Here is a 113,903-nt window from a genome sequence, read left to right on the forward strand (position 1 = left end):
TCCAGGCGACACTCCAAACGCCTCCCTGGTGAAATTAGCGCTATGGAACCACCCGATCCCATCCCGAACTCGGAAGTGAAACGTAGCTGCGCCGATGGTAGTGTGGCCTAAGCCATGCGAGAGTAGGTCATCGCCAGGGTTTATACCCCAAAAACCCCGCTGCTCATGCAGCGGGGTTTTTCTTTGTGCGCGAGAAACCAAGGGGAGTGCCGGCCGCTGGCCGGCAAGCATGTGCAGCCGCGTGATGTTCATGAGGTTGCCGGCCAGCGGCCGGCACTACCGGGACTCAGCACCCACGCGTAGATGCGGCGCCCAGGGAGTGCCGCATTCTGTGGAGCACAGAGCTGGCGGATATGCTTCGCCGCAGTAGCAGGTGCCCCGACCCTCATCATCGTGTCGCATGCAGCCTCGAACGGACTGCCTTTGTACCCGTTGAGTCAAACAACCCCGCCGGGAACCACGCCCAACAAAAAGGCGGCGCCCTGCGGGCGCCGCCTTTCTTCAAGGGAGCAGGCCTGCGGATCAGTCGATCAACGCGGCCTCGCGCTGCCGGAACACCGATACCGCCTGGTTCAGTGCACCTGCCTGCGATTGCAGTTCACGTGCCGCCGCAGTGGCTTCTTCCACCAGAGCCGCGTTCTGCTGCGTGGCCTGGTCCATCTGCACCACCGTCTGGTTGATCTGCTCGATACCGGAGGACTGCTCCTGTGACGCCGCTGAGATCTCGCGCATCAGGTGGCTTACGTTCTCCACGCCGCCGACGATGCCCTGCATGCGCTGTCCGGCATCGGCCACCAACTGGGTGCCCTCGCCGACCTGACGTCCTGCCTCGTCGATGAGGACCTTGATCTCCTGGGCCGCCGCCGCCGATCGCTGTGCGAGCACACGGACCTCGCTGGCGACGACCGCGAACCCGCGTCCCTGTTCGCCGGCGCGTGCCGCTTCAACCGCTGCGTTGAGCGCGAGGATGTTGGTCTGGAAGGCAATGCCGTCGATCACACCGGTAATGTCGCCGATCCGCTTCGACGCGCCTTCGATGGCCTGCATGGTGTCGACCACCCGCTGCATGGCGTGGTTGCCATCACTTGCTGCGCACTGGGTAGAGGCGGCCAGTTCGCTGGCCTGGCGCGCATGCGCTGCGTTCTGGCGCACGGTGGCGGTCAGCTCCTCCATCGAGGCGGCCGTTTCCTGCAGATGAGCGGCCTGTCGCTCGCTGCGCTCGGACAGCGCGCCGTTGCCGGCGGCGATTTCGCTGGCGGCCGTGCTGATGGTGGTGGCGCAGTGCTGGATGTGGCCGACCATGCGCGCCAGCTGGCCAGCGGTGGCGTTGGCATCGCGCTGGATGGCGGCGAACGCGCCGTGGTACTCGCCCTGCATGCGACGGTCGAGATCGCCGTTGGCCATCGCCGAAAGCATCTGCCGCACTTCGTCGACCGTGCTGCCCAGTGTGTCCAGCAGCTGGTTGATGCCCCCGGTCAGGCCGTCGAGGAAGCTGGCGCCTTCGCTCGCCTGCAGGCGCTGTTCCAGATCACCCTGCGCGGCGGCATCGACAATCCCGGCGACGGCATTCTCCAGCGTCAGTTCGTGGGTACGGTCATGCCATTCCACCGCAAAGCCCAGGCGCGCGCCCTGTGCGTCGAACACTGGGGTGACGACTTGGGCGAAGTGCACCGGCCCGATCCGCACCTTGCCGTTGTGCGTCGCCTGCAGCCCGTTGAGGATGCCGCGGATGCGGTCAGGGTTGGCATGGAAGCGATGGATGCTGCTGCCGACCAGCCGCTCGGCGTCGAAATCCGGGAAGGCCTGGCGCAGCGTGGCCTGCTGGTTGCGCAGCAGTGCCACCACCGAGCGATTGACGTAGCGGATGACGTGATCGTTGTCGGCAATCATCATCGCCGTGCGTGAGGCATCCAGTGCCTGGCGGATCTGCGCGTTCTCGGCGTTCGCCTCGGCCTCGCGGCCGCGCTGCGCCTGTACATGGCGTGCGGTATCGGCCAACGCGTGGGCCAGTGAACCGGGTGCGTAGTTGCGTGCGTCGGTGTGTGCGCCGAGGTCGGCGCCCGTGGCGATGTCACGTGCCAATGCGGCCAGGCGGTGCGGTCCGTGACCCAGCGCTTCACTCTGTTGGCGCAGGCGCGCGGCGGTCTGGCCCAGCACCAGCGTCAGCACCGCCAGGGCCATGGCATTCAACAGCGGCGGCAGGACGGCCGCCCCATCAAGCAACGGCGCCAGCAACGCACCGACACCCACCGCGCCGGCCAGCCACAGCGGCATGCGGTCACGCTGGATGAGCAGCACGCCCAGCAGCAGCGCGATGGGCAATGCGGCATTCAATCCGCTGATATGGCAGAGCAGGCTCAACTGCAGTGAAAGCACTACGGCCAGCCCGTTGCGCGCGAGCGCATGGCCGGCCTGGCGCCAGCCCAGCCAGGCGGCTGGCAGCACCGCGGTGGCAACGGCGCTCGCAGCGGGCACCGACGTGCCGCGCACGGCAAGCACAAGGCCGATCGCTGCGAATACCACGCTGCCCAGCAGCAGGCGACGATCGCCTCGCTGGGCCAGCTGTTGCAGATAAGGGACACGGCCCTGGTCGGGCGGGCGGGAGGACGCAATGGACATCGGCAACTCCTGGATCAACGGACGGCAGCGGCCATGCGACGCGCTGCGCGGATGAGCGCAACGACGGCACGGTCGGGGAATTCGGGGAATGCGGCGCAGGCAGCGACGCGGAGGACGGACACCGTGACCACATCCTGTGGATGACGGTGCAGCAGACGGGACATGCGGTCTTCCTTGCAGAACCAGGAACGAGCCGCAGGCACAAAGGGCCTGCGTGCTGTGGACGCAGGGGCCCACTACCGTTCTATCGGCCGCACTGGCGCAGAGTGAAGTGCGCGCGGCCGACGATGGTCAGCGTGCGTTGGCGTTTTCGCTCAGGAACGCATCGATGACGGCGGCAATACGCGCCGGGTGTTCCATGTGCAGGTGATGGTTGCCGGGAAATACCGCCAGGCGGCCATCACGCAGATGCTGCAGGCGCTCGCTGCGCATCGGCTCGGGATAGTACGACTGTGCAGGCGTGGCATAGATCACCTGGGTAGGACAGGTGATGGCCTGCAGCAGGTTGTCGATCTGGCCTTCGCTGAGGCGGATCGCGGTGGGCAGCATCAGGCGCGGATCGCTGCACCAGCGATAGCCGCCTTCGACCGGCTCGACACCGCGTTCGACCAGCAGGCGTGCGCAGCCTTCGCTGAGCTGGTTGGTCATCATCCGCGCCCGGATCGGTGCGGCCAGATCGGGGAACACGCGCAGCTGCTTGCGCGCGAGTGCACGGGTGGCATCGACGTATTCGCGCAGGCGGTTGGCGGTGTCTTCTTCCGGTCCGCGCAGGCCGCCGAGTGCCTCGATGGCGACCAGCCGTTCGATGCGATCACTGACCGCTGCGGTGAGGCTGGCGATGCCGGCACCCATTGAATGGCCCATCAGGGTGAACCGGTCCCAGCCCAGCGCGTCGGCGACATCGAGTACGTGGGTGATCGCCGCCGGCGTGGTGTACACCGCACCGGTAGGCAGATGCGCGCTGTGGCCGTGTCCGGGCAGGTCGATCGCCACCAGGTCCAGTTGCGGCAGATGCGGCGCCAGCGGTACGAAGCTGGCCGCATTGTCGAGCCAACCGTGCAGGGCCAGCACGCGCGGTCCGTCGCCCGCACGGCGCAGGCCGGCGACGCGGACGCCTGCGACCTGCAGTTCAAACGGCTGCAGGGTCATGCCAGCGAGGCCACGGCCAGCCGAGCCAATGCGCGTGCGTGTTCCGGTTCGGCGTTGAGGCAGGGGATGTAGCGCATCTGTGCGCCGCGCTCAGCCAGTGTTTCGGTGAAGCCCATGGCGACTTCTTCCAGTGTTTCCAGGCAGTCGGTGGCAAAGCCGGGGCAGACCACGTCGATCTGTTTTACCCCAGCCTCGGCCAGTTCCCACAGGCTGGGTTCGGCGTAGGGCTGCAGCCAGCGTTCGCGGCCGAAGCGCGACTGGTAACCCATCTGCCAGTCGTCCGCGCCCAGGCCGAGCGCCGCGGCGATCGCGCGTGCACTGGCCTCGCAGCGCTGCGGATAGGGATCGCCGGCATCGGCAAGGCGCTGCGGAATGCCATGGAAGGAGAACATCAGCTTCTGGCCGCGACCCTGCTGCTGCCAGTAGCGCTGGATCGAGCCGGCAACGGCGGCGACCCAGTCCGGATCGATCGAATAGTCCTGCACCAGGCTGACGGTGACCTGCGGGTTCCTGCGCTGCCAGGCATCCACACGATCCTCGACCGAGGCCGTGGTGGTGGTCGAATACTGCGGATACAGTGGCAATACCACGATGCGGCGCACGCCCTCGGTGGCCAGCCGATCCAGTTCGGTGGTGAGCGCGGGTTCGCCGTAGCGCATCGCGTGGCGTACGCGCAGCGTCGGCAGCAATGCCTGCATCGCCTGCGCCAACTGGCGGGTGTGGACCATCAGCGGCGAGCCTTCCGGCAGCCACACCTGGGCGTACTTGGCGGCTGAACGGCTGCTGCGCAGCGGCAGTATCAGACCGCGCAGCAAGGGCTGCCACAGCAGTGCCGGCAGCGAGACCACGCGCCGGTCGGACAGGAATTCGGCCAGATAACGGCGAACGGCGGGAGCCGTCGGCGTCTCGGGCGTGCCTAGGTTGACCGCCAGTACGGCGGTATCGGGTGCGTCGAGCATGGGCGGTATTGTCGCCGATTCCATCGTCACGTCGGCATGCAGGGTTCGGATGGATGTCATCGATGAGGCCAATATGAGCACGCAACGCTCATTGGGGATTCATCACAACACTACTAATTTCAGTCACTTGCTATATCTTCCTATGGACTGACTTCTGGAGCCTGCCATGCGTCGCCCGATCCAAGCCCTGCTGATCGCCGCCAGCCTGCTGTCCAGCCAGGCCATGGCCGGACCGCAGGAAGACCAGCGCGCCCGCAACGCGGTGCGTGTGCTGGCTGAAATCCAGGGAATCCCTGAACAGGGCATTCCGGACAAATTGCTCGACGAAGGCCGCGCGGTCATCGTCATTCCCGACACGATCAAGGCTGGTCTGGTGATCGGCGGCCGTCGTGGCCACGGCTTGATGTCGGTGCGCATGCCCAATGGTGCATGGTCGAACCCGGTATTCATCAAGCTCACCGGCGGCAGCATCGGCTTCCAGGCCGGTGTGCAGTCCTCCGACGTTGTGCTGGTGTTCCGCAACGACCGCAGCCTGGACAACCTCGTCAACGGCAAGTTCACCCTCGGCGCCGATGCCGGTGTGGCCGCCGGTCCGGTCGGCCGCAATGCCGCCGCCGCCACCGATGGCCAGCTGAAGGCCGAGATCTGGTCGTGGTCGCGCGCCCGCGGCCTGTTCGCCGGCGTAGCCCTGGATGGTGCGATCCTGCAGATCGACGATGCTGCCAACCTTGACGCCTACGGCAGCAACACCACCCCGCGGATGATCTTCGAGGGCCGCGCGGCTGGCTCGCCTTCAATGGATGTGGTCGCTTTCCGTGATCGCCTGGAAGAGGCCACCTACGCGGCGCGCAACAACCGCAATGGCGGCAATGACGCACCGCGTCCGGCGGCCGCTGCAGCGCCTGCCCCGCAGCCTGTTCAGGCAGCGCCAGCGGCGCCTGCTGAAGCGACCACGGCGCCGCTGCAGGCCGTTCCGCAGACCCCGCCGCCGGCCCAGCAGGGTTTCCAGCCGGTCAACGACGGTGAAATCCGCACTGAAACACTGGGCAACAACTGACTTTCGTCACGCGCGCCGGCTAACAGCCGGTGCGCTATGCTCGGCAATCTGATCACTAACGTAACGAGCGACTTATGGGCAGTTTCAGCATCTGGCATTGGTTGGTCGTGCTCGCCATCGTCCTGCTGGTGTTCGGCACCAAGCGCCTGACCAGTGGTGCCAAGGACCTCGGCTCGGCGGTCAAGGAATTCAAGAAGGGCATGCACGACGACGACAAGCCGAACGCACAGTTGGGCGATGAGTCGCGCAGCCAGGACGCCTCGCGCACCGCGCAGGACGAGCACGACCGCAAGCCGCGTTGATCCGGAGCGGTTGCGGTGTTTGATATCGGCTTCAGCGAACTGCTGGTGATCGCGGTTGTCGCCTTGGTGGTGCTCGGTCCTGAGCGCCTGCCCAAGGCGGCCCGCTTCGCCGGACTGTGGGTACGCCGCGCGCGTAATCAATGGGATTCGGTCAAGCAGGAACTGGAACGCGAACTGCAGGCCGAAGACATCAAGCGGCAGATGCAGGACGTGCGCCAGGGCATGCAGGACACCGAGAACCAGCTGCGTGCCAGCGGCGAAGCCATGCGCCGCGAAGCCGAACAGATGCAACAGCACAGCGACACGCTGGCGCAGCAGGTGCGTGCACCGGCCCCGGCCGAACAGCCCCCACATCTGGCGGATGCGACCGAGCCAGTGGTGGCGTCGACTGAAGGTGCAGCCATTGCGCCCGCCACCGCTGAAGCTGCGGGCGATGCCGTTGCTGATACCGCGACCGAAACGCCCGCGCGCACGGAGCGCCCGTCATGAGCGAACACGACTTCGGCGAAAGTTCGCTGGTGGAACACCTGGTTGAACTGCGCGCGCGCCTGGTGCGTGCGCTGCTGGGGCTGGGCGTTGTGCTGCTGGGCCTGCTGCCGTTTACCCAGAAGCTTTACAACGCACTGGCCGAGCCGTTGATCTCGCAGTTGCCCAATGGGCAGACGATGATCGCCACCAACCCGGCCGGCGCCTTCTTCGCGCCGTTGAAGCTGACGTTCTTCGTGGCCCTGTTCGTGGCCGTGCCATGGCTGCTGTACCAGCTGTGGGCCTTCGTCGCGCCGGGCCTGTATGCACGCGAGAAGCGCCTGGCGATGCCGTTGCTGGTCTCCTCGGTGCTGCTGTTCTACACCGGCTGCGCCTTTGCCTATTTCCTGGTGCTGCCGGCGGTCTTCCACTTCCTCACCACCTTCAGCCCGGAAGTGATCGCGATCACGCCGGATGCGAATGCCTACCTGGACTTCGTGCTGGCGATCTTCTTCGCCTTCGGCGGCAGCTTCGAGCTGCCGGTGGCGATGGTGATCCTGGTGCTGCTGGGCTGGATCACGCCGCAGCAGTTCAAGGAAGGACGCGGCTACGCGATCGTCGGCATCTTCGTGCTCGCTGCGATCCTGACTCCGCCGGACGTGGTGTCGCAGCTGATGCTGGCGATCCCAATGTGCCTGCTGTACGAGCTGGGCATCCACGCCGCGCGCTGGCTGGTGCCGTCTTCGGTGGTCAAGAAGCCCGCTGCCTGATTCCTGGTAGCGCCGGGCWTGGCCCGGCGCTACCGTTGAGCCCCGCTCAGGCGTGGAAGACGTCGTTGGCAGGCGGCGACTGCGGCACCGGCGGTGCGCTGCGGCTGCCGCGATGCACGAACATCTGCTTCCAGGCCGAATAGACCGCGCCGACATACAGCGGCATCAGCACCGTGGTGAACACCAGCTGCGCGATGAAGGCCGCCGCCAGCGGGCCGCCCAGCAGCATGCCGAGCTGGACCACGATCACGAACAGCACATAGACGCAGAACGCAGCGATCAGGCCGAGCACGGTGAACACGGCGGTGGCGCCGATGTTCTCGATGCAGCCCTGCAGGCTCAGGCGCAGCGCGTGCATGCCGCTCTGGCGGTCGAACACCACCAGTGCCGGCTGGGTGAACATCGCCAGGGTCAGCGCCACGGCGGTGCAGAACACCAGCAGCATCCACAGCGCGATGCGCTGCGCGGGCAGGTTGGCGACCAGTTCGGCGGCGGTTTCCGGGCTGATCTGCTGCCCGCTGCGGCCGAGTTCCTGCATCTTGGTCATGGTGTCGCTGAAGGCGGTGAAGCCCTCGCGGCCGATCATCAGGTACAGCAGCGCGCCCAGCAGCAGCACGGCCAGCACCTGGATCGCCAGCGGCACCAGCAGGTGGCTGACACGACGGTCGCGGATCGGCTGCAGCAGATGGGTGGCCAGGCCGGGACGGCCCTGGTCGATCTCACCCATGGCGTACAGCATGCCGCCGAACATCACCGGTGAAATCACCAGCGTCATCATCTGCAGGGCCAGGCCGGCGGTGCCGGGCAGCATCGTCCCCAGCAGGGTGACCACCCAGTTCACCAGCAGCCAGGTCAGGCCGATCCGGGCCAGCTGCAGCGGCGCACGCCGATACAGCGAGAACGTATCCAGCAACCACTGGGCGCCCGCCGAGGCTGGCAGCTTGCGAATCTCTTTCATGGACATCCGGGGAGGGACAGGAGGGGCCGGGCGGTGTGCCCGTGCCGCCGATTATCCCTGTTTTGCCACCGGCTGGGCTGAAGACAGCCGGGCCTGGCGGACAAAGCGCCGCAACAGCTGGCGCGCCAGCGGCGCGGCGCTGACCGCGCGCTCGATGCTGCGCGCGCAACCGCCATGACGGCCGATGCAGTCGGCGCGTGCGCGCACATAGCCACGCATGTGGTGGGTGGCAAATTCCGGATGGAACTGCACGCCCCAGGCCTGGCGGCCCCAGCGGAAGGCATGGCAGCCATCCAGCGGCGAGCGCGCCAGCACGGCGGCACCCTCGGGTACGCGCAGCACGGTCTGCAGATGGGTGGCGTGGGCCGCGAAGTGGCTCGGCAGGCCCTGGAACAACGGGTCCTGCGCGGCCTGCGGGTCCAGTGCCAGTTCAATCGTTCCCGATTCGCGCCCCGCGGGGTTGTAGGCCACTTCGCCGCCCAGCGCGTGGGCCAGCAGCTGGTGGCCGTAGCAGATGCCGAACACCGGCACGTCGTCGTGCGCGGTCTGCCGCAGCCAGGCGGCACTGCGTTCGCTCCATTCGGCGTGGTCGGTGACGAAGGCGGCCGAGCCGGTTACCAGCACGCCAGCGAACTGGCGCGGGTCGGGCAGGTCGGCGCCGTGCTCGACGTCGACCACGACGGTCTCGTGTTCTTCCAGGCCGGCGGCTACCCGGATCCAGTGCGGAAAGCGCCCGTAGCGGCGCAACGACGGCACGGGGCGGCCGGTTTCAAGGATCAGGAAGGGCGCTGGATTCATCCGGGGGAGGCAGTACAGACAGGACTTCCTCGATTGTAGTCAGCCCCTGTGCCACCTTTTCAAGCCCGGCCTGGCGCAGGGTTCGCACTCCTTCAGCACGCGCGGCACGGTTGAAACCGGCCAGATCCATGTCCGCACGGATCAGCCCGCGCAGGCGCGAGCCCAATGGCAGCAGCTCATACAGGCCGATGCGGCCGAGGAATCCGGTGCGTCGGCACTCCAGGCAACCGACCGGCCGACAGGGCGTGGCGGCATCTGGATATGCAGCTTCGCTATCAGCCAGTACCGCCCAATCGGCCCGGCCGAGGGTGTGCGGCTGCTTGCAGTGCGGGCACAGGGTGCGCACCAGGCGCTGGGCGAGGATGCCGTTGACGGTGGATGACAGCAGGTAATGCGGTACGCCCAGGTCGAGCAGGCGGGTGATGGCCGAGGGCGCGTCGTTGGTGTGCAGGGTGGACAGCACCAGGTGGCCGGTCAGCGAGGCCTGCACCGCCATCTGCGCGGTTTCCAGGTCGCGGATCTCGCCGATCATGATGATGTCCGGGTCCTGCCGCAGCAGGGTGCGCACACCGCTGGCGAAATCCAGGTCGATGTTGGTCTGCACCTGCATCTGGTTGAATTCCGGCGCGATCATCTCGATCGGGTCTTCCACCGTGCATACGTTGACGTCCGGCGTGGCCAGCCGCTTCAGGGTGGAATACAGGGTGGTGGTCTTGCCCGAACCTGTCGGGCCGGTGACCAGCACGATGCCGTGCGGGCGCTCGACCAGGGCGGTCCAGCCGGCCGCTTCCTGCGGGCTGAAGCCGAGCTGGTCGATGCTCTTGAAGGCCGCTTCCGGGTCGAAGATGCGCATCACGCATTTCTCGCCGAAGGCGGTCGGCATGGTCGACAGGCGCATTTCCACTTCACGGCCGCCGGGCGAGCGGGTCTTGATGCGACCATCCTGCGGGCGCCGGCGCTCGGCCAGGTCCATGCGTCCGAGCACCTTGATACGGCTGACCACGGCGGTCATCACCGCCGGTGGCACTTCGAACACCTTGTGCAGCACGCCGTCGATGCGGAAGCGCATGCGGCCCATTTCGCGGCGGGGCTCCAGGTGGATGTCCGAGGCGCGCTGCTCGTAGGCGTACTGCAGCAGCCAGTCGACGATGTGCACGATGTGCTGGTCGTCGGCATTGACGTCGCCGGTGCGGCCCAGTTCGACCAGCTGCTCGAAGCTGGGCAGGGTGGTGCTGGTCTCGCCACGTACGTCGCCACGGGCACCGCGCACCGAGCGGGTGACGCCGAAGAACTCCATGGTGTAGCGGTGCAGGTCCAGCGGATTGACCACCGCCAGTTCGATGCGCAGGCGGGTCAGGTGCTGCAGGTCGCGCAGCCATTCCTGTGCCAGCGGCTCGCTGGTGGCCACCAGCACGCGTTCGCCATCCACCGCCAGCGGCAGGAAGCGATGGCGGCGCGCGTAGGCGTGCGAGGCCACGGCGGTGACCGAGGCGACGTCGACCCGGGTCGGATCGATGCGCAGGTAGCGGCTGCCGGTACGCTGGGCCAGCCACTCGGTGAGGCGTTCCAGATTGAGGTCGCCGCCGTCGCTGGCGGCCAGCTTGAGGTTGGACAGCAGCACCAGTGGATGCACTTCACTGGCATTGCGGGCGCCCTGTGCGGAAAAGCGGATGCGCTCGCGCTCGTGCGCAGCCACCACGCCATCGGCCAGCAGGGCCGCCGCAACCTGTTCGAACTGCAGGCGACCGGGCGGCAACGGTGCCGCGCCAGGCTCGCCGGGCGTGCCCGTGGGCAGCCGATGTTCCATCCACCTGCTCCTTCCGGGTACGGAATGCCCCGCAGGTCGGCCGTTATACTAGCGCACCCCTTTGCCGGCCAAGACTCGTCCGCATGTCCGCGACCCCGACCGTTCCGATCACCTTCCAGGGCCTGATCCAGACCCTGAACCAGTTCTGGGCCCAGCAGGGCTGCGTGCTCATCCAGCCGCTCGACCTGGAGGTGGGCGCCGGTACCTTCCACCCGGCCACCTTCCTGCGTGCGATCGGTCCGGAAACCTGGAACGCGGCCTACGTGCAGCCGTCGCGGCGCCCGACCGATGGCCGCTACGGCGAGAACCCGAACCGCCTGCAGCGCTACTACCAGTACCAGGTGGCGATGAAGCCGGCACCGGACAACATCCAGCAGCTGTACCTGGATTCGCTGAAGGCGGTGGGCATCGATCCGCTGGTGCACGACCTGCGTTTTGTCGAGGACAACTGGGAATCGCCGACCCTGGGCGCCTGGGGCCTGGGCTGGGAAGTCTGGCTCAACGGCATGGAGGTGACCCAGTTCACCTACTTCCAGCAGGCCGGTGGCCTGGAGTGCCGGCCGGTGCTGGGCGAGATCACCTACGGTCTCGAGCGCCTGTGCATGTACCTGCAGAACTGCGACAACGTCTACGACCTGGTCTGGACCTACGGCCCGGATGGGCAGCCGGTGACCTACGGCGACGTCTACCACCAGAACGAGGTGGAGCAGAGCACCTACAACTTCGAATACGCCGACGTGGAAGAAATGTTCCACCGCTTCGATGCCTGCGAGCGCGAAGCGCAGAAGCTGGTGGAAGTGAACCTGCCGCTGCCGGCATACGAACAGGTGATGAAGGCCAGCCATACCTTCAACCTGCTCGATGCGCGCCGTGCGATCAGCGTGACCGAACGCCAGCGCTACATCCTGCGCGTGCGCGCGCTGGCCCAGGCGGTGGCCAAGGCCTACTACGAGCAGCGCGAGAAGCTGGGCTTCCCGGGCGCGAAGAAGGCCTGACGGCCCGTTCTCCCATCACGCGTTTCACCTACTACCCCAGGGGCGCCGGCCGCGTCGCGCGCTGCGCCCCCACCACAGGATCGAACCGATGAGCCACTTGTCTCCCCTGCTGATTGAACTGGGCACCGAAGAGCTGCCGGTCAAGGCACTGCCGGGCCTGGCCCAGGCCTTCTTCGACGGTGTTGTCGACGGCCTGCGCAAGCGCGGCGTGGAACTGGAGCTGGGCGATGCACGCCCGCTGTCGACCCCGCGCCGCCTGGCCGTGCTGCTGCCGGGCGTTGGCCTGGAGCAGCCGGAACAGCACAGCGAAGTGCTGGGCCCGTACCTGAACATCGCGCTGGACGCCGAAGGCCAGCCGACCAAGGCGCTGCAGGGGTTCGCGGCCAAGGCCGGGATCGACTGGACCGCGCTGGAAAAGACCACCGACAACAAGGGTGAGCGCTTCGTGCACCGTGCGGTGACCCCGGGCGCGCGCACCGCTGCGCTGCTGCCGGAGATCCTGCGCGAGGCCATCGCCGGCATGCCCATTCCCAAGCCGATGCGCTGGGGCGACCACAGCTGGGGCTTCGCGCGCCCGGTGCACTGGCTGGTGCTGCTGCACGGCGGTGACGTGGTCGAGGCCGAACTGTTCGGCCTGAAGGCCGACCGGATGAGCCGCGGCCACCGCTTCCTGCACGACAAGACCGTGTGGCTGACCCAGCCGCAGGACTATGTGGAATCGCTGCGCGCCGCCTTCGTGCTGGTTGACCCGGCAGAGCGTCGCCAGCGCATCGTCGCCGAGGTGGAAGCCGCTGCAGCCACCGCCGGTGGCAGCGCACGCATCACCGAGGACAACCTGGAGCAGGTGGTGAACCTGGTCGAGTGGCCGTCGGCGGTGCTGTGCAGCTTCGAGCGCGCGTTCCTGGCGGTGCCGCAGGAAGCGCTGATCGAGACGATGGAGATCAACCAGAAGTTCTTCCCGGTGCTGGATGACGGCGGCAAGCTGACCGAGAAGTTCATCGGCATCGCCAACATCGAGTCCAGGGACGTCGCTGAAGTGGCCAAGGGCTACGAGCGCGTCATCCGTCCGCGCTTCGCCGATGCCAAGTTCTTCTTCGACGAAGACCTGAAGCAGGGCCTGCAGGCAATGGGCGAGGGCCTGAAAACGGTGACCTACCAGGCCAAGCTGGGCAGCGTGGCCGACAAGGTCGCGCGCGTGGTGTCGCTGGCCGAAGTGATTGCGCCGCAGGTCGGCGCCGATCCGCTGCTGGCCAAGCGTGCCGCGCAGCTGGCCAAGAATGACCTGCAGTCGCGCATGGTCAACGAGTTCCCGGAACTGCAGGGCATCGCCGGCCGCCACTACGCGGTGGCCGGTGGCGAGTCGCCGGAGGTGGCGCTGGCCATCGACGAGGCCTACCAGCCGCGCTTCGGTGGTGATGACATCGCGCTGTCGCCGCTGGGCAAGGTGCTGGCGATCGCCGAGCGCGTGGATACCTTGGCCGGCGGTTTCGCTGCGGGCCTGAAGCCGACTGGCAACAAGGACCCGTTCGCCCTGCGCCGCAACGCGCTGGGCCTGGCCCGCACGATCATCGAGAGCGGCTTCGAGCTGGACCTGCGCGCGCTGCTGGCCAGCGCCAACGCCGGGCTGGCCGCGCGCAACGTGCAGGCCGACGTGGCCGAGCTGTACGACTTCATCCTCGACCGCCTGAAGGGCTATTACAGCGACAAGGGCGTGCCGGCCAGCCACTTCAACGCGGTGGCCGAGCTGAAGCCGGCCTCGCTGTACGACTTCGACCGCCGTCTGGACGCGATCGGGATCTTCGCGGCGCTGCCGGAAGCCGAGGCGCTGGCCGCGGCCAACAAGCGCATCCGCAACATCCTGCGTAAGGCCGAAGGCGATATTCCGGGCCAGATCGATGCGGCCCTGCTGCAGGAAGATGCCGAGCGCGCGCTGGCCGAAGCCGTGACTGCCGCCATCGACGATACCGGCGCCAGCCTGCACCAGAAGGACTACGTGGCCGTGCTGGCGCGCCTGGCCCGCCTGCGTCCGCAGGTCGATGCGTTCTTCGACGGGGTGATGGTCAATGCCGAGGATCCGGCACTGCGCGGCAACCGCCTGGCGTTGCTGACGATGCTGGGCGAGCGCTTGGGCAAGGTCGCGGCGATCGAGCACCTGTCGAGCTGAGATGGGGTGCCAGGCAAGCTTGGCACCCACCGGTAGTGCCGGCCGCTGGTCGGCAGCGCCACGATCCCGCAATGAATCAGACCGCATCCACGCATGGCGTGGATCTACTGGGTAGTGCCGGCCGCKGGCCGGCACCGACGCGATGCCGATATTTCCGCATGCGGGCGCGATGATCGCCACAAAGGCGCGTATTTTGACCGCCACTTAACAACCGATCCGGATTGACGTGATGCATTTCGCATCGTCACCTTCGGTCGGTATGCTGTGCCGCATGCAGCCAACGAAATACGCCCTGCCGCTGATGGTCCTCTCGCTTTGCGCCACTTCCGTGGCCCATGCGCGCGGCACCATCGACAAGGTGGACATCAAGGGATTGGACAAGGGCGACGACGCCGCGATCATCGAGAACATCCAGGAATCGCTGTCGTTGTTCGACACGATCGGCAAGGAGCAGGGCGAGTCGCGCCTGGAATACCTGCTGTCACAGGCCGAGCGGCAGACCCGCCAGGCGCTGGAACCGTTCGGGTACTACAACCCGGTGATCAAGGTCGAGGCGCCACGCCAGGACGAGCACGTCACCGTGCTGATCCATGTCGACAAGGGCCAGCCGGTGCTGGTGCGCCGCGAGCACATCGACATCACCGGTCCGGCGATGTACGACCAGTACCTGCAGGACGACCTGGCCGCGTTCAAGCCGCGCAAGGGCCAGCGCTTCGAACACACCCAGTACGAAGCCAGCAAGATCACCGTGACCCGGCGCCTGGCCGAGCGCGGCTACTTCGACGCCGACTACACCCAGCGCCAGGTGCAGATCACCCGCGCGGACAACGCTGCCGACATCGACCTGACCTGGGACAGCGGCCGCCGCTACAACATGGGCCCGGTGACCTTCGAGCAGAACTATTTCGACGACAAGCTGTTCGACCCGCTGGTGTACTGGGACCAGGGCAGCTACTTCCACGAAGGCAAGCTGGACCGCCTGCGCGAGTCGCTGACCAAGCTCGATTACTTCAGCGTGATCGACATCCAGCCGCGTCCGGACCAGGCCGATGAGAACGGCGAGGTGCCGGTTGATGTGAAGCTGACGCGGGCCAAGCGCAGCATCTATTCCTACGGTCTGAGCTACGGCAGCGAAAGTGGCGCCGGTGTGCGCGGTGGCCTTGAACGGCGCTACCTGAACAGCCGCGGCCACAAGATGAACACCCAGCTGGACTATGCGCAGAAGCGCAAGAGCCTGATCACCAGCTACCGCATCCCGGCGTTCAACTGGCTGGATGGCTGGTACACCTTCGCCGCCAGTGCCTATGACGAACAGACCGACTACATCGATCTGCGCAACTTCAAGCTGATCGCCAGCCGCAGCGGCGAGATCAACGAGAACTGGACCGCCATCGCCTCGATCAACGCGCTGCGCGAGCGCTGGCGCTATGCCTCGGGCACCGAGTTCACCGATGCGGTCTACAACACGTCCACGCTGGTCTACCCGCAGATCGTGGCCGACTACGTGAAGGTGGACGACGAGCTGTTCCCGCGCAGCGGCATCAGTGGCACCGCGACGGTGCGTGCCGGCGTCGAAGGCGTCGGTTCGGACACCAGCTTCGTGCAGGCCAATGCCGTGCTGCGCTGGTACATCCCGGTGGGGCCGACCAATCGCCTGATCCTGCGCGGCGAAGGCGGCACCACCTGGACCAGTGACCTGGTGGCGATGCCGCCCAGCCTGCGCTACTTCGCCGGTGGCGACCGCAGCATCCGCGGCTATGCCTACCGTGAGGTCGGCCCGCGTACGCCGAAACCGGACAAGTACGCGCTCGGTGCCAAGCACCTGGTGGTCGGCTCGGCCGAATACGAGCACTACTTCAATGGCGGCCCGTGGGGTGCAGCGGTGTTCGTCGATACCGGCAGTGCCTTCGATACCAACATCGATCTGCATACCGGCGTCGGCTTCGGCGTGCGCTGGAAATCGCCGGTGGGACCGGTGCGGGTGGATATCGCGCATGGCCTGAACAACCCTGATTCGCAGTTCCAGCTGTACCTCAACATCGGAGCGGACCTGTGAGCACGCCCGCACCGACTCCGTCGCCGAACACGCCGCCGCGCCGCGTGCGCTTCTACCGTCGTCGCCGCTTCTGGGCATGGTCCGGCGCGGGCGTGGTCGGCCTGGTGCTGGTCGCCCTGCTGGCCGTTTACTGGCTGCTGCAGACGGTGGCCGGCCGCGATGTGCTGCTGGCGCAGGTGGTGGCGCGCCTGCCGGTGGGTGCCAGCTTCACCTGGGACAAGGTCGATGGCCCGGTGGCCGGACCGCTGACCCTGTACAACGTCGACTTCCGCTACGACGACATCCATTTCCACGCCGAGCGCGCGCACCTGGAGCCGGACCTGCGCCCGCTGCTGGGCCGCAAGCTGCTGCTGGACAAGCTGGAACTGACCAACGCCACGCTCAACCTGGCCAAGAGCGATGAGCCGTTCAAGCTGCCGTCGTGGCCCGATTCGCTGCCGCAGATCGAAATGCCGCTGGCGATCCAGGCCGATGTGATCGCCATCGACAGTTTCCGCATCAGCCAGGCCAACGAGCCGGTGATCGACATCAGCCGCGTGCGCGGTGGCATCGAGATCGCCAATGGCGAGTTCCAGGCGCGCAAGCTGGTGGTGGACAGCGACATGGGCAATTTCACTGCCCAGGGCCGCTACATCCCGGCCAAGGACTACGACACCGACGTCACCGTCACTGCCGTGCTGCCGGCACCGCGCGGGCGTACCGCGGCCACGGTCGGCCTGGTCGCGCGCGGTGATCTGGCGCATATGGAAGTGGCGTTGGCCGGTCGCGCACCGAAGCCGCTGCACGCGATGCTGGTGTTCGATGGCCGCACCGATCCGACCTGGAACGCGACTGTACGCAGCGACGAGCTGGACCTGGCGCTGTTGTCGCCGGCATTGGCCAGCTCGGCCATCGCGCCGCTGGCATTGGACTTCACCGCCTCCGGCAAGGGCGGCAACGCCAACCTGCATGGCCGGGTGAAGCAGGGTGAGCAGGAACTGGAGCTGGCGCCCTCGGTGGTTTCGCTGCAGGACCAGGTGCTGAAGGTCTCGCCGCTGGTGGTCAAGGGCCTGGGCGGCGAAGCACGCCTGGAAGGTACCGCCGATTTCAGCCAGGAAGACCAGCAGAAGCTGAACTTCTCGGTGATCGCGCAGGACCTGACCTGGGTGCCGGCACCGGACCCGAACACCGCCGGCAGTTCGCCGGTGCCGGTGACGCTGAAGGAAGCGCGCTTCGGCCTGGCCGGTACCTTGAAGGCGTGGGCAGCGATCGGCCGCGCAGATGTCGAGCGCGAAAAGCAGAAGGCGCAGCTGCGCTTCGATGTGCGTGGCAACGATCAGGTTGCGGAGATCCGCGAACTGCAGGCGCAGACCCCGGGTGGCCAGCTGCAGGTGGAAGGCAAGGTGGCCTGGGCACCGCAGCTGGACTGGGATGCCAAGGCCGCGCTGAAGGATTTCGACCCGGGCTACTTCGCGCCGGGTTGGGATGGTCGTCTGTCTGGCAATCTCGCGTCCAAGGGACGCCAGCTGCCGCCGCCGGCCAATGCGCCGCCGGGCACTGCGGGCACGCTGGAGGCCACGGTGGACCTGCCGTCGCTGAAGGGCATCCTGCGCCAGCGCAATGTGGATGCCCAAGGCAAGTTCGCCCTGCAGGGTGAACAGGGCCAGGGTGAATTGAAACTGGCCGTCGGCAGCAGCCGGGTGACCGCCTCCGGCAAGGTCGGCGACCGCCTGGACATCGACGCGCGCTTCGAGCCGCTGCAGCTGAGCGATCTGCTGCCCGGCGCCGATGGTGGCCTGCGTGGCCAGGTGCAGGTGAAAGGCCCGCGCGATGCACCGGACATCACTGCAGATCTGGTCGGCAACAATCTCAACTGGGACGGTTACGGCGCTGAAAGCCTGAGCATCAAGGGCCGCCTGCCGTGGCGTGGCGACAGTGGCACGCTGGCGATACAGGGCCAGCAGGTCAATGCCGGCATGCTGCTGGAACGCTTGAACATCGATGCGCAGGGCAGTGTCTCCAACCTGCGCCTGGCCGCACAGACACGCAACGAACTGGGCGCGATCGAGCTGCAGGGCAGCGTTCGCCAGCAAGGCGAACAATGGCGTGGCGAACTGGCCGCGCTGCGCATCGCACCGGTGAAGGGCGATGCGTGGGCACTGCGTGCGCCTGCGGCATTCGCCATCAACGGCAGCAACTACACGCTGGGCGAAACCTGTCTGGGTGCTGCGACCGGTGGCGCCCTGTGCGCGCATGCCAACTGGCCACGCGAAGGCTTGGTGGTGCGCGGCGATGCGTTGCCGCTGGCGCTGGTGCAGCCGTGGTTGCCGCCACAGTCCGGCCGACGCATCTACCTGCGTGGCGAACTCAATCTGGACGCGCAGATCCGTCCGCGTGGCAACGCGTGGGAAGGGCACGTGGAAGTGCGCTCGGCCGAAGGCGGCGTACGCCTGGGCGAGAACCGCAACACCAGCCTGGCCGATGCCAACCGTGGCGAGCTGGTGCGCTATGACCAGTTCTCGCTGAAGCTGGACATGACCCCGGCCAGCATCAAGGGCTATCTGGGCATGGGCTTCCAGGGCAACGGCTTCGTTGATGCGAAGATGCAGACTGGTTGGGAACCGAGTGCGCCGCTCAACGGCGAGCTCTACCTCAACATGTCGCGCCTGTACTGGCTGGAACTGTTCTCGCCGGATGTGGTGCGCCCGACCGGGCTGATTGAAGGCCACGTGAGCCTGCGTGGCACGCGCGGCCAGCCGTCGCTGGGCGGTGATGCGCAGCTGAGCAACTTCAAGGGCGAGTTCCCGGCGCTGGGCCTGACCTTCGACCAGGGCAAGGGCAGCTTCGTCGCCCAGCCCGATGGGTCGGCCAAGATCACCGCACAGGCCAATTCGGGCAAGGGCACGCTGTATGTCGACGGCGGCCTGTCCTGGTTCGGCGATGCACAGCCGCTGCAGCTGAAGATCCACGGCGAGAATGTGCTGCTGTCCAACACCAGCGAGCTGCGCATCATCGCCAATCCCAACCTGGACTTCACCCTGGCCAAGGCCGCGATGGAGCTGCGCGGAACGGTGCACGTGCCCGAGGCCGACATCGATCTGGAGCGCCTGGACCGTGGCACCTCGGTGTCCGAAGACGTGGTGGTGCTGGACCCGGCCGATCCGGAAGAGTCGCGCACCTCGCCGCTGGACATGGAGCTGACCGTCAGCCTGGGTGACAAGGTCAAGATGACCGGCTTCGGCCTGAAGGGCGCGCTGACCGGCAAGATGCAGGTCTGGGCCAAGCCCGGCCGCGAGATGACCGCCAACGGCGGCCTGGAAGTCAGTGGCCGCTACAAGGCCTATGGCCAGGACCTGACCATCACCCGCGGCAACCTCAACTGGAACTACAACGCGGTGTCCGACCCGCGCATCAACATCCGCGCCGAGCGCCGGATCGGTGATGTCACCGCCGGCATCGACGTGACCGGGCGCGCGCAGCAACCGCGCGCCGATGTCTGGTCCGATCCGGCGATGTCGCAGTCCGAAGCACTGGGTTACCTGGTGCTGGGGCGCAGCCTGACCGGTGCCAGCAGCGACCAGACCCAGCAGGTGAACGCCGCATCGGCCGCGCTGTCGGCCGGCAGTGGCCTGCTGGCTTCGCAGCTGGGTGCCAAGCTCGGCCTGGACGATGCCGGCGTCAGCCAGTCGCGCGCGCTGGGCGGCTCGGTGATCGGTGTGGGCAAGTACATCTCGCCCAAGCTGTACGTGGGCTACGGCGTGTCGCTGGTGGGCGCCGGTTCGGTGATCACCCTGAAGTACCTGCTGCGCCGCGGCTTCGACGTGGAAGTGGAATCGAGCACGGTGGAAAACCGTGGCTCGTTGAACTGGCGGCGGGAGAAGTAGAGCCACGCCATGCGTGGCTGCGCGGACGCCGGGGCGAGCCCGGCGCCGCCTGCTAGCGTCGCGCGGTTTCTGCGCGGCTGCGGCGGTCCTGTGCGAACTCCCACAGCCAATATCCCAGTACCAGCACGATGCCTGCTTCGGCCAGGAACAGCGACAGCATCAGGAGCACGGCATAGCGGATCCTGAAATCGATCCGGTAGCCGACCCGTCGCCACCACCGCGCGACGGAGAGCGCCAGCGCCGGGAAGATCATCAAGGTGCCCTCGACGCGTTGACCCAGCCCATGGATCAGCACCAGGCTGGCGATGGCCATCAGCGGCGCAGGCAGTGTCAGCAGAAGGCCGAAGCGCGTGTGGCTGTGATCCAGGGTGAGCTGACGTACGCTCCAGCGAAGCAACGGCCACAGCACTCCGATCAGGGCGAATGCGGTGCATATGCCGATGGCGGCCAGACCATATTCGGACATGTCGCGGTCCAGGCCATCAAGCAGCGCCATGAACGTGAACGGCAACGGCAGCATGGCGGCAAGCGCGCCGATCAGGATCCCGCGCAGCATCCCCAGCAGGCAGCGCCAGCGGTTGATCTGGCTCACGTCCACGAGGCTGCGCCAGAAGGCGACCTGGCGTGGATCCCAGGAGACAGGCAACTGCTCGAAGCCGTTCTGCTCAAGCGCATCCATCATCCTGTTGGCGTCGGTTACATGGTCGGGCAGCACGGCCCGCCACAGCGCCCACCCTGCGTGCCAGGGCTTGGACAGATAGCGCAGGCAGCGTTCAGCGGTGGCCTGTGCCATCTGCAGGCTGCCTTCCCGATGCAGGGCGGCGTTGATCTGCGTCGGATCGCCAGACTGCACTGCCCAGCGACGATGCGTGCGTGTGCGGATCGCCTCCAACCTGTCCGGGTCCACGCCGTCGTGCACGTCATCCCAGCCGAAGCAACGCACCAGCAGCGCCATGTTGGCCGCGCAGACACCGTCCCCGGTGCGCACCAGCTCATCCAGCAGCGCCTGGCCAACGAGCGGCTTGTAGCGCAGCGACCACAGGATGGGCGTGGCCTCGAGCCAGGGACCGAACGCATCGGCCGGCGACAGGCGTGCCTCGCAGAGGATGCGCTGTGCGTTCGCCGGTACGTCCACCCCACCGTCAGGTTCCACCGGCGGCTGCGTGCGCAACAACACCGGCGTCCCCTGCGGGGGACGCGGCGGGGAGTATTCGCCTACCCCCGGCGTCGGCTGCTGCGCGCTGAAAGCCATCGCTTCAAGCGCGCCATCGGCTTCGGCCCATGCGTGATCCAGGCCATCGTCAGCGGTCGATTCGGCCCGCACCCAGTCCAGCGCAGCCTGGTAGGCCTGGTGCAGGTGCTGGAAGGCAACCGGATCATCGTCGGGACGGGTTACCCGCAGGCGCTTTGCGTAGGCGCGCTTGATCGCACGCTCGTCGGCATCCGCGTCCAGTTCCAGAACGTCCAGGCCCCAGCTCATTCGCCGGCCTCCAGTGCATCAAGCGCGTACGCAAGCTCGCGGCGCTGGCGATCGATGAGCGTCGTGTCCTGGCCTTCCAGCGCGTGCCGGAACTGCGCCAGCCACGTCTGCAGGGGCTCGCGCTGGTGGATGAGCTCCTCGTACAGGCGTTCAGCGCGGGCGATGATGGCCAGGTTCTGCTGCGCGTCGCGCGGGTGGATCTTGAGAGCCTGCAGCGCCTGCAGCGCCTGCAGGCGTTGCTGGATTTCTTCCGGCGTCAACAGGCCCGGATTCTGCTCCAGCACCAGTTCGTGCCGCCGGCCTGTAGCGTCCTCGGTCACTTCCACCTGCAGCAGCCCGTTGATGTCGTAGGTGAAGCGGGTCGTGACGCCGCGCTCATGCAGCGGACCACGGTGGGTCAGCGGCACATTCAGTTCACCCAGTTTGATGTTGCGGTCCACCGTCGGGCTCTCGCCCTGGAACACGTCGATGCGGACGGCCTGCTGCTGTTCATGCAGGGGGTAGAAACGGTCCTCGCGGCTGACCGGCACGACGGTGTTGCGCTGGATGATCGGGTGGAAATAGCCGCTGCGTTCGCCACCGGAGGCATCACGGCGGGATACCTGGGTTCCTAGCGTATAGGGGCAGACGTCGGTCAGCACCACCTCGCGCAGCGATTCATCCCGTGCCTTCAGGCCGGCCGCGACCGCCGCGCCCAGCGCAATGGCCTCGTCGGGATGGATATGGCGCAGCGGCAGCCTGCCGAAAATGCGGGTGGCCAGCTTGCTGATCATCGGCATGCGCACCGCGCCGCCGACCAGCACGATGTCATCCAGCGCGTCGGGCTTGAGCCGGGCATCGCGGATGGCACGTTCGATGGGGGTCCGCATGCGCTGCAGCAGGGGTTCGCACAGGGACGCATAGCGTGCTTCATCCAACTGCCAGGTGCGCTCTGCACCGGCCAGGGGCAGATGCAGGCGGGCCTGGCCCTGCACGCTGAGCTCGCGCTTGAACACCTCCAGCCGTCGCAGCAGCTGGGCCTGTTCCGCCGCCGACAGGTCGCTGGCAGCGATGCCCAGTTCAGCGTGGAATGTTTGCACCAGGACCTGCAGGAAGTCCTCTCCGCCAAGATAGTTGTCACCGGCGCTGGCATGGACCTCGACCACGCCGTCGAAGATTTCCAGGACCGACACATCGAAGGTGCCACCGCCCAGGTCCAGCACCAGCACGCGGCTTTCCTCGCTCTGCTGCTGCAGGCCATAGGCGAGCGCGGCCGCGGTGGGCTCGTTGATCAGGCGCTCGACACGGATGCCGGCCAGTTCGCCGGCAACCCGCGTCGCCTTGCGCTGCGCATCGGAAAAATACGCCGGCACGCTGATGACCGCTTCTTCCACCTTGTGCCCCAGCGCTGCCTCGGCGTCGGCCAGCAGCGAGCGCAGGACCAGTGCCGACAACTCCTCGGCACGGAACGTGCGGTTGCCCAGACGGGTTTCGCGGTCGCTGCCCATCCACCGCTTGAAGTGCGCCACGCTCAACTGGGGATGGCTGACCAGACGATCGCGGGCGGGCTGCCCCACCAGCACGGTGTCGTTGTCGAGGCTGACCACGGATGGGGTGAGCAGCTCGCCATGCGCGTTGGGGAACAAGCGCGGCCCGTCCGGGGCGTGGATGCCGATGAGGGAGTGGGTGGTGCCAAGATCGATACCGACGATCATCTGCTGACGTCCGATGTGCAGAAAGGGCGCAATTGTAGGAACGCTGGGCGGGCCTGACTATCGGGCGTTGCCCGACAGCGCCCCAGCAGCTATGGTCCCGGGCTGTTCTGTCGTACCGGATTGCCTCATGTCGCCACGCAAAGCCCTCCCCACCGCCCTGGCCCTGGGCCTGACCCTCGCCGCTGGCGCCCACGCCGATGAAGGCATGTGGATGCCGACCCAGCTGCCGGAGCTGGCCAAGCCGCTGCAGGCGGCTGGCTTCAAGGGCAACCCGGCCGATCTGGCCAACGTGACCGCGCCGCCGCTGAGTGCGGTCGTGCGTGCCGGCGGTGGCACCGGCTCGTTCGTGTCGGCCGATGGCCTGCTGCTGACCAACCACCACGTGGCGATGGGCGTGATCCAGTACAACAGCTCGCCCGAGCACAACTTCATCAACGATGGCTTCATCGCCAAGGGTCGCGCCGACGAGCGTCCGGCCAATCCGGACTTCCGCGTGCTGGTGACCGTCGGCTTCGACAAGGTGACCGACCAGGTGCTGGCACAGGCCAAGGGCAAGACCGGCAGCGCGTACTTCGACGCGGTGGATGCAGCCAGCAAGCAGATCGTGGCCGAGTGCGAGAAGGACGGCAGCGTGCGCTGCTCGGTGGCCAACATGTATTACGGCACCGACTTCTACCGCATCGCCCAGCTTGAGCTGAGCGACGTGCGCCTGGTCTATGCGCCGCCGCGCGCGATCGGTAACTACGGCGATGAGATCGACAACTTCATGTGGCCGCGCCACACCGGCGACTTCACCCTGCTGCGTGCCTACGTGGGCAAGGACGGCAAGCCGGCCGCCTACAGCAAGGACAACGTGCCCTACCAGGCCCCGGCGCACCTCCAGATGTCGGTGGAAGGCCCGAAGGAGGGCGACTACGCGATGCTGGCCGGTTACCCGGGCATCACCTACCGCCATCGCACCGCCGCCGAATTCGCTGGCCAGATCGATACCGTGCTGCCGCGCCGGGTGTCGGTGTTCCAGCAGATGATCGACACCATCGAAGCGGTCAGTGCCAAGGATGCGCAGGCACGTACCCGTTATGCCTCGCAGTTGCAGTCGCTGAAGAACAATCGCAAGCGCGCTGCCGGTGAGCTGGAAGGGCTGCTGCGCAGCGATGCCAAGGCCCAGCGTGCGGCCGACGAGCAGGCGATGCTGGCCGCCACCGACCGCAAGTACCAGGGCGATATCAAGGCGCTGCTGGCCAACCTGTCGCAGGGCGCGGCGGTGGGCGAGCGCGACCTGCTGCTGGAGCAGATGGCCGGCCAGAGCCAACTTCTGCGCTCGGCACTACTGCTGGAACGCCTGCGCATTGAATCGGCCAAGCCGGACGCGCAGCGCGAGACCGGCTACCAGCAGCGCGACCAGGCGATGATCGAAGGCGTGCTGAAGCAGGTGCAGCGCCGCTATGCACCCGAGGTCGAGAAGGCGCTGCTGACCACCCTGTTGACGCGCTACCAGCAGTTGCCGGATGCGCAGCGCGTGGCCGAGTTCGACACGGCGTTCGGCCGTACCCCGGCACAGCTGGCGCAGGCGCTGGACACGCTGTATGCCGGCACCCAGCTGGGTGACGAAGCGCAGCGCCTGTCCCGTTTCGCCGCTGCCCGCGAAGGCAAGGCGCTGGCCGCCGATCCGCTGATCGCCGTGGCCGCCCCGCTGGTGGCCGCGCAGCTGCGCATCGAAAACGAGAGCAAGACCCGCGAAGGCGAACAGCTGCGCCTGCGCCCGGCCTACATGCAGGCCCTGTTCGCCTGGCGTGCCAAGCAGGGCCGTGCGGTGTACCCGGATGCCAACCGCACCCTGCGCATCAGCTACGGCAAGGTGGAAGCGCTGCACCCGCGTGATGGCGTGACCTATTCGCCGGTGACCACCGTGGCCGGCATCGTCGAAAAGAACACCAACGCCTATCCGTTCGATGCACCCAAGCCGCTGCTGGCCGCGATTGCCAAGGGCGACTTCGGCAGCACCGCCGACCCCGCGCTGAAGACCCAGACGGTCAATTTCCTGACCAACCTGGACACCACCGGCGGCAACTCCGGCTCGCCGGTGCTCAACGCCAAGGGCGAACTGATCGGCCTGAACTTCGACAGCAACTGGGAGTCGGTCAGTGCCAGCTGGTGGTTCGACCCGCGCTACAAGCGCGCCGTGCACGTGGACATGCGCTACCTGCGCTGGCTGCTGGCCAAGGTCTACCCGGCACCTGAACTGCTGAAGGAAATGGGCGTTCCGGCGGAATAACGCCGGTTCCCGGTAGGTCCCTACCGTTTCCTGGTGGGTGCCCACCGTCTTCCGGTAGGTGACCACCGTTTCCTGATGGGTGCCCACCTCTCCCTCTGGTGGGTGCCCACCGTTGGTGGGCACGGACGCCTCTGTCACGACCAACGGTCGTGACCCACCTTCGCGATCCGCCGTCGTGACCTACCATCACGATCAACGGTCGTGATCTACTGACCCCTCCTCCGACGGAAACACGCGCTTGGTCTCCAGCTGGATCCTGCTGCTGGTCTCGGTTGCCTACGCTGCGCTGCTGTTCGGCGTGGCGTGGTGGGGCGACCGTCGGCCGATGTACCCGGACCGGCCGTGGCTGCGGCCGGTCGTCTACAGCCTGGCGCTGGCGGTGTACTGCTCGTCGTGGACCTTCTACGGCGCAGTCGGTACCGCCGTGCGCAACGGTGTGGGCTACCTGCCGATCTACATCGGCCCGCTGCTGCTGCTGCTGTTCGGCTGGCGCATCATCGAGCGCCTGGCGCTGATCGCGCGCAGCCAGAACGTGGTCTCCATTGCCGATTTCATTTCCTCGCGCTTCGGCCGCTCGCGGCGGCTGGCGGCGCTGGTGGCGATCATCGCGCTGATCGGCATCATTCCCTACCTCGCCCTGCAGTACAAAGCGGTGGCGATGAGCCTGCAGGTACTGACCGGCAACACCGGGCCGACCGGATTCTTCAGCGATCCGGCCCTGTACGTGGCGTTGCTGATGGCGCTGTTCGCCACCCTGTTCGGTACCCGCCAGGTGGACGCCACCGAACATCACCACGGCATGATGCTGGCCATCGCGCTGGAGTCGGTGATCAAGCTGGTGGCGATGGTGGCGGTGGGCGTGTTCGCCTATGTCTGGCTCAGCGACCGCAACGAAGCGGTGGTGGAGTCGGTGCATACGCTGTTCACCGGGCTTCCGCCGGTGGGGTTCATTTCGCAGACGCTGCTCAGTTTCCTGGCCATCATCTGTCTGCCGCGCCAGTTCCATGTGGCGGTGGTCGAGTGCGGCGACGTACGTGATGTGCGCCGTGCGCGCTGGATGTTCGGCGGTTACCTGGTGCTGATCTCGGCGATGGTGCTGCCGATCGCCACCGCCGGCGTCAGCCTGTTCGGTACCGGAAGCGGCGTGGCCGATGACTCGATGGTGCTGGCGTTGCCGCTGGCCGAGGGTCGCAACGCGCTGGCACTGATCGCCTATATCGGCGGGTTCTCTGCCGCCACCGGCATGGTCATCGTGTCCTCGATCGCGTTGGCGACGATGGTCAGCAACGATCTGGTGATGCCGGTGCTGCTGCGTCGCAGTGGCGACCACCAGGAAGCGGCCGATGTCGCCTCGCGGGTGCTGTGGATCCGCCGGCTGGCGATCCTGCTGCTGGCACTGATGGCCTACAGCTACTACCGCAGCAGCAGCAACGACAGCACGCTGGCCTCGTACGGACTGATGGCGTTCGCCGCGGTGGCGCAGTTCGCGCCGGGCCTGATCGGTGGGCTGTACTGGCGCGGCGCCAGCCGTCGTGGCGTCGAGACCGGCATGCTGCTCGGCTTCGCCACCTGGCTGTACACCCTGCTGCTGCCGGCGATGACCATGGCCGGCTGGATGGATGCAGGCTGGGTGCAGCATGGTCCGTTCGGCATCGATTGGCTGCGGCCACAACAGCTGTTCGGCATGACCGGCTGGGACCCGCTGACCCACGGCACGTTCTGGTCGCTGCTGGTCAACGCGGCGACGATGATGCTGGTGTCCGCGCGTTGGCGCCCCGGCGTGGATGAGCGCCTGCGCGCTGCACCCTTCCTCGATCCCTATGCCGAGCGGCCTTCAGTGGCCGGTGGTTGGCCGGGCCACGTGCACGTGGGCGACCTGCTGGCACTGGCCTCGCGCGTGGTCGGCGAGCGCCATGCGCGGCGCTCGTTCTTCGAACAGGCGCAGTCGCTGGGTCGCGAGCTGCAGTCCTCGGCACCGGCGGACCGGCCGTGGGTGCAGTTCACCGAGCGCCTGCTGGCTGCATCGATCGGTGCGGCGTCCGCGCGCCTGCTGCTGACCAGCCTGCTGCGCGGCTCCGGCATGGACCTGGGCGAAGTGGTGGCGGTGCTGGACGAAGCCGGCCAGGAGCTGCGCTTCAACCGCGAGATCCTGTCGACCACCCTGGAAAACATCAGCGCCGGCGTCAGCGTGGTCGACCCGGACATGCGCCTGACTGCCTGGAACCGGCGCTACCAGGACATGTTCGGCTACCCCGACGGCATGCTCTACGTAGGCCGGCCGGTGGCCGACCTGATCCGCTACAACGCCGAGCGTGGCGAGCTGGGCGAAGGCGATATCGAAATGCAGATCAACCGCCGCATCGGTTACATGCGCGCCGGTTCGCCGCACGTCTTCGAGCGCACCCGCAGCGATGGCAAGGTGATCGAAATGCGCGGCCAGGCACTGCCCGGCGGCGGCTACGTCACCAGCTACAACGACATCACCGACTACAAGCACGCCGAACGCGCGCTGCTGGAAGCCAACGAAACGCTGGAACAGCGCGTGGCCGAGCGCTCGCATGTTGCGGAAGTCGCACAGCAATCGAAGACCCGCTTCCTGGCGGCGATCAGCCATGACGTGCTGCAGCCGTTGAACGCGGCGCGGTTGTTCGCCTCGGCGCTGCGCGACAGCGACCATGTCAGTGACGAGCAGCGGCATCTGGCCGAACGCGTGGATGCCTCGCTGCGCGCCGCAGAAGAGCTGCTTGATGGCCTGCTGGATGTGTCGCGGCTGGATGCCGGTGGCTTGCATCCGGTGATCGGCGAGTTCGATGTGAGCGCGCTGATGCGCGAGCTGGCCGCGCAGTACACGCCGGTCGCGGCCGGACGTGGGCTGCGCCTGGATCTGTTCGCGCGTACCACCTGGGTGCGCAGCGACCGACGCCTGCTGCGCCGTGTGCTGCAGAACTTCCTTGCCAATGCGCTGCGCTATACGCGGCAGGGGCGCATCGTGCTGGCCGTGCGCCAGCGTGGCGACGAAGTGGAGCTGCAGGTGTGGGATACCGGCCCTGGTATTCCCGAGCATCACATGCGGCAGATCTTCGACGAGTTCCACCGCTACCAGCAGCCGTTCGACTGGGGCGAGCAGGGCCTGGGTCTGGGCCTGTCGATCTGCCAGCGCATCTCGCGCCTGCTCGATCATCGCTTGAACGCGCGCAGCCGGGTCGGCAGCGGCTCGATGTTCTCGATCATCCTGCCGCGGGTGGCGCCGCTGCCGGGATATACCGATGCGGTCAGCCTGGCGGCGACGGCACCGCCGGTCCGCAGCGATTCGTTGGCGGGCCTGCGCGTGCTGTGCGTGGACAACGACGAGGAGATCCTCGATGGCATGCGCGCGCTGTTGGGGCGTTGGCAGGTACAGGTGATCACCGCATCGACGGTGGACCTGGCGCTGGAAAAAATCGCCGAGCGTCCGCAGGTGATGCTGGTGGATTACCACCTGCACGACCGCATGGATGGGCTGGATGCGCTGGTGGCATTGCGCGAGGCGGCGGGCTATCCGTTGCCCGGTGCGCTGCTTACCGCAGATGGCCGCGATGAACTGAAGCGGATGGCACGCGAGCGTGGCTATCGCCTGTTGACCAAGCCGATCAAGCCGGCGTCGCTGCGCGCGTTCCTGGGCGCGTTGCGGGATACCCGCAACAACGACTGAATCCACGCAACACGCGGATGACGCGCCGGTAGTGCCGGCCGCTGGCCGGCAACCTCATGATCGCCGACAGCCGACGCCTTACGCGACGCCGTGCAGGTGTTCGTACAGGATCGTCGCACCGATGATCACCAGGATCACGCCACCGATGATTTCGGCGCGCTTGCCGACCATGCTGCCGAGCACGCGGCCCAGCATGATGCCTGCGGTGACCATGGTCAGCGTGCACAGGCCGATGACTGCGGCCATCACGCCGATATGTACGTCCATGAAGGCCAGGCCGATACCCACCGCCATCGCATCGATGCTGGTGGCGAAACCGGTCAGTGCGAGTTTCCAGAAACCATGGTGCTGCGAAGGATCTTCGTCGTCCTCGCCGTTGTCCGGACGCAGGCCGTTGTAGATCATATGGATGCCCAGCGCGCCGAGCAGGCCGAAGGCGATCCAGTGGTCGAACGCTTCCACGTACTGCAGGGCGGCACGGCCGAGCAGCCAACCGATGATGGGCGTGATCGCCTCGATGACGCCGAAGATGATGCCGGCGCGCAGCGCATCACGGAACACCGGCTTGCGCATGGCTGCACCCTTGCCGATCGCCGCGGCGAAGGCATCGGTGGACATGGCAAAGCCGATCAGGAGGATCGAAAGGGGGGACATGGGCGGCTGCTGAGGTCGGGCAAGGACGGACGCACGGCCTGCGCTCGCGCCCAACCTGACGTTGCGCGCGCGGGCCGCTGGTCTCGCCAACCATCATGGTTGTCCACGCCACGGCGCACTGGCCGAGTATGTTGACGTGGACGATTCCTGCGTAGGAATCCGGCTACTCCCCAAGGGGACGCGAAGCTTAGCACCGCGATCCGCGCGTGGCGCATTTCCAGCGAAACGCGCAGGCAGGGCTGGTTTTTATAGCGATGGCTATATCACGTGGAAATGGTGGCGCCAGGCCGAAGCGGCATCCGGTAGTGCCGGCCGCTGGCCGGCAGCTCAAACAGTTTCACGCGGTTGCCGGCCAGCGGCCGGCACGAACCCTCAGTCTTCTTCCGGCGGCAGCACGATGGCGTCGTCGTCGATCGCCAGCTTGCCGGCCATCAGCACCGCCTGGGTGCGGTTGGTCACGCCCAGCTTGCGCAGGATCGCGGTCACGTGCGCCTTGATCGTCGCTTCGGAGACGTTGAGGTCGTAGGCGATCTGCTTGTTCAAGCGGCCGGCGCCGAGCATCTGCAGCACGCGGAACTGCTGCGGGGTCAGCTCGCGCAGACGCTGGCCGACTTCGCGTTCTTCGCTGCCGGTCGGCGGCACGTTGTGTGCTTCCGGCGGCGCCCAGGTCTCGCCATCGAGGATGGTGCCGAGTGCATGGCCGATGGTGTCCGAATCAGCGGATTTCGGAATGAAGCCCAGCGCGCCATGGTCGAGTGCACGGCGCATCACCGTGGCTTCTTCGCGTGCGGACACCACCACCACCGGCAGGTGCGGATGCAGCGAACGCATGTGCACCAGTGCGTTGAAGCCCTGTGCGCCGGGCATGTTGAGATCCATCAGGACCAGGTCGGCGTCGTTGTGCTGGTCGGCCAGCGCATACAGCGCCTCCACGCTGTCGGCCTCGAACAGTTGAACGCCCGGAATGACCCGTTGCACGGCACCCCGCAGGGCTTCGCGGAACAACGGATGGTCATCGGCAATCAGGAGGGTGGTCATGGTCGGGGGGAACCGTAGGGGGGAACTGTTCGGGGCCGAAGCCCCTGGGGTCAGAGCCCTTTCCTTGCGGAAAGGGATCCGACCCCGGGTCGTACGTCAGCGCACCTTGCGCTCGTCCACCAGCGACGCCACGACCGACGGATCGGCCAGGGTCGAGGTGTCGCCGAGCTGGTCCGGTGCGTTCTCGGCGATCTTGCGCAGGATGCGGCGCATGATCTTGCCCGAACGGGTCTTCGGCAGGCCTGGCGCCCACTGCAGGTGGTCGGGCGTGGCGATCGGCCCGATCTCCTTGCGCACCCAGGCAACCAGCTCCTTCTGCAGCTCGTCGCTGGGCGCTTCCTCGGCCACCAGGGTGACGTAGGCATAGATGCCCTGGCCCTTCACATCGTGCGGGAAGCCGACCACGGCGGCTTCGGCCACCTTCGGGTGCGAGACCAGCGCGCTTTCCACTTCGGCGGTGCCGATGCGGTGGCCGGACACGTTGATCACATCGTCCACGCGGCCGGTGATCCAGTAGTAGCCGTCTTCGTCGCGGCGGCAGCCGTCACCGGTGAAGTAGCTGCCCGGGTAGGTGCGGAAGTAGGTGTCGATGAAGCGCTGGTGGTCGCCGTACACCGTGCGCATCTGGCCCGGCCAGGAGTCACGGATGATCAGGTTGCCTTCGGTCGGGCCGTCCTTGATCTCGCCATCGGCATTGACCAGGGCCGGCTGCACGCCGAAGAAGGGCAGGGTGGCCGAACCCGGTTTCAGATCCATCGCACCGGCCAGCGGCGAGATCAGGATGCCGCCGGTCTCGGTCTGCCACCAGGTATCGACGATCGGGCAACGGCTGTCGCCGACCACTTCGTAGTACCAGCGCCAGGCTTCCGGATTGATCGGTTCGCCGACGCTGCCAAGCAGGCGCAGCGAAGCGCGCGAGGTCTTCTTCACCGGCTCCTCGCCTTCGCGCATCAGCGCACGGATGGCGGTGGGGGCGGTGTAGAAGATCGACACCTTGTGCTTGTCGATCACGTTCCAGAAGCGCGAGGTGTCCGGGTAGTTCGGCACGCCCTCGAACATCAGCGAGGTCGCGCCGTTGGCCAGCGGGCCGTACACGATGTAGCTGTGGCCGGTGACCCAGCCGACGTCGGCGGTGCACCAGTAGATGTCGTCCTCGCGCAGGTCGAACACCGCTTCATGGGTGTACGCCGCGTACAGCAGGTAGCCGGCGGTGGTGTGCAGTACGCCCTTCGGCTTGCCGGTGGAACCGGAGGTGTAGAGGATGAACAGCGGATCCTCGGCGTTCATCGGTTCCGGCTCGCAGCTGGCCGGCTGGCTGTCGACCACATCATGGAACCAGCGGTCGCGCGGGGCCTGCATGTCCACCGCACCGCCGGTGTGGCGCACCACCAGCACGGTTTCCACGGTATTGGTGCCGGGCAGCTTCAGCGCCGCATCGACGTTGGCCTTCAGCGGAATCTTCCGGCCACCGCGCAGGCCTTCGTCGGCGGTGATGATCAGCTTGCTCTGGCAGTCGCTGACACGGTCGGCGATCGAATTCGGGGCGAAGCCACCGAACACCACCGAGTGGATCGCACCGATGCGCGCGCAGGCCAGCATGGCCACGGCAGCGTCGACGATCATCGGCAGGTAGATGGTGACCCGGTCGCCCTTCTTGACGCCCAGGTTGCGCAGCGCGTTGCCGAGACGGCAGGTGCGCTCGTACAGCTCGCGATAGGTCACGTGCTGGGCCGGCGCGTCCGGGCTGTCCGGCTCGAACAGCAGGGCCGTCTTGTCGCCGCGCTTTTCCAGCTGGCGGTCCAGGCAGTTCACGCTGGCGTTGAGCTCGCCATCTTCGAACCACTTGATGTGGAAGTCGGACAGGTCGTAGCTGACGTTCTTGATCTTCGTCGGCTTGCGCGACCAGTCCAGCCGCTCGGCAGCCTTGCCCCAGAACGCATCCGGATCGGACACCGAGGCCTGGTACTGCTGTTCATAGATGTTCTTGTCGATACGCGCCTTGGCGGCGAACTGCGGATCGACAGGGTAGAGATCAGCCATGGCACCCTCACTTGCACGTTGACTTTGTGTGTGCAGCCGCAGCATTGCAGCAGCCGTTCCCCCTCAGTTTGCCCCATCCACCCCCGGTCGCGTCACCACTTCGGTTAGACCTTGGTCGAAAGTCGGGGCCCTGCAGGCCCGGGTTCGACCAATGGCCAATAGCCGGTGCGTGCAAACGCCCCGCAGTCTCGGCTCGACCGTGCCCCACGCGCGGCATCACCTTGCCACTTGGGAGAGAGGGCAACATGAGCCACCGTACGTTGAAAGCCGTGCGCACACCTTTGGCGGCCTGCCTGTTGGTCGCCCTGGTCGCACCGGGCATGGCGTTCGCCGAGACCGCCAAAGAGAAGGCACTGGAGTCACGCGTCGCCGAACTGGAGAGGCAGGTGCAGGCGCTGCTGGCCTCGCAGCAGCAGCAACAGACCCAGATCGTGCAGACCCAGCAGGCGGTCACCGACGTCCGCACGCTGCAGGCCGAACAGAAGCCGGCGGTGCCTGCGGGCAAGCAGCCGATCCAGGTCACCACCATCACCCCCGGCGCGGCGCCGGGCACCACGGTCAAGATCGGCGGTTTCATCAAGGCCGATTTCCTGGCCACCCAGACCAGCGATGGCCAGCTGGCCGACGATGCCACCGGCCGCTCGCTGTACCTGCCCGGGCAGACCCCGGTGGAAGGCGCCGGCGGCAGCGGCAAGCGCTCGGACGTGGACTACAACGCCCACGCCAAGTTCTCGCGCTTCAACCTGGGCATCGACAACGTCAGCGAGTCGGGCAACAAGGCCGGCGCGTTCTTCGAGATGGATTTCTTCGGCAACTCGCTGGGCAACCAGACCGCCACCAACACCTATGGCGTGACCCTGCGCCATGCGTACATGTACTGGAACAACTGGATGGCCGGCCAGACCTGGTCGAACTTCATGGATGCGGCATCGCTGCCGGAAGCGGTCGACTTCGTCGGCCCCACCGATGGCGTGATCTTCGTGCGCCAGGCGCAGGTGCGTTACACCCAGGGCGGCTTCAGCGTCGCGCTGGAGAATCCGGAAACGACCACCCTCACCGGTACGCGCAATCCGGTCACCGGCGCCTGGACCAATGCCAGCGCCAATTCCGATCGCGGCAGCCTGCCGGACCTGACCCTGCGTTATGGCTGGAAGGGTGACTGGGGCACGTTCGGTGTTGGCGGTATCGTCCGTCAGCTGAAGGTCGACAACCAGGCCACCGGCGCAAAGGCCGACAAGGTGGCCGGTGGCCTGACCCTGGGCGGCAAGTGGGTGATGGGTGACAGCGATTCGCTGCACTACCAGTTCACCGGTGGCGAGGGCATCGCCCGTTACATCGGCCTGGGCATCACCGCCGATTCGGCCTATGACGTGGCCCGTGACGAGCTCAACCCGACCGGTGTGATCGCCGGCTATGTCGGTTGGCGCCATGCGTTCTCGCCGAAGCTGCGCACCAACCTGATCTACGCGCGCAGCGACTACGACAACGACAGCATCCTCGGCCCATTGGTGACCAAGAGCGTGCAGAGCATCCGCGGCAATATCTTCTATTCGCCGCTGCCCAAGGTCGATGTCGGTGCCGAGCTGATGTACGGCAAGCGCGAGATCGAGAACGGCAACAAGGGCGATATCACCCGTCTGCAGTTCACTACGAAGTACAGCTTCTAAAGGAGTGCCGACCAGGGTCGGCACCTACAGAGATCGAGTGCCGACCAACGGTCGGCACCTACCTAGACTGCGTGCCGACCGAGGTCGGCACCTACAGAGGGAAAGCTTCCCATGTCCACAACACCTGCACCGGCGAAAGCCCAACTAACCCAGGGACACAAGAAGGTCATCTTCGCGTCCAGCCTGGGTACCGTTTTCGAATGGTATGACTTCTTCCTGTACGGCTCGCTTGCCGCGATCATCGCCAAGCAGTTCTTCAGTGGCGTCAATGAAACCACGGGCATGATCTTCGCCCTGCTGGCCTTCGCGGCCGGCTTCTTCGTGCGCCCGTTCGGTGCTGCCTTCTTCGGCAGCCTCGGCGACCGCATCGGCCGCAAGTACACCTTCCTGGTCACCATCCTGATCATGGGCATCTCGACCTTCCTGGTCGGTGTGCTGCCCAACTACGCCTCGATCGGCTTCGCCGCGCCGGTGATCCTGATCATCCTGCGCCTGGCCCAGGGCCTGGCCATGGGCGGCGAGTACGGTGGTGCGGCGACCTACGTGGCCGAACACGCGCCGGACGACAAGCGTGGCCTGTACACCAGCTTCATCCAGTGCACGGCCACCCTCGGCCTGTTCATGTCGCTGCTGATCATCCTCGCCTGCCGCTACTTCCTCGGCAACGAAGCGTTCGAAGCCTGGGGCTGGCGCATTCCGTTCCTGGTCTCGATCGTGCTGCTGGGCGTGTCGGTGTGGATCCGCCTGCAGCTGAGCGAGTCGCCGCTGTTCCAGCAGATGAAGTCGGAGGGCAAGGGTTCCAAGACGCCGTTCCGTGACAGCCTGAAGGGCGGCAACCTGAAGCTGATGCTGCTGGTGCTGCTCGGCGCCGCAGCGGGCCAGGCGGTGGTCTGGTATGGCGGCCAGTTCTACGCGCTGTTCTTCCTCAGCAGCATGCTGAAGGTCGATGCCACCACCTCCTACCTGCTGATCGCCGCCGCGCTGGCGCTGGGCGTGCCGTTCTTCATCTTCTTCGGCTGGCTGTCCGACCGTATCGGCCGCAAGAAGATCATCCTGGCCGGCTGCCTGCTGGCCGCCATCACCTACATCCCGATCTTCAAGGGCCTGACCCACTTCGCCAACCCGGCCATCGAAGAAGCCCGCAGCAGCTCGCCGGCGCTGGTCGTGGCCGACCCGACCACCTGCTCGTTCCAGTTCGATCCGGTTGGCCTGCGCAAGTTCACCAGCTCCTGTGACGTGGCTACCGCTGCGTTGACCAAGGCCGGTGTGCCTTATGACGTGCAGCCGGCCGCTGCCGGTTCGCTGGCGATGGTCAACGTGGGCAGCGCCAGCGTCACCTCGTACGAGGCCGCTGGCCTGACCAAGGAAGAAGGCAAGGCCAAGGCCGACGCGTTCGGTGCCGAGCTGAAGACGGCATTGACCGGCGCCGGTTATCCCGCCAAGGCTGATGGTTCGCGCATCAACTACGCCGGCACGATCCTGATGCTGTGGCTGCTGGTGCTGTACGTGACCATGGTCTACGGCCCGATCGCCGCCTACCTGGTCGAACTGTTCCCGACCCGCATCCGCTACACCTCGATGTCGCTGCCGTACCACATCGGAAACGGCTGGTTCGGTGGCTTCCTGCCGGCGATCTCGTTCGCGCTGGTGGCCGGTACCGGCAACCTGTACTACGGGTTGTGGTACCCGATCATCATCGCGCTGATGTCGGTGGTGATTGGCGGCCTGTTCCTGCGCGAGACGAAGAACGTGGACATCACCAAGTAAGAATGATGTTCATCGAATGAAGGAGAGGCCGTGGTGCATACCACGGCCTTTCTGTTTGTGGGGGCGCTTATCCGGCCCGCACCCTGGTAGTGCCGGCCGCTGGCCGGCAACTGCACGATGTCTGCCGGAGATCCATGAGGCTGCCGGCCAGCGGCCGGCACTACCATTACATTGCACAGCACGCCGTATAGTCGGCCCATGACCACCACCGCCCCAGCCGACCTCCCCGCCATCCTGCACACCCTGCGCAGCGCCTGGCAGGCCCAGCGTCCTTCGCTGGACCAGCGCGAAGCCGACCTGCGTCGCCTGCGCGCGGCGTTGAAGGACCGCCTGGACGAAATGGCTGCGGCCATCGCCGAGGACTTCGGCCATCGTGCCCATGTCGAATCGAAGCTGGCCGATGGCATGAGCGTGCTTTCGGCCATCGACCACCTGCGCCGCCACCTGCGGCGCTGGTCGAAGCCGCAGCGGGCATCGGCTGGCTGGAAGCTATGGCCGGCGCGCGCGCAGCTGCGGCCGATGTCGCTGGGCGTGGTCGGGGTGATCTCGCCGTGGAATTATCCGGTCACGCTGGCGTTGGTGCCGCTGGCCACCGCGATTGCCGCTGGCAACCATGTGCTGTTGAAGCCTTCGGAGCACACCCCGCGCACCAGCGCGTTCCTGGCCGATCTGCTGGCCAGCGTGTTCCCGCCCGAACGCGTAGCGGTGGTGCAGGGTGGGGCGGACATGGCTGCGGCGGTGTCTTCGCTACCGCTGGACCACCTCGTGTTCACCGGTTCCACCGCGGTCGGCCGCAAGGTGATGGCGGCGGCGGCGGAGCATCTGGTGCCGCTGACGCTGGAACTGGGCGGCAAGTCGCCGGCGATCGTCTGCCGCGATTTCCCGTTGGACAAAGCCGCCGCGCGGTTGGCCACCGGCAAGTGGTTCAACGCCGGCCAGACCTGCATCGCGCCGGATTACGTGCTGATCGACGGCGTGCGCCAGCGTGAGTTCGTGCAGGCACTGCAGCAGCAGGTGCGCGAGCGCTATGGTGATTTCAGCGATGCCGACGACTACACGCGGATCATCAATGAGGGCCAGTACCGGCGCCTGCAGGGCTATCTGGCGCAGGCGCGCGAACGCGGGGTGCCGGTGATTCCGCTGGCGCAGGTGGATGAGGCGCGTGCTGACCGTGAGCGGCTGCTGGTGCCGACCGTGGTGCTGGACCCGCCGGATGACCTGGACCTGATGCGCGATGAGATCTTCGGCCCGATCCTGCCGGTGCGCGCCTATCCGGACCTGGATGCAGCGCTGGCCGACATCGTGGCCCGCGACCGGCCACTGGCGCTGTATCCCTTCAGCCATGACACGGCCACGGTGGAGCGCATTCTCGGCCAGGTGCTGGCCGGCGGGGTCACGGTCAACGACACGCTGCTGCACTTCGCCGCCGATGGCTTGCCGTTTGGTGGGGTGGGCGCCAGTGGCATGGGCGCGTACCACGGGCGGGCCGGGTTTGATGCGATGAGCAAGCTGTTGCCGGTGCTGTGGCAGTCGCGCTGGGCGGCCAGTGATCGGCTGCGGCCGCCGTATTCGAAGATTGCGGGGTTGTTGAAACTGCTGCTGCGATGAATCCAGGCAGGGCGTGCAACCAGTGGTAGTGCCGGCCGCTGGCCGGCAACTTCATGACCCTCCGGCGGGGACCTGCAGCTGCCGGCCAGCGGCCGGCACTACCGCTAGGGGCCAACCCGTGCGGCCGGTTCCGGTAGGGGCCAACCTTGGTTGGCGCGCGTGAACCCCAAGCGCCGACCAAGGTCGGGCTCTACCAAAGCCCACCCGGGTAGAATGCCCGCATGAAAATCGCCTCGTGGAACGTCAATTCGCTCAACGTCCGCCTGCCGCACCTGGAGCAGTGGCTCAAGGACTTCGGCCCGGACATCGTCGGCATCCAGGAAACCAAGCTGGAGGACCACAAGTTCCCGGACTCGGCGCTGGTCGCCGCCGGCTACCGCAGCGTGTTCGCCGGGCAGAAGACCTACAACGGCGTGGCGCTGGTGTCGCGCGAGCCGGCGCAGGACGTGCAGATCGGCATTCCCGGCTTCGAGGACGAGCAGAAGCGTGTCATCGCCGGCACCTTCGGCGACCTGCGGGTGATCAATCTGTACGTGGTCAACGGCCAGGACGTGGGCACCGACAAGTACGAGTACAAGCTGCGCTGGCTGGAAGCCGTGCACGTGTGGATCGCCGAAGAACTGCAGCGGCATCCGAAGCTGATCGTGATGGGCGACTTCAACATCGCCCCCGATGCGCGCGATGTGCATGACCCGGAGGTGTGGAACGACAACCACATCCTGACCTCCACTGCCGAGCGCGGCGCACTGAACAAGCTGCTGCAGCTGGGCCTGCACGATGGTTTCCGCCTGCACAACGATGAGGCCGGCACCTTCAGCTGGTGGGACTATCGCGCAGCGGGTTTCCGGCGCAACCTCGGCCTGCGCATCGACCTCACCCTGGTTTCCGATGCGCTGAAGGTCAGTGCGGTGGCCTCGGGTATCGACCGCGAGCCGCGCACCTGGGAACGCCCCAGCGATCACGCACCGGCGTGGGTACAGCTGGGCTGAAACAACGAGGCCCGGCGATGCCGGGCCCCGTCCTGATGCGTTTGCCGGCTTGCGGCCGACACCACCACGCCGTCAGCGTATGCTCTTGCGGGTGAACAGGTTGACGATCGCCAGCAGGATCACCGCGCCGATCAGCGAGAACAGGAACGTGCGCAGGGTGATCGCTTCATTGATGCCGCCGCCGAACAGCCAGCCGGAAATCAGTGCGCCGACGATGCCCACCACGATGTTGAGGATGATGCCCTGCTGGCCATCGCGCTTCATGATGATGCTTGCCAGCCAGCCGACGATGCCGCCGACGATCAGCCAGATGATGATGCCCATGATCGACTCTCCGGTGGATAACCGAGTCCAGTTGACGCGCAGTGCCGTGAACCCGCTGTGCAATCCTGTGACGGGCGCGTGCGGATGAGCCTGCCAGCCACCCTTGAGGGCCCCTGGCGGTTTGGTCCGGTTACCGTCTGGCGCTGCCCGCATGTCCCCGGCCAGCGCGGTGAGCCGCAGGCCCGGCAGGTGCTGGCACAGGCCCTGGGGGGCGAGCCGGATGCGCTGCCGCTGGTGCGCGACGACAAGGGCCGGCCGGAACTGAGCGGCGCGCTGGCCCACTACGGCACCGGCTGGAGCCACAGCGGCGAGGTGCTGCTGGTAGCGCTGGGCGAGGGCGTGCGGCTGGGCGTGGACCTGGAACTGCTGCGGCCGCGCCCGCGCATGCTGGAAATCATCCAGCGCTTCTTCCATCCCGACGAAGTGGCGTGGCTGCAAGGCTTGGACGAGGCCGACCGCGAACATTGGTTCTTCCGCGTCTGGTGTGCCAAGGAAGCGATGCTGAAGGCACACGGGCAGGGCATTTCCTTCGGCCTCCACCGCCTGCAGCTGGCCCCGGCCGACGATGGCGCCCTGCACCTGCGCTGGTGCGACCCGGAGCTGGGCGAGGCCGCGCGCTGGCACCTGCACGAATGGCAGGCCAGCGGACAATTCCGCGCCGCATTGGCCTGGTATCCGCAGTGAATCGGCGAATCAACGGCGAAAACCGGCGATAATGCCGGCATGAGCGAACACGATCTTCCCGCCGGCGTAGCGACCACGCTGCAGCAGGGCCTGGCCAGCATGGGCCTGGCCGCCGAGCTGGCCCCGCCGCTGCTGCGCTACCTGGCGCTGCTGCACCGCTGGAACGGCACCTACAACCTCACCGCCATCCGCGATCCGCAGGAAATGGTCACCCGCCATCTGCTCGATTCACTGGCGATGCAGCCGTTCGTGGCCGATGGCAGCCTGGCCGACCTCGGTACCGGCCCCGGGTTGCCGGGCATCCCGCTGGCGATCGCCTGCCCGGGCCTGCAGGTCACCCTGGTGGAAAGCAACGGCAAGAAGGCCCGCTTCATGCGCGAGGCCGTGCGCCAGCTGGGCCTGGGCAATGCCCGCGTGGCCGAATCGCGCGCCGAAGCGCTGGCCGAGCCGGGCAGCTACGACCAGCTGACCGCGCGCGCGATGGACACCCTGGCCGGCATCGTCCGCGTCGGTGGTCACCTGCTGCGCCCCGGCGGCGTGTTGCTGGCCATGAAAGGCGTCTACCCGCATGAGGAGATCGCAGCGCTGCCGGCCGGTTGGCAGGTGCGCGAGGTGGTCCCGCTGAGCGTGCCCGGCCTGGCCGGTGAACGCCATCTGGTCACCGTCACAGGTCCCTGAACCCCGCCGCCCGCCCCTTGTGGAACAAGCGGTTGGCGATCCACGATTTCCGCACGGGCCCGGTTGTACGCATAATGACCGGTCCCAGCACACGTCGACGAGGCACACCCGCATGGCCCGCATCATCGCCATCGCCAACCAGAAGGGTGGCGTCGGCAAGACCACGACCGCCGTCAACCTGGCCGCTTCCCTGGCCAACGCACCCAAGCGCGTGCTGTTGGTCGACCTGGATTCCCAGGGCAACGCGACCATGGGCAGTGGCGTGGACAAGCGCGAGCTGGTCTCCTCCACCTACGACCTGCTGCTGGGCGAGTCCAGCGCCGCCGACGTGCGCGTGCAGACCGCCGAAGGCTACGACCTGCTGCCGGGCAACATCGACCTGACCGCGGCCGAGATCCAGCTGATGGCGCAGAGCGAGCGCGAGCAGCGCCTGAAGCGCGCACTGGCACCGATCCGCGATGAGTACGACTACATCCTGATCGACTGCCCGCCGGCGCTCTCGCTGCTGACCCTCAACGCACTGGCCGCCGCCGATTCGGTGATCGTGCCGATGCAGTGCGAGTACTACGCACTGGAAGGCCTGAGCGCGCTGGTGGAAACCATCGAAGCGCTGCGTGCCAACCTCAACCCGGCGCTGGAGATCGAAGGCGTGCTGCGCACCATGTTCGACGTGCGCAACAACCTGGCCAATGCCGTGTCGGCCGAGCTCACCGAGCACTTCGGCGACCGGGTGTTCCGCACCATCGTGCCGCGCAACGTGCGCCTGGCCGAGGCGCCCAGCCATGGCCAGAGCATCGTCGGCTACGATCGTGCTTCGCGCGGCGGCGTGGCCTACCTCGGCCTGGCCGGCGAGATCATCCGTCGCAACAACGAACGCAACAAGGCCACCAAGGCCGTGGAGACCGTCTGATGACCAGCAGCAAGCCTGCAGCCAAGAAGCGAGGCCTCGGCCGCGGCCTGGACGCACTGCTCGGTCCGAAGGGCGCGGTCAGCCAGGTGCAGGCCAGTACGGCGGTGATCGAGCCGCTGCCCGGTGAAGTGCTGCGCAAGCTGCCGGTAGGCCAGCTGCAGCCGGGCAAGTACCAGCCGCGTCGCGAGATGGACCAGGGCAAGCTGTCCGAACTGGCCGACTCGATCAAGTCGCAGGGCGTGATCCAGCCGATCCTGGTGCGCCAGCTGCCGGCAGGCAACTTCGAGATCGTTGCCGGTGAACGTCGCTGGCGCGCCTCGCAGCTGGCCGGCCTGGACGAAGTGCCGGTGGTGGTGCGCGAGCTGGAAGACCGCACCGTCATCGCGATGGCGCTGATCGAGAACATCCAGCGCGAAGACCTCAACCCGCTGGAAGAAGCCGAAGCGCTGCAGCGCCTCATCAGCGAATTCACCCTGACCCATGCCGAGGCCGCCGAGGCCGTCGGCCGCTCGCGCGCGGCGGTGTCCAACCTGCTGCGCCTGCTGGAGCTGCCGATCGCCATCCGCCTGCTGCTGGAAACGCGCCGGCTGGAGATGGGGCACGCCCGCGCGCTGCTGACGCTGGCCCCGGAACTGGCCAGCAAGCTGGCCCAGGAAGCGGCCGATGAAGGCTGGTCGGTGCGCGAGGTCGAGCGCCGTGCGCAGGCGTTTGCCGCCGGCAAGGTGCCGAGCAACCGTCCGCAGCCGGTGGCCAAGGTGCAGCAGGCCGATATCGCCTCGCTGGAAACCGAGCTGTCCGAAGTGCTGGGGACTTCCGTTGCCATCAATCATGGCCGCGGCGGCAAGGGCAAGCTGATCATCCATTACGCCAACCTGGACACGCTCGATGGCGTGCTGGAGCGGCTGCGCACGCGCCAGGGCTGACCCCGGCGCATCTTCATGGGCGCACGGCCTGTTCCTGCCGTGTGCCGTCGATTGCAGGGAACGCACCGCCGCGCGTGCCGGAGGCCGCGTCGTCCACCGCAGGTGGGCCGCTCCGCCCCGTGGCTCATCCAGGGAGCAGGACATGACCATTGAAGTAGACGACGTCAGCCCGGGCGGCAGCCCGATTCTCGTGCACAGCCGCGAGAAGGACTTCACCCCGGCCCAGGGCGAGTCGCACATCGAGGAGATCAGCGCGCACATCGAGCGCCATCTGGGCCCGATCTCCGGGGTCTTCCATGAAATCATCTCCGATATCGTGCACATCGACGTGCATGTGGTGCCCGCCACCGACGAGTGCCCGTACCTGCGGCTGGTGACCTCGGGCATGAGCGATCTGCCGATGGCCGTGCCCGACGAGGTGGACGCCCCCCGGCACATGGAACTGATGGTGACCCTGCCGGCGGATTGGCCGATCACCCAGGATGCCTTCGAGGATGAGCGCAACTACTGGCCGGTGCGGCTGCTGAAGACCCTGGCGCGGCTGCCGCACGAGTACGACACCTGGCTGGGCTTCGGCCACACCATTCCCAACGGCCATCCGTCCGAGCCCTATGCACCGGGCGTGGGGTTCGATGGGGCCATCGTGCTGCCGCCGGTCACGACCCCGGACGACTTCGGCACGCTGGCGCTGGAAGACGGCACCACCATCGAGTTCATGGCGATCGTGCCGCTGTACCCGGAAGAGATGGACCTGAAGCTGAAAAAGGACTCGGAAACCCTGCTGGACCGCTTCGATGCGAAGAACATCCAGGATGTCATCCAGCCGGGGCGCACCAATGTGGCCAAGAAGCGTTTCGGCCTGTTCTAGGCCCTGCGCGTACCATCAGACGCCATCACTACTGAATTGACCGTTGAATTCCAGGCTCACCGCAATGACCATCCTGCTCACCGGCGCTGCCGGCTTCATCGGTGCCTACACCGCTCGTGCCCTGCTTGATGCGGGCCAGTCGGTGGTCGGCCTGGACAACTTCAACGATTACTACGACCCACAGATCAAGCGCGACCGCGTGGCCGCGCTGTGCCCGACGCTGGATCTGCGCACGCTGGACCTGACCGACCGCGACGGCCTGGCCGCGCTGTTCGAGGAAGTGCAGCCGACCGCGGTGATCCACCTGGCCGCGCAGGCCGGCGTGCGCTATTCGCTGGAAAACCCGCATGCCTACGTCGACAGCAACCTGGTCGGCTTCGTCAACATGCTCGAGCTGTGCCGCCACCGTGGCGTGCAGCATCTCGTGTATGCGTCCAGCAGTTCGGTGTACGGCGATTCGGCCACGCCGCCGTTTTCCGAAGACCAGCGCGTGGACCAGCCGCGCTCGCTGTACGCCGCCACCAAGGCCGCCAATGAACTGATGGCCTACACCTACGCACAGCTGTATGGCCTGCGTGCCACCGGCCTGCGCTTCTTCACCGTGTATGGCCCGTGGGGCCGGCCGGACATGGCGCCGCTGCTGTTCTCGCGCGCGGTGCTGGCTGGCCGTTCGATCGATGTGTTCAACGAAGGCCGCATGCAGCGCGATTTCACACATGTCTCCGACATCGTGGCCGGTATTCTCGGCGCCCTCGCGCATCCGGCTGATGGTCCGGTGCCGCACCGGGTGTTCAACCTCGGCAACCACACGCCGGTCGAGCTGGAGCGCTTCATCGGCGTGATCGAGCAGGCCGCCGGTCGCCCCGCGCAGAAGGTCTACAAGCCGATGCAGCCGGGTGACATGGTGCGCACGATGGCCGATACCCGGCGCGCACATGACGCATTTGGCTACGAACCGGTCATGCCGATCGAACAGGGCCTGCCGCCGGTGGTGCAGTGGTGCCGCGAGTATTTTGCTGATCGCGCCTGAAAACCGATCCTCACGCCGCCGGATTCATCTTCGGATAACCTCGGCTTCGGAAAATGCGCGGTCTTTGTCCCTCCTTGGCCGAGTCCCCCCATGAGCCAACCCGAGCTGTCCGTCGTTGTCCCCGTATTCAACGAGCGCGACAACGTCGCGCCCCTGGTGGCCGAAATCACCGCTGCACTGCGCGGACGGCTGCCGTTCGAGATCGTCTACATCGACGATCATTCGCGCGATGACACCCTGGCCGTGCTGCAGGGCCTGAAGGCCACCACGCCGGAGCTGCGCGTGCTGCACCACGTCTCGCAGAGCGGGCAGAGCACCGCGGTACGTACCGGCGTCAAGCACGCGCGTGCGCCGTGGATCGCCACCCTCGACGGTGATGGCCAGAACGATCCGGCCGACATCCCCAAGCTGCTGGACGCCCGTGATGCGGCCGATGCCCAGGTGAAGTTGTTCGCCGGCTGGCGCGTCAACCGCCAGGACAGCGGCAGCAAGCGCTGGGCCAGCAAGTGGGCCAATGCCATCCGCGCGCGCATGCTGCGCGATGACACCCCCGATACCGGCTGCGGCATCAAGCTGTTCGAGCGCAACGCCTTCCTCGATCTGCCGTACTTCGACCACATGCATCGCTACCTGCCGGCGCTGATGCAGCGCGCCGGCTGGAGGACCACCAGCGTGCCGGTCAACCATCGCCACCGTACGGCCGGCGTGTCCAAGTACAACAACCTGGGCCGCGCGCTGGTCGGCATCCGTGACCTGCGTGGCGTGGCCTGGCTGATCACCCGCAGCAAGCGCACTGCGGTGGAGGAGCGTTGATGGATCTGGAGCTTCACTGGCTGGATCAGCCGCTCACCTGGTTGTACTGGACCGGCCTGCATGTGACCGGCTGGAAGCTGATCGGCTACACCGGCGCGTTGATGTTCGGTGGCCGCTGGCTGGTCCAGTTCGTTGCCTCCAAGCGCGCCGGCAAGCCGGTGATCCCGCGCCTGTTCTGGTACATGAGCGTGGTCGGCAGCCTGATGACGCTGAGCTACTTCCTGTTCTCGGCCAAGCAGGACTCGGTGGGCGTGCTGCAGAACCTGTTCCCGGCGTTCACCGCCTTGTACAGCCTGCAGCTGGACATCAAGCATCGCGGCTGGAAGCGGGACAAGGCCAGTCACTGACGCCCTGGTAGATGCCAGCCTTGGTTGGCGCTGGTTTTCTCCGGGTGCCAACCAAGGTTGGCACCTACCAGAGCGGCCACGCAGGCGCCGCCGTGCCTGGGTGATGCCGACCTTGGTTGGCCCGATGCGTCCGCGGCCGGAGCATCCACGCATGGCGTGGATCTACTGAGGCAGGACCTTCGTCCCATGCCATGCGCGGTGCGGGGTGCCATGATCGGGGTCTGCCTTCCCGGGAACCTGTGCTCGTGAAAACCCGTCTTGCCGTAGCCCTGCTGATCGCCCTGTCTGCCCCTGCCGTGGCCCTGGCCGCACCGCCCACCGCCACCGCGCCGGCCAGCGTGGCCACTGAATCGCCCGCCGATGCCGCCTTCCGCGCGCTGTACGAGAAGGAATGGAAGTGGCGCCAGCAAGGCGGCGGCGAGGCCAGCGAGGACGAAGACGCGCCGGCCAACGCGACCCGCATGCCCGACGTCGGCCCGGCCGCGCAGCAGGCACGCTTGGAGGTATGGGACGAGACCCTGGCCGCGCTGAAGAAGATCGACCCGAAGACCCTTTCGCCCGACAACCAGGTCAACTACGCGATCTACCGCGACCAGGTGTTCAACCTGGCCGAAGAAGTGCGCCTGCGCGGCTACGAGATGCCGTTCAACGCCGACTCCTCGTTCTGGTCCAACCTGTCCTTCATGGCCCGGCGCGAAATGAAGACCGTGCAGGACTACCAGAACTACATCGCGCGCCTGAATGATGTGCCGCGCTACTTCGACCAGCAGACCGGGAACATGCGTGCCGGCCTGAAGCGCGGCTTCAGCGTGCCGCGTGCGGTGCTCGATGGCCGCGAGGTGTCCATCGCCACTGTCGCCGAACTGAAGGACCCGACCGAATCGCCGTTGTACGCGCCGTTCAAGAAGCTGCCCAACACCGTCCCGGCTGCGGAGCAGGCCAAGCTGCAGGCACAGGCCCGCGCGGCGATCAGCGGCAAGGTGGTGCCGGCGTTCCAGCAACTGCGCACCTTCTTCGTCAACGAATACGTGCCACAGGCACGTACCACCCTGGCCGCCGAAGCGATGCCTGACGGCAAGGCGTACTACAAGCAGCAGATCCACGAATACACCACGCTGGACCTGTCGCCGGACGAGATCCACCGCATCGGCCTGGATGAAGTGGCACGCATCCAGAAGGAAATGAACGACATCATCAAGCAGGTGAAGTTCAAGGGCAGCTTTGCCGAGTTCCTGACCTTCCTGCGTACCGACCCGCAGTTCTATGCCAAGACGCCGGAAGAACTGCTGTCGCGTGCCGCATGGATCTCCAAGCGCGCCGATGGCCAGCTCGGCAAGTACATGACATTGCCGCGCGCGCGCTTCACCATCGTGCCGGTGCCGCCAGACATCGCGCCGTTCTGGACCGCCGGCCGTGGTGGCATGGGCACCTATTGGCTCAACACCTACAACCTGCCGTCGCGCCCGCTGTACAACCTGCCGGCGTTGACCCTGCACGAATCCGACCCTGGCCATGCACTGCAGGGTGCCATCGCTGCCGAGCAGAAGAAGCTGCCGGAGTTCCGCCGCAATGCCTACATCTCCGCCTATGGCGAAGGTTGGGCGCTGTACTGCGAGAAGCTGGGCGTGGAAATGGGCATCTATGAAACCCCGTACGAGGATTTCGGTCGCCTGACCTACGAGATGTGGCGCGCCACGCGCCTGGTGATCGACACTGGCGTGCACAGCAAGGGCTGGAGCCGCGAGCAGGCGCTGGCCTACCTGCGTGACCACACGGCGCTGAGTGAGCACGAAGTGACCACCGAAGTGGATCGCTACATTTCCTGGCCGGGGCAGGCGTTGAGCTACAAGCTCGGCGAGATCGCCATCGTGCGCCTGCGTGCGCAGGCCGAGAAGGAGCTGGGCGACAAGTTCGACGTCAAGGGCTTCCACGACACGCTGCTGAAGCAGGGTTCGGTGCCGTTGCCGGTGCTGGAGCAGCAGATCCAAGCGTACATCGCCGAGCGCAGGAAGGCCTGACCGTTCCAAGGTAGTGCCGGCCGCTGGCCGGCAACCTGCACGCACTGCAATCGTTCGACATTGCCGGCCAGCGGCCGGCACTACCGGGGATCGGAAAACAGGGTCGGATCGCAGGATCCGACCCCGTCATGTTTCACCCCACCGCCCTTGGCTTGGCCACCCGCGCAGCGAAGGTCGGCAGCACCAGCAGGGTCAGCACCGTGGCGGTGATCAAGCCACCGATCACCACCGTCGCCAGCGGCTTCTGCACTTCCGCACCGGAACCACTGGCGATCGCCATCGGAATGAAGCCGACGATGGCCACCAGTGCGGTGGTCAGCACCGCGCGGATACGGCTGGATGCACCGTTGATCGCGGCCATCATCGGCACGTCACCGGCGTCCAGGCGCTCGCGGATCGCCTGCATCAGCACCAGGCCGTTGAGCGTGGCCACGCCGGACACGGCGATGAAGCCCACCGCGGCCGACACCGAGAACGGCATGCCGCGCAGCAGCAGGGCGAGGATGCCGCCGACCAGCGCCAGCGGTACGCAGCTGAACACCAGCACCGCTTCCTTGCCGCTGCGCAGGGCCATGAACAGCAGGCTGCCGATCAGCAGGAATACCACTGGCACCACCGTGGCCAGGCGCTTCTCCGCGCGCTGCAGGTTCTCGAACTGGCCACCCCAGGTCAGGTACGCACCGGGCGGCAGCGCCACGTCGGCCACGGCGGCCTGTGCTTGGCCAACGAATCCGCCGAGGTCGCGGCCGCGCACGTTGGCCTGCACCACCACCCGGCGGCTGCCGTTGTTGCGGCTGATCTGGTTCGGCCCTTCGCTGACGCTGATGCGTGCCACCGAGGACAGCGGAATCACCACGCCGGCCGGCGTGGCGATCGGCAGCGAGGCCAGCTGATCCGGGTCGTTGCGTGCGCTGTCATCCAGACGCACCACCACATCGAATCGACGGTCGCCCTCGAAGATCTTGCCGGCTGCCGTGCCGCCGATGCCGGTGGACAGCGCATCGCTGACGTCGGCGGCGGTCAGCCCGTACTGCGCTGCCGCTACATGGTCGATCTTGACGTTGAGCGTGGGCAGGCCGGAAATCTGCTCCACCCGCACATCCGCCGCGCCCTCCACCGCGCGCAGCTTCAGCGCCACCTGGTCGGCCACCTTCTGCAGCTGGCTGAAGTCATCGCCGAAGATCATCACCGCCAGATCGGTGCGTACGCCGGAAATCAGCTCGTTGAAGCGCAGCTCGATAGGCTGGCTGAACTCGAAGCTGTTGCCCAGCTGCTGGCCGGCCAGTTCTTCGAAGCGGGCCACCAGCGCCTCCTTGCCCAGCTTCGGATCGGGCCAGTCCGCACGTGGCTTGAGCACGATCACGCTGTCGGAAATGTTGGTCGGCATCGGGTCGATTGCCGCTTCGGCGGTACCGGTACGCGAAAACACCGTTTCCACTTCCGGTTGCTGGGCGATGGCCTTCTCCAGTGCCAGCTGCATCGCCAGCGACTGCTCCAGCGAAGTGGATGGCACGCGCAGTGCCTGCATCGCCACGTTGCCTTCATCCAGGGTAGGCATGAACTCGCGGCCGAGCAGGCCGAACGAACCAATGCCGACCAGCAGCATCAGCGCTGCGCCGGCGATCACTGCGCGCGGCCGCGCGACGGCCTGGCGGATGATCGGTTCGATGCGCCCACGCAGCACGCGGATCAGCTTCGTTTCGTGCTCGCCATCATCACTGTGTGCCTCGCCTTCCTTCGGCTTCGGCTCGCGCACCATCAGCGCGGCCATCGCCGGCACGAAGGTGAAGGAGAAGATGAAGGCACCCACCAGGGCCAGCATGAACGTGGCGGCCATCGGGTGGAACGTCTTGCCCTCCACGCCTTCCAGGGTGAGGATCGGTGCGAACACCAGCAGGATGATCAGCTGGCCGAACGCTGCCGGGCGTGCCATCTTTCGCGCCGAATCGGCCGCTACGCGCAGGCGTTCCATCGCGGTCAACGCGCGGCCCAGTTCGGCACGACGCTGGCCCAGCATCAGCAGCGTCGACTCGATCACGATCACCGCGCCGTCCACCAGGATGCCGAAGTCCAGCGCGCCCAGGCTCATCAGGTTGCCACTGATGCCGAAGCGGTTCATGCCGATCACCGCGAACAGGAACGACAGCGGGATCACCAGTGCGGTGATCGTCGCCGCGCGCAGGTTGCCGAGCAGAAGGAACAGCACCACCACCACCAGCAGCGCACCCTCGGTGAGGTTCCTGGCCACGGTCTTGATGGTGGAATTGACCAGCACGCTGCGGTCCAGCACCGGCGCGGCCACGATGTCCGCCGGCAGCGAGGCATTCACCTGCTGCAGCCGTGTGGCGGCCGCCTGGGCCACGGTGCGGCTGTTGCCGCCGGCGATCATCAGCGCGGTACCGAGCACGGCTTCATGGCCGTTGCGGCTGGCCGCACCCAGGCGCGGTGCGCGGCTTAGGCCGACATCGGCCACATCGGCCACCCGCACCACCACGCCGTTGCGGGTGGCTACCGGCGCCTGTGCCAGATCGTCGGTGGTCAGTGCCAGACCGTCGGCACGCACCACCAGGCCTTCGCCAGCGCGCTGCACGAAGCCGGCACCGGCCTGCACGTTGGAGCGCTGCAGGGCCGTCACCAGATCGGCCAGGCCCAGGCCATGCGCGGCCAACCGCGCGCTGTCCGGATGCACGCCGTATTCCTTCACGTAGCCACCGACGGTGTCCACGCCCGCCAGCCCGGGGCTGGAGCGCATCTGCGGCGCGATGATCCAGTCCTGCACGGTGCGCAGGTAGGTGGCGCGTTCTTCCGGCGTGCGCAGCAGGTTGCCTTCCGGCGTGCGGTAGACCTCGCCTGCCTGCCAGCCTGCTTCGCCCGGCTTGGCCAGCTTCGCAGGGTCGAATGCGGTGAAGTCCACCGTCCACATCAACACCTCGCCGAGGCCAGTGGTGACCGGCGACAGCATCGGCGAGGCACCCTCGGGCAGCGCTTCGGCGGCCTCGCGCATGCGTTCGGCCACCTGCTGGCGGGCGAAGTAGATGTCGGTGGCATCGGTGAAGATCGCGGTGACCTGCGAGAAACCATTGCGCGACAGCGAACGGGTGGTGGTCAGGCCGGGGATGCCGGCCAGCGCGGTTTCCAGCGGATAGGTCACCTGCCGCTCGATCTGCTCGGGCGTCAGTGCCGGTGCCACGGTGTTGATCTGCACCTGGCGGTTGGTGATGTCCGGTACCGCATCGATCGGCAGCTTGCCGAGCTGGAACAGGCCCACGGCGGCAACGAGTGCAGCCAGGGCCACGACCAGCCAGCGGTGGCGTACCGCGGTTTCAATGATGAGCTTGAACATGGAAGGTCCTCAGTGCCCGTGCTCGGTTTCGCCCTTGGCCAGTTCGGCCTTGAGCAGGAACGCATTGGCGCCGACGATGCGTTCGTCGCCGTTCAAGCCGCCGAGAATCTCGATGCGGTCACCGGCACGTCGGCCGGCCAGTACCGGCTGCACCTTGAAGCCGCCCTGGACGGCGACGAATACCGCGCTGCTGCCGCCGACGTTCTGTACCGCATCAGCCGGCACGCTCAACGCGCCGTCCTTGCCGTCGGTGACCACCACCGCCGACACCGGCGAACCGGCCGGCGGCAATGCGGCATCCACCGGCATGGCACGGATCACCGCCACGCCACCCTGCTGGCGCACATCGGCGGCCGAACCGGTGACGGTGGCACTGAAGCTGCCGCCCGGCACGGTCACTTCCAGCGTCATGCCCGGCGTGACCTGCGCGGCCAGCGCCGGTGGCGCGGTGAACACCAGCTCGTTCATCGACGGATCGGCGACGTCGGCCACCGGGCTGCCGGCCGCCACCACGCCGCCGGGCGTGACCTGCACGTTGCCGACGATGCCGGCCACCGGGCTGGTGACGCGCACGCGGCCGCTGCTGTCGGGCGAACCGTTGGCGGCGGCCTGTGCCTGCGCGGCAGCGGCCTGCGCCTGCGCCGCCAGCGATCGCGCACGCGACGTTTCCAGTTCCTGGCGAGCGACCACGCCCTGTTCGACCAGTGCCTTGTCGCGGCCGTGGGCCAGGCGCGCCGCCTCGGCCTCCGCGGCGGCGGCAACCGCATTGGCGCGGAACACCGCCGCCTCGCCACTGACCACGATCGCCAGCGTCTGGTTCTGCTTCACTGCCGTGCCCGGTGCGACCAGCACGCGCTCCACGCGACCGGTCACGGTGGAAGCGACCGAGGCACGTGCACTGATCGACGGTTCCACCCGGCCGGACAGCCGCGTCGAACCACCGCCGCCACGGCCGACGGCCACCACGTCGATGCCGGATGCCTTGATCTGCTCTGGCGTCAGCTGCACCACGCCTTCATCGGCATCTGCCGCGTTGCCGGTTCCGGCCTTGGCGTCGGTGCTGTCGGCGGCGTGGCCATGGCCATCGTCGGCCGTTGCCTTGCCGGCGGGCTCCGAGACTGCCGGGGCCTCTGCGTTGCCGGAACAACCGGCCAGCAATGCAGTCAGCAACAAGCCGCCAACCAGTGGGAAAGTACGGGACAGGTTCATCGGGCCTCCACAAAGGGTGCGCGCCCTTCGAGGCGGGCGAGATCGATTTCCGCGCCGACGCGCGACAGGCGCGCATCCACGGCGGTGCCGCGGGCGGCGATGAGGGCACTGCGTGTGCTGCGCAATTCCAGCTGCGAGATGCGCCCGGCGTCGAAGCCGATGCGCGCCAGTCGATAGGCTTCCTCGGCGGCGACCACGCTTTCGTCGGCCGCGCGGGTGCGGCTGCCGGCGGCCTTCAGGCCAGCCACTGCCGACAAGCGTTCGGCTTCGCTGTCGCGCCGCTGCTGGTCCAACCGCGCCTCGGCCGCGCGCTGTTCGGCACTGGCGGCGCGGATGCCACCACGATTGCGGTCGAACAACGGGATCGAGAGACTGACGCCGAGCGTGTAGGCCTGTTCGCGGTCCTCGCGGAAACGCGTCTGCGCGGCGGTAACGCTGAGGTCGGGCAGGGCGCGCTTGCGCTCGACGTCGACCAGACGACCGGCCGCATCAACTTCGGCTTCGGCCACACGCACGGCCAGAGCCACATCGGTGGCACCACGCGGTGCTGGCGGTGCGCGATCGAGCAGACTGTTGTCGATGGTCTGCACCGGTGCATCCAGCAGGGCCGCACCGGCCAGGCGGGCCAGCGCGGCATCGCGGAAGGCCTGCACCTCATCCAGCGCGGCGCTGGCATTGGCCACTTCACTCTGTGCCTGCACGGCACGCAACTGCGGCTCGCGGCCATGCTTGACCATCGCGGTGACCGCCGCCGCATCGTCGCGGGTGAGGCTCAGCGCTTCTTCGGCCAGCGTGTAGCGACGCAGGGCGCCTTCCGCCTGTGCGTAGATCGCCGCCAACTGGCTGGCGACATCGCTGCGGCTCTGCGAACCACGCAGGGCAGCGGCCTGTGCCTCGGCGCGGGCGGCGCGGACGCGCGCGCCGCGCTGGCCCCAGACCTCCAGCGGCTGGGACAGGGTAAGCACGGTGTCGGCCCTGCCCATGCCGCCGTAGGAGCCTGTGCCCCAGGCGTTTTCGGCGGACCAGGAAAGGGATGGATTGGGCAGCGCCCGGGCCTGGTCGGCGCGGGCGTCGGCCGCCTCGGCCAATGCCGCGCCGACGCGGGCGCCGGGCAGCTGGTCCAGGCGTTCAAGCAGGGTGTCGTACGAAGGTGCGGCTTGTGCGGCGACCTGTGCGGCGGGGATCAGGCCCAGCAGCACGGCGACGACCAGCCCGGCCGCGCGCGGCGACCGACGTGTCAGGATCGACATAGGGGGATTCCGGTTGTGAGTGAAACGGGAGCCCGCGATTGCGGGACGCGCTCAACTCACGCCCGGGGAGGACGTGCCAGTTCGTCCTGGGCGACCGCATAGGTCGCCGCGTCGCCTGCATTCGTCCAGCGCGCCGGTTGCGGCGTGCCAAAGGCGGCGAAGGTGCTCGCCGGCAGGCTCAGGTTGGAGTGGTGGCAGTGGTTGTGGCTGCAGGCAGCGGCGTGCTTGCCGTCGTTGTCAGTGTCACCGTCGGCATCTTCGGCACCGGCTTCCACATGCACCACGGTGCTGTCGTGCGGTTCCACCGCACACGCCAGCACATCAGCCACCGGCACGACCACGAATGCCGCCATCAGCAGCATCAGCAGGGTCGAACGAAGGTGGCGGGCGATCCGGCGCATGGAGGGGAGGCTAGCAAGCGGTTTTCGGTGGATACAATATCAATGGCCACCTCGGGAATTTGTCGGCGTGTTCCGTTCAGGCGAGTGTCCGGGGTGCCGGCCGCTGGCCGGCAATCCCATGAACCCTGCTGGCGCAATGCGCTGCCGGCCAGCGGCCGGCACTACAGGTCTGCGGGCAGCTTGGCGATCACCTTGATCTCGAACTGGAACCCATACAGCCAGGTCACGCCGATGCCGGTCAGGGTCGGGTGCGGCGCTTGGCCCCAGTACTCGGGCACGATCGCCCAGGCCTTTTCGAAGTTGGTTTCCGGGTCGACCAGGAACACAGTCACGTCGATCACGTCGTCAAACGTGCAGTCAGCCGCCGCCAGCACGGCGTTGAGATTCTCGAAGGCCCGGCGGACCTGGGTCTCGAAGTCTGGCTCGGGCGAACCGTCTTCACGGCTGCCGACCTGGCCGGAGACGAACAGGAAGCCATTGGATCGGATCGCCGGCGAATAGCGGTTGCGCTCGTACAGCGCCTGCCGGCCGGCGGGAAAGACAACATCACGGTGGGACATGGGACGGATTCCAGACGGGAGCGGACCATCCTCCCCGCTGTCGCTGTCTGGATAAACCGTGATGATCGGTCTAGATTGATTGCATATTCCAAACAATCACAGCCACGGCCATGGACCGTTTCGAAGCGATGCGCGCGTTCGCCCGGGTGGTGGAGACCGGCAGCTTCACCCGCGCCGCGCACACGCTGCAGCTCAGCCGCACCACGGTCACCCAGCTGGTGCAGCAGCTGGAGGCGCATCTGCAGCTGCGCCTGCTCAACCGCACCACGCGCCGGGTCAGTGTCACAGCCGATGGCGCGGCCTACTACCCGCGCATCGTGCGCCTGCTGGCCGAGCTGGAAGAGGTCGAGGGTGGTCTGGGCGATGCCGCCGCACAGCCACGTGGGCGCCTGCGCATCGACGTTCCCGGCCCGTTCGCGCGGCTGTTGCTGGTGCCGGCGCTGCCCGGCTTCCAGGCGCGCTATCCGGAGATCCAGCTGGACATCGGCGTGAGTGACCGCGAGGTCGATGTCATCGCCGACAACGTCGATTGCGTGATCCGCGGTGGCACCCCGGCCGACCCGGCGCTGGTGGCGCGGCCGTTGGCGAGCCTGCCGATCGGCTTCCATGCCAGCCCTGGCTATGTGCAGCAATTCGGTGTGCCGGAACACCCGCGCGCGCTCGAAGGGCCAGACCACTGCACGGTAGGTTTTCTAAGCCCGCGCAGCGGCCGCGCACGCGTGTTCACCGCGCAGCGCGGCGCCGAGCGCATCGAGGTGCAGGGGCGCTATTCAATCGGTTTCGATGATGGCAATGCCTATCTGGCGGCGGGTCTGGCCGGCCTCGGCGTGGTCGCGTTGCCCAGCTACATGGCCGAACCGCATGTGGCGCGCGGCGAGCTGCTGCCCGTGCTGCACGATTGGCAGCTGCCGTCGATGCCGATGCACGTGATGTTCCCGCCGAACCGGCACATGAGCCAGCGGCTGCGGGTGTTCATTGATTGGGTGGTGGAGACGTTGGGCTGAGCCAGCGCTCGAGTGCGGCCACGCCGCATGCCACTCCATCCTCGTTCGCCATTGCAGCGCCCAGCGCGGCCGCCCGTGCGCGTGTATCCGCATGCTCGGCGAACGCCAGTGCATCGGCCAACACCTGCGGCTGCAACCGCTTGGGTGACAGTGGCGCCGGTGCCACGCCCAGGTGCTGCAGGCGATCGGCCCAGAAGAACTGGTCGGCGGCGAACGGCATCACCATCGACGGTATGCCGGCGCGGCAGGCCGAATGCGTGGTGCCGCTGCCGCCGTGGTGGATCGCCAGTGCGCAGCGCGGCAACAACGCTTCATGCGGGGTCGGGCCGATCACCCGTACCGAGTCGGGCAGCGCCATGTCGGGCACGCCGACCCAACCGGGAAACAGCAGCACGCGGCGTGGCGCCAGCGCCGACAACAGCGCCGGCAGCACACGTTCGCGCTCGAAGCCGGTCATGCTGCCGAAGCCCAGATAGACCGGCGGCGGTCCTGCATCGAGGAGAGCCTGCAGTTCGCACGACGGTTGCCACGGCGCAGCAGGGGCCGACCATTGGCCGCACACGAGGTGGTCGGCCGGCCAGTCCGAAGGCGGTGGCAGCAGCTGTGGCGAGATCCCATACAGCATCGGCAGGCCAGCCCAGAGGGAACGTCGTGGTGGCTGCCCGGCGTGCTGGCGGGCCGTGTTGATCGGGCCGCGGAACTGTCGCCAGATCAGGCCGTTGACCAGGCCATAACTGGCCCGGTTCAACCAGCCCGGCGAGCGCCCGGGCGGCAGGAAGGGCGAGCGGAACGCGCGCGTCGGCGTCAGCGGAATCATGCCGGCGCCGATCACCGGAAGACCACGACATTCGCCGACGCTCATGCCGACGAACGCAGCCAGGCCACCGGTCAGGATCGCATCGCAGCCGTCGGCTGCAGCATCGGCCTGGCGCATCCAACCGGCGACGTGTTGCAGCGCCATCCGTGCCAGCCCGGTGCTGGCGGCGGCAACGCCATTGCCGCGTGAGACCAGCGCCACCACTTCGTCGTGGATGTCGCCTTCCAGCGCGGCGTGCGGGACGCCCAGGGCCTTCGCGCTGTCGAGGGTGCCGCCGTCGGCCAGCAGCATGACCTCATGACCGGCCGCGATCAGCCCATGGCAGAGCATGACCAGCGGGCGCGTATCGCCTTCGGTGCCGTAGGTGAGGGCCAGCAGTCGCATTGGAGCCTCCGCAGTGAATCACCAGTATGCCGACATCGCTGTGTTCGTCCGCACTCCTGCCGACGCACCGCGTGGGACAATCCCGCCTCATCTGCCCCCGCCGCACGGGGCGCGCGCAACAGGATCCAGCACCGCATGACCGCACTGCCATCACTACCGTCCCTCGTCTGCCGCATGCCGGCCGCTGCATACCAGCGTGCGCCGTGAGCCGCGTCGTTGCACTGGACACCGAAACCACCGGCATCTCGCATCGTCTGGGCCACCGGGTGATTGAAATCGGGGCGGTGGAACTGATAAACGGGCAGCTCAGCGGCCGCCAGTTCCACACCTACCTGCAGCCGCAGCGGAAGGTGGACTGGGGCGCGCAGCGCGTGCACGGCATCAGCGATGCCATGCTGGTGGGCAAGCCATTGTTCGCCAGCAAGGCCGCCGAGCTGCTGGAGTTCCTGCGTGGTAGCGAGATGGTCGCGCACAACGCCACCTTCGACGTCGGCTTCCTCGACAACGAGCTGCGCCTGGCCGGCATCGCCGATGGGCTGGCCCAGCACTGCCGCGTGACCTGCAGCCTGAAGCTGGCCCGCAACCGTTGGCCGGGCATGCCCAACAAGCTCGACGATGTACTGCAGCGCCTGCGTATTCCCGGCACCCGCGGCCTGCATGGCGCACTGAAGGATGCGCACCTGCTGGCCCAGGTGGTGCCGCACCTGCGCTGAGGGCAGGCATCGCCATCGCATTCAGGCATGGCCTGTGGGTAAGTTGCGCAAGGTCTTGATTGCGTGCATAATGCGCGGCTCGCTGTGTCCGGTTTTCTATCGGGCGGCGCCCCCGGGAGCACGTCCCCGGCCGCCCAACGCCAGCGTAACCCTTTGATTCTCTTGACGTGTGGTGGGCAACCATCGAGGCCGCCGTCCCCCGGGCTACGGGGAGACACAACTTACTATCGAGGTGCGCAATGTCCCGCGTATGCCAGGTTTCCGGCAAGCGAGTGCAGACGGGTAACAACGTCTCGCACGCCAACAACAAGACCCGTCGTCGTTTCCTGCCCAACCTGCACGAGCGCCGCTTCTGGGTCGCCAGTGAGAACCGCTGGGTGAAGCTTCGTGTTTCCGCGCATGCACTGCGCACCATCGACAAGAACGGTATCGATTCCGTTCTGGCTGAGCTGCGTGCGCGCGGCGAAAAGGTCTGAGGAGTAGACGATCATGGCAGGCAAGCGCGATAAGGTCCGTATGATTTCGACCGCCGGTACCGGTCACTTCTACACGACCGACAAGAACAAGAAGAATACCCCGGGGAAGATGGAATTCTCCAAGTACGATCCGGTCGTGCGCAAGCACGTCCCGTACAAGGAAGGCAAGATCAAGTAATCCGCAAGGATTGCTGGTCGCTTCCGAAAAAACCCGCCCTCGTGGCGGGTTTTTTTGTGCCCCCCCGCCCCCGGTAGGTGTCGACCTTGGTCGACACGTTCCGACCCCGTGGGTGCCGACCGTTGGTCGGCACGCTGTCCCCAGCGCTGCTCGACTCTGCACACCCCGCTGGGCAGAATGGCCCCACACCTCCCAACGGGCGACGCGATGCTGTTCGAGTGGCTGCTGGGCTCGTACCTGCTGTTGATCGACTGGCTGATCCGGCTGGTGGCGCTGTGCTGGATCCCCACCCGCACCACGCCGGGCGCGGCGCGCAGCTGGCTGCTGCTGGTCGGCTTCGTGCCGCTGCTGGGCCTGCCGCTCTATCTGCTGTTCGGGCATCCGTGGCTGTCGCGCGAGCGCATCCGCCGGCAGGCCGAGGCCTCGCAGGTCATCCGTGAAGAACAGGCGCTGCAGCGCCGCCTCCGTTGGACGCCGCAGCCCGATTCGGCCAGCGCCGAAGTGGTGCCGCTGGTGCAGCGCCAGGGCGATTTCATGCCGGTGCACGGCAACGCGATCGACCTGCTGACCGACTATGACGAATCACTGCACACCCTGATCGCCGACATCGACCAGGCCCAGGACCGGGTGCACCTGCTGTACTACCTGATGTTCGATGACACGGTGGGCGAGGCCATCGTCGAAGCCCTGCAGCGTGCCGCAGCGCGCGGGGTGCAGTGCCGCGTGCTGCTGGATGCGGTCGGCGCCAAGCGGGGCCTGCGCGCATACAGCAAGCGGCTGCGGTCACGTGACATCGAAGTGCGCGCGATGCTGCCCGGCGGCCTGCGTTGGCGCCGCAGCGGACGCATGGACCTGCGCAACCATCGCAAGATCGCAGTGATCGACAACGAAGTAGGCTATGTCGGTTCGCAGAACCTGGCGCGCCCTGAATTCGTTGCCGGCCACCCCAACCGCGAGCTGGTGGCGCGCGTGCGCGGGCCGGCGGTGGCGCACCTTGAAGCGGTGTTCGCCAGCGACTGGTACATCGAAACCGGGCAGCGCCTGGAGGTCATCGCCGACGTGCCGGTGTGCAGCGAGGACATCGCCACCCAGCTGCTGCCCAGCGGCCCGGCATACCCCTACAGCAACGCGCGCGATGCGGTGGCCGCGCTGATCCATCTTGCCCGGCGCCGGCTGGTGATGGTCACGCCCTACTTCGTGCCCGACGAAGCAACGCTGAGTGCACTGCGCATCGCCGCGCTGTCCGGCGTGCAGGTGCAGTTGATTCTTTCAGCCAGCAACAACCAGCGGCTGACCTCGTGGGCGCAGGAGGCCTACTACGACGAGCTGCTGCGCTGTGGGGTACAGATCGCCCTATATGAGCCGCAGTTCCTGCATGCCAAGCACATGAGCGTGGACGAGGACATCGCCGTGCTCGGGTCGATCAACATGGATATCCGCTCGTTCGCGCTGAATGCCGAAATCGGCCTGATCTGCTACGACCGTCAGCTGGTCACGCAGTTGTGCGCCATCGAGGACGACTACCTGCGCCAGTCGCGCCTGCTGGACCTGGAGCAGTGGCGCAAGCGTCCCGCGTGGCTGCGCAGCCGCGAGGGCATCGCGCGCCTGGCCGATGCCTTGATGTAGGCCAGCGCCAGCCGGGCAGGGCCGATGGCCTACAATCGGCGCATGACTGATTCACCGCGTAGTGGCGAACTGGACCTGGCGATCATCGGCGGTGGTGCCGCCGGGGTGCTGGTGGCGATCCAGGTGTTGCGCCAGGCCCGAGCGCCGCTGGCGCTGGCCATCTTCGAGCCGGCCTCGCAGCTGGCACAGGGCATTGCCTATGCCACGCCGTGGCCGGAGCATCTGCTGAACGTGCCGGCGGCGAAGATGAGCGCCTTCCCCGACCAGCCCGGCGACTTCCTCGATTTCCTGCAGGCCGCCAACGCGTACCCGGGCGAGGCGCGCGAAGTGCTGGGCGAACGCTATGTGTGTCGCCACTACTTCGCTGCCTACCTGCAGCAGCGCCTGCGCGAGGCCGAAGCGGCCGGTGCGGCGCGATTGCAGATCGTGGCCCAGCCGGTGTTGGCGTTGCATCCGGATGACCACGGTTACCAGCTGCAGCTGGGCGATGGCCAAACATTGCATGCAGCGCAGGTGGCGATCGCCACCGGCAACAGCATGCGGCCGTTGCCGGTGGACGGCGCCGATGCGTTGCCCGCCGATGACGTGGTCGAGGCCTGGGATTACGACGGCGTACGCACGCTGGCCAGTGACCATGCCCTGGCCATCGTCGGCTCCGGGCTGAGCATGGCCGACACCGTGCTGGCGTTGGTGGCCGGCGGCCATAGCGGGCCGCTGCACGTGATCTCGCGCCACGGCCTGCTGCCATTGCCGCACGCCCACGGCGGTCTGCCGGCGTTCGACCCGCAGGATCTGTTGCCGATGACCCTGCGCCAGCGCCTGCGTGCACTGCGCCAGCACGCGCGGCAGGCACAGGTCGACGGCATGCCCTGGCAGGGCGTGATGGATCGCATCCGCCCGCACGGCCAAGCGCTGTGGCAGAGCATGGACGCCGCCGACCAGCGCCGCTTCCTGCGCCACGTGGTGCGTTACTGGGACGTGCACCGCCATCGCATTGCTGAACCGGTGGCCGAGCAGTTGCAGGCGCTGCAGGCCAGCGGCCAGCTGCGCGTTCACCGCGCCCGCCTGCAGCGCGTGTGGCGCGACGGTGATGCCCTGCGGCTGTCGGGCCGCGAGGCGGGCGGCGGCAACGTGCAGTGGACGATCGCTGCGGTGGTCAATGCCACCGGTGTGGAAACCCGCGCCTCGGCACTGCGCAATCCCTTGCTGCAACAGCTGCAGGCCGATGGCCTGGCCCGCCCCGGCCCGCATGGGCTGGGCTTGGACAGCAGCGTGCCGGGCGACCGGTTGTGTGCAGAGGGTGGCCAGCCACAGGCGCGCCTGGGGGTACTCGGCAGCCTGCGCATCGGCAGCCTGTGGGAAAGCCTGGCGGTGCCTGAACTGCGTCAGCAGGCGCAGGCACTTGCCACGCAGGTGGTCGCAGGAGCTGCGACGTCGATGCCGTAAAATGGAGGCATGGATGTCTCCCACTTGCTTGATGGCCTGAACCCGGCCCAGCGCGAAGCCGTCTCCGCTCCCCTCGGTCACCACCTGGTGCTGGCCGGTGCCGGGTCGGGCAAGACGCGCGTACTCACCCACCGCATTGCCTGGCTGCATGAAGTCGAAGGCGTGCCGACCCACGGCATTTTCGCGGTGACCTTCACCAACAAGGCCGCCGGCGAGATGCGCCATCGCATCGACGCGCAGCTGCCGCATGGCAGCCGCGGTATGTGGATCGGAACCTTCCATGGCCTGGCCAACCGCCTGCTGCGCCTGCACTGGCAGGATGCCAGGCTGCCTGAAGGCTTCCAGGTGATGGATTCGGACGACCAGCTGCGGCTGGTCAAGCGCGTGGTGCAGGCGCTGGAGCTGGATGACGGCAAGTACCCGCCCAAGCAGATTGCCTGGTGGATCAACGCACAGAAGGATGAGGGCCGCCGCCCGCAGCACATCCAGCCCGAGCCGAACGATGCGTGGCTGGAAACCATGCGCCAGGCTTACGCCGAGTACCAGGCGCGCTGCGACCGTGCCGGCCTGGTCGATTTCGCCGAGCTGCTGCTGCGCGCGCACGAACTGCTGCGCGACAATCCGCCGTTGCTGTCGCATTACCGCGCGCGGTTCCGCGAGATCCTGGTCGACGAATTCCAGGATACCAACGCCATCCAGTATGCCTTCGTGCGCGTGCTGGCCGGGCATGAGGGCCACGTGTTCGTGGTCGGTGACGATGACCAGGCCATCTATGGCTGGCGGGGTGCCAAGGTCGAGAACGTGCAGGGCTTCCTGCGCGATTTCCCGGGCGCGCAGACCATCCGCCTGGAACAGAACTACCGTTCCACCGCCAACATCCTCAACGCCGCCAACGCGGTGATCGCGCACAACCCGGACCGTATCGGCAAGCAGCTGTGGACCGACAGCGGCGACGGCGATCCGATCGACCTGTATGCGGCGTACAACGAGATGGACGAGGCGCGCTACATCGTCGAGCGCGCGCGGCAGTGGGTGCGCGACGGCGGCAGCTACACCGAAGTGGCCGTGCTCTACCGCAGCAACGCGCAGTCGCGCGCGCTGGAAGAAGCGCTGCTGAGTGAACAGGTGCCGTACCGCGTGTACGGCGGCATGCGCTTCTTCGAGCGCGCCGAAGTGAAGGATGCGCTGGCGTACCTGCGCCTGTTGTCCAACCGCAACGACGACGCTGCATTCGAGCGCGCGGTGAACACGCCCACGCGTGGCATCGGTGACCGCACGCTGGACGAAGTGCGCCGCGAAGCGCGCGCCCAGGGCATCTCGCTGTGGGAGGCCACCATGCTGGTGACCCAGGGCAGCGCATTGGCGGCGCGGGCCCGCAACGCGCTGGCCAGCTTCCTGGTGCTGGTCAATGAACTGCAGGCGCAGACCCTGCAGATGACCCTGGCCGAGCGCGTGGACCATGTCCTGGTGCGTTCGCAGCTGCGCGAGCACTGGAGCAAGGAAAGCCGCAACGCGCTGGATTCGGAATCGCGCACCGACAACCTCGACGAACTGGTGTCGGTGGCCTCGCGCTTCGTGCGCCGTGCCGACGACATCGAGGAAGTGGGCGAGGACATGGACGAGCTGGTCGCGTTCCTGGCGTATGCCGCGCTGGAAGCCGGTGAAGGCCAGGCGCAGGCGGGCGAGGAGGGCGTGCAGCTGATGACGCTGCACTCGGCCAAGGGCCTGGAATTCCCGCTGGTGTTCCTGGCCGGCGTGGAAGAGGGCCTGTTCCCCAGCGCACGGTCGCTGGAGGAAAGTGGGCGGCTGGAAGAAGAGCGTCGGCTGGCCTACGTCGGCATCACCCGTGCACGACAGAAACTGGTGCTGAGCTACGCCGAATCGCGGCGCATCCACGGCCAGGACAACTACAGCCTGCCGTCGCGTTTCCTGCGCGAGATTCCGCGCGAGCTGCTGCATGAAGTGCGGCCGAAGGTGCAGGTCTCGCGACCGGCCTCGATGGGCGCAAGCCGGGTGATGGGTCACGCCGCCATCGAAGCGCCGCCAATCAAGCTGGGCGCGTTGGTCAACCATCCTAAGTTCGGCGAAGGCATGGTGACCGACTACGAAGGCAACGGTGCCCACGCCCGCGTGCAGATCGAGTTCGCCGACGCCGGCAGCAAGTGGCTGGTGATGGCGTATGCCAACCTGACGGTGATCTGATCACCGCCGGGGTCGGATCCCTCCCGTAGGAGGGCTCTGACCCCGACGCGATGGAAAGCAGCCGAGCACGGGCTCGGCTCTACAAAAACGGTTGGGCGTCACTCGGTGGTGAATTTCTCCACCGCCGCAATCACGCTCGCGCGGTCTATCAGCTCTTCATCCTGACGGTTGCGGATCAGCACGTAGCGCCCTTCCTCCGGCGACAACACCTCGATCACCTCGTTGCGATAATTGGTGATCTCGATGAAGCCATCGCTCACTCCGCTAAGGTTGTCGATCTCGGCTATTAGTGTCTCCAGGCTCACGATGGCGCCGTCTTTGTCCGTTCCGCCGCCAGTGCGGGGATTGTCGAAGTACACGCTTATCTTCGGTTGCCTGGTCCTATGCCAGTTGTTGACGTCAACGATGTGATGTGTGGACCACTTGAAATCCTCTGCTGATTCCTCGCCGGTGAACTCACACCGGAAGATTGGCAGGCACAGGAACAGACCTGTGCGCTTCTCGATACGGTTCAGAAGCCCGTGATAGGTGCTGGGAACCGCCATCGCATGGGTAAACCCGTAGGCGCTGGGTGGAATCTCGAAGATCGTTGGCCCATCATGTGAAAGACGGTGCGGTGCGTTCAGTACAACGCTGGCAGCGAATTCCGGATCATCGACATTCTTGGACGCGATCGCGAGGTCATGTCCCTTGGCATTCCTCATGCAGCAATAGAGTACGTACGTCGCGACTACGTACTTGCTGAAGTAGCAGCCGTGGACTTCGGCCACCTCTCCGAACGTCGTTAACAGGTCATCCTTGGTGATCATGGTCATCTGGACGGTGGAAAAGCCCATGATGGCCTTTCGAGTGTTTTCCGGCCATGCAACTTGTCCGAATGTACCTGAGTGGGGTCAGAGCCCTTTTCCGTTGGAAAAGGGGTCCGACCCCGATACGCTGCGGGCATGACCCGCAACGTGCTCTTCCTCTGCAGCCAGAATCGTCTGCGCAGCCCTACGGCCGAGCAGGTGTTCGCCGATTGGCCGGGCGTCGAAACCACCTCGGCCGGGCTGCTCGCCGACGCCGAGGAAGTGCTCAGCCCCGAGCTGCTGCAATGGGCCGATCTGGTGTTCGTGATGGAGCGGGCGCACCGCAACCGGCTTTCCAGCCGCTACAAGGCGTGGTTGAACGGCAAGCGGGTGATCTGCCTGGATATTCCCGATGACTACGAGTACATGGATCCGGTGCTGGTGGAACTGCTCAAGCGCAAAGTGATCCCGTTCCTGCGCTGACCCGGTCGGCGATCAGTCCTGCGCCTGCGGTTGCGCGGCCGTGTCCTGTTCGGACATGGACTGCTGCAGGCTGCTGCTGAAGCTCTTCACCGCGCGTTCCAGGGCGATCTCCCAGTTCTCCCGCGAGGCTACCTGGAAGATGTTTGCGCCGTGGCCGGTAGTCGCGAAGGTGCGCGTCTGGCCATCCCTGCGCGCCGTCACCTGTACCGCGATGTCTGCAAGCATCTGCTGGGTGTACGTCGCGGCGCGCCAAACATTCACCGGAGCACTTACCGAAAAATCGGTCAGCGTGGCGTCCAGGTGCGTACACGATGTCTCGCACTTGTCGGCAGTCCTGTAACCCATGTTGCGCAGCGCCTGGATCATGATCTCGCGTGCCTTGTCCGGGGCTGTGGAAGTTTCGAGCTCCACCAGCACGCCATTGCCGGCACGGATGACACCGCCGATGTTCTTCGCACGCGCCGCCGATTGCACCTGCGGGAAGTACTGGGGCCGGTTGTCACGCACTGGGGCCACCACCACCACCGGGCCTTGTTCCGGGTTCACCCGGATGTCCGGCACGTTCACGCGCACCACTTCGGTGCGGATGCCGCAGCCGGTGAGCAACAGCAGCAGTGCCAGCGTAATGATCGACTTCATGTATTCCCCCTGTTGGAATGGTGTCCGTGCGCCGCGCATTATCGCTTGCATATCGCCTGAAAGGACGGGGCGCCGACGCCGCAAAGCAGCCGGGCATGGCACGGCTCTACAATAGCGGCCACATCTCCCAGGAACGCCCTCATGACCGAACCCACGCTGCATGTCACCGTGAAGTTGAACGCCAGGCTGCAGCCCGAGCATCGCCATGAGCTGTTCGAGGATCCGCTGGACGCGCTGTTGCAGGCGGCCGAGCTGGGCGGGATCACCGGAGGCGGTACTGCGATGTCCGACGAGGGCGAAGTCGAGTACGGCGATATTGAAGTGGCACTGGTCGATGCCGCGGGCGTGCCGAAGCTGGTCGACCTGCTGGAGCAGCTGGGGGCACCGAAGGGTTCGCAGGTGCAGGGCGCAGGCGAGGCCGATCGCAGCTTCGGCGTGACCGAAGGCCTGGGCATCTACCTGGATGGCCTGACCCTGCCGGACGAGGTGTACGAGCAGTGCGATTCGAACCACGTGTTCGAGCAGCTGTCCGAGCGCATCGATGGCCTGGGCGAGATCTGCAGCTGGTGGCAGGGCCCGAGCGAGACCGCGCTGTACATGTACGGCCAGTCGTTCGAGGCGATGCGTGAGGCGATCGCCGAGTTCGTCGGCAGCTACCCGCTGTGCCAGAACGCACGCGTGGTGCAGATCGCCTGAAGCTGCGGTTTCGGGTGGAGTGGGCCGGCTGCTCCAGGTGCCGGGATAGCGGCGGCTGCCGGCCAGCGGCAGGCACTACCGGAGCGCGGTCAGCGTGCTGGCTGGGCGGCCGCAGCCTGCTGAGCGTTGTCAGCCTTGGCCAGTGATTTGCCGAACTGGTAGCCACCCACGAGCAGGACGAAGGCAGCGACACAGGCCAGCACGATGATCAGGCCGGTTTTGGAAGTCGAGCGGGGGCGGTCCTGCATGGGAAATCTCCGTTCAGGTAGGGGGTCGCAGCCGGAGCATGCGCCGTGACCGGTGCACGCGCAAGCCGGGCCGTCGCGCTACCGGACCGGCCCCCGCACCTGCTCCCAGTCCAGCCCGAACTTCGCCAGGTACTTGCGCAGGCGGTCGGCGTCGTTGGTGCTGGCGCGCTGGGTGCGCGAGACCGCAAACAGCTCGCGCCCGGCGGCGGACAGCGACTTCGAGCGTGCACAGACCCGCACCACTTCTTCCAGCTGCACGCGGTCGAAACGGTCCAGCGCGTCCACGGCCTCGCCCAGCAGGGCATCCAGCGGAGACGGCGCATCGCCGCCGCGCCACTGTGCCCGCAGGCGCGCGATCTCGTCTTCCACACCCTCGATCTGGATGCGCCCGGCGCTGGCCAACGTGGCCAGGCGCATGATCGACGCGCCCAGGTCGCGGAAGTTGCCGCGCCACGCCGCTTCCGGGCTGGTGGCGAATGCGAGATAGCGCGTGCGCGCCTCGGTGTTGAAGCGCACCCGCGCATGCTGGTCCAGCGACCAGCGCTCCAGCTCGAACTCGATGTTCGGCTCGATGTCTTCCATGCGCTGCGCCAGGCCGGGCAGGTGGTACGTCCACAGGTTGAGGCGCGCCAGCAGGTCTTCGCGGAAGCGGCCTTCCAGCACCGACTGCTGCAGATCGCGGTTGGTGCCGGCGATCAGCTGGAAATCGCTCTCCACTTCGCGGTCACTGCCGACCGGCAGGAAGCGCTTCTCTTCCAGTGCTCGCAGCAGCATCGCCTGTTCGTCCTGGCCGAGTTCGCCGATCTCGTCCAGGAACAGCAGCCCTTGGTGCGCTGAGCGCAGCAGGCCGGCACGGTCGCCGGAAGCGCCGGTGTAGGCGCCTTTGGTGTGACCGAACAGGGTGCTCATCGCACCGTCGCCGCGCAGCGTGGCGCAGTTCACTTCGACGAAGCGACCGGGCAGCTGGTGCTTGAGCTTCTTCAGCTCGAACACGCGCTTGGCCAGCTGGCTCTTGCCGGCGCCGGTCGGTCCCATCAGCAGCATCGGCGCGCGCGAGCGGGTGGCCACCGTTTCGATCTGCTCGATCATGCGGTTGAAGGCGGCGTTGCGGGTGGCGATGCCGCCCTTCAGCAGGTCGCGATCCAGCAGCTGCTGCTGGGCGAAGCGCTGGGCGATGTGGTCGTAGCGCGACAGGTCCAGGTCGATGATCGCGTACGTACCGGCGGCACCGTCCTGCTTGCGCGGTGGCGAGGTCTGCAGCAGCCGTCCGGGGAAATGACGGCTCTCGGTCAACAGGAACCAGCAGATCTGCGCCACGTGCGTGCCGGTGGTGATGTGGACGTAGTAGTCCTCCTCCTCCGGCTGGAACGGGTAGCGCGCGAGAAAGTCGTGCAGGGAGGCGTAGACCCCCTCGAATTCCCATGGATCGGCCAGGTAGGTGTCGTGACGCTGCACGCTGATGCCCGGCGCGGCCTGCGCCAGGTCCTCGCAGACCACGCGCGCCAGCTTGCTGTAGCGGCGCTCATCCAGCAGCAGCTCGATGCGGTCAGGCAGGAAATCCTCATGCATGCCCAGCGAAACGGTCGGGCGCCACTTCTGCCAGCGGCCCGGACCCTCGCCTGCGTCGAGCTGGGTGCCCAGCATGCCGAATACCACCTGCCGACGCGCCATATCCATTCCTATAAAAGAGGCGCGGGAAATATATATCTTTTCGCCAATGTTCGCTGGGCAGGAAAGTCCTATTTCATTGAAATCATCTCAAAATCAATAGCATGCGATGGTTTCGCAAAAGTTGGCACGGCCATTGCTATATATCCGGCAAGACACGACGCGGGCTGTTCCCGCCGAGGACATCAACATGGCCAACCTTTCGCTCTTCTCCTGGATGCGCACCCCGCAGCCGCCGCAGGCAGACACCGTCAATGAAGCCGGTGGCTTGGCCTACCGCCGCGACTCGCGTGCAGCGCTGGCGCTGTATGCGGCCACCGGGTGCCTGAACAACACTTTCTACAGCGACGCCGAAGCGCAGCTCCAGCAGGTGCTGGCGCTGACCGCGCAGGTCGAGCCGCGCTTCATCGCCCGCACCGCGCTGTACGCCCGCCAGGTTGCGCACATGAAGGACATGCCGGCACTGCTGCTGGCGGTGCTGAGTCTGCGCGATCCGGAGGCGTTCGCCCTGGTGTTCCCGCGGGTGATCGACAACGGCCGCCAGCTGCGCACGTTCGTACAGATCATGCGTAGCGGCCAGGTGGGCCGCCGTTCGCTGGGCTCGCTGCCCAAGCGCAGGGTGCGTGAGTGGATCCAGCAGGCGTCGGCGGAAACGCTGGTGCGTGCGGCAATCGGCCAGCAGCCGTCGCTGGCCGACCTGATCCGCATGGTGCACCCGAAGCCGGCCAACGCCGAGCGCAAGGCGCTGTATGCATGGATCATCGGTCGTCCGTACGACGAGGTGCAGCTGCCGGCAGTGGTGCAGGCGTACGAGGCGTTCAAGCGTGACCCGCGCGGACTGCCGCCGGACCTGCCGTTCCAGTACTACAGCACGCTGCCGCTGGATGCGGCGCAGTGGTCGGCACTGGCCCGCAATGCATCGTGGCAGTCGATGCGGATGAACCTCAACACATTCGCCCGCAACGGCGTGTTCGATGATCCGGCGATGGTGCAGGTGATCGCGGATCGCCTGCGTGATCCGCAGCAGGTGCGTCGTGCCCGTGTATTGCCCTACCAGCTGCTGATGGCCTTCCACGCGGGCGCTGGCTTGCCGCCGTCCATCCTGGAAGCTTTGCAGGATGCGATGGAGATCGCGACGGCATCGGCGCCGGCATTGCCGGGGCGGGTGGTGGTGGCGGTGGACGTGTCCGGTTCCATGCAGTCGCCGGTGACCGGCTATCGCAAGGGTGCCAGTACGGCGGCGCGCTGTGTGGACGTGGCGGCGCTGGTTGCAGCCTGCGTGCTGCGCGGGCAGCCGCAGGCCAAGGTATTGCCGTTCGACACCGAGGTGCGCCACGTGCGGTTGAACCCGCGCGACAGCGTGATGACGCTGGCCCGCCAGCTGGCGATCAACGGTGGCGGTACGTCGGTCAGCGCCCCGCTGCACTACCTCAACCTGCGGCGCGAGCCGGTGGACCTGGTGGTGATGGTGTCGGACAACGAGAGTTGGCGTGACACCCGCACCGGCGGCCAGACGGCCACGATGCTGCAGTGGGATGCACTGAAGCGTCGTTGCCCGCAGGCGCGGCTGGTGTGCATCGACCTGCAGCCGGTGGCCAGCAGCCAGACCATGCAGCGCGGTGACGTGCTGCACATTGGAGGCTTCAGCGATGCGGTGTTCGACCTGATCGCGCAGTACGCCGCTGCGGCCGAAGACGGCAGCAGCTGGGTCGAGCGCATCCAGGACATGGGGTTGTAAGGCGGCAAGGATGTCGCCACGGACCGCCCGGCTGGCAATGGGGCCAGCCGGGCAGGGCCAGGAATTCGTTTTTGCGGTGAATGCTGGTGGAACTACATTGGTTGTCCCTTCGGGGTCGGGTTCGAGTCCCGCGTTTCCTGCCTGTCGTGAGGAAGCAGACGTTCCACTTCCCTTGTCACCGCACCTTTTCAAACGGCACCGGCAACGGCGCCGATGCTTCACCGCCGGCAGTGCGAATGCCGGAGGAACTACAGCCTCTTAAGCTCCAGGTCGCGGGTTCGACTCCCGCCTGCCGCGGCAACGCGGCGGTAGCTCAGTGGTAGAGCAGGATGTTCCTCCAGATTCTTGTCGTGCTGCCGGCACCTTCGCTTTCGTTGCGCGGGGAATGCAGGTGGAACTACATCGGAAGCCCTTCGGGGTCGGGTTCAAGTCCCGGCCGTCCCCCACGGCAACGTGGGTGACGGAATGTTCCACCACCCTTGTCACCGCACCTTCTTAGTTTTTGCTTTGGATGAAAGGAAACATCACCATGACCACCCTCAATTACGACGTGATCCAGCAGCCGGGTGCTGCACCGATCAAGCTGTGGACCCGCGACGTGCCGCTGGAAGACCAGGCGCGCGAGCAGCTGCAGAACATCGCCAAGCTGCCCTTCATCCACAAGTGGATTTCGGTGATGCCCGACGTGCACTTGGGCAAGGGCGCGACCGTGGGCTCGGTGGTACCGACCATCGGCGCGATCATTCCTGCAGCGGTGGGCGTGGATATCGGCTGCGGCATGATCGCGGTGCGCACCACGCTGGTCGCCAGCGACCTGCCGGACAACCTGTCGGCGGTGCGCAGCGCGATCGAGCGGGCGGTGCCGCACGGCCGCAGCGTCACCCGCGGTGGCCGCGACAAGGGCAGCTGGGACACGCCGCCCGAACTGGCGGTTGAGGGCTGGGCGCAGCTGGTGGATGACTTCGCATTGATCTGCGAGCGTCACCCGCGCCTGAAGAACACCAACAACCTCAAGCACCTGGGAACGTTGGGTACCGGCAACCACTTCGTCGAGGTCTGCCTGGACCAGGAGCAGCGCGTGTGGTTCATGCTGCACTCCGGTTCGCGTGGCGTAGGCAATGCCATCGGCACCTACTTCATCGAGCTGGCCAAGCAGGAAATGCGCCGCTGGATGATCAACCTGCCCGACCAGGACCTGGCCTACCTGCCCGAGGGCAGCCAGCACTACGGCGACTATGTGTTCGCGGTGGACTGGGCGCAGCGTTTCGCACGCATGAACCGCGAGGTGATGATGCGCAACGTGGTGGCCGCGGTGCGTACGGTGATCAGCAAGCCGTTCGAGGCCGAGGCCGAGGCGGTGAACTGCCACCACAACTACGTGAACCGCGAGACCCACTTCGGCAAGGAAGTGATGCTGACCCGCAAGGGCGCGGTGAGTGCGCGCAAGGGCGAACTGGGCATCATTCCGGGCAGCATGGGGGCCAAGAGCTTCATCGTGCGTGGCCTCGGCAACGAGGACAGCTTCCACAGCTGCAGCCACGGTGCCGGCCGCGTGATGAGCCGTACTCAGGCACGCAAGCTGATCACGGTGGATGACCACGCCAAGGCCACCGCGCACGTGGAGTGCCGCAAGGATGCGGAGGTGGTGGATGAATCGCCGGCGGCCTACAAGCCGATCGAGGCAGTGATGGAGGCCCAGCGCGATCTGGTCGAAATCGTGCACACGCTGCGCCAGGTGGTGTGCGTGAAGGGATGAGGCAACCCGTGCGCGGCGTACACTGCGCCGCGCACGGCAGCAAGGCCCGGCATCGAACAACGGGCACGGAGGAACAGACAGATGGACATGATTGAACTGGATGGCGGGCACGGAGGCGGACAGCTGCTGCGCTCGGCACTGACCCTGAGCCTGTGCACCGGCACCGGCTTCACGCTGCACAACATCCGCGCGATCCGGCGCAAGCCGGGGTTGATGCGCCAGCACCTGACCGCGGTGAACGCTGCGGCGCGGGTCGGCAACGCCTGTGTGCACGGTGCAGAACTGGGCGCTACCTCGTTGCGCTTCGAGCCGGCGCGGGTGAGCGCCGGCACCTACCACTTCGCGACCGGCAGCGCCGGCTCGGCAACGCTGGTGCTGCAGACCGTGCTGCCCGCGCTGTGGCGCGCGCAGGGGCCCTCGCAGCTGCGCCTGGAAGGCGGTACCCACAACCCGCTGGCACCCAGCGCGGATTTCATCGCGCAAAGCTATCTGCCGGCGCTGGGCCGGATGGGCGTGCAGGCGTCGATGCAGCTGCTGCAGCACGGCTTCCATCCAGCCGGTGGCGGCGTGATGGAGGTGCAGGTGCAGCCGTGCGCGGCGTTGCAGCCGCCGTCGTTGGAGGTGCGTGCACCGTTGCAGGCGATCGAGGCACAGGTGCTGATGTCCGGCCTGTCCAGCGGCATCGGCCTGCGCGAACTGCAGGTACTGGCCGAGACGCTGGGCGTGGACCCGCACCCGCGCAACGTGCAGTCGATACGGCCGGCGCTGGGACCGGGCAACGTCGCCCTGGTGCGCGTGCGTCATGGTGATCACGTGGAGGTGTTCAGCGGCCACGGCGAGCGCAGTGTCTCCGCCGAGCAGGTCGGGGCGCGCCTGGCCGGGCAGGTCAAGCAGTACCTGGACGGGACCGGTGCTGTTGGCGAGTACCTGTCCGACCAGTTGCTGCTGCCGATGGCGCTGGCAGGCGGCGGTGCGTTCACCACCCACGTGCTGAGCGATCACCTGGTCAGCAATGCGCGGTTGATCGAGAAGTTCCTGCCGGTGGAATTCGACTGGCAGCCGCACGACGGTGGCTGGCGGGTGACGGTGCAGGCCTGAGTGCCCGCCGGGCGTGGCCCGGCGCTACCGGAGCATTCCAGTCGCCTGTCGATCCTGGGCGCGTCGGCCGATCATGCCGCGCTGCGCAGGCATCGCTGCGCGCTGTCGGATTGATCCTGCGCAAGGCACGATCTCCACACAGGCTGTGTAATGGTGTCGTTCCCACTGGCTGGATCACCGCGGAGCCCCACCATGTACAAGCGCATCCTGATCGCCACCGATGGCTCGGAGCTGGCCGACAAGGGCCTGGCCAAGGGCCTGGAGCTGGCCAAGGACCTCAACGCCGAGGTCGACATCGTCACCGTCTCCGAGCCTTGGGCCGTCGGCATGTACGACGCCATGGGCTGGAGCGTGGGCTACATGAACAGCCCCGAATACAAGGCCGACCGAGAGGAAGGCGCGCAGAAGGTGCTGCAGCCGGCCCTGGCCAAGGCGGCCGAGCAGGGCATCACCGCCAATCCGGTGCATGTGCTGGACCGCTACGCGGCCGACGGCATCATCGAGACGGCGGGCCAGCGCAACAGCGATCTGATCGTAATGACCTCGCACGGCCGCCGCGGCGTCACCCGCGTGCTGCTGGGCAGCCAGACCGCCGAGGTGCTGGCGCGCAGCACGCTGCCGGTGCTGGTCATCCGCTGATACGGAAGCGTTCCCGGGGAGGGGACCCGACGCCGGCCGCAGGATGCGCGCCGGCGTTGTTTTTTATCGGCGGCCCGAAGAGCATCCACGCATGGCGTGGATCTACTCCAGTTCACCGTCAAAGGTCCACGCCATGCGTGGATGGGGCCACCGCAATGCGCAGTAGATCCACGCCATGCGTGGATGGGGCCACCGCAATGCCCAGTAGATCCACGCCATGCGTGGATGGGCCGGGCCGATCGCCTTGATGGGGTCAGAGCCCTTTCCTGCGGAAAGGGATCCGACCCTGTCGCATCACCAGCTGTACAGCTTCCAGTACACCGGCGACACGCCATCCTTGTCATTGTCGAAGCGGCCATCGCCGTTCTTGTCATACATGTAGAACGGGGCGCCGCGTGCCGGCGTCACCTTGACCATGCGCAACTGGCCGGACACCCGGTATTCCTCGATGGTGTCGCCGTTGTCCATCGTGCGCTTGGAAACATCGGCGCCCTTGACGTCCACCGGGGGAGCGCCCACGCCGCCCATGCTGGCGCAGCCAGCAAGCAGGAGCAGGGAAGCCAGCATCAGGGTCTTCATCGGCGGGGCCTTTGCCTGGAAAGAGCCTTGATTATGCCCCAACGCCGCGTCGCTGCCGTGTCGCCGCGATGCAGGAACAGGCGCGTAGAATCGACACATGAGCAGATTAGTCCTGATCGACGGGTCCAGTTACCTGTACCGCGCGTTCCACGCGCTGCCGCCCCTGTCCAATGCACAGGGTGAGCCCACCGGCGCGCTGTTCGGCGTGGTCAACATGCTGCGCTCGACGCTGAAGGAGCGCCCGGCCTACGTCGCCTTCGTCGTCGATGCCCCCGGCAAGACCTTCCGCGATGACCTGTACGACCAGTACAAGGCCAACCGCCCGCCGATGCCCGATGAACTGCGCAGCCAGGTCGAGCCGATGTGCCGCATCGTCGAGGCGCTGGGCATCAGCATCCTGCGCATCGACGGCGTGGAGGCCGACGATGTGATCGGCACCCTGGCCCTGCAGGGCGTGGCACAGGACCTGAAGGTCACCATCTCGACCGGCGACAAGGATTTCGCCCAGCTGGTCCGGCCGGGCATCGAACTGGTCAACACCATGACCGGCAGCCGCATGGATTCGGACGCGGCGGTGATGGACAAGTTCGGCGTGCGCGCCGACCAGATTGTCGACCTGCTGGCACTGATGGGCGACACCGTGGACAACGTGCCCGGCGTGGAGAAGTGCGGGCCGAAGACGGCCGCCAAGTGGCTGGCCGAATACCAGCATCTGGACGGGGTGATGGCAGCGGCGCCGACCATGAAGGGCAAGATCGGCGAAAACCTGCGCGCCGCGCTGGAGCGCCTGCCGCTGAACAAGGAGCTGGTGACCATCCGCACCGACGTCGCGCTGGACGCCAGCCCGACCACGCTGGCCCTGCGCGATCCGGATGTGCCCACCCTGGGCGAGCTGTACCTGCGTTACGGCTTCACCCAGGCATTGAAGGAGCTGGGCGGGCCGGTACCGGCGCCTGCAGTGGCCAACGACGCGACGCCGAGCCTGCGTGGCACCGCCGCCGGCTTTGCCCGTGGCAGCGCCGAAGCGCCGCCCGTCGGCGAGCTCGATCCGGCGCTGTCGGCGCCCGGCGAGTACGAGACCGTGCTGACCACCGAGCAGCTGCAGGCCTGGGTCGCGCGCGTGCAGCAGGCTGACCTGATCAGCTTCGACACCGAGACCGACGCACTGGATGCGATGCGTGCGCGCCTGGTCGGCATCAGCCTGGCGGTGGAGCCGGGCAAGGCCGCCTACATCCCGGTCGGCCACGATTATCCCGGCGCGCCGGCACAGTTGCCGCTGGCACAGGTGCTCGATGCGCTGCGGCCGGTGCTGCAGGACCCGGCGAAGAAGAAGCTGGGCCAGCATGGCAAGTACGACCTGCACGTGCTGCGCCGCCATGGCGTGGACGTGCAGGGCTACCACGACGACACCATGCTTGAGAGCTTCGTGCTCAATTCCACCGCCACCCGCCACGACATGGATTCGCTGGCCCTGCGTTACCTGGGCTACAACACGATCAAGTTCGAGGACGTGGCAGGCAAGGGCGCCAAGCAGATTTCGTTCTCGCAGGTGGGCATCGACGAGGCCGGCCGCTACGCTGCCGAAGACGCCGACATCACCCTGCGCCTGCACCACGCGCTGCAGCCGCAGCTGCTGGCCGAACCGACCCTGGACAGCGTGTACCGCAGCATCGAGATGCCGCTGGTGCCGGTGCTGGCCAGCATCGAAGCCAATGGCGTGCGGATCGACACCGACGAACTGCGCCGGCAGAGCCAGGACCTGTCCTCGCGCATGCTGGCCGCGCAGCAGAAGGCCACCGAGCTGGCCGGGCGCAGCTTCAACCTGGATTCGCCCAAGCAGCTGCAGGCGGTGTTGTTCGACGAGCTGAAGCTGCCGGCGGTGGTGAAGACCCCCAAGGGCCAGCCCAGCACCAATGAAGAGGCGCTGGAGGCGATTGCCGAGCAGCACGTTCTGCCCCGGGTGATCCTCGAGTACCGTGGCCTGGCCAAACTGCGCAGCACCTATACCGACAAGCTGCCGGAGATGGTCAACTCCGAAACCGGCCGGGTGCACACCAGCTACCACCAGTCCGGTGCCGCCACCGGCCGCCTGTCCTCGTCCGATCCGAACCTGCAGAACATCCCGATCCGCACCGAGGATGGCCGCCGCATCCGCCGTGCGTTCATCGCCCCGGAAGGCTTCCAGCTGCTGGCGGCCGACTATTCGCAGATCGAGCTGCGGATCATGGCGCATCTGTCCGGAGACCCGGGCCTGGTGCGGGCCTTCGAGCAGGGCGCCGACGTGCATCGCGCCACCGCCGCCGAGGTGTTCGGCCGCACCCTGGAAGAAGTGACCAGCAACGAGCGCCGCGCGGCCAAGGCGATCAACTTCGGCCTGATGTACGGCATGAGTGCGTTCGGACTGGCCCGCAACCTCGGCATCGACCGCGGCCAGGCGCAGGATTACGTGGCGCTGTACTTCAGCCGCTATCCGGGCGTGCGTGACTTCATGGAGCGCATGCGCGAGCAGGCCCGCGAGCAGGGCTACGTGGAGACCCTGTTCGGTCGCCGGCTGTACCTGAACGACATTCATGCACGTAACCAGGGCCTGCGTGCTGGCGCTGAACGTGCGGCGATCAATGCACCGATGCAGGGCACCGCCGCCGACATCATCAAGCGCGCCATGGTCGATGTGGACAAATGGCTGCGTGACAGCGGCGCACCGGCGCGGATGATCCTGCAGGTGCACGATGAACTGGTGTTCGAAGCCGAGGCCGGTTTCATCGAAGAACTGCGTAGCAATGTCGTGCAGCGCATGTCGCAAGCGGCACAATTGCGGGTGCCGTTGGTGGTCGATACCGGTACTGGCAGCAATTGGGATGAGGCGCACTGAGTCGCATTCAGGCCGAAAACGCCGTGAATTCGTTCATTTGCATGATATTTCTGACTCAAACATGAATGTTTCCCTGATGGGTGCTTATTAAATTGGGCCCCTTCACGAACCGTTAGTGTTCGGAGTGCTTCTATAACTCCCGACAGGCGCAATGCCTGTCGTGGATCTCTCCCATCCCCTGGAGCAGATCTCGGAACGGGGGCTCCTCCCCAAGCGCCCGTTCCCCGGCCCCGTTGACCTCCCCCTGGTCAGCGGGGCTTTTTATTTTTGCGCTGCTGCGCCACGCTGGGCCACCGCCCAGCAGGGAAACCCGCGATGCCCGATCTGTTCGACTTGGCGATGCCGTGGTGGGAATTCATCCTGCGCGCGGTGGTGGTCTACGCAGTCGTGCTGGGCATGGTCCGGCTCAGCGGCAAGCGCGCGCTGGGACAGGTCACCCCGTTCGACGTGCTGCTGATCGTGCTGCTGGGCAACGCGGTGCAGAACGCATTGCTGGGCACCGATACCTCGCTGGCCGGCGGCCTGCTGCTGGCCGCCACGCTGATCCTGCTGAACTATGGCGTAGGCTGGATCACCGCCCGCAGCCGCCGCATGGAACGGCTGATCGAGGGCGAACCGGTGGTGATCGCGCGCAACGGCAAGCTCTTCGACAGTGTGCTGCGGCGCGAGCTGGTCAGCCGCGCCGATTTCGATGTCGCCATGCGCCAGCAGAGCTGCATCGGCGTGGAAGAAGTGGAACTGGCACTGCTGGAAACCAACGGCCACATCACTATCATTCCCAAGCGCAAGGACGAGTGAGCGGGTGCGGTGGGCCGTCGTGGTGCTGCGCTTGCTGCTATTGCTCCGCGGCCTGCGCCTTCATGCCGGCCCAGTCACGTGTGGCGTCCACATCGCAGGCTACATGGGTGCCCTTGCCGTCCTTGGCGCAGATCGCCGCCATCGTCTGCGGTACCTTGGGGTCGGCAGTATGTGCATAGCCTGCGGCGAGCCCCAGGCAGCCATCGCGCACGCCGGCGCTGCACAGCTTGATGAAATAGGGCTGGGCCTGCGCCCACTTCTCCGCGCTGTGCAGTTCCTCACCCGCGACCTTGCAGCCGAGCAGCTTGCCGTCGTTGCAGCATGACGCGGCACCGCCCTTGCGGGCCAGGATCGGGCAGTCCAGCGGCTGCGGAATCTCCACGAATGCCGGCGGCGGCTGGCAGCTCGTCGCGGACTTGTCCATGCGCTGGTAGTAGCCGTAGCGGTTGTCCTTGTCCATCCCGGCCAGGGTTCCGTTGCTCAGTGGCTGCAGTACGAAATCGCTGCCGACGTCACGACTGATCAGGATCCTGCCGTCCTGCACGCGTGCGCGCAGGCGGGTGCCGACACCCTCCACTTCGACCAGGCCGGCATCCAGGAACCGCAGCGGCGACAGCAGGCCAAGCTCGGCCTCGAAGCGGCCGCAGGGAAGCGCGGTAGCCGCGACCGGGGTCAGCGCCGCCGGCGCCAGCGGGGTCAGCATCGCCAAGCCCTTGGCCGGGCCACAGGCGTAACTGCCCTCGCGCTGCGTGCAGGAGCGCTGCAGGGCCTGCTGCGCCTGCTGCAGGCGTCCGCCGTTCCACAGCGCCTCGGCCACGTTGCTGCAGAATGACTCGCCCTGCTGCTGCGCGCACAGCGCCGCCAGTTCGTCCAGCTGCGCTGCTGGCAGCGGTGCGTCCAGCGTCCGCTCCAGGCCCATCACCGCCCTGCCCATCAGTTCGCCGGCCATGGCCTTCATGACGGCCATGCACGCTTCTCCCTCCTCGGGCGATGCGTCATCGCGGCAGTAGGGCGGCATCTGCGGCTCGGCCTGGGCACGCTGCGGCTGAGCCTCCTCGGCCTGGCGCTGGTAGGTCTCCTGCAGTTGGGTGCAGGCCGCCTCCACGCCCTCGCTGCACCAGGCGTGCAGCTGCGTGGGCGCGGCCTCGGGCAGTGCCTCCAGGCAGTCGCTGGTGTCGGCCATGCAGCTGCCTTCGACCATCTCCGGTACCGGCTTGCAGGCGGCCGCTGCTCGCAGGTGGAACGTGTGGTACCCGCCGGTGACCGTACGGTCGTTGTCGCTGAACTCCCAGTTCTCCAGGCGGCCGGTGGACAGGTTGCCAGTGCCCAGCAGGTTGTCCTGGCGTACCAGCCGCAGCCGTTCCGTGGCCTGGTAGGGGCCCGAAAGGAAGCCGTGGGCTTCGCTTTCGATGGTCAGGCTGGCGTTGCCATCGTCCTGCAGGTAAGTGCCGCAGGCCATCGACTGCGCAGCCACCGGCAGGCTGGGCACGGCCAGCGCGAGCAGCAGCATGGCGCGCCAGGTGGTCATCCGGCGGCGTAGGGAAACAACAACGGGCATCACGGTCTTCCTTGATTCAAAACAAGAGGGGGAATGAAGCCGAGCACGCCGCAGCGGGGCCACCGCCACGCGTGCGGCGGTGCCGGGATTGCGCAGCGGCAACGCGTGCAGCGTCCCGTGCCCGAAGCGCCTACAGCCAGTCGCGGGGCACCAGGTAATCGGCCAGGCGCGCTTCGGCGCTGCCGTCTTCCGGGCTGAAGCCGTACTCCCAGCGCACGCGCGGGGGCAGGCTCATCAGGATGCTCTCGCTGCGGCCGCCGCTCTGCAGGCCGAACAGCGTGCCGCGGTCGTAGACCAGGTTGAACTCCACGTAGCGGCCACGGCGGTACAGCTGGAACTCGCGCTCGCGTTCGCCGTAGGGCGTATCCTTGCGCTGCTGCACGATCGGCAGGTAGGCATCGAGGAAGCCATCGCCGACCGCACGCAGGTAGGCGAAATCGCGTTCGAAATCGCCGTGCAGATCATCGAAGAACAGACCACCCACACCGCGCGTCTCATTGCGGTGGCGCAGGAAGAAATACTCATCGCACCAGCGCTTGTGCGCCGCGTAGCGCTCTTCACCGAACGGTGCACACAGATCGCGTGCCACCCGATGCCAGTGCTGCACGTCCTCGTCGAACGGGTAGAACGGGGTCAGGTCGAAGCCACCGCCGAACCAGCTGGCCACCACTTCGCCATCGCGCTGTGCCTGGAAGAAACGCACGTTGGCGTGGGTGGTCGGCACGTAGGGATTGAGCGGGTGGAACACCAGCGACACCCCGGTGGCGCGCCATGAGGCACCGGCCAACTCTGGCCGGTTGGCGGAGGCCGAGGGCGGCAGGCGGCTGCCGGCCACATCGGAAAAGCCGATGCCGGCCTGCTCGAACACTGCGCCATCGCGCAGCACGCGGGTGCGACCGCCGCCGCCCTCGGCACGCTGCCACAGGTCTTCCTGGAAGCGTGCCCGGCCATCGGCGGACTCGATCGCCGCACAGATGCGGTCCTGCAGGTCGGTGAGGTAGGCGCGAACGCGCTCGAATTCGTTCATGGCGCGTACTTTACCGCAGGGACGTGCGCGGGCCCTCGCTGGCTGCGCATTGCGTCGTGCCCGGCTGGCGCTGGTAACGCTGGTAGCCGGTCCAGGCATCCATGCCCAGCAGGTCGCCATTGGCCAGCAGGCGCAGCACATGATCGCTGCCGTGGTCATTGCGCAGGTGGATGGCACCGTCCAACAGGCGTACTTGCGAGCGCTGGCCACCGATCGTCGCGTAGCCATCGTCACCGAACGCAACCGCATCGAGGGTGCCGCCGTCGGCCCGGTACAGGCCACAGGGCGACTCGGTCGCATCGACCAGGCGCAATGCAGCACCGAGTGCCTGCAGGGGCTCGACCCGTTCGCATGCGCTGTAGCGACCGCTGTCGCAGACCACCTGCAACGCCTGCACGGCCGCCCGCGGATCGCGCGCATTCAACTGCTGCTCGGCCACTTCGGTGCAGAAGCGGCCAGCACGCTGCTGCAGGCACAGCTGCTGCAGCTGGTCGCGCTGCGCCGCCGGCAGTTCCACCCACGCTGGATCGATGCCACGGGCGAACGCCTGGCCGCTGGCCTGTGCCACGGCGGCGGCCAACGCGTCACGACGGGCATCACGGCAGGTCAGTACCTCCTCGCGCTCCGCATCGGTGGTGCAGGGCGCCGGTGCGGCGGTAGCCAGCGCTACGCCCTTGGCAGACGCGGCGGCGAGGAGCGCATCGTCCACGTAGCCCAGCAACAGGCCGCTGCAGGCCGCGCCCACGCCCTGTTGGCAGGCGGTCAGCAGCTGCGGCGGCGTCGCCGCGTGCAGGCGAGCCATGCAGCGGTTCGCATCGGCCAGGCAGCTGCCGGCGGCGTTCACGGCCACCGGCTGGCAGACCGCCGGTGCACGCAGCTGGTAGTCCTGCAGCGTGTCGTTGATGCGCCTGCCATCGGCACTGGCAGTGAGCGCTGTTGCCACGCCGTCATCCAGGTTGACCAGCACCAGGCCGTTGCCATCGCGTTCGATCTGCAGCGATTCGAGATCAAAGCCCGTCGCCAGGCGACGGCCCCGGTTGTGTGAATCGATCACCAGCGCGGCATCATTCTGCGAATTGACGTACCGGCCACATCGCAGCGGCGCGGGCGTGGAAGCGGAGGCTGCGGCCGGCGCCGGCGGGGTGGCCAGCAGCGCAGTGACGACCAGAAGCATTCGGAGCAGGGCAGGCATGCGACATCCTTGTCGAAGGCGGAACGCGGGAGGGGAGTCAGCGGAAGCGGCAGCGGATGTCCGGTCGCAGCAGGCGCCAGCCCAGCCAGCCCTGCAGCCCCGCGAACAGCACCGAGGTACCGACCAGTGTCAGGGTGAACAGCACACGCTGCACCTGCAGCTCATGCTGCGCCGTGGGGTCGCTGGCGAGCAGCGCGATCAACACCAGCAGCAGGCGGTCCATCCACCAGGCGATCACGAAGTTGGCCAGCGCGCTCAGGCCGAGCATCCACACATAGGCCCACAGCCCCCACCGGCGCCCGCGCCACAGGCCCCAGCTGGCCAGGGTCGAGACCAGGCAGAGCAGGGCAACCAGCAGCGAGGTGGCCGCCGGGTGTTTCAGCATCCACCACAGGCTGCCGTCGAGCTGCTGCTCCCACGCTACTGTCACCAGCGTGGTCCAGAATTCGGTGCGGGCCAGTGCCGCCGCCATCAGCGCCTGCGCGAGGAAGTAGAGGGTGACCAGCAGGCACAACCAGAACGAGCCCTGCGCCACTGCGCCGACCCAGTTGTTGGGTGGAGGTGGGGTGGGGGCGGGAATCGGGGGAATCGAGGCTGACATCCGTTGTCCGGCTGGGCGGTGCCCGCTTCGTCAGCGAGCCGTCGCCAGGGCGGCGACCGCCGGCAGGATATGGTGTTCGCTCAAGGGTGCCAAGGGCTGGCCGTGCGGCGGCTGCAGCGGTACCCAGGCCAGTTCGGCGATCTCCGCACGCGCGCACGGCTCACCTTCGATCCAGACCCGCCAGGCCTGTGCCTGCACGCGGTGGCCGGGCTCGTTCACCGCCCAGTCCTCGAAACTCCCGAGTGCGATGGCGGAAGCGGTGTGCAGCTGCACGCCCAGTTCCTCGTCCAGCTCGCGTGCCAGTGCCTGCAGCGGCCCCTCGCCCGGCTCGGGCTTGCCGCCCGGCTGCATGAAGCGGCTGGCACCGTGCTTGCGCACGACCAATGCCCGGCCGCGATCATCGAGGATGACCGCGGCCACGATATGGATCGTGGCCGCGGCAGCACTCACTTCAGGTTCTGCTCGAACAGTTTGAGGATGCGCTTGTACTGGTCCAGCCAGGAATCAGCACGCACGTAGCCGTGGCGCTCCAGCGGGTACGGCGCGATCGACCAGTTGTCCTTGTGCAGCTCGATCAGACGCTGGGTCAGGTTCACCGAATCCTGGAAGAACACGTTGTCGTCCATCATGCCGTGGGCGATCAGCAGGTTGTCCTGCAGGTTCTGTGCGTACTCGATCGGCGACGACACGCGGTACGCCTCCGGATCGATGTCCGGGGTGTTGAGGATGTTGCTGGTGTAGCCGTGGTTGTACTGGTGCCAGTCGACCACCGGGCGCAGCGCGGCGCCGGCCTTGAACGTGCCCGGCGAGCGGAACAGGGCCATGAAGGTCATGAAGCCGCCGTAGGAGCCGCCGTAGATGCCGGCGTGGTCACGGTCGCCCTGCTGGGTGTCGACCAGCCAGTCCAGGCCGTCCTTGTAGTCTTCCAGTTCCGGGTGGCCCATGTTGCGGTAGATCGCCGTGCGCCAGTCGCGGCCGTAGCCCTCGCTGCCGCGGTAGTCCATGTCCAGCACGATGTAACCCTTCTGCACCAGCAGGTTGTGGAACATCTGCTCGCGGAAGTAGGCCGGGTAGCGCTGGTGCACGTTCTGCAGGTAGCCGGCACCGTGCACGAACATCACGACCGGGTACTTCTTGCCGGGTTCCTTGTTTTCCGGCTCGTAATACTTGGCCCACACCACACCGGCGCCGTGCTTGGACGGCACTGCCACCAGCTTCGGCTGGATCCACTGGCGCGCCTTGTAGTCGGCGGTGCGGGTGTCGGTCAGCACGCGGGCCTGGCCAGCACCGGTGCTGGGCACCACCGCCAGCTGCGCCGGCAGGTAGGCGCCGGAATAGCGCACCAGCAGCTGCTGGCCGTCCGGCGACAGCGAGAAGTCTTCCACGCCGTTGAGGCTGGTCAGCTCGCGCACCTGGCGGGCAGTGGTATCGACCGCGCAGACTTCGTAGTCATGCGGGGCCTGCTGGTTGCACAGGAAGTAGAAGCCCTTGCCGTCGGCCGACAGCACCGGCGCCGAGGTCTCCCACTTGCCACTGGTCAACGCCTGCGGCTTGCCGCCGCCGGCCTGGGTGTACAGGTGCGAGAAGCCCGATTCCTCGGACAGCAGCCACAGCGTGCGGCCATCGGCCATCCAGCCGAAATCGTTGAAGCCCCAGTTGATCCAGGCGTTGTCGGTCAGCCGGTGGCGGTTCTGCACGCGGCCGTCGGCAGCGGCAACGCTGACGATCCAGCGGTCCTTGTTGTCGTTGGCGCGCAGCATCACCGCGGCCTGCTGGCCATCAGCGCTCCAGCGGATGCCACCGCCCATGAAGTCGCTCATCACCTGCACGCTGCGGTCGCCCTTCAGCGCGTCCTTGCCGGCCTTGCGGCGCAGCTCGGCCAGCGGATCGGTGCCGATGCCCGGCAGGCTGGACAGCGACAGCTTCTCGGCCTTGCCGCTGCGCACGTCCACGAACCACAGGGTGTGCGGCTCGAAGCCGTTGCGGCCGACGCGGGGACGGGTGTCCTCGGTTTCTTCGTAGCCCGACTCGGTCACGTACAGCGGCATCTTGCCGCCGCGGCCGTCATCGAAGTCCTTCGGCTTGGTGGTCACGATCAGGTGGCCCAGATCCGGCGACAGCACGCTGTCGACGATCTCGACGTCGGCACCCAGGAACACCGGACCCGGTGCGCGGGTCGGGTCGGCCTGGCGCCAGCGCTGGTCCTGGTCCTTCAGCGCCTCGCGCTGTTCGCGGTCGCGGCGCAGGGTTTCCAGCGTGCGCAGCTGCTGGTCGCGCAGCACGTCGGCCTTCGGCGGCGTGCTGGGATCCTTGTCGGCCTTCAGGCTGGCCACCTGCTGCACGCCGCTGGCGGCGGTCCAGTGGAACCAGTTCTGGCCGACCCGCCAGATCACGCCGTTGTCGGCGGCGAAGTTCACACCGCTGGCGCGCTCGTTGCTGCGGGTCAGCTGGGTCAGTGCGCCGCTGCGCAGGTCGCGCACGAACACGTCGCCGTTGCGCACGAACGCGCTGCGCGTGCGGCTGCGGTCGTACACCGGATCGGCCACGTCCAGGCTGCCGCGCTGGTCATCGGCCACCTGCGCGGCCACGCCACCGGCGATCGGCTGGCGGAAGGTGTCGCGCACCGGGCTGCCGTTGCGCTTCAGCTGGTACTCCACCTGCTGGCTGTTCCACGACCACCAGGCCTTCTCCACCGGCGGACCGATCCAGTCCGGGTCAGCCATGGCCTGTTCGATGGTGATCGGTGTCGGCGCAGCCTGCGCGGCCGGAGCGGCCAGCACGGCAGACAGCAGGAGGGACAGGGGCAGCACTCGGGACATGGGCGGACGGCACCAGAAGAGGAAACCGGGCAAGCGTAGCAGCCGCAACGGCCGGGGGAGGGGGCCACAGGTCATGACAGCGGGATCGGCAAAGCGGTGCAACCGGTCGGTAGGGCCGCGCATCCAATCTCCTGAACCCGCATCATCTACCTGATAGGAGCACGACCATGCAGGAACTCATCCCGATCACCCTCTTCATCTGCATCGCCTATGCGATCCATGCCATCGCCGATGCGCGTGCGCGCAGCAAGCTGGTGGCACCGCACGTACCGGAAGAGGTGATCCGCTCGCTGGCGGTGCTGGAAGAGGAACGCCGCCGCCAGGGCGCGCTGCGCTGGGGCATCAGCCTGGTCTGCCTGGCGCTGGCCATGGCGCTGCTGGAGGCCATCGGTGCACGCGACCTGACGTTCGGCGCAGCTGCCGCGCTGGTCGGCAGCGCAGGGCTGGGCCAGCTGCTGGCTTGGCACTTCACCCGCCCCGCCACGCGCAAGGGCTGAGCCGGCGCATGCTGCGGGCACAGGGGGAGCCCCTCGCATGAGCCTGCTCAGGGGAGCGCTGACTGCACTGCGGGGGCGGCATCGACCGGCTGCCGCGGCGGCCACCACACCCGCCGAGCCGCTGGATGCGGACCAGGCCCTGGTGCGCGCGATCATCGACGGCTCGCAAGCGGCCTTTGCGCAGTTGGTGGAAACACATCAGCGCACCTGCGCGCATGTGATCGGGCGCATGGTTGGCGACCGCGACCAGGTGGCCGACCTGCTGCAGGAAACGTTCCTGGCGGTATTCCGCCAGCTGCACCGGTTCCGTTTCGAATCCTCGCTGCGCACCTGGATTTCGCGCGTGGCCTACACCACCGCGCTGCAGTACCTGCGGCGGCGGCGGCTGGAAGCGCAGTGGATGGTGGCGGTGGAGGCCCCCGAGGAACTGGGGGTTGGTGACGAGGGTCCGGGTCCTTCCGAACTCAGCGAGACATTGCAGGCCGGCCGCCACCTCGGCGCGGCGTTGGAGCGATTGAGTGCGCCGCAGCGCCTGATCGTGGGCCTGCATTATCTGGAGGATTTCGATCTGGCCGAGATCGAGCAGGTGACCGGGCTGGCCCGGGGTACCATCAAGAGCCACCTGCACCGTGCGCGCCATGTCCTGAAACAGGAGCTGGTGAAGCACGCCACCGCCGGAGAACTGTTGTGAACCGACCGACCGACCCTCGCGATGCGGTAAAGCGCGCGCTGGCGCAGGCGTTGCGTGAGCAGGCGCAGCAGGAAGAAACACCGGATGTGAGCGAGGCGCTGCAGAAGCGCATTACCTCCGAATCGCGCGATAGCGGCGTGGGCTATGTGGTGGTGCAGGTGCTGTTGTTTGGTGCGCTTGTGGCGGGGGCCATCTGGTACTTCTGGCGCTGACCGTATCCGGCGGCGCGTGAGACGCATTCTGCGCGGTCTGGCATATCAATGGACTGCTGATGGATTCCTTCGCATTTGTGAGCCGCGTCAGTCAGTGGCGAATAACGCCGGATTGCGACGTGGCAGCGCCATCGTTCTGGTGCCGGGTCTGCTCTCAATCACTCTGCGTCGGCGCGTCTCATGAGGATAGTTGCAAAGTCCTCCGTCGCTGTTGATATCGATGCACAGCTTGGAGAAATCTCGATCGTCGGCAACCGCTGGCGCTGGTCGGAGCCGCGAAGGCCCGCACCCATTTCCCGCTGTACGAACTTCAATGGAGCTGAATCATGTCGAAGATCGACAAATCTGTGCTTCTCCCCCCAACTCTCATAGCGCTACTTGGCCTGTCAGGCATGGCAACTGCAGCGCAGCCGGACGTGCTTGTGCCGGCTCAGGAGATCTCGATCCTGGAGATCACTATCCAAAGCGAGAGTGCGGTACACGTAATTTCTGGCGATCATGAAATCGCAGGAACCCAGTGCACCAGCTATTCAAGTGGAGGTACTCATTGTGGCCATTACTCCACAGGGGACCAACAAAAAGAGGTGTTCAAGGGCGATCACGCGGTCCCGAAAATCCAGAAGTTCAACGTCTGATGGAACGAGCGATCGCCATCAAGGCGATCGCTCACCATCCAGGAGCGATTGATGGAGCTGTCCCTTGAAGATCTGAAGCGCGCACTCGATGAACCTGGCAGGACTGCCGACGTGTGCTCGACATTGTTGGGCGCATGGTTCGAAAATATTTCGCGACGCTTGGGTGATGCCCTTTCAGCGAAGGGGAGTGAAGGATCGGAGAGCAGAGCCGCGGTCGATGCGGTCGCCCGGTCCATCCCTCATCTCGACTCGTCGGCAAGGCGAAGGCTTCTTGGTTCGCCATGGGTATCCGGATTCTTGGGCAACCCCTCGGGCGTTGCCTATGAGAATGAGAATGAGAATGGGGAGTCAATTTCGACAATTCACGCGTTGTTGCTCGCCGTGCTCGCGGAGAACCCTGACCGGCAGCATCATTGTGGGTCGAGTGAGCTTTCGGATCACAGTCCTCACGAAAGTGCGCTGGGCGACTGGACTCTCAAGCACCACAGAGGCGGCACTGAAAGGGTGCAGCGTCCCCGACTTGGTGGAGTGATCGTTCTTGATGGGGATAGTCGGCTCTCACGCAGGTACGAGGCAGAGAGCGGGACATTCTGTCGTCCATGCCTGGATATCTCACAGAAGGAGATGGACGCAATAGGAGAAAAGCTCGAAGCGGCTATTCACATGCTGGACGAGGCAGCGCCACATCTGGGCTTGTTGGTTCGAACATTCACAAGGCGTGTGCTTGTGAGGAAGTCAATTGAAGAAGGCGAAGACGTGGCCCTGCTCAATCTCGGCTCGGAGTATCGGCCCATCCACGCAGGTTGTATTCGGATGCTGAATGTCCATCGGACAGAGATGACCGTTGACCTGTGCGCGGAGGCGATTCTGCACGAATCGGTGCACTCCTTCCTGTCAGCGTATGAAGACGTCTACGGAAAATTCATGTCTGGTTCGATCAGGGTTCGGCCTGTTTCGCCGTGGTCAGGAAACTTCATTCCCAATCACTCGCTGGCGCATGCAGTGTTCGTCTATTACGCGATACATCAGCTTCTCGACCACGTGCGGAGGTGTCGCTCCACCTTCGACCCGATCATGCTCAAGAGAATGAAACGAAGGCTGATGCATGTTGATGGTGGGTTCTTCATTGAAAGGAGGATGTCTGCCCTCTTTCTGTTGGACTTTCCCGCGTCGGCGGAATTCATGGGGCTGGTGGACAACGTGCAGAGCGTGATCAAGCGAATTGATCGCCCTTCGGCAGATGGCGAGATCGCAGAGGATCTGACATGACGAGTGGCGCAATTGTCATTCACTCTGACCGGCAGGATGTTGTTGCAGCGGCTCTCAGTGGCATTGGCGGCATCAGCGTGATTCATCTTGACGAGCTGACCTCCGCATGGCCGGTTCAAGAAGCAACGCCCATTGCTCCCATGGACTTTGATCGGATTTGGACGTCTCGTCCGGGTTACGTCATCAACAGGGTGTTTGATCTTTCCTGTTGCGAAATTGGCACGAGGCTCCGAAATTGCGGTTTGCATGAGAACTGGGCGCATGCAGCATTGGGGGTGGTATTGGGTCAGGCCATTGCATTGGCGCATGGGATCGGTCCCCGCGGCGTCAGCAGATCTCGCTTGCCTCTCAACGCGCAGTGGAAGCTGATCGCTGATCGAGCTCCTGGGATCAACGTTCCCCTGTTCGCTTTCGGATTTGGTCATCGTATGCCGGACATTTCGCATCTCAAGGATCCCGTTCAGAAGTCTGTCTGGTCGTACTTCAGATGGGATGGTGAATCAGATGTAACAGAGGGGGAGGATCAATGGCATCCGTTCTTTGTCGAGCGTCCCGATGGAATGCCCGTGATCTGCAGCTATCACGGCGAAGCAATGATCTGGAGTTTCCGCGAGGTCCGGTAGCGATCAATGGCGAGCTCCTTTCCACTCTCGTCGTAGCCTGTCGCGAAACGTTTGACAGCCGAATGGGTGAGGTTCTCTTTTACCAGAAGGATGAGAGGGTCACCTTTTACGCCTTCAGCCCGTATATGGCCAGCGTCGGCGATTCCAACAGAATCAGGGATCTCCTTCTGCGTGGAATGCCCTTCGCTTTTGCCTAGAGGCCAGGCCGACTCCATGGAGGACCCGTGGATTTCTACTACCTTTCTCTTGCGCTGAAACGATTCAGGCAGCGCATCGGTGTCCATATGGCCATCGCTCTCATGCTCGGTGTAGGCGTGGGAACCGCAATGGTGATGCTGTCCATTGTTCTCCAGGCATCATCAGATCCCGCTCCCGGCCGTAGTGGGTCGCTTTTCCGCCCGCACTTGGACGTCCGGCCGACCGTTCAGCGAGCAGGAGACCCCGATTCCGGTCAAGCGCTGACCTGGCCTGATGCCAAAGCACTTCTGAACCAAGGCACGGCGTGGTCGCAGGCTGCCATGGCGGGCGGCGCCGTGACGCTTCTGAAACCCGGACAGTTCAGCGCCAGACTCCGTGCCAGATACGCAACGTCGGAGGTCTTCAACGTGTTGGGGATCGCCATCGTCCAGGGGCGCCCATGGACGGCCGAGGAAGGCCAGTCTGGCAGTCGGGTCGCTGTGCTGTCGCACGCGCTGGCGGCAGTCGAGTGCCCGAAGGGATGCATCGGGCATCAGCTGGAACTGAGCAGGCGCAATTACACGGTCATCGGCGTTGCGGAGGACTGGCATCCAGTGCCGATGTTCCAAGGGGATGTGACGCGCCGTCCTTTCGTGGCGCCCGACCAGATCTATCTGCCCGTTGAAGCTGCCATCGCGGACGAGTTGACCGTGGTCGATGGCATGACGGTCTGGGGTGGAGGACAGGGGGTGGATCTCGCTGGGCCTCAGGTTTCCTGGCTGCAGTTGTGGGCATGGTTGCCCACAGCGGACGATGTGGCTGGGTACAGCGCGACGCTGCGCGGATATGCACACACGAAGGGCCTGCAGACCCATCCGGACACCGATCAGGTTGGCCTTTGGCCGCTGATGAAATGGCTGGACCGGCAAGGGCTTGTGCCCGAGCGCACTCAGATGCAGCTTCGGCTGTCGCTGCTCCTGCTCGTGGTCTGCATTGTCAATGCCGCTGCGCTGCTCGGCTTCAGCCTGGGTGCGCGTCGCCGGGAGCTTGCAATACGTCGTGCGCTGGGTGCTCGGCGGCGGGATGTACTTGCCCAGCTCATGTGGGAATGCGCCTGGTCTGGATTGGCCAGTGCGGCCCTGGCCGCTACCGCGTACGTGACGGGCATGCTGTTGGTCGCTGCGGCCGATGTGCTTCCGTCAGCGATAACTACGCTGGATGCAAGGACAGTTTTGATGGCAGCCGGTCTTGGGTTCGCAACAGCGCTGCTCTGTGCACTCATTCCAGCGCTGGATATCTGCCGGAGCAATTCACTATCGCGGATGTTCGCAAAGGGAGCTGCCTGAGATGCTGGATTCGATGCGGGAAGTCCGGAACCAGGCAGGTCGTGCGGCGCTGCTGTTCGTGCAGGCGGCGCTCGCCAGTCTGGCGTGCACGGTTGCCCTGCAATCCGCCGTAGGCGGTCTTTCAAAGCTGAACATGAGCAGCATTCCAGATGCAGGATCGATTGGCGTCATCCGCGTCTCGGACGTCGAAGGAGGCGTGGAGCCGTCGATGGTGCGATCGGACCTGTCTGCGATCCAGCTTCCCGGCGTCCGGCAGACCGTGGCAAGCGACTCGGTCCCGTTCGGGGGCAGAGCCCATCACTACGGCGCCTGCATCAGCGATGCGGCCATGGCGCATTCCATGGCCACAGGTACGAGCAACGTGGCAGGCTGCGATCGTATTGCTGTGATAACTGCCAGCCCGGGTCTGTTGACGATGCTGGGCGCGGGTATCGTTCTGGGACGCAGCCCGACGGAGCATGAAACTGCCGATGCAGCCGATGTGGTGCTGATCAGTGAAGCGCTTGCCACCCATCTTTTCGGGGCAGAGAACGCAGTTGGCCGTCGGCTGCACTTCGGGCCCGGGAGCAGCAGGGTTGTTGTGGGCGTGTTTTCGTCTGTCATTGGTCCCGCACCGGGAGGAAATGACCGGGATTCACAGTGGGCGTTGTTTCCCGGCTTTCCATCAGGCGCGAACCGGTACTACCTTACGAAGTCCGATCTGGACATTGACCGCATGTTGCTTGACCGCGCCGTCGAAGCGCTGCGGCGCTCCTATCGCATCGTGAACCCGGCAGCCGTTGATACCTTGGCGGGATACCGCGATGCATACGTTCGCGCGGACCGTTTCACGACAGCCATGCTGGCCTTCATGGCCGTGGTGGTCCTGGGTGTCCTGATGGCGGGAGTGTCCGGGGTCGTCGGCGCATGGCTTGACCGAAGAAGACGCTCCATCGGCATTCGACGTACGCTGGGTGCTCGTGGGTCCGTAATTTTTTCCGAGATCATCTTTGAAGTCAGTGTTTTCACCACTTCCGGCGCTCTGCTGGGGGCACTTGCACTTCATCTCGTATGGTCGCCAGAGGACGGCATGTGGATGTCGTCGTGGCTGAGCGGGATGATCGCCGTTGCGCTGGTGACGACGGCAAGCCTCGCCGCGTTGATTCCCAGGGCACTGCGTACCGTACGGGAGTCGCCCCTGGCGCTCTTGAAACCCCTTTAGCCCATTCATCCCAGAGTCCGCCTCCCACCTGCGACAAAGTGAAGCAGCGCGTCACCCGGTCGCATCCCGGTTTAACGATATCCGCCTAAAGTGGTCTGGTATCCCACCGGCACCTGGCAGGAGGCGTCCCTTGGACGCGTTGTTGTTGTCGCGGATCCAGTTCGGATTCGTCATCAGTTTCCACGTACTGTTCCCGGCCTTCACCATCGGTACGGCCAGCTGGCTGGCCTTCATCGAGTGGCGGTGGCTGCGTACGAAATTGCCCGTATGGCGCGAGCTGTATTTCTTCTGGCAGAAGATCTTCGCGGTGTCCTTCGGCATGGGCGTGGTCAGCGGCATCGTCATGGCCTTCCAGTTCGGCACCAACTGGCCGCGGCTGAGCGAAGTGGCCGGCACGGTGATCGGCCCGCTGCTGACCTACGAAGTGCTGACCGCGTTCTTCCTGGAAGCCAGCTTCCTCGGCGTGATGATGTTCGGCTGGGGCCGGGTGTCGCCGCGCCTGCATTTCCTGTCCACCTGCATGGTGGCGCTGGGCACGCTGTTCTCTACCTTCTGGATCCTCTCGTCCAACAGCTGGCTGCATACGCCGGCCGGCTACGAGATGGTCAACGGCATCGTGCATCCCGTCGACTGGTGGCAGGTAGTGTTCAACCCGTCCTTCCCGTACCGGCTGGCGCACATGGCGCTGGGTTCGTTCATCACCACCTGTTTCGTGATCGGTGGTGTGGGCGCGTGGTATCTGCGCAGGGGAACGCACGTGGAAGCGGGGCGGCGGATGTTGATCGCGGCGGTGGCGTTCGCGGCGCTGACCGTGCCGGTGCAGATCTTCGTCGGTGACATGCATGGCCTGAACACGCTGAAGCACCAGCCGATGAAGATCGCGGCGATGGAAGCGCACTGGCATGAGACCAAGGAGGGCGAGGGCGTGCCGCTGGTGGTGTTCGCGCTGCCCAACGAGAAGGAGGAGCGCAACGATTTCGAGGTGGCCATTCCCAAGCTCGGCAGCGTGATCCTCACCCACACCCTGGACGGTACGTTCGATCCGCTGACGTCGGTGCCGGCCAGCGAGCGGCCGCCGGTGACGCCGGTGTTCTTCGCCTTCCGCATCATGGTCGGGCTGGGCACGCTGATGCTGGTGCTGGCCTGGGTCTCGGCCTTCCAGCTGTGGCGGAAGAAGCTGCTGGCCTCACCGTGGCTGCTGCGTGGCTGGAACTGGATGCTGCCCAGCGGCTTCATCGCGCTGCTGTCGGGCTGGTTCGTCACCGAGATGGGACGGCAGCCATGGGTGGTCTATGGCGTGTTGCGTACCGCCGATGCCGTTGGCCCGCAGAGTGCATGGATGACCGCGCTGTCGCTGGGTGTCTATGTGGTCGGCTATGCCTTCGTGTTCGGCTGGGGCATCTGGTACCTGGTGAAGATCCTGCGCCACGGCCCGCAGCCGTACGACGAAGGCCCGTCGCTGGACCATGGCAGCCACACCCCGGCGCGGCCGCTGTCGGCCGCCGACGAACCGCTGGAGGAGCGCTGACATGGACCTGATGACCTGGTTGCCGGTGGCCTGGTTCGCGGTGATCGGCTTTGGCGTGCTGATGTATGTGGTGCTGGACGGCTTCGTGCTCGGCATCGGCATCCTCGCCCCGTTCGCCGAGGACGAGGAACAGCTGGACCTGATGATGAACACCGCCGCGCCGATCTGGGACGGCAACGAGACCTGGCTGGTGCTCGGCGGCGCTGGCCTGATGGCCGCCTTCCCGAAGGCGTATGCCGTACTGCTGTCGGCGCTGTACCTGCCGGTGCTGCTGCTGGTGGTGGCGCTGGTGTTCCGTGGCGTGGCCTTCGAGTTCCGCTTCAAGGCGCACCGTTCACGGCGGCTGTGGAGCGTGGCGTTCGGCCTCGGTTCGCTGCTGGCCACGTTCGCCCAGGGCGTGATCCTCGGCACGCTGGTGCAGGGCCTGCCGCTGGTCGATGGCGTGTACCAGGGCGGCGCGTTCGGCTGGTTCAGCCCGTTCGCGATGCTGACCGGTGCCGCGCTGGTAGCCGGCTACGCACTGCTGGGCAGTACCTGGCTGATCCTGAAGACCGAAGGCCGCGTGCAGGCGCTGGCCCGGCAGATGACCCGCCCGCTGGTGGTGGCGGTGATCGCGGCAATGGGCCTGGTCAGCAGCTGGCTGCCGTTCCTGCAGTCGCGGCTGATGGACCGCTGGTTCAGCGACGGCAACTTCTGGTGGTTGTCGCCGGTGCCGCTGCTGACCTTGGCGGTGGCCATCGCGCTGTGGCGCAGCGCCACCCATCCGCGTCGCGACCTGCCGCCGTTCCTGCTCAGCCTGGCCTTGTTCGTGCTTGGCTTCGCTGGCCTGGTGCTGGGCATGTGGCCGTACCTGCTGCCGCCGTCGATGACGCTGTGGCAGGCCGCCGCGCCGGCCTCGTCGCTGGGCTTCACCCTGGTGGGGCTGGTCGTGCTGCTGCCGGTGATCCTGGGCTACACGGCATGGTCTTACCGGGTGTTCCGCGGCAAGGTACGCGCCGACGCCGGCTATCACTGAACCGGTTCGCTGGATCGGTCCATGAGGGGGGCGGTCGCTGACCGCTCCCCGTTGTGCTTTGTGAAACATGTCATCCCTGTGTCGGACGTGCTAGCGTGCGCTCCTTTCCGGCAGCCAGGGGGGCAGCCGGCGACGTCCTGGACGGATGCATGGCTGCAGGAATGGGGGGCAGCCGCGTGTCGCCGTAATGGCTCGAGACTCTCGTTCGCCCATCGAAACATCACCGGTAATGATCGAATTTTCCGTTGTCGACTGGGCCGCCTGGGCGCCTGGCCTGACCGAGCGTAGCCAATGGATGGGCTGGGCCGGGTCGCCGTTCCTGCCGCAGGGCGAGGACACGCCGGCGCTGGCCGAGATTCCGGCCATGCAGCGCCGCCGTATCGAGCGCCTGGGCCGCATGGCGATCCAGGCCGCGTGCTGGTGCGAGGACGGGCAGGGCGCTGACAGCCAGGTGCCGCTGGTGTTCGCCAGCCGCCATGGCGATGTCGCCCGATCAATGGACCTGCTGGGCTCGCTGGTGGCCGATCAGCCGCTGTCGCCCACCGGCTTCGGCCTGTCGGTGCACAACGCGATCGCCGCGCTGTATTCGATCGCCCGTGGCCACCGGGGCAACTACCTGGCGTTGTCCGCTGGCCAGTCGACGGTGGAAGCGGCGTGTCTGGAGGCCGTCGGCCTGCTTGGTGATGGTGCCAGTGAAGTGCGGATCGTGGTCTATGAGTCGCCGTTGCCCGACGTTTACGCCGAATTCGCCGACGAACCCGACCCGTTCTTCGCCTGGTGCTGGCGTCTGGCACCCGCCGGTACTGCCGGCGGCAGCGATCTTTCGCTGTCCTGGCAGGTCGCAGACGACGTCGATCCGACCGCTCCAGGCCTGTTGCCACATGCGCTGGACCTGCACCGCTTCCTGCTGGCCGGGGATCCGCTGCTGCAGCATGTGACCCAAGGCCAGCGTTGGTCCTGGCGCCGCCGTGGCTGAAGCGCTGCGCCGCCTCGATCATGCCTGGCGGGTGTTCGGCACCGGCTTCAGCTTCGCTGCGTTCGGCGTGGGCGGGCTACTGCTGGGCGTGCTGGTGATGCCGGTGCTGCTGCTGATGCGCGACCCGGTCGCGCGTCGCCGCCGGGCCCGCCGGCTGGTCCAGCGCGCCTTCGCCAGCCACGTGTGGCTGATGTGCCGTCTGGGGGTGATGACCCTGCAGGTCGAAGGGCGCGAACGCCTGCAGCGCGACGGCCTGCTGGTGCTGGCCAACCATCCGACCCTGATCGATGTGGTCTGCCTGATCGCCCTGCTGCCCAACGCCGACTGCGTGGTCAAGCGGGCGGTGGCCTGCAACCCGTTCATGCGCGGCCCGGTGCGTGCGGCGGGCTACATCTCCAATGACGACGGCGCTGGCCTGGTCGATGACTGCGCGGCGGCGGTGCACGCCGGCGGCACCCTGGTCATCTTCCCGGAAGGCACCCGCAGCGTGCCCGGGCAGCCGCTGCGGCTGCAGCGCGGCGCCGCCAACATCGCCGTGCGCGGGCGCCTGGACATCACCCCGGTGCGCATCACCTGCACCCCGCCGACGTTGACCAAGGGCCAGAAGTGGTATCGTGTACCCTCACGTCGTTTTCACGTTCAGCTGCAGATCGGCGAAGATATCCCGATCGCGCCGTTCCTGGCCGAAGATGACTCGCCAAGGGGGGATGCCCTGGCGGCCCGTCGCGTCACCGACCACCTCACTCGTTATTTCGACCTGTCTGGAGATCCGACCCGTGCAAGCACTTGAGCACGAGATCAAGGAATTGATCATTTCCTCGCTTTCACTGGAGGACATCACCCCGGAGGACATCGATCCGACCGCGCCGCTGTTCGTGGAAGGCCTCGGCCTGGACTCGATCGATGCGCTGGAACTGGGCCTGGCGCTGCAGAAGAAGTACGGTGTCAGCCTCTCGGCCGACTCGGAAGAAACCCGTCGCCATTTCTCCAGCGTGCGCGCGCTCGGCGAGTTCGTCGCCGCCCGCCAGTCGTAAGGCGCCAGGAACTGCCATGACCAAGAATGAATTGTTCGAGCGCATCGTCCGCATCCTGACCGACAGCTTCGAGATCGAGCCGGCGCGGATCAGCCCGGAATCGCGCCTGTACGACGACCTGGACATCGACAGCATCGATGCCGTGGACCTGATCGTGCAGCTCAAGCCGCTGCTCGGCCGCAACCTGCAGCCTGAAGCGTTCAAGGCCGTGCGCACCGTGCAGGACATCGTTGATGTTGTGCATGGCCTGCTGCCCGGTCAGGCCGCTGCCTGACAGCAGCACGGACGCCGCGACCATGGCACGGGCACGCATGGTCGTGGTGGCAGCGATTTCGCTCGCCTATCCGGTGCTGGTCTACGCGGCGATGGGCCGCTTCGAGCCGCGCTGGCTGGCGCTGCTGCTGTTTGCGCTGGCCCTGCTGCGCGCGCTGAGCACCCGGCAACCCTTGTGGTGGGCCGCTGCCGCCGGCGCGGGCCTGCTGGCCGGGCTGGCCACCGTGCTCAACCAGGCCCTGCCGCTGAAGCTGTACCCGGCGCTGGTGAACGTGGTGATGTTGACGGTGTTCGCCACCAGCCTGCGCTTCGGTCCGCCCCTGGTGGAACGCCTGGCGCGCCTGCAGGAGCCGGACCTGCCACCGTTCGCGGTGATCTATACCCGTCGCGTCACCCAGGTGTGGTGCGGCTTTTTCGTTCTCAATGGTGGTCTCGCCCTGCTCACCGCGCTGTATGCGTCGGACCGGGTCTGGATGCTCTACAACGGATTGTTGGCGTACGTGATGATGGGATTGTTGTTCGGGGGCGAATGGCTGGTACGGCGTCGGGTCAAGGCAGCGCACGCGCATGGCTGACTGGATCGCCCTGGATCGGCTGCTGACCACGGCGCAGCCCGGCCGCGACATCGGTATCTGCGATGGCGTTGCCGTCGACCACGCTGCCTTCCGCCTGCGTGTACTGGCCTGGCATGACGCTTTCAGCGCTGCCGAAGGTCGTGACTGGGCGCTCTACTTCGATGACACCGTGGCCTTCGCTGCGGCGTTGTTCGGTGCCTGGCATGCCGGCAAGCGGGTGTTCCTGGCCGCCGACAACCTGCCTGCGACATTGCAGGCGCTGCAGCCGCAGGTGAGTGGCTTCGCAGGCGACCTGTCGGCGGATTACCAGCCGTTGCAGGCCACCGACAGCGCCGCCGCCGACGTGGCGCTGCTGCCGTTGGACGAGCGCGCCTGCGAACTGTGCGTGTTCACCTCCGGCAGCACCGGCCAGCCCAGCGCGATCAGCAAGCGGCTGGACCAGCTGGCGCGCGAAGTCGATGCGCTGCAGGCTGCCTTCGGCGCCCAGCTCGACGGTGCCCAGGTACATGGCACCGTGTCCCACCAGCATATCTACGGCCTGCTGTTCCGCGTGCTGTGGCCGCTGGCTGCCGGCCGTGCGATCCAGCCCCGGCGCTTCTTCCACGAAGACCTGGTGGGCGCGCTGGCCGGTACCGACACGGTGCTGGTGGCGACCCCGGCCCATCTCAAGCGCCTGCCCGAGCAGCTCGACTGGGCCAGCCTGCACGGCCGCCTGCGTGCGGTGTTCTCCTCCGGCGGCCCGCTGCCCGAGGACGCCGCGCGTCAGGTCCGCCAGTGGTTGGGCGTGGCGCCCACCGAGGTTTACGGCAGCAGTGAAACCGGTGGCATCGCCTGGCGCCGCTGGGACACCGATGCACCGCCGTGGCAGCCGTTGCCAGGCGTGCAGTGGCGGATCGAGGAGGACTGCCTGGCGGTGGCCTCGCCGCACCTGGAGACGTTGGACTGGTGGCGCACCCAGGATCGCGTGGAAGCACTGGCCGATGGCCGTTTCCGCCTGCTGGGCCGTGCCGACCGCATCGTCAAGATCGAAGAACGCCGCGTTTCGCTGGATGCACTGGAGCGCGCGCTGCGTGAGGATCCAGAAGTCGAGGACGTGCGCGTGCTGGTGCTGCAGGGCCAGCGCGAGCAGCTGGCGGCCGTGGTGGTGCCGGCCGATCCGGCGTTGGCACGTGCCGGTGACAGCGCACGGCGTGCGCTGGGGCAGCGGCTCGGTGCGCGGTTGGCGCAGGGCCACGATGCGGTTACCCGGCCACGGCGCTGGCGCCTGGTCGAATCGCTGCCGATCAATGCCCAGGGCAAGGTCACCCAGGCCGCACTGGTGGCGCTGTTCCAGCCGATGATGCCGGTGCCGGTCTGGGACTGTCGCGACGAGGCGGCGGCCACCCTGCGGATGACGCTGGACCCCGCGCTGCGCGCGTTCCAGGGCCACTTCCCGCAGGCGGCGATCCTGCCCGGCGTCGCCCAGCTGGACTGGGCGGTGCGCTTCGGCCGCCAGGCCTTCGTGTTGCCGGTTGGTTTCCAGCGCATGGATGCAGTGAAGTTCCAGCGCGTGGCCCGCCCCGGCGACGAGCTGACCCTGCACCTGGAGTGGGACACCGGGCGCGGCGTGCTGACGTTCCGCTACACCTCGGTGCATGGCGTGCACGCCAGCGGCAGGGTGGTGTTCGCCGATGCGCATTGAGCCGGCCACCGCTGGCGGCGCGTTCGCGCCGCTGGTGGTCATTCCCGTGTACGACCACGAACACGCCATCGGCGCGGTCGTCGATGGCGTGCAGGCTGCGGGCCTGCCCTGCCTGCTGGTCGACGATGGCTCGCAGCCGTCCTGCGCGCTGGTGCTGCGGGAACTGGCACGGCGAGCGGGTGTCGACCTGCTGCGGCTGGACGCGAACCAAGGCAAGGGCGGTGCGATGCTGGCCGGTTTCGCCGAAGCGCAGCGTCGTGGGTATACCCATGTGCTGCAGATCGATGCCGACGGCCAGCACGACACCGGCGACCTGCCGCGCTTCATCGACGCCGCCCGCGCGCGGCCGGACGCCGTGATCTGCGGCATTCCCGCCTACGATGCCAGTGTGCCGAAGGCGCGCCTGTATGGTCGCTACGCCACCCACATCTGGGTGTGGATCAACACGCTGTCGCTGCACCTGCGCGACACCATGTGTGGATTCCGCGTGTATCCGCTGCCGCCGGTGCTGCGCCTGGTCGGCGAGGAAACCATCGGCCGGCGCATGGATTTCGACACCGAAGTGATGGTGCGCCTGTACTGGCGGCAGGTACCGGTCGAACACCTGGCTACGCGGGTGACCTATCCGGCCGACGGCGTTTCGCATTTCGATGTGTGGCGCGACAACGTGCGCATCAGCCGCATGCATACCCGGCTGTTCTTCGGCATGCTCTGGCGCGCGCCGCGCCTGCTGTGGCGCCGCCTGCAGGGGCAGGGCTGAGATGAGTCACGCGCACGACGCCCCGCACTGGGCCGACATCGGCGAGTCCACGTCGGTGGCCGGCGTGCTGTTCCTGTGCTGGGTGCACCGCTGGTTCGGGCGCTGGCCGTTCCACCTCTGCGTGTGGCCGGTCGTGGCCTGCCACTGGCTGGGCAACCGCGTCGGTCGCCAGGCCTCGATGCAGTACCTGCAGCGGCTGCAGGCCCATGCCGGTGCGCTGGGCCATGCGCCCACCCGGCGCGACAGCCTGCGCCACTTCTTCAGCTTCGCCGACACGATGCTGGACAAGATTCTCGGCCTCGGCGGCCGCTATCCGCCCGAGCGAATCCGCCTGCAGCGTGACCTGGTGCTGGGCAGGATCGCGCGCCGCGAAGGCGGCCTCATCCTGACCGCACACATCGGCTGCCTGGAACTGTGCCAGGTGCTGGCCGAGCAGGTGCCGGGCTTCCGCATCACCGTGCTGGTGCATACCGCGCACGCGCAGCGCTTCAACCGGCTGTTGCAGCGGCTGGACCCGCTGGCCGCGGTGGAGCTGGTGCAGGTTACCGAGATGGGCCCGGCCACGGCGATGATGCTGGCCGACAAAGTCGCCTCGGGTGGCTTCGTCGCCATCGTTGGCGACCGCGTGCCGGTGCAGGGCGGGCGCAGCGTGATGGCTGATTTCCTCGGCCACCGCGCGCCGTTCCCGATCGGCGCCTATGTGCTGGCGGCCGCGCTCGGCTGCCCGGTCTACACGATGTCGTGCCTGCACCAGGGCGACGGCTATCGGGTGGCATTCGAACAGTTCGCCGACCGCGTGGTGCTGCCGCGCGGTTCACGCGATGCCGCACTGGCCGAACAGGCGCAGCGCTTCGCGCGCTGGCTGGAACTCCAGGTCATCCAGTCCCCGCTGGACTGGTTCAATTTCTTCCCCTTCTGGGATCAGGCTCCTCATGACGATTGACGCCGTACCCGTGTGCCGTTTCGGCGATGCACCGCTGACCATCGAAGACGTGGTCGCCCTGGCCCAGCGCAAGTGCGAGGCCGCGCTGAGCGATGTGCCGGCGTTCCGCGCACATATCCAGCGTGGTGCCGACTTCCTCGACCGCCTGCTGCGCGAGGATGGCGTCATCTATGGCGTGACCACCGGCTACGGCGATTCGTGCACGGTGAACATTCCGCCGGCACTGGTCGCCGAGCTGCCGCACCACCTGTACACCTACCATGGCTGCGGACTGGGCCGTTACCTGGACCCGGCCGAGACCCGCGCCGTGCTGGCCGCGCGCCTGGCCTCGCTGGTGCGCGGCATGTCCGGCGTCAGCGTGCCGTTGCTGGAAGGCCTGGCCACGCTGCTGCAGCACGATGTGCTGCCGTTGATTCCGGCCGAAGGCTCGGTGGGCGCCAGTGGCGACCTGACCCCGCTGTCGTACGTGGCGGCCGTGCTGTGCGGCGAACGCGAGGTGCTGCACGACGGCCGCGTGCAGCCGGCTGCCGACGTGCTGGCGAAGATCGGCATGACGCCGCTGAAGCTGCGGCCGAAGGAAGGCCTGGCGATCATGAACGGCACGGCGGTGATGACCGGCCTGGCCTGCCTGGCCTGGCAGCGCGCCGATTACCTGGCACGCATGGCCACGCGCCTGACCGCGTTCAACGTGCTGTCCAGCGATGGCAACGCGCACCATTTCGATGAAACCCTGTTCGCCGCCAAGCCGCACCCGGGGCAGTCGCGCATTGCCGCACGCCTGCGCAGCGACCTGCACAGCGAGCGCCCGCCGCGCAACGAGCAGCGCCTGCAGGACCGCTACTCGCTGCGCTGCGCGCCGCACGTGATCGGCGTGCTGGAAGACACCCTGCCGTTCCTGCGCCAGCTGATCGAAACCGAACTGAACAGCGCCAACGACAACCCGCTGATCGACGCCGACGGCGAGCGCATCCTGCACGGTGGCCACTTCTACGGCGGGCACATCGCACTGGCGATGGACACGCTGAAGAATACGGTTGCCAACATCGCCGACCTGCTCGACCGGCAGCTGGCGCTGGTGGTCGACGCCCGCTACAACCACGGCCTGCCGGCCAACCTGTCGGCGGCCACCGGCCCGCGCGCGGCGATCAACCATGGCCTGAAGGCGCTGCAGATCAGCGTTTCGGCGTGGACGGCCGAGGCCCTGAAGCAGACCATGCCGGCCTCGGTGTTCTCGCGGTCCACCGAATGCCACAACCAGGACAAGGTCAGCATGGGCACCATCGCCGCGCGCGACTGCCTGCGCGTGATCGAACTGACTGAACAGGTGGTGGCGGCCATGCTGATCGCCGCCCGCCAGGGCCTGGCGCTGCGCGAACGAGTTGGCATGAACGCGCAGCTGCATGGCAGTCTGGCCGACATGTACGCCGACCTGGGGCAGCGCATCGCCCTGGTCGAAGAAGACCGCGCGCTGGATCGCGAACTGCGGGAACTGCTGGTGGAGATCCGCGCGCAACGCTGGGAGCTGTATGTCGGTGAATGAAGGTAACGAACTGGTCGGCGAGGTCGAGCTGGCCCCCGCTTTCCATGACTGCGATCCGATGAACGTGGTCTGGCATGGCAACTACTTCAAGTACTTCGAGATCGCGCGCTGCGCGTTGCTGAAGCGCTACGACTACGACTATCCGCAGATGCTCGAATCGGGCTACCTGTGGCCGGTGGTCGACGCCCGGGTGAAGTACGTGCGGCCGCTGCTGTTCGGCCAGGCGCTGCGCGTGCGCTCGCGCATCGTCGAGTGGGAAAACCGGCTGAAGATCGAATACGAGATCCTCGATGCGGAAAGCGGCCAGGTGCTGACCCGCGCAATGACCATCCAGGTCGCGGTCGACGCGGCCAGCAAGGAAATGCTGTACCAGTGCCCGCCGGTGCTGTGGCAGCGTCTTGGAGTGCCTGCCCCGTGAACCGATCCCTTCGTCTTCCGCGCGTGCTGCTGTGCGCGCTGCTGCTGGTGGCCGCACCGCTGGTGCAGGCGGCCGATGCCGCCGTCGATGCCATCACCCAGGCCGTCGCCCGACCGGACGTGCTGCGTGGTCAGTTCACCCAGGAAAAGCAGGTCAGCGGTTTCAAGAACCCGCTGCGTTCGCAGGGCCAGTTCGTGGTCGCGCGCAAGCACGGCGTGATCTGGTCCACGCTCAAGCCGTTCCCGTCGGAGGTGGTGGTCACTGCCGACCGCATCCTCAGCCGCCAGCGCGATGGCAGCACCCGCGTCGAACTGGACGCGCGCCAGCAGCCGGCGATGCGCTCGGTCAATGCGATCATGTTCGCGTTGATGAGCGGTGACGTGCAGGCACTGTCCAGCCAGTTCAACGTCGAGGCCACCCGTGAAGGGCAGGGCTGGCACCTCAAGCTGACGCCGAAGTCGGCGATGCTGGCCAAGGCCTTCCAGTCGCTGACGTTGCAGGGCGACCGTTACGTGCGCCAGGTCGAGATCATCGAAGCCAACCAGGATCGCACCCGCATCCAGTTCACTGCGCTGAGCGAAGCGCCGGCCACGTTGAACGCCGACGAGGCGCGCCGCTTTGAGTGACAGCGCCGCACCGGATCGCCTGCGCCGCTGGTGGCACTGGCTGGGCATCGCCTGGCTGCTGCTGTTGCTGGTGCTGGGTGCGCAGCAGTGGCGACTGTGGAGCCAGGAGTCGCGGATTGACACCGACATCCTCGCCCTGCTGCCGCAGGACGCGCACGACCGCCTGCTCAGCGACGTCACCCGGCGCATCGCCGATGGCAGCTCGCGGCAGGTGGTGGTGCTGCTCGGCAGTACCGACGGTGCCGCTGCCAAGCGCGCGCAGGCCGCGTTCGCCGCGGCGATGGCCAGTGATGCCGACAGCGCGCTGCTGGTGCCCAGTGGTTCGATCGAAGGCTGGTTCGATGAGGCGCGTGCGTTCTACGCACCGTACCGCGATCGCCTGCTGACCCCGGCCCAGCGCGAGCAGTTGCAGCAGGCCGAACCCGGTGCGTTGGCCGAACAGGCACTCGGCGCGCTGTACGGCCCGATGGGCGCGCCGCGGTTGACGGAGTGGCGGCAGGATCCGCTGTCGCTGTGGCCGCAGTGGTGGCAGCAGCAGGCCCAGGGCTCCGGCCTGCGCCTGGGCGATGACGGCCTGCTCGAGGCCGAAGGCAAGCACTGGGCGGCGCTGCAGTTCGATACGCCGGGCTCGGCCTTCAGGCTCGATGGCGAGCGTCATCTCGATGGCCTGCTCGAACGCGCCGGACAGGCGGCCAAGGCCGCTGCGCCGGATCTGGAGATCCTGCATGCCGGCGTGCCGTTGCATGCCGAAGCGGCTGCCGTGCAGGCCAACCAGGAGATCAACACCATCGGCTGGGGCTCGCTGGCGGCGGTGCTGCTGCTGGTGTGGCTGGCGTTCCGCTCGCTGCGGCCGATCCTGCTGGTTGCCGCCTCGTTGCTGATCGGTTGTGGCGTGGCGCTGGCGGTGACCGTGCTGGTGTTCGACAAGGTGCATGTGCTGACCCTGGTGTTCGGTGCCTCGCTGGTTGGCGTGGCCGAGGACTACGGCATCCACTGGTTCGCTTCGCGCCAGGCCGAGCCGGCCGACCGTCGCTGGAAGCTGCTGCGGCATCTGCTGCCGGGCCTGTGGCTGGCGCTGCTGACCAGTGCGCTGGCGTACCTGGCGTTGGGCCTGGCACCGTTCCCCGGCCTGCGGCAGATGGCGCTGTTTTCGGTGGTCGGTCTGGCTGCTGCCTTCCTCACGGTGATCTTCTGGTTCCCGTGGCTGGACGGCGGCGAGATTCGTACCACCCGCTTCGCGCAGTGGCTGGGCAATACGCTGGAGCGTTTCCCGCGCCTGCATGGGCGTCGCCGGGTGGCGATCTTCCTCGGCGTGGCCGCGCTGGTGTCGGCCATCGGCATCGCCCGCCTGCAGAGCAACGACGACCTGCGCAGCCTGCAGTCCTCGCCGCCGGCGCTGATGGCCCAGCAGATCCGCCTCAGCCAGTTGCTGGGCATGCCCAGCCCGGCGCAGTTCTACCTGGTGCAGGGCAGCGATGCCGCACAACTGCTGCAGCGCGAAGAAGCGCTGACCACGCGCCTGCGTGAACTGACCCACGACAAGCGCATCGGCGGTTACCGCGCAATCAGTGACTGGTTGCCGTCGCCCGCGCGGCAGCAGGCCGATGCGGCGCTGACCGCCAAGGTGGAACCCGGCGTGCTGGCCGCCGTGGGCGAAGCGGTGGGCGAGCCCCTGCAGCGCCCCGCATTCGCAGCGGCGCCGCTGAGCGCCGAGGCGTTCCTCGCCTCGCCGGCGTCGCAGCCGTTCCGCCACCTGTGGGTCGGCAACGTGGGCGGGCAGATGATCAGCGTGGTGATGGTCGATGACCTGTCGCGTGCCGATGCACTGGCCACCCTGCGCGGCGCAGCCGAAGGCCTGGACGGCGTGCGCTGGGTCGACCGTACGGCCGATTTCTCGCAGCTGCTGGGCCATTACCGCAAGCTGATGGGCGGCCTGCTGCTGGTCGGCATCGTGCTGGTGTTCGGCGCCCTGTGGCTGCGCTACCGGCGCCAGGCCTGGCGCGTATTCGCACCGACCCTGGTGGCCGGCGCGCTCACCCTTGGATTGCTCGGCCTGTTCGGCCAGCCGCTGCAGCTGTTCAACGTGCTGGCACTGATGCTGCTGCTGGGCATGGGCATCGACTACGGCATCTTCCTGATCGAGCACCGCGGCGATGCCAGCGCCTGGCTGGCGGTATGCGTGGGTGCGGCCAGCACCTGGCTGTCGTTCGGTCTGCTGGGTCTTTCGCAGACGCCGGCGCTGCGCGCGTTCGGGCTCACCCTGCTGTTCGGCATCGGCCTGGTCTGGCTGATATCGCCGCTGTTCCGGCCGCCACCGCATGACGTTCCGCCGGCCTGACCGGGCACGCTCCATTCCGATACCTCCGCTTTTCCACCTGATCGAGCAACAAGGACGCACCGATGACTACTGCTGTGGATGCCGCTGATTCTTCCCGCCACGAAGACGTGGAACGTACCGAGATCCTGATCATCGGCGCCGGCCCGGCCGGTTCGGTGGCCGCGGCGATGCTGCGCCAGCAGGGCCGCAAGGTGCTGATGCTGGAGCGCCAGCAGTTCCCGCGCTTCTCCATCGGCGAGAGCCTGCTGCCGCAGAGCATGGAATACATCGAAGCGGCGGGCCTGCTGCAGGACGTGGTCGAGGCGGGCTTCCAGTACAAGAACGGCGCGGCCTTCGTGCACGGGAAAGCGCGCACCGCGTTCGACTTCAGGAAGAAGTTCTCGCCGGGCTGGGGCACTACCTACCAGGTGCAGCGCGCCGACTTCGACAACGTGCTGGCGCGCGGCGCCGAGCGCATGGGCGCGACCCTGCGCTTCGGTGACGAAGTGCTGTCCGTCGAGCCGGGCGATCAGCCGCTGGTGAGCGTGCGCCGCCCCGATGGCAGCGAGTACCGCATCGAAGCCGATTTCATCCTCGACGCCTCTGGCTTCGCGCGCCTGCTGCCACGCCTGCTTGACCTGGAATCACCCTCCAACTTCCCGGTGCGCGGCGCGATCTTCTGCCACGTGCGCGACAACATCCCGGCCGAAGCGGATTTCGACCGCAACAAGATCCTGATCACCACCCATCCCGAGCACATCGACGTCTGGTACTGGACGATCCCGTTCTCCAACGGCTGCTGCTCGCTGGGCGTGGTCGCCGAGCCATCGTTCTTCGAGCGCTACGAAGGCGACGACCTGCAGAAGCTGCAGGCCATCGTCGGCGAGGATCCGAACCTGACCTCGCTGCTGGCCAATGCCGAATGGGCGGTGCTGCCGGTGCGCCGCATCACCGGCTATTCGGCCAATGTCAGCTCGCTGTGGGGCCCGGGCTATGCGCTGCTGGGCAACGCCGGTGAGTTCCTCGACCCGGTGTTCTCCTCCGGCGTCACCATCGCGTTCAAGTCGGCGCAGCTGGCCAGCGAATGCCTCAAGCGCCGCTACGCGGGCGAGACCGTGGACTGGGAAGGCGAATTCTCGATTCCGCTGCGTGCCGGTGTGAAAACGTTCCGCCGCTTCGTCGAAAGCTGGTACCAGGGCGGCTTCCAGAAGATCATCTACCACCCCGACCAGCAGCCGCAGGTGCGCGACATGATCAGTTCCATCCTGGCCGGCTACGCCTGGGATACCAACAATCCGTATGTGGCCGACGACAGCGGCCGCCGCATGCGCGTGCTGGAGGAACTGTGCAGCGCCTGATCGTCCGCCTCTCCGCGGTCCTGCTGTGCCTGCTGCTGGCCGCCTGTGCCAGCCGCATGCCGCGACCGCTGGTCGACCTGCCGCCGCTGCGGCTGGCACCGTCCAGCCTGCCGGCGCCGTTGGCCCTGCAGCAGCAGCTGCACTTCCGCTTCGGCAGCCACGAGCGTGATCTGGATGCGCTGCTGGAAGCCGACGCACAGCAGGTGCGGCTGGCCGTGCAGGCGATGGGCCAGACCGGCGTGCGCCTGCAGTGGGACGGCCAGCAGTTGACCCAGCAGCGTGCACCGTGGCTGCCGCCACAGGTGCGTGCCGAACGCGTACTGGATGACCTGCAGTTCGCGCTGTGGCCGACGGACGCAATTGCCGCCGCGCTGCCGGCCGGCTGGCAGGTGAGCGATGACGGCCGCCAGCGCAGCCTGTCCCGCGACGGCACCGTGTGGCTGCAGCTGCAGCGCCTGGGCGATGGCAGCGTGCAGCTGGACAACCGCGCCGAGGGCTACACCCTGCGCATCGAATCGATCGACATGGCCGGCCAGGAATGAAGAGCGCTCCCATTTTCCTGAACGACCTCGGCGTGGTCTGCGCGTTGGGCGAGGGCCGCGCCGCGGTGGCCGCTGCGCTGTTTGCCGACGCGCCTGGCGGCCTGAGCGACAACGCCAGCCTGCTGCCGGGTCGCACCCTCGCGCTGGGCGAAGTGCACAGCCCGCTGCCGACGCTGGAAGAACTGCCGGTGTCCCTGCGTGGCCGCAACAATGCTCTGCTGGACGTGGCACTGGCGCAGATCGCGCCGGCCGTTGCCGATGCCATCAACCGTTACGGCGCCGAGCGTGTGGCGGTGGTGCTGGGCACCAGCACCTCGGGCATCGGTGAATCCGAACAGGCGCTGCGTACCCGCGCCGAGCACGGCCATTGGCCCGAAGGCTTCGACTACGCACAGCAGGAAATGGGCACCGCCGCGCAGTTCGTGCGTGAGCGCAGCGGTGCGCTGGGCCCGGCCTGGACGCTGTCCACGGCCTGTTCGTCCAGCGCCAAGGCGTTGATGTCGGCCGCGCGCATGCTGCGCTCGGGCATCGTCGATGCGGTCATCGCTGGTGGTGCCGATTCCCTGTGCCGGTTCACCGTCGCCGGGTTCAGCGCGCTGGAATCGGTCTCCGCAGTGCGCTGCAATCCGTTCTCGCAGCATCGCTGCGGGATCAACATCGGCGAGGGCGCCGCGCTGTTCCTGCTGACCCGCGATGCAGGCCCGGTCAGCCTGGCGGGGTGGGGTGAGTCGGCCGACGCGCACCATATGTCGGCACCGGACCCGCAGGGTCTGGGTGCCATCGATGCCCTGCAGCAGGCGTTGCAGCGTGCTGGCTGGGCACCTTCGGAAGTGGATTACGTGAACCTGCATGGCACCGCGACAGGCCACAACGACGCCATGGAAAGCCACGCCGTGGCGCAGGTGCTGGGCACCGCCGTGCCGGCCAGTTCGACCAAGCCACTGACCGGCCACACGCTGGGTGCGTCCGGTGCGATCGAAGCGGCGCTGTGCTGGATCCTGCTGGCCGAGAATCCGCAGCAGCAGCTGCCGCCGCACTGGTGGGACGGCGTGGCCGATCCGGCGCTGCCGGCGTTGCCGCTGGTAGCCCCGGCGACCTTCCTGCAGCAGCTGCCGCGGCGGGTGCTGAGCAATTCGTTCGCCTTCGGCGGCAGCAATGCCGTGCTGGCACTGGAGCGCCGATGAACATGCCGCTGTATGCCATCGAAGAGGTGGTGCCGCACCGCCAGGACATGTGCCTGCTGGACCGCATCCTGCGCTGGGACCAGGACGGCATCGAGGCGGAACTGGTGGTGCCCGAGGCCGGCCTGTTCATCGAAGACGGTGCGGTCCCGGCATGGGTCGGCATCGAATACATGGCCCAGGCCATCGCTGCCTGGGCCGGCTGCCGCGCACGCACGGCCGGCAATCCGCCGCAGCTGGGCTTCCTGCTTGGCAGCCGGCGCTATACCAGCACGCGCAGCAGTTTCCCCAGTGGCACCCGCCTGCAGGTGCAGGCGCGTTGCGAGTTGTTGGGCGACAATGGATTAGGGATGTTCGCCTGCCGCATCCTGGCAGGCGAAGAAGAATGGGCGGTTGCCAACGTGTCGGTGTTCGAACCGGCCGACTCGATGGCCTATCTGGAGAGTGGACAGGCATGACAGGGAATCCAAGCGTGCTGGTGACCGGCGCGAGCCGGGGCATCGGCCGGGCCATTGCGCTGCGTATCGCGCGCGATGGCTTCGACGTGGTGGTGCATTGCCGCAGCCGTGTGGAAGAAGCACAGGCGGTGGCCGACGAGATCCAGGCGCTGGGCCGGCAGGCGCGCGTGCTGGCCTTCGACGTGGCTGACCGTGCTGCCGCGCGTGCTGCGCTGGAGGCCGACGTGGAGGCACATGGCGCCTATTACGGCGTGGTGTGCAATGCCGGCATCGCCCGTGACGGCGCGTTCCCGGCATTGTCCGAGGACGACTGGGACCAGGTGATCCACACCAACCTGGACGGTTTCTACAACGTGCTGCATCCGCTGATCATGCCGATGGTGCGGCGGCGCAAGCCGGGCCGCATCGTCACCCTGTCCTCGGTGTCCGGCGTGGCCGGCAACCGTGGCCAGGTCAATTACAGTGCGGCCAAGGCCGGCATCATCGGTGCCAGCAAGGCATTGGCGCTGGAACTGGCCAGCCGCCAGATCACCGTCAACTGCGTGGCCCCGGGCCTGATCGAGACCGACATGCTCAACGAAGAAGTGGTCGAACACGCATTGAAGCTGATCCCGGCCGGCCGCGTCGGCCGTCCCGAGGAAGTGGCGGCCACGGTCGCGTTCCTGCTGTCCGAGCCGGCCGGCTACATCACCCGCCAGGTGATCTCGGTCAACGGAGGGATGATCTGATGGCCGCCGATCGTCGCGTGGTGGTCACCGGTGCTGCCGCCATCAGTCCGCTTGGCCACGACTGGCCGACCATCCAGGCCCATCTGCGCAGCTGCCGCAATGCAGTGCGTTCGATGCCGGAATGGGATGTGTATGCGGGCCTGAACACCAAGCTTGCCGCGCCGGCGCAGGACTACGAGCTGCCGCCGAACTACAACCGCAAGACCACCCGCTCGATGGGCAAGGTGGCGATCATGTCGGTGCGCGCCACCGAGGTTGCCCTGCGTGAGGCGGGCCTGTTCGAGCACCCGGTGCTGCGCAGTGGCCGTACCGGCGTGGCCTATGGCTCGTCGTCGGGCAGCCACGAAGCCACCGGCGAATTCGGCCGCATGCTGCATGAGTTCACCACCGACGGCATCAGCGCCACCACCTACCTGAAGATGATGAGCCACACCGCGCCGGTCAACATCGGTGTGTTCTTCGGCTTGTCCGGGCGCGTCTACACCACCTCCAGCGCCTGTACGTCGGGCAGCCAGGGCGTGGGCGCCGGCTATGAAGCGATCCGCAGCGGCAAGCAGACGGTGATGGTGGCCGGTGGGGCCGAACAGCTAGACGCCACGGCTGCGGCGGTGTTCGACACCCTGTTTGCCACCAGCACGCGCAACGATGCACCGCACACCACCCCGCGTCCGTTCGATGCCGGCCGCGATGGCCTGGTGCTGGGCGAGGGCGCCTGCACGCTGATCCTGGAGGATCTGGAACACGCGCAGGCACGCGGCGCGACCATCCTTGCCGAGATCGTCGGTTACGGCACCAACAGCGACGGCCAGCACGTCACCCAGCCCAGCGCCGATACCATGGCCCAGGCCATGCGCCTGGCGCTGGAAGACGCCGGTCTGCAGCCGGCGCAGATCGACTACGTGAACGCCCATGGCACCGCCACCGACCACGGCGACATCGCCGAGACCCAGGCCACCGCCCAGGTGTTCGGCAGCCGCGTGCCGATCAGCTCGTTGAAGAGCTACGTCGGCCACATGCTGGGCGGTTGCGGCGCGTTCGAGGCCTGGATGAGCATCGAGATGATGCGCGCCGGCTGGTTCGCGCCCACCCTGAACCTGGTCGAGGTGGACCCGCGTTGCGGCCAGCTCGACTTCATCACCGGACAAGGCCGCGAGCTGCAGGCCGAGTACGTGATGAGCAACAACTTCGCCTTCGGCGGCATCAACACCTCGCTGGTGTTCCGCCGCTGGAGCGCGTGACCCCGCCGTACCCGCACCCCAACAAGGAGACGTTCCGATGCGCCGCACCCTGCTGATCGCCACTGCCACCGCGCTGCTGGCCCTGACTTCCACCGCTTCGGCGCGCGATACCCGCGTCGAACAGTCCCTGCGCGAGCTGATCAGTTCGCAGGCCGCCAAAGATGCCGGCATCGACGGCAGCGTGCGCTTCTACCTGGCCGGCCAGCCGGTCAGCGTGCAGCAGCGCCTGGGCGAAGACGTGACCAACAAGAAGACCAACGCCGCCAACAAGAGCGATGTCGAGGCCTGCAACTGGGTCGCGCTGTCGGCACTGCTGGCCCTGCAGGACGGTGCCAAGTCGCGCGGCGCCAACGCCGTGGTCGACATCGTCAGCTACTACAAGAAGAACGAGTTCAAGAGCGCGACCAACTACGAGTGCTGGGCCGGCACCTTCGTCGCCGGCGTGGCCCTGAAGGGCACCTACGCCAAGGTCAAGTAAGCGCTGCCGACCGGTGGCGCAGCCTGAACGGCGTCGCCACATTGCTGAACCTCAACGGGGAAACGCCGTCGATCGCGCCGCCATCGTCGCGTGACGGCTTTCCCCGGTGTCGGCTTTCCGACACAATCACGGCTCTTCCCGGGTTATCGTCCCGTGGACATGCACGCCTACGTCTATAAAAGCCAACTCAAGCCGGACACCTACGTCTATCTCGCCCGACGCGATGACTTCAGCGCTTTGCCTGCGCCGCTGTCGGCGTCGTTGGGTTCGCTCGTCTTCGTGCTGGACGTGACCCTGGACGCGGAGCGCCGGCTGGCCCAGGCCGACCCGGCCAAGGTGCGCAGCGAACTGACCGAGCGCGGGTTCTACCTGCAGGTGCCGCCGTCGGTGAGCAGCATGATGCTGCGCCACTATGACTGAGCTTTCCCGATCCCGCGCCCTGCCGCTGGCCTTCACCCTTGGTGCCTTGCTGGCACTGGGATCGGCGCTGGGCGGCCTGCCCGGTGCGGTGCTGGCGGCACTGGCACAACCGGCGTTCGCACTGGGGATCTCGTGGTGGCGGCGCAGCCGTGCGCTGCTGCCGCCGAAGGTGATCGCCCGCCAGGACCTGCCGGCGCTGCTGGCACTGTGGACCGCCGCGCCGTTGTTGCTGGCCCTGTTGCTGGCCTGGCCGCTGGCCGCGCTGCGCGACAGTGGCAGCCTGGCCGCGGTGCTGGGCCTGAGCGTGCTGGTCAGCGCCGGCCTGCTGGCGGCCTGGCGCACCTGGCCACTGTGGAACGATGTCGATCGTCTCGATGGCGGCCTGGCCCAGCATTGGCAGGCGTTGGCCGGCCGCGACCTCAGCGCCTGGTGTGGCCTTGGCGTGGCCGCACTGGTGATGGCCCTGGCGGCACTGGTGGTACTGCCGACCTGGCCGGGCCTGCTGCCGGAAAGCGCGCGTTGGCCGTCGGCACTGGCGGTGCTGCTGCTGTCGCCGCTGCTGCACCTGCTGCTGCAGCGCGTTGCACCAGCGCCGCTGGTCTCGCTGCGCAGCCCGGTTGGCGCTGAACTGCCGGTCGATCGCGAGACGTTGTTCAGCGCGGTCGCCGACACCACCCCACTGGAAGCCTTGGCGCCGCAGGAGCTGACCCCAGCCCTGTACGAAGCCGCACGCCACGGCCGCATCGACCGTGCGCTGCAACTGCTGCAGGCCGGCGCCGATCCGTATTCCCTGCCGGACCCGAACTGGCGCGACCAGCGCAGCCTGGCGGTGCTCGCCGCTGTATTGCCGGACCTGCGCCTGCTGCGCGAGCTGATCGGCCGCGGCGTCGATGTGAACGCGCCGCACCGTGGCATGACCCCGCTGCTGGCCGCGACCCGCGACAGCTGGCATGGGCGTCCGGAAGCGGTGATGACCCTGCTGGCCAACGGTGCCGATTCGCGCGCCACCGACAGCGAGGGCAACACGCCCCTGCACCACGCCGCGCGCAGTTCCGACCCGGGCGTGGCCGCACTGCTGCGTGATGCGGCGGCTGAAGTGGACGCACTGAACCGTGATGGCTGGTCACCGCTGGCGGTGGCCTGCCAGGTCGGCAACTGGCGCCTGGCGCGCTTCCTGCTGGAGCGTGGCGCGCGCAGCGAACCGGCTGACGGCACCCCGGTGCTGCTGGCCGCGGCCGCCACCGAGGACGACGATCCGGCCGGCGTGCAGCTGCTGCTCAAGCACAAGGCACGTGCCGACGCGCGTGACCGCCAGCGCCGCAGCGCGCTGCATGAAGCCGCACTGGCCGGCCACGTGGACATCATCGGCGTGCTGCTGGCCGCCGGTGCCAACCTGGAAGCGCGCGATGCGCTGGGCCGCACGCCGTGGCTGGAAGCCGCACGCGCCGGCCGCGCTGCCGTGGTCGAGCACCTGCTGCCGCACAAACCCGACCTGGTTGCGGTCGACACCGATGGCCGCAACGCGGTGCTGCTGGCCACGATGGCCGAGGACGTTTCGCCGCTGTTGATCAAGCGCCTGCTGGAACTGGGCATCGCTGCCGACGGCAGCGATCCGGCCGGCCGGCGCGCGGTGGACTATGCCGCCGAAGCCGGTCGCTGGGCGATCGTGGCCCTGCTGGACCCGTCCTACCCGCTGCCCGCCGCCGTCAGCGATGGCCTGGCCGAGCGCGGTGACACGGCCAGCGCCAGCGGCCTGTTGCCCGACCGCCCGCCGTTGACCCTGCTGCGCGAGGCGCTGGGGTTCGGCAATACCGATGGCATGGCCGCACTGGCCAGGCTGTGCCAGCCTGAAGAACTGGGTGGCCTGCTGCTCGATCCGGAGCTGGCGCTGGAGCCGCGTGCGGTCGACTGGCTGCTCGCCCATGGTGCCGATCCGTACGTGCGCGACGCCTGCGCAGATACGCCGATGTTCGCGCTGCTTTCGCGTGGCATCGATGCCGTGCCAGCCCTGCAGGTGATGCTGCAGCACGGCCTGTCGCCGGCCGGGCGCGGTGGCCTGGCGCGTTTCCTGGCCGCCTGTGCGCAGCACGACCAGGCGGCGCGTGGGCTTGAGCAGCTGGCGCTGGAACTGCTGGAGCGGGGCGCCGATCCGTTTGCCGCCTCGCCGGCCGGTGATCCGCCGTTGTCGCTGGCGGTGCGCCTGGGCTGGCTGCGCCTGCAGCAGGCCCTGCTCACCACCGGCGTGGACCGCGAAGCACGCGACAGCCATGGCATGACCGCGCTGCATCTGGCCACCGCACTGGCGCGCGAAAGCGCCTTGAAGCTGCTGGTGCAGCACGGCGCCTCGCCGGAAGCGCGTGCTGCCGATGGGCAGACACCGCTGGGCGTGGCGTTGTCGATCGGTCGTCGTGATCTGGCTGATTGGCTGGACTGGCGCGTCTGGCCGCTGCCGCGCCGGACCCTGCGCGAAGGCGATCTGCCGGCCGCCGCGATGGCCGGTGATGTCGACGCCGTGCGTCGTTTGAATGATCTGGGCTTTGCCATCGACGCCGTCGATGCGCAGGGCTGCACCGCGCTGCTGCGTGCTGCCGGCGGTGGCCACCTGGCCGTGGTCGACCTGCTGCTGGCGCGCGGCGCTGATCCGCAGCATGCCGCTGCCAGTGGTGCCACGCCGTTGTCAGCGGCGGTCAGCATGCGCCAGGTCGAGATCGTCTCGGCCCTGCTCGACGCCGGTGCGCAGCTCGAACACCGCCTGCCAGGCGGGGTCACCGTACTGATGCTGGCCTCGGCGCTGGGCCTGCCGGACATCGTGGCGCGCCTGCTCACCGCCGGTGCCGATGTGCACGCCGGCGATGCCCAGCAGCTGGCGCCGCTGCACTGCGCAGCCCTGTATGG

At 66.9% G+C, this 113,903-nt stretch carries 99 protein-coding genes, 1 rRNA gene and 1 riboswitch (1 of these 101 running past the window's edge); of the genes, 70 read left to right on the top strand and 30 right to left on the bottom strand.

The window, feature by feature from the left end; all coding sequences use genetic code 11:
* Positions 1-24 precede the first annotated feature (24 nt).
* Positions 25-139, top strand: a 5S ribosomal RNA gene (gene rrf / locus AC1DKR_RS18930).
* Positions 140-522: 383 nt separating this feature from the next.
* On the opposite strand, the gene AC1DKR_RS18935 is transcribed toward rrf, so the two are convergent.
* From AC1DKR_RS18935 to hemH, 4 genes are all read right to left on the bottom strand, one after another.
* Positions 523-2,619: a methyl-accepting chemotaxis protein gene (locus AC1DKR_RS18935; RefSeq protein WP_478034455.1), complete on the bottom strand. Its 2,097-nt coding sequence runs from the start codon at positions 2,617-2,619 to the stop codon at positions 523-525.
* A gap of 14 nt (positions 2,620-2,633) precedes the next feature.
* Positions 2,634-2,783 carry a hypothetical protein gene (locus AC1DKR_RS18940; RefSeq protein WP_478034458.1) on the bottom strand — a complete coding sequence of 50 codons (150 nt, stop codon included), beginning with the start codon at positions 2,781-2,783 and terminating at the stop codon, positions 2,634-2,636.
* Between the two features lie 127 nt (positions 2,784-2,910).
* On the bottom strand, positions 2,911-3,768 hold the full coding sequence (locus tag AC1DKR_RS18945; RefSeq protein ID WP_312786663.1) for an alpha/beta fold hydrolase: 858 nt from the start codon (positions 3,766-3,768) through the stop codon (positions 2,911-2,913).
* Positions 3,765-4,727 carry a ferrochelatase gene (gene hemH, locus AC1DKR_RS18950; RefSeq protein ID WP_363734076.1) on the bottom strand — a complete coding sequence of 321 codons (963 nt, stop codon included), beginning with the start codon at positions 4,725-4,727 and terminating at the stop codon, positions 3,765-3,767. Before hemH ends, AC1DKR_RS18945 begins: the two co-directional genes overlap by 4 nt.
* Positions 4,728-4,893: 166 nt before the next feature.
* Between hemH and AC1DKR_RS18955 the strand changes: the two genes are divergently transcribed.
* From AC1DKR_RS18955 to tatC, 4 genes are all read left to right on the top strand, one after another.
* On the top strand, positions 4,894-5,784 hold the full coding sequence (locus AC1DKR_RS18955) for a lipid-binding SYLF domain-containing protein (protein ID WP_025878761.1): 891 nt from the start codon (positions 4,894-4,896) through the stop codon (positions 5,782-5,784).
* Positions 5,785-5,858: 74 nt separating this feature from the next.
* The gene (gene tatA / locus AC1DKR_RS18960; RefSeq protein WP_025878762.1) at positions 5,859-6,086 is read left to right on the top strand and encodes a Sec-independent protein translocase subunit TatA; all 228 of its coding nucleotides are present in this window, start codon (positions 5,859-5,861) and stop codon (positions 6,084-6,086) included.
* Between the two features lie 15 nt (positions 6,087-6,101).
* Positions 6,102-6,575 carry a Sec-independent protein translocase protein TatB gene (tatB, locus tag AC1DKR_RS18965; protein WP_312112645.1) on the top strand — a complete coding sequence of 158 codons (474 nt, stop codon included), beginning with the start codon at positions 6,102-6,104 and terminating at the stop codon, positions 6,573-6,575.
* A complete protein-coding gene (tatC, locus tag AC1DKR_RS18970; protein WP_099819942.1) occupies positions 6,572-7,321 on the top strand; it encodes a twin-arginine translocase subunit TatC in 750 nt (249 codons plus the stop codon). The genes tatB and tatC overlap by 4 nt, the downstream gene beginning before the upstream one ends.
* A gap of 46 nt (positions 7,322-7,367) precedes the next feature.
* On the opposite strand, the gene AC1DKR_RS18975 is transcribed toward tatC, so the two are convergent.
* Genes AC1DKR_RS18975 through AC1DKR_RS18985 form a run of 3 tightly spaced genes read right to left on the bottom strand, consistent with a single transcriptional unit; the run spans position 7,368 to position 10,884 of the window.
* Positions 7,368-8,279 carry a BPSS1780 family membrane protein gene (locus tag AC1DKR_RS18975; RefSeq protein WP_478034462.1) on the bottom strand — a complete coding sequence of 304 codons (912 nt, stop codon included), beginning with the start codon at positions 8,277-8,279 and terminating at the stop codon, positions 7,368-7,370.
* A 51-nt stretch (positions 8,280-8,330) separates the two neighbouring features.
* Positions 8,331-9,077, bottom strand: coding sequence for a glutamine amidotransferase (locus AC1DKR_RS18980; protein ID WP_025878766.1), 747 nt, complete (start codon positions 9,075-9,077; stop codon positions 8,331-8,333).
* A complete protein-coding gene (locus tag AC1DKR_RS18985) occupies positions 9,049-10,884 on the bottom strand; it encodes a GspE/PulE family protein (protein WP_312111473.1) in 1,836 nt (611 codons plus the stop codon). The genes AC1DKR_RS18980 and AC1DKR_RS18985 overlap by 29 nt, the downstream gene beginning before the upstream one ends.
* An 83-nt stretch (positions 10,885-10,967) precedes the next feature.
* On the opposite strand from AC1DKR_RS18985, the gene glyQ reads away from it, so the two are divergent.
* From glyQ to AC1DKR_RS19005, 4 genes are all read left to right on the top strand, one after another.
* On the top strand, positions 10,968-11,879 hold the full coding sequence (gene glyQ, locus AC1DKR_RS18990; protein ID WP_025878768.1) for a glycine--tRNA ligase subunit alpha: 912 nt from the start codon (positions 10,968-10,970) through the stop codon (positions 11,877-11,879).
* 88 nt (positions 11,880-11,967) lie between these two features.
* Entirely contained in the window at positions 11,968-14,043 is a 2,076-nt protein-coding gene (gene glyS / locus AC1DKR_RS18995) for a glycine--tRNA ligase subunit beta (RefSeq protein WP_428703765.1), read from the top strand.
* Positions 14,044-14,302: 259 nt separating this feature from the next.
* Positions 14,303-16,099, top strand: coding sequence for an autotransporter assembly complex protein TamA (locus AC1DKR_RS19000; protein WP_081794577.1), 1,797 nt, complete (start codon positions 14,303-14,305; stop codon positions 16,097-16,099).
* Positions 16,096-19,962 carry a translocation/assembly module TamB domain-containing protein gene (locus tag AC1DKR_RS19005; RefSeq protein ID WP_478034465.1) on the top strand — a complete coding sequence of 1,289 codons (3,867 nt, stop codon included), beginning with the start codon at positions 16,096-16,098 and terminating at the stop codon, positions 19,960-19,962. The genes AC1DKR_RS19000 and AC1DKR_RS19005 overlap by 4 nt, the downstream gene beginning before the upstream one ends.
* A gap of 52 nt (positions 19,963-20,014) precedes the next feature.
* Here the strand turns inward: AC1DKR_RS19005 and AC1DKR_RS19010 are convergent, their stop codons facing one another.
* Positions 20,015-21,442, bottom strand: a complete 1,428-nt coding sequence (locus tag AC1DKR_RS19010; RefSeq protein WP_363733702.1) for a heat-shock protein — start codon at positions 21,440-21,442, stop codon at positions 20,015-20,017.
* Positions 21,439-23,136, bottom strand: a complete 1,698-nt coding sequence (locus tag AC1DKR_RS19015) for an Hsp70 family protein (RefSeq protein ID WP_478034468.1) — start codon at positions 23,134-23,136, stop codon at positions 21,439-21,441. Before AC1DKR_RS19015 ends, AC1DKR_RS19010 begins: the two co-directional genes overlap by 4 nt.
* 127 nt (positions 23,137-23,263) lie before the next feature.
* On the opposite strand from AC1DKR_RS19015, the gene AC1DKR_RS19020 reads away from it, so the two are divergent.
* The gene (locus tag AC1DKR_RS19020) at positions 23,264-25,411 is read left to right on the top strand and encodes a S46 family peptidase (RefSeq protein WP_478034470.1); all 2,148 of its coding nucleotides are present in this window, start codon (positions 23,264-23,266) and stop codon (positions 25,409-25,411) included.
* Between the two features lie 238 nt (positions 25,412-25,649).
* On the top strand, positions 25,650-29,102 hold the full coding sequence (locus tag AC1DKR_RS19025; protein ID WP_478034472.1) for a hybrid sensor histidine kinase/response regulator: 3,453 nt from the start codon (positions 25,650-25,652) through the stop codon (positions 29,100-29,102).
* Between the two features lie 78 nt (positions 29,103-29,180).
* Here AC1DKR_RS19025 and AC1DKR_RS19030 read toward each other — a convergent pair whose 3' ends face one another.
* From AC1DKR_RS19030 to acs, 3 genes are all read right to left on the bottom strand, one after another.
* Positions 29,181-29,756 carry a manganese efflux pump MntP gene (locus AC1DKR_RS19030; RefSeq protein ID WP_230111190.1) on the bottom strand — a complete coding sequence of 192 codons (576 nt, stop codon included), beginning with the start codon at positions 29,754-29,756 and terminating at the stop codon, positions 29,181-29,183.
* 88 nt (positions 29,757-29,844) lie between these two features.
* A riboswitch (yybP-ykoY riboswitch) is annotated at positions 29,845-29,934 on the bottom strand.
* A gap of 194 nt (positions 29,935-30,128) precedes the next feature.
* Positions 30,129-30,794: a response regulator transcription factor gene (locus AC1DKR_RS19035; protein ID WP_006477308.1), complete on the bottom strand. Its 666-nt coding sequence runs from the start codon at positions 30,792-30,794 to the stop codon at positions 30,129-30,131.
* A gap of 96 nt (positions 30,795-30,890) precedes the next feature.
* On the bottom strand, positions 30,891-32,834 hold the full coding sequence (gene acs, locus AC1DKR_RS19040) for an acetate--CoA ligase (protein WP_312785775.1): 1,944 nt from the start codon (positions 32,832-32,834) through the stop codon (positions 30,891-30,893).
* A 245-nt stretch (positions 32,835-33,079) separates the two neighbouring features.
* On the opposite strand from acs, the gene AC1DKR_RS19045 reads away from it, so the two are divergent.
* The 4 genes from AC1DKR_RS19045 to xth all read left to right on the top strand — a co-directional run bounded on the left by AC1DKR_RS19045 (position 33,080) and on the right by xth (position 38,865).
* Complete coding sequence (locus tag AC1DKR_RS19045) at positions 33,080-34,501, top strand: DcaP family trimeric outer membrane transporter (RefSeq protein ID WP_025878777.1); 1,422 nt, start codon at positions 33,080-33,082, stop codon at positions 34,499-34,501.
* 111 nt (positions 34,502-34,612) lie between these two features.
* Positions 34,613-36,268, top strand: coding sequence for an MFS transporter (locus tag AC1DKR_RS19050; protein WP_025878778.1), 1,656 nt, complete (start codon positions 34,613-34,615; stop codon positions 36,266-36,268).
* Between the two features lie 198 nt (positions 36,269-36,466).
* Positions 36,467-37,876 (top strand): coniferyl aldehyde dehydrogenase, encoded by a 1,410-nt coding sequence (locus AC1DKR_RS19055; protein WP_312785774.1) that lies wholly within the window; start codon positions 36,467-36,469, stop codon positions 37,874-37,876.
* 221 nt (positions 37,877-38,097) lie between these two features.
* Entirely contained in the window at positions 38,098-38,865 is a 768-nt protein-coding gene (gene xth / locus AC1DKR_RS19060) for an exodeoxyribonuclease III (RefSeq protein WP_312785773.1), read from the top strand.
* Positions 38,866-38,937: 72 nt separating this feature from the next.
* Here the strand turns inward: xth and AC1DKR_RS19065 are convergent, their stop codons facing one another.
* Positions 38,938-39,189, bottom strand: a complete 252-nt coding sequence (locus tag AC1DKR_RS19065) for a GlsB/YeaQ/YmgE family stress response membrane protein (protein WP_025878785.1) — start codon at positions 39,187-39,189, stop codon at positions 38,938-38,940.
* An 84-nt stretch (positions 39,190-39,273) separates the two neighbouring features.
* On the opposite strand from AC1DKR_RS19065, the gene AC1DKR_RS19070 reads away from it, so the two are divergent.
* From AC1DKR_RS19070 to AC1DKR_RS19110, 9 genes are all read left to right on the top strand, one after another.
* Positions 39,274-39,873: a 4'-phosphopantetheinyl transferase family protein gene (locus tag AC1DKR_RS19070; protein ID WP_032976775.1), complete on the top strand. Its 600-nt coding sequence runs from the start codon at positions 39,274-39,276 to the stop codon at positions 39,871-39,873.
* A 39-nt stretch (positions 39,874-39,912) separates the two neighbouring features.
* Positions 39,913-40,551, top strand: a complete 639-nt coding sequence (gene rsmG / locus AC1DKR_RS19075; RefSeq protein ID WP_033832551.1) for a 16S rRNA (guanine(527)-N(7))-methyltransferase RsmG — start codon at positions 39,913-39,915, stop codon at positions 40,549-40,551.
* Between the two features lie 112 nt (positions 40,552-40,663).
* Positions 40,664-41,461: a ParA family protein gene (locus tag AC1DKR_RS19080; RefSeq protein ID WP_025878788.1), complete on the top strand. Its 798-nt coding sequence runs from the start codon at positions 40,664-40,666 to the stop codon at positions 41,459-41,461.
* Positions 41,461-42,384 carry a ParB/RepB/Spo0J family partition protein gene (locus AC1DKR_RS19085; RefSeq protein WP_025878789.1) on the top strand — a complete coding sequence of 308 codons (924 nt, stop codon included), beginning with the start codon at positions 41,461-41,463 and terminating at the stop codon, positions 42,382-42,384. The genes AC1DKR_RS19080 and AC1DKR_RS19085 overlap by 1 nt, the downstream gene beginning before the upstream one ends.
* Before the next feature lie 142 nt (positions 42,385-42,526).
* Positions 42,527-43,252, top strand: a complete 726-nt coding sequence (locus AC1DKR_RS19090) for a suppressor of fused domain protein (protein WP_032976777.1) — start codon at positions 42,527-42,529, stop codon at positions 43,250-43,252.
* A gap of 64 nt (positions 43,253-43,316) precedes the next feature.
* Positions 43,317-44,282 (top strand): NAD-dependent epimerase/dehydratase family protein, encoded by a 966-nt coding sequence (locus AC1DKR_RS19095; RefSeq protein ID WP_025878791.1) that lies wholly within the window; start codon positions 43,317-43,319, stop codon positions 44,280-44,282.
* A 90-nt stretch (positions 44,283-44,372) separates the two neighbouring features.
* Positions 44,373-45,095, top strand: coding sequence for a glycosyltransferase family 2 protein (locus tag AC1DKR_RS19100; protein ID WP_312786729.1), 723 nt, complete (start codon positions 44,373-44,375; stop codon positions 45,093-45,095).
* Positions 45,095-45,442, top strand: a complete 348-nt coding sequence (locus tag AC1DKR_RS19105) for a lipid-A-disaccharide synthase N-terminal domain-containing protein (RefSeq protein ID WP_025878793.1) — start codon at positions 45,095-45,097, stop codon at positions 45,440-45,442. The genes AC1DKR_RS19100 and AC1DKR_RS19105 overlap by 1 nt, the downstream gene beginning before the upstream one ends.
* A 245-nt stretch (positions 45,443-45,687) precedes the next feature.
* Positions 45,688-47,460: a DUF885 domain-containing protein gene (locus AC1DKR_RS19110; protein WP_478034477.1), complete on the top strand. Its 1,773-nt coding sequence runs from the start codon at positions 45,688-45,690 to the stop codon at positions 47,458-47,460.
* A gap of 133 nt (positions 47,461-47,593) precedes the next feature.
* Here AC1DKR_RS19110 and AC1DKR_RS19115 read toward each other — a convergent pair whose 3' ends face one another.
* From AC1DKR_RS19115 to AC1DKR_RS19135, 5 genes are all read right to left on the bottom strand, one after another.
* Entirely contained in the window at positions 47,594-50,803 is a 3,210-nt protein-coding gene (locus tag AC1DKR_RS19115; RefSeq protein ID WP_478034479.1) for an efflux RND transporter permease subunit, read from the bottom strand.
* A gap of 9 nt (positions 50,804-50,812) precedes the next feature.
* A complete protein-coding gene (locus AC1DKR_RS19120) occupies positions 50,813-52,012 on the bottom strand; it encodes an efflux RND transporter periplasmic adaptor subunit (protein ID WP_478034481.1) in 1,200 nt (399 codons plus the stop codon).
* On the bottom strand, positions 52,009-53,262 hold the full coding sequence (locus AC1DKR_RS19125) for a TolC family protein (RefSeq protein ID WP_478034483.1): 1,254 nt from the start codon (positions 53,260-53,262) through the stop codon (positions 52,009-52,011). Before AC1DKR_RS19125 ends, AC1DKR_RS19120 begins: the two co-directional genes overlap by 4 nt.
* 56 nt (positions 53,263-53,318) lie before the next feature.
* Positions 53,319-53,663: a hypothetical protein gene (locus tag AC1DKR_RS19130; protein WP_032976781.1), complete on the bottom strand. Its 345-nt coding sequence runs from the start codon at positions 53,661-53,663 to the stop codon at positions 53,319-53,321.
* Positions 53,664-53,824: 161 nt separating this feature from the next.
* The gene (locus AC1DKR_RS19135; RefSeq protein ID WP_478034485.1) at positions 53,825-54,223 is read right to left on the bottom strand and encodes a RidA family protein; all 399 of its coding nucleotides are present in this window, start codon (positions 54,221-54,223) and stop codon (positions 53,825-53,827) included.
* Positions 54,224-54,333: 110 nt separating this feature from the next.
* Here AC1DKR_RS19135 and AC1DKR_RS19140 point away from each other — a divergent pair, with 110 nt between their 5' ends.
* Positions 54,334-55,227 (top strand): LysR family transcriptional regulator, encoded by an 894-nt coding sequence (locus tag AC1DKR_RS19140; RefSeq protein ID WP_312111103.1) that lies wholly within the window; start codon positions 54,334-54,336, stop codon positions 55,225-55,227.
* Here the strand turns inward: AC1DKR_RS19140 and AC1DKR_RS19145 are convergent.
* Positions 55,196-56,428 carry a nucleotide disphospho-sugar-binding domain-containing protein gene (locus AC1DKR_RS19145; protein ID WP_312787291.1) on the bottom strand — a complete coding sequence of 411 codons (1,233 nt, stop codon included), beginning with the start codon at positions 56,426-56,428 and terminating at the stop codon, positions 55,196-55,198. The genes AC1DKR_RS19140 and AC1DKR_RS19145 overlap by 32 nt on opposite strands.
* Before the next feature lie 203 nt (positions 56,429-56,631).
* Here AC1DKR_RS19145 and dnaQ point away from each other — a divergent pair, with 203 nt between their 5' ends.
* The 6 genes from dnaQ (at position 56,632) to uvrD (ending at position 63,069) form a co-directional block, all read left to right on the top strand.
* Positions 56,632-57,141: a DNA polymerase III subunit epsilon gene (dnaQ, locus tag AC1DKR_RS19150; RefSeq protein ID WP_312111097.1), complete on the top strand. Its 510-nt coding sequence runs from the start codon at positions 56,632-56,634 to the stop codon at positions 57,139-57,141.
* A 239-nt stretch (positions 57,142-57,380) separates the two neighbouring features.
* Complete coding sequence (rpmB, locus tag AC1DKR_RS19155) at positions 57,381-57,617, top strand: 50S ribosomal protein L28 (RefSeq protein WP_005411638.1); 237 nt, start codon at positions 57,381-57,383, stop codon at positions 57,615-57,617.
* 10 nt (positions 57,618-57,627) lie between these two features.
* Positions 57,628-57,795, top strand: coding sequence for a 50S ribosomal protein L33 (gene rpmG, locus AC1DKR_RS19160; protein ID WP_170272460.1), 168 nt, complete (start codon positions 57,628-57,630; stop codon positions 57,793-57,795).
* Positions 57,796-58,002: 207 nt separating this feature from the next.
* A complete protein-coding gene (gene cls / locus AC1DKR_RS19165; RefSeq protein ID WP_025878058.1) occupies positions 58,003-59,421 on the top strand; it encodes a cardiolipin synthase in 1,419 nt (472 codons plus the stop codon).
* Positions 59,422-59,445: 24 nt separating this feature from the next.
* A complete protein-coding gene (locus tag AC1DKR_RS19170) occupies positions 59,446-60,867 on the top strand; it encodes an FAD/NAD(P)-binding protein (protein WP_478034493.1) in 1,422 nt (473 codons plus the stop codon).
* Positions 60,868-60,876: 9 nt separating this feature from the next.
* Positions 60,877-63,069, top strand: a complete 2,193-nt coding sequence (gene uvrD / locus AC1DKR_RS19175) for a DNA helicase II (RefSeq protein WP_312787245.1) — start codon at positions 60,877-60,879, stop codon at positions 63,067-63,069.
* Between the two features lie 98 nt (positions 63,070-63,167).
* On the opposite strand, the gene AC1DKR_RS19180 is transcribed toward uvrD, so the two are convergent.
* Positions 63,168-63,905, bottom strand: a complete 738-nt coding sequence (locus AC1DKR_RS19180; protein ID WP_312787244.1) for a hypothetical protein — start codon at positions 63,903-63,905, stop codon at positions 63,168-63,170.
* 108 nt (positions 63,906-64,013) lie between these two features.
* Between AC1DKR_RS19180 and AC1DKR_RS19185 the strand changes: the two genes are divergently transcribed.
* The gene (locus AC1DKR_RS19185) at positions 64,014-64,340 is read left to right on the top strand and encodes a low molecular weight protein tyrosine phosphatase family protein (protein WP_312787243.1); all 327 of its coding nucleotides are present in this window, start codon (positions 64,014-64,016) and stop codon (positions 64,338-64,340) included.
* Between the two features lie 12 nt (positions 64,341-64,352).
* Here the strand turns inward: AC1DKR_RS19185 and AC1DKR_RS19190 are convergent, their stop codons facing one another.
* Positions 64,353-64,979: a hypothetical protein gene (locus AC1DKR_RS19190; RefSeq protein WP_312111427.1), complete on the bottom strand. Its 627-nt coding sequence runs from the start codon at positions 64,977-64,979 to the stop codon at positions 64,353-64,355.
* A 141-nt stretch (positions 64,980-65,120) separates the two neighbouring features.
* On the opposite strand from AC1DKR_RS19190, the gene AC1DKR_RS19195 reads away from it, so the two are divergent.
* Complete coding sequence (locus tag AC1DKR_RS19195) at positions 65,121-65,675, top strand: hypothetical protein (RefSeq protein WP_033832536.1); 555 nt, start codon at positions 65,121-65,123, stop codon at positions 65,673-65,675.
* Positions 65,676-65,764: 89 nt separating this feature from the next.
* Here AC1DKR_RS19195 and AC1DKR_RS19200 read toward each other — a convergent pair whose 3' ends face one another.
* Both AC1DKR_RS19200 and rtcR read right to left on the bottom strand, forming a co-directional pair.
* Positions 65,765-65,923, bottom strand: a complete 159-nt coding sequence (locus AC1DKR_RS19200; protein WP_165780913.1) for a hypothetical protein — start codon at positions 65,921-65,923, stop codon at positions 65,765-65,767.
* A 78-nt stretch (positions 65,924-66,001) separates the two neighbouring features.
* Positions 66,002-67,594 carry an RNA repair transcriptional activator RtcR gene (rtcR, locus tag AC1DKR_RS19205; RefSeq protein WP_478034500.1) on the bottom strand — a complete coding sequence of 531 codons (1,593 nt, stop codon included), beginning with the start codon at positions 67,592-67,594 and terminating at the stop codon, positions 66,002-66,004.
* A 187-nt stretch (positions 67,595-67,781) separates the two neighbouring features.
* Here rtcR and AC1DKR_RS19210 point away from each other — a divergent pair, with 187 nt between their 5' ends.
* The 4 genes from AC1DKR_RS19210 (at position 67,782) to AC1DKR_RS19225 (ending at position 72,822) form a co-directional block, all read left to right on the top strand.
* The gene (locus AC1DKR_RS19210) at positions 67,782-69,329 is read left to right on the top strand and encodes a VWA domain-containing protein (protein WP_312786949.1); all 1,548 of its coding nucleotides are present in this window, start codon (positions 67,782-67,784) and stop codon (positions 69,327-69,329) included.
* Positions 69,330-69,858: 529 nt separating this feature from the next.
* On the top strand, positions 69,859-71,085 hold the full coding sequence (locus AC1DKR_RS19215; RefSeq protein WP_478034503.1) for an RtcB family protein: 1,227 nt from the start codon (positions 69,859-69,861) through the stop codon (positions 71,083-71,085).
* 81 nt (positions 71,086-71,166) lie between these two features.
* A complete protein-coding gene (gene rtcA / locus AC1DKR_RS19220) occupies positions 71,167-72,183 on the top strand; it encodes an RNA 3'-terminal phosphate cyclase (protein ID WP_312786950.1) in 1,017 nt (338 codons plus the stop codon).
* 192 nt (positions 72,184-72,375) lie between these two features.
* Positions 72,376-72,822, top strand: a complete 447-nt coding sequence (locus AC1DKR_RS19225) for a universal stress protein (protein WP_025878044.1) — start codon at positions 72,376-72,378, stop codon at positions 72,820-72,822.
* Between the two features lie 294 nt (positions 72,823-73,116).
* Here AC1DKR_RS19225 and AC1DKR_RS19230 read toward each other — a convergent pair whose 3' ends face one another.
* The gene (locus tag AC1DKR_RS19230; protein WP_312786951.1) at positions 73,117-73,401 is read right to left on the bottom strand and encodes a DUF2782 domain-containing protein; all 285 of its coding nucleotides are present in this window, start codon (positions 73,399-73,401) and stop codon (positions 73,117-73,119) included.
* A 97-nt stretch (positions 73,402-73,498) separates the two neighbouring features.
* Between AC1DKR_RS19230 and polA the strand changes: the two genes are divergently transcribed.
* The gene (gene polA / locus AC1DKR_RS19235; RefSeq protein WP_394122524.1) at positions 73,499-76,273 is read left to right on the top strand and encodes a DNA polymerase I; all 2,775 of its coding nucleotides are present in this window, start codon (positions 73,499-73,501) and stop codon (positions 76,271-76,273) included.
* A 315-nt stretch (positions 76,274-76,588) separates the two neighbouring features.
* Entirely contained in the window at positions 76,589-77,071 is a 483-nt protein-coding gene (locus AC1DKR_RS19240; protein ID WP_223497144.1) for a DUF421 domain-containing protein, read from the top strand.
* Positions 77,072-77,108: 37 nt separating this feature from the next.
* On the opposite strand, the gene AC1DKR_RS19245 is transcribed toward AC1DKR_RS19240, so the two are convergent.
* The 6 genes from AC1DKR_RS19245 to AC1DKR_RS19270 all read right to left on the bottom strand — a co-directional run bounded on the left by AC1DKR_RS19245 (position 77,109) and on the right by AC1DKR_RS19270 (position 84,268).
* Positions 77,109-78,629, bottom strand: coding sequence for a hypothetical protein (locus tag AC1DKR_RS19245; protein WP_312109268.1), 1,521 nt, complete (start codon positions 78,627-78,629; stop codon positions 77,109-77,111).
* Positions 78,630-78,759: 130 nt separating this feature from the next.
* Entirely contained in the window at positions 78,760-79,656 is an 897-nt protein-coding gene (gene hemF, locus AC1DKR_RS19250; RefSeq protein WP_312788025.1) for an oxygen-dependent coproporphyrinogen oxidase, read from the bottom strand.
* A 10-nt stretch (positions 79,657-79,666) separates the two neighbouring features.
* A complete protein-coding gene (locus AC1DKR_RS19255; RefSeq protein WP_442244216.1) occupies positions 79,667-80,848 on the bottom strand; it encodes a hypothetical protein in 1,182 nt (393 codons plus the stop codon).
* Between the two features lie 37 nt (positions 80,849-80,885).
* A complete protein-coding gene (locus AC1DKR_RS19260; RefSeq protein WP_223497138.1) occupies positions 80,886-81,449 on the bottom strand; it encodes a hypothetical protein in 564 nt (187 codons plus the stop codon).
* 30 nt (positions 81,450-81,479) lie between these two features.
* Positions 81,480-81,899, bottom strand: a complete 420-nt coding sequence (locus AC1DKR_RS19265; protein ID WP_312787764.1) for an NUDIX hydrolase — start codon at positions 81,897-81,899, stop codon at positions 81,480-81,482.
* The gene (locus AC1DKR_RS19270) at positions 81,896-84,268 is read right to left on the bottom strand and encodes a S9 family peptidase (protein WP_478034510.1); all 2,373 of its coding nucleotides are present in this window, start codon (positions 84,266-84,268) and stop codon (positions 81,896-81,898) included. The genes AC1DKR_RS19265 and AC1DKR_RS19270 overlap by 4 nt, the downstream gene beginning before the upstream one ends.
* Positions 84,269-84,435: 167 nt before the next feature.
* On the opposite strand from AC1DKR_RS19270, the gene AC1DKR_RS19275 reads away from it, so the two are divergent.
* From AC1DKR_RS19275 to AC1DKR_RS19425, 31 genes are all read left to right on the top strand, one after another.
* On the top strand, positions 84,436-84,765 hold the full coding sequence (locus AC1DKR_RS19275; protein WP_025878030.1) for a hypothetical protein: 330 nt from the start codon (positions 84,436-84,438) through the stop codon (positions 84,763-84,765).
* Between the two features lie 37 nt (positions 84,766-84,802).
* Positions 84,803-85,456: an RNA polymerase sigma factor gene (locus AC1DKR_RS19280; RefSeq protein ID WP_478034512.1), complete on the top strand. Its 654-nt coding sequence runs from the start codon at positions 84,803-84,805 to the stop codon at positions 85,454-85,456.
* Positions 85,453-85,668, top strand: coding sequence for a hypothetical protein (locus tag AC1DKR_RS19285; protein WP_478034514.1), 216 nt, complete (start codon positions 85,453-85,455; stop codon positions 85,666-85,668). The genes AC1DKR_RS19280 and AC1DKR_RS19285 overlap by 4 nt, the downstream gene beginning before the upstream one ends.
* A gap of 326 nt (positions 85,669-85,994) precedes the next feature.
* Complete coding sequence (locus AC1DKR_RS19290) at positions 85,995-86,303, top strand: hypothetical protein (protein ID WP_313250347.1); 309 nt, start codon at positions 85,995-85,997, stop codon at positions 86,301-86,303.
* Between the two features lie 51 nt (positions 86,304-86,354).
* The gene (locus AC1DKR_RS19295; RefSeq protein WP_478034516.1) at positions 86,355-87,572 is read left to right on the top strand and encodes a hypothetical protein; all 1,218 of its coding nucleotides are present in this window, start codon (positions 86,355-86,357) and stop codon (positions 87,570-87,572) included.
* Positions 87,569-88,195 (top strand): hypothetical protein, encoded by a 627-nt coding sequence (locus AC1DKR_RS19300; RefSeq protein ID WP_478034518.1) that lies wholly within the window; start codon positions 87,569-87,571, stop codon positions 88,193-88,195. The genes AC1DKR_RS19295 and AC1DKR_RS19300 overlap by 4 nt, the downstream gene beginning before the upstream one ends.
* A 224-nt stretch (positions 88,196-88,419) precedes the next feature.
* Complete coding sequence (locus tag AC1DKR_RS19305) at positions 88,420-89,718, top strand: ABC transporter permease (RefSeq protein ID WP_394196997.1); 1,299 nt, start codon at positions 88,420-88,422, stop codon at positions 89,716-89,718.
* Position 89,719: 1 nt separating this feature from the next.
* Entirely contained in the window at positions 89,720-90,919 is a 1,200-nt protein-coding gene (locus AC1DKR_RS19310) for an ABC transporter permease (protein ID WP_478034521.1), read from the top strand.
* Positions 90,920-91,049: 130 nt separating this feature from the next.
* Positions 91,050-92,447: a cytochrome ubiquinol oxidase subunit I gene (locus AC1DKR_RS19315; RefSeq protein ID WP_223497131.1), complete on the top strand. Its 1,398-nt coding sequence runs from the start codon at positions 91,050-91,052 to the stop codon at positions 92,445-92,447.
* Position 92,448: 1 nt separating this feature from the next.
* Entirely contained in the window at positions 92,449-93,462 is a 1,014-nt protein-coding gene (gene cydB / locus AC1DKR_RS19320) for a cytochrome d ubiquinol oxidase subunit II (protein WP_025878022.1), read from the top strand.
* 229 nt (positions 93,463-93,691) lie between these two features.
* The gene (locus AC1DKR_RS19325; RefSeq protein WP_394197000.1) at positions 93,692-94,438 is read left to right on the top strand and encodes a beta-ketoacyl synthase chain length factor; all 747 of its coding nucleotides are present in this window, start codon (positions 93,692-93,694) and stop codon (positions 94,436-94,438) included.
* Entirely contained in the window at positions 94,431-95,228 is a 798-nt protein-coding gene (locus AC1DKR_RS19330; protein WP_230112262.1) for a lysophospholipid acyltransferase family protein, read from the top strand. Before AC1DKR_RS19325 ends, AC1DKR_RS19330 begins: the two co-directional genes overlap by 8 nt.
* Positions 95,215-95,472 carry a phosphopantetheine-binding protein gene (locus tag AC1DKR_RS19335; RefSeq protein WP_005411610.1) on the top strand — a complete coding sequence of 86 codons (258 nt, stop codon included), beginning with the start codon at positions 95,215-95,217 and terminating at the stop codon, positions 95,470-95,472. Before AC1DKR_RS19330 ends, AC1DKR_RS19335 begins: the two co-directional genes overlap by 14 nt.
* 16 nt (positions 95,473-95,488) lie before the next feature.
* The gene (locus AC1DKR_RS19340; RefSeq protein WP_025878014.1) at positions 95,489-95,746 is read left to right on the top strand and encodes an acyl carrier protein; all 258 of its coding nucleotides are present in this window, start codon (positions 95,489-95,491) and stop codon (positions 95,744-95,746) included.
* Positions 95,747-95,768: 22 nt separating this feature from the next.
* On the top strand, positions 95,769-96,320 hold the full coding sequence (locus AC1DKR_RS19345; RefSeq protein ID WP_089238175.1) for a COG4648 family protein: 552 nt from the start codon (positions 95,769-95,771) through the stop codon (positions 96,318-96,320).
* The gene (locus AC1DKR_RS19350) at positions 96,313-98,001 is read left to right on the top strand and encodes an ApeI family dehydratase (protein WP_394197004.1); all 1,689 of its coding nucleotides are present in this window, start codon (positions 96,313-96,315) and stop codon (positions 97,999-98,001) included. Before AC1DKR_RS19345 ends, AC1DKR_RS19350 begins: the two co-directional genes overlap by 8 nt.
* On the top strand, positions 97,991-98,761 hold the full coding sequence (locus AC1DKR_RS19355) for a glycosyltransferase family 2 protein (protein WP_394197006.1): 771 nt from the start codon (positions 97,991-97,993) through the stop codon (positions 98,759-98,761). Before AC1DKR_RS19350 ends, AC1DKR_RS19355 begins: the two co-directional genes overlap by 11 nt.
* Position 98,762: 1 nt before the next feature.
* Positions 98,763-99,704: an LpxL/LpxP family acyltransferase gene (locus tag AC1DKR_RS19360; RefSeq protein WP_025878007.1), complete on the top strand. Its 942-nt coding sequence runs from the start codon at positions 98,763-98,765 to the stop codon at positions 99,702-99,704.
* On the top strand, positions 99,694-101,244 hold the full coding sequence (locus tag AC1DKR_RS19365) for an HAL/PAL/TAL family ammonia-lyase (RefSeq protein WP_025878005.1): 1,551 nt from the start codon (positions 99,694-99,696) through the stop codon (positions 101,242-101,244). Before AC1DKR_RS19360 ends, AC1DKR_RS19365 begins: the two co-directional genes overlap by 11 nt.
* Positions 101,231-101,662, top strand: coding sequence for an acyl-CoA thioesterase (locus AC1DKR_RS19370; protein ID WP_025878003.1), 432 nt, complete (start codon positions 101,231-101,233; stop codon positions 101,660-101,662). Before AC1DKR_RS19365 ends, AC1DKR_RS19370 begins: the two co-directional genes overlap by 14 nt.
* Positions 101,659-102,288, top strand: coding sequence for an outer membrane lipoprotein carrier protein LolA (locus AC1DKR_RS19375; RefSeq protein WP_312788059.1), 630 nt, complete (start codon positions 101,659-101,661; stop codon positions 102,286-102,288). Before AC1DKR_RS19370 ends, AC1DKR_RS19375 begins: the two co-directional genes overlap by 4 nt.
* Positions 102,281-104,626: an MMPL family transporter gene (locus AC1DKR_RS19380; RefSeq protein ID WP_478034531.1), complete on the top strand. Its 2,346-nt coding sequence runs from the start codon at positions 102,281-102,283 to the stop codon at positions 104,624-104,626. The genes AC1DKR_RS19375 and AC1DKR_RS19380 overlap by 8 nt, the downstream gene beginning before the upstream one ends.
* A 62-nt stretch (positions 104,627-104,688) precedes the next feature.
* The gene (locus tag AC1DKR_RS19385) at positions 104,689-105,963 is read left to right on the top strand and encodes an NAD(P)/FAD-dependent oxidoreductase (RefSeq protein WP_312788168.1); all 1,275 of its coding nucleotides are present in this window, start codon (positions 104,689-104,691) and stop codon (positions 105,961-105,963) included.
* Positions 105,951-106,505, top strand: coding sequence for a DUF3261 domain-containing protein (locus AC1DKR_RS19390; protein WP_033832520.1), 555 nt, complete (start codon positions 105,951-105,953; stop codon positions 106,503-106,505). The genes AC1DKR_RS19385 and AC1DKR_RS19390 overlap by 13 nt, the downstream gene beginning before the upstream one ends.
* Positions 106,502-107,689: a beta-ketoacyl-[acyl-carrier-protein] synthase family protein gene (locus AC1DKR_RS19395; RefSeq protein ID WP_032976811.1), complete on the top strand. Its 1,188-nt coding sequence runs from the start codon at positions 106,502-106,504 to the stop codon at positions 107,687-107,689. The genes AC1DKR_RS19390 and AC1DKR_RS19395 overlap by 4 nt, the downstream gene beginning before the upstream one ends.
* Positions 107,686-108,144 carry a hotdog family protein gene (locus AC1DKR_RS19400; RefSeq protein ID WP_025877993.1) on the top strand — a complete coding sequence of 153 codons (459 nt, stop codon included), beginning with the start codon at positions 107,686-107,688 and terminating at the stop codon, positions 108,142-108,144. Before AC1DKR_RS19395 ends, AC1DKR_RS19400 begins: the two co-directional genes overlap by 4 nt.
* Positions 108,141-108,872 carry a 3-ketoacyl-ACP reductase FabG2 gene (locus AC1DKR_RS19405; RefSeq protein ID WP_025877991.1) on the top strand — a complete coding sequence of 244 codons (732 nt, stop codon included), beginning with the start codon at positions 108,141-108,143 and terminating at the stop codon, positions 108,870-108,872. Before AC1DKR_RS19400 ends, AC1DKR_RS19405 begins: the two co-directional genes overlap by 4 nt.
* A complete protein-coding gene (locus AC1DKR_RS19410; protein ID WP_025877989.1) occupies positions 108,872-110,110 on the top strand; it encodes a beta-ketoacyl-ACP synthase in 1,239 nt (412 codons plus the stop codon). The genes AC1DKR_RS19405 and AC1DKR_RS19410 overlap by 1 nt, the downstream gene beginning before the upstream one ends.
* A 37-nt stretch (positions 110,111-110,147) precedes the next feature.
* Positions 110,148-110,588, top strand: coding sequence for a hypothetical protein (locus tag AC1DKR_RS19415; RefSeq protein ID WP_025877987.1), 441 nt, complete (start codon positions 110,148-110,150; stop codon positions 110,586-110,588).
* 159 nt (positions 110,589-110,747) lie between these two features.
* Entirely contained in the window at positions 110,748-111,008 is a 261-nt protein-coding gene (locus AC1DKR_RS19420; RefSeq protein WP_032976812.1) for a YcgL domain-containing protein, read from the top strand.
* On the top strand, positions 111,001-113,903 hold the 5' portion of the coding sequence (locus AC1DKR_RS19425) for an ankyrin repeat domain-containing protein (protein ID WP_478034534.1). It continues 436 nt past the right edge of the window; 2,903 of the gene's 3,339 nt are visible here — the first part of the coding sequence; the start codon lies at positions 111,001-111,003; the stop codon falls past the right edge of the window. The genes AC1DKR_RS19420 and AC1DKR_RS19425 overlap by 8 nt, the downstream gene beginning before the upstream one ends.

It is taken from the genome of Stenotrophomonas sp. 01N47 (assembly GCF_056399165.1).

What these genes read in the sequence shown, in the direction of transcription:
- AC1DKR_RS18935 (WP_478034455.1), bottom strand. Translation starts at nt 2,619, where the DNA reads ATGTCCATTGCGTCCTCCCGCCCGCCCGACCAGGGCCGTGTCCCTTAT.
- AC1DKR_RS18940 (WP_478034458.1), bottom strand. Translation starts at nt 2,783, where the DNA reads ATGTCCCGTCTGCTGCACCGTCATCCACAGGATGTGGTCACGGTGTCC.
- AC1DKR_RS18945 (WP_312786663.1), bottom strand. Translation starts at nt 3,768, where the DNA reads ATGACCCTGCAGCCGTTTGAACTGCAGGTCGCAGGCGTCCGCGTCGCC.
- hemH (WP_363734076.1), bottom strand. Translation starts at nt 4,727, where the DNA reads ATGCTCGACGCACCCGATACCGCCGTACTGGCGGTCAACCTAGGCACG.
- AC1DKR_RS18955 (WP_025878761.1), top strand. Translation starts at nt 4,894, where the DNA reads ATGCGTCGCCCGATCCAAGCCCTGCTGATCGCCGCCAGCCTGCTGTCC.
- tatA (WP_025878762.1), top strand. Translation starts at nt 5,859, where the DNA reads ATGGGCAGTTTCAGCATCTGGCATTGGTTGGTCGTGCTCGCCATCGTC.
- tatC (WP_099819942.1), top strand. Translation starts at nt 6,572, where the DNA reads ATGAGCGAACACGACTTCGGCGAAAGTTCGCTGGTGGAACACCTGGTT.
- AC1DKR_RS18975 (WP_478034462.1), bottom strand. Translation starts at nt 8,279, where the DNA reads ATGAAAGAGATTCGCAAGCTGCCAGCCTCGGCGGGCGCCCAGTGGTTG.
- AC1DKR_RS18980 (WP_025878766.1), bottom strand. Translation starts at nt 9,077, where the DNA reads ATGAATCCAGCGCCCTTCCTGATCCTTGAAACCGGCCGCCCCGTGCCG.
- AC1DKR_RS18985 (WP_312111473.1), bottom strand. Translation starts at nt 10,884, where the DNA reads ATGGAACATCGGCTGCCCACGGGCACGCCCGGCGAGCCTGGCGCGGCA.
- glyQ (WP_025878768.1), top strand. Translation starts at nt 10,968, where the DNA reads ATGTCCGCGACCCCGACCGTTCCGATCACCTTCCAGGGCCTGATCCAG.
- glyS (WP_428703765.1), top strand. Translation starts at nt 11,968, where the DNA reads ATGAGCCACTTGTCTCCCCTGCTGATTGAACTGGGCACCGAAGAGCTG.
- AC1DKR_RS19000 (WP_081794577.1), top strand. Translation starts at nt 14,303, where the DNA reads ATGCTGTGCCGCATGCAGCCAACGAAATACGCCCTGCCGCTGATGGTC.
- AC1DKR_RS19010 (WP_363733702.1), bottom strand. Translation starts at nt 21,442, where the DNA reads ATGAGCTGGGGCCTGGACGTTCTGGAACTGGACGCGGATGCCGACGAG.
- AC1DKR_RS19015 (WP_478034468.1), bottom strand. Translation starts at nt 23,136, where the DNA reads ATGATCGTCGGTATCGATCTTGGCACCACCCACTCCCTCATCGGCATC.
- AC1DKR_RS19020 (WP_478034470.1), top strand. Translation starts at nt 23,264, where the DNA reads ATGTCGCCACGCAAAGCCCTCCCCACCGCCCTGGCCCTGGGCCTGACC.
- AC1DKR_RS19030 (WP_230111190.1), bottom strand. Translation starts at nt 29,756, where the DNA reads ATGTCCCCCCTTTCGATCCTCCTGATCGGCTTTGCCATGTCCACCGAT.
- AC1DKR_RS19035 (WP_006477308.1), bottom strand. Translation starts at nt 30,794, where the DNA reads ATGACCACCCTCCTGATTGCCGATGACCATCCGTTGTTCCGCGAAGCC.
- acs (WP_312785775.1), bottom strand. Translation starts at nt 32,834, where the DNA reads ATGGCTGATCTCTACCCTGTCGATCCGCAGTTCGCCGCCAAGGCGCGT.
- AC1DKR_RS19045 (WP_025878777.1), top strand. Translation starts at nt 33,080, where the DNA reads ATGAGCCACCGTACGTTGAAAGCCGTGCGCACACCTTTGGCGGCCTGC.
- AC1DKR_RS19050 (WP_025878778.1), top strand. Translation starts at nt 34,613, where the DNA reads ATGTCCACAACACCTGCACCGGCGAAAGCCCAACTAACCCAGGGACAC.
- AC1DKR_RS19055 (WP_312785774.1), top strand. Translation starts at nt 36,467, where the DNA reads ATGACCACCACCGCCCCAGCCGACCTCCCCGCCATCCTGCACACCCTG.
- xth (WP_312785773.1), top strand. Translation starts at nt 38,098, where the DNA reads ATGAAAATCGCCTCGTGGAACGTCAATTCGCTCAACGTCCGCCTGCCG.
- AC1DKR_RS19065 (WP_025878785.1), bottom strand. Translation starts at nt 39,189, where the DNA reads ATGGGCATCATCATCTGGCTGATCGTCGGCGGCATCGTCGGCTGGCTG.
- AC1DKR_RS19070 (WP_032976775.1), top strand. Translation starts at nt 39,274, where the DNA reads ATGAGCCTGCCAGCCACCCTTGAGGGCCCCTGGCGGTTTGGTCCGGTT.
- rsmG (WP_033832551.1), top strand. Translation starts at nt 39,913, where the DNA reads ATGAGCGAACACGATCTTCCCGCCGGCGTAGCGACCACGCTGCAGCAG.
- AC1DKR_RS19080 (WP_025878788.1), top strand. Translation starts at nt 40,664, where the DNA reads ATGGCCCGCATCATCGCCATCGCCAACCAGAAGGGTGGCGTCGGCAAG.
- AC1DKR_RS19085 (WP_025878789.1), top strand. Translation starts at nt 41,461, where the DNA reads ATGACCAGCAGCAAGCCTGCAGCCAAGAAGCGAGGCCTCGGCCGCGGC.
- AC1DKR_RS19090 (WP_032976777.1), top strand. Translation starts at nt 42,527, where the DNA reads ATGACCATTGAAGTAGACGACGTCAGCCCGGGCGGCAGCCCGATTCTC.
- AC1DKR_RS19095 (WP_025878791.1), top strand. Translation starts at nt 43,317, where the DNA reads ATGACCATCCTGCTCACCGGCGCTGCCGGCTTCATCGGTGCCTACACC.
- AC1DKR_RS19100 (WP_312786729.1), top strand. Translation starts at nt 44,373, where the DNA reads ATGAGCCAACCCGAGCTGTCCGTCGTTGTCCCCGTATTCAACGAGCGC.
- AC1DKR_RS19105 (WP_025878793.1), top strand. Translation starts at nt 45,095, where the DNA reads ATGGATCTGGAGCTTCACTGGCTGGATCAGCCGCTCACCTGGTTGTAC.
- AC1DKR_RS19115 (WP_478034479.1), bottom strand. Translation starts at nt 50,803, where the DNA reads ATGTTCAAGCTCATCATTGAAACCGCGGTACGCCACCGCTGGCTGGTC.
- AC1DKR_RS19120 (WP_478034481.1), bottom strand. Translation starts at nt 52,012, where the DNA reads ATGAACCTGTCCCGTACTTTCCCACTGGTTGGCGGCTTGTTGCTGACT.
- AC1DKR_RS19125 (WP_478034483.1), bottom strand. Translation starts at nt 53,262, where the DNA reads ATGTCGATCCTGACACGTCGGTCGCCGCGCGCGGCCGGGCTGGTCGTC.
- AC1DKR_RS19130 (WP_032976781.1), bottom strand. Translation starts at nt 53,663, where the DNA reads ATGCGCCGGATCGCCCGCCACCTTCGTTCGACCCTGCTGATGCTGCTG.
- AC1DKR_RS19135 (WP_478034485.1), bottom strand. Translation starts at nt 54,223, where the DNA reads ATGTCCCACCGTGATGTTGTCTTTCCCGCCGGCCGGCAGGCGCTGTAC.
- AC1DKR_RS19140 (WP_312111103.1), top strand. Translation starts at nt 54,334, where the DNA reads ATGGACCGTTTCGAAGCGATGCGCGCGTTCGCCCGGGTGGTGGAGACC.
- AC1DKR_RS19145 (WP_312787291.1), bottom strand. Translation starts at nt 56,428, where the DNA reads ATGCGACTGCTGGCCCTCACCTACGGCACCGAAGGCGATACGCGCCCG.
- rpmB (WP_005411638.1), top strand. Translation starts at nt 57,381, where the DNA reads ATGTCCCGCGTATGCCAGGTTTCCGGCAAGCGAGTGCAGACGGGTAAC.
- cls (WP_025878058.1), top strand. Translation starts at nt 58,003, where the DNA reads ATGCTGTTCGAGTGGCTGCTGGGCTCGTACCTGCTGTTGATCGACTGG.
- AC1DKR_RS19170 (WP_478034493.1), top strand. Translation starts at nt 59,446, where the DNA reads ATGGCCTACAATCGGCGCATGACTGATTCACCGCGTAGTGGCGAACTG.
- uvrD (WP_312787245.1), top strand. Translation starts at nt 60,877, where the DNA reads ATGGATGTCTCCCACTTGCTTGATGGCCTGAACCCGGCCCAGCGCGAA.
- AC1DKR_RS19180 (WP_312787244.1), bottom strand. Translation starts at nt 63,905, where the DNA reads ATGGGCTTTTCCACCGTCCAGATGACCATGATCACCAAGGATGACCTG.
- AC1DKR_RS19185 (WP_312787243.1), top strand. Translation starts at nt 64,014, where the DNA reads ATGACCCGCAACGTGCTCTTCCTCTGCAGCCAGAATCGTCTGCGCAGC.
- AC1DKR_RS19190 (WP_312111427.1), bottom strand. Translation starts at nt 64,979, where the DNA reads ATGAAGTCGATCATTACGCTGGCACTGCTGCTGTTGCTCACCGGCTGC.
- AC1DKR_RS19195 (WP_033832536.1), top strand. Translation starts at nt 65,121, where the DNA reads ATGACCGAACCCACGCTGCATGTCACCGTGAAGTTGAACGCCAGGCTG.
- AC1DKR_RS19200 (WP_165780913.1), bottom strand. Translation starts at nt 65,923, where the DNA reads ATGCAGGACCGCCCCCGCTCGACTTCCAAAACCGGCCTGATCATCGTG.
- rtcR (WP_478034500.1), bottom strand. Translation starts at nt 67,594, where the DNA reads ATGGCGCGTCGGCAGGTGGTATTCGGCATGCTGGGCACCCAGCTCGAC.
- AC1DKR_RS19210 (WP_312786949.1), top strand. Translation starts at nt 67,782, where the DNA reads ATGGCCAACCTTTCGCTCTTCTCCTGGATGCGCACCCCGCAGCCGCCG.
- AC1DKR_RS19215 (WP_478034503.1), top strand. Translation starts at nt 69,859, where the DNA reads ATGACCACCCTCAATTACGACGTGATCCAGCAGCCGGGTGCTGCACCG.
- rtcA (WP_312786950.1), top strand. Translation starts at nt 71,167, where the DNA reads ATGGACATGATTGAACTGGATGGCGGGCACGGAGGCGGACAGCTGCTG.
- AC1DKR_RS19225 (WP_025878044.1), top strand. Translation starts at nt 72,376, where the DNA reads ATGTACAAGCGCATCCTGATCGCCACCGATGGCTCGGAGCTGGCCGAC.
- AC1DKR_RS19230 (WP_312786951.1), bottom strand. Translation starts at nt 73,401, where the DNA reads ATGAAGACCCTGATGCTGGCTTCCCTGCTCCTGCTTGCTGGCTGCGCC.
- polA (WP_394122524.1), top strand. Translation starts at nt 73,499, where the DNA reads ATGAGCAGATTAGTCCTGATCGACGGGTCCAGTTACCTGTACCGCGCG.
- AC1DKR_RS19240 (WP_223497144.1), top strand. Translation starts at nt 76,589, where the DNA reads ATGCCCGATCTGTTCGACTTGGCGATGCCGTGGTGGGAATTCATCCTG.
- AC1DKR_RS19245 (WP_312109268.1), bottom strand. Translation starts at nt 78,629, where the DNA reads ATGCCCGTTGTTGTTTCCCTACGCCGCCGGATGACCACCTGGCGCGCC.
- hemF (WP_312788025.1), bottom strand. Translation starts at nt 79,656, where the DNA reads ATGAACGAATTCGAGCGCGTTCGCGCCTACCTCACCGACCTGCAGGAC.
- AC1DKR_RS19255 (WP_442244216.1), bottom strand. Translation starts at nt 80,848, where the DNA reads ATGCCTGCCCTGCTCCGAATGCTTCTGGTCGTCACTGCGCTGCTGGCC.
- AC1DKR_RS19260 (WP_223497138.1), bottom strand. Translation starts at nt 81,449, where the DNA reads ATGTCAGCCTCGATTCCCCCGATTCCCGCCCCCACCCCACCTCCACCC.
- AC1DKR_RS19270 (WP_478034510.1), bottom strand. Translation starts at nt 84,268, where the DNA reads ATGTCCCGAGTGCTGCCCCTGTCCCTCCTGCTGTCTGCCGTGCTGGCC.
- AC1DKR_RS19275 (WP_025878030.1), top strand. Translation starts at nt 84,436, where the DNA reads ATGCAGGAACTCATCCCGATCACCCTCTTCATCTGCATCGCCTATGCG.
- AC1DKR_RS19280 (WP_478034512.1), top strand. Translation starts at nt 84,803, where the DNA reads ATGAGCCTGCTCAGGGGAGCGCTGACTGCACTGCGGGGGCGGCATCGA.
- AC1DKR_RS19290 (WP_313250347.1), top strand. Translation starts at nt 85,995, where the DNA reads ATGTCGAAGATCGACAAATCTGTGCTTCTCCCCCCAACTCTCATAGCG.
- AC1DKR_RS19295 (WP_478034516.1), top strand. Translation starts at nt 86,355, where the DNA reads ATGGAGCTGTCCCTTGAAGATCTGAAGCGCGCACTCGATGAACCTGGC.
- AC1DKR_RS19300 (WP_478034518.1), top strand. Translation starts at nt 87,569, where the DNA reads ATGACGAGTGGCGCAATTGTCATTCACTCTGACCGGCAGGATGTTGTT.
- AC1DKR_RS19310 (WP_478034521.1), top strand. Translation starts at nt 89,720, where the DNA reads ATGCTGGATTCGATGCGGGAAGTCCGGAACCAGGCAGGTCGTGCGGCG.
- cydB (WP_025878022.1), top strand. Translation starts at nt 92,449, where the DNA reads ATGGACCTGATGACCTGGTTGCCGGTGGCCTGGTTCGCGGTGATCGGC.
- AC1DKR_RS19325 (WP_394197000.1), top strand. Translation starts at nt 93,692, where the DNA reads ATGATCGAATTTTCCGTTGTCGACTGGGCCGCCTGGGCGCCTGGCCTG.
- AC1DKR_RS19340 (WP_025878014.1), top strand. Translation starts at nt 95,489, where the DNA reads ATGACCAAGAATGAATTGTTCGAGCGCATCGTCCGCATCCTGACCGAC.
- AC1DKR_RS19345 (WP_089238175.1), top strand. Translation starts at nt 95,769, where the DNA reads ATGGCACGGGCACGCATGGTCGTGGTGGCAGCGATTTCGCTCGCCTAT.
- AC1DKR_RS19350 (WP_394197004.1), top strand. Translation starts at nt 96,313, where the DNA reads ATGGCTGACTGGATCGCCCTGGATCGGCTGCTGACCACGGCGCAGCCC.
- AC1DKR_RS19355 (WP_394197006.1), top strand. Translation starts at nt 97,991, where the DNA reads ATGCGCATTGAGCCGGCCACCGCTGGCGGCGCGTTCGCGCCGCTGGTG.
- AC1DKR_RS19360 (WP_025878007.1), top strand. Translation starts at nt 98,763, where the DNA reads ATGAGTCACGCGCACGACGCCCCGCACTGGGCCGACATCGGCGAGTCC.
- AC1DKR_RS19365 (WP_025878005.1), top strand. Translation starts at nt 99,694, where the DNA reads ATGACGATTGACGCCGTACCCGTGTGCCGTTTCGGCGATGCACCGCTG.
- AC1DKR_RS19370 (WP_025878003.1), top strand. Translation starts at nt 101,231, where the DNA reads ATGTCGGTGAATGAAGGTAACGAACTGGTCGGCGAGGTCGAGCTGGCC.
- AC1DKR_RS19385 (WP_312788168.1), top strand. Translation starts at nt 104,689, where the DNA reads ATGACTACTGCTGTGGATGCCGCTGATTCTTCCCGCCACGAAGACGTG.
- AC1DKR_RS19395 (WP_032976811.1), top strand. Translation starts at nt 106,502, where the DNA reads ATGAAGAGCGCTCCCATTTTCCTGAACGACCTCGGCGTGGTCTGCGCG.
- AC1DKR_RS19400 (WP_025877993.1), top strand. Translation starts at nt 107,686, where the DNA reads ATGAACATGCCGCTGTATGCCATCGAAGAGGTGGTGCCGCACCGCCAG.
- AC1DKR_RS19405 (WP_025877991.1), top strand. Translation starts at nt 108,141, where the DNA reads ATGACAGGGAATCCAAGCGTGCTGGTGACCGGCGCGAGCCGGGGCATC.
- AC1DKR_RS19410 (WP_025877989.1), top strand. Translation starts at nt 108,872, where the DNA reads ATGGCCGCCGATCGTCGCGTGGTGGTCACCGGTGCTGCCGCCATCAGT.
- AC1DKR_RS19415 (WP_025877987.1), top strand. Translation starts at nt 110,148, where the DNA reads ATGCGCCGCACCCTGCTGATCGCCACTGCCACCGCGCTGCTGGCCCTG.
- AC1DKR_RS19420 (WP_032976812.1), top strand. Translation starts at nt 110,748, where the DNA reads ATGCACGCCTACGTCTATAAAAGCCAACTCAAGCCGGACACCTACGTC.